This is a genomic window from Geodermatophilus sp. YIM 151500 (assembly GCF_025716945.1).
Taxonomy (GTDB): domain Bacteria; phylum Actinomycetota; class Actinomycetes; order Mycobacteriales; family Geodermatophilaceae; genus YIM-151500.
Genome location: NZ_JAOVZT010000013.1, coordinates 1 through 109,458 on the forward strand (window position 1 = coordinate 1; position 109,458 = coordinate 109,458).

Below are 109,458 nucleotides of genomic sequence, written 5' to 3' on the forward strand. Positions count from 1 at the left end.
GGCCATCACTTCAAGTTCACGACCGGTTACCCAACACCCTCTGAGCCCGCACCCGCCGACGCGAGAACGGAGCACTCCGGTGGAAGGCATCGAGAACGTCCCGGCCGTGCCCGACAAGGTCCCCGTCGCGGGTACGTGCGCCGACCGGTTCAGCCCGGTCCGCGACGCGTTCGCCTACAACCTCGGCACGGGCCAGGACGTGGGGGCGTCGGTCGCGGTGTTCCTCGACGGCGAGCCCGTGGTCGACCTGTGGGGCGGCTACTTCGACGGCACCTACACCCGGCCCTTCGGGGCCGACACGATCGTCCAGGGCTACTCGACGACGAAGACGGTCACGGCGCTCTGCGCCCTGGTGCTCGCCGACTGGGGCAAGGTCGACCTCGACGCGCCGGTCGCCCGGTACTGGCCGGAGTTCGCGGCCGAGGGCAAGGCCGACGTCGAGGTCCGGCAGCTGCTCGGGCACACCTCGGGGCTGTGCGGATGGGACGTCCCGATGACGCTCCGCGACGTGTACGACCGGGAGAAGTCGACGGCGCTGCTGGCCCGGCAGGCGCCGCTGTGGAAGCCCGGTCGCACGAGCGGGTACCACGGGATGAACCAGGGGCACCTCGTCGGCGAGGTGATCCGACGGGTCACCGGGAAGACGCTCGGCACCTTCCTCCAGGAGGACGTCGCGGGTCCGCTCGGCGTCGCCCCCGACTACCACATCGGCACACCCCCGGCGTTCGACGACAAGGTGTCCCCGCTCATCCAGGGGGCCCAGCACGACCCGGCGACCGACAACCGGTTCCACAGCCTCGCGCTGCAGAACCCGCACCAGACACCGCAGGACACCTGGGCGCTGGAGTGGCGGCGGGCCGAGATCGGCGCGCTGAACGGGCACGGCAACGCCCGGGGTCTCGCCACGATGCAGTCGGTCCTGGCCTGCGGGAGCGCGAACGGCGTCCAGATGATGTCGGACGCCGGCCGCCTCCGCGCGCTGGAGCAGCAGTCCGACGGCGTGGATCTGGTGCTCGGTGTGCCCTGCCGATGGGCGATGGGCTACTCGCTGGAGACGTCGATCTTCCCCTGGGCGCCGCCGGACTCGCGCGCGGCCTGGTGGGCCGGCAACGGCGGCGCGATGTCCTTCGTCGACCTGGATGCGCGCCTGGCCATCGGGTTCACGCCGAACCGCTGGATCAGCGGGCCGCACGAGCAGACCCGCAGCCGACGCATCATCGCGGCCGCGTACCAGAGCCTGGCCGGCTGAGGCCGAGGCGCGGCCGGGTCGGGGAGGCGGTCGTGGGCCTGCGGTGGTGGTCGCGGTTCCTGGCCGGGTTCGCCGTGCTGTACGGCGTCCTCGCCGGGACGGCGGCGGTCGATGCCAGCGGCCGCTACGGGCTGGCGATCCTGGGTGCGGTGCTGCTGGCCGGCGGGGTGGTCGAGCGAGCGCTCGACGGCACGGGCCCGCGCGCCGCGCTGCGCCGGCTCGGGCTCGGCCGCCCGGAGCGGCGGGCCCTCGCGGTGGCCGCCGCCGTGTCCGCTGTGGTGGTCCTGGTCCACCCGCTGTTCGCGGTGGCGACCGGCGCGGCGCTCGGCCTGCACCCGGACTGGCCGCTGCTCCTCGTCGGCGTGTTCGCCTTCCACGGGGTGGCGGAGGAGGTCGTGTGGCGCGGCTACGCGTTCCGGCGGCTGCGGGCCGGGCGGTCGTTCGGCCGCGCGGTGGCCTGCACCATGCCGCTGCTCGCGGCCACCCACGTCCCCGTCGTCGTCGGCTCCGGTCCGGCCGTGGGCGGCGCCGCGATGCTCGTCGCCGCGGTCACCTCCCTCCCGCTGGCCTACCTGTACGAGACCGGACGGGGCACGGTGTGGGCCCCGGCGCTGGTGCACACCGCGATCGACAGCTTCAAGCTCGTCGTCGTCCCCTCGGCGGTGCTGACCACGTACTCGCTGGCGCTCGCCGCCACCGCTCTCGTCGTCCCGCTGCTGGCGCTCGCCGTGCCCCGCCGCCTGCTGGCCGGCCGGGCCCGGCCGGCCGAGCGGCAGCGGGTACCCGACCGCGCCGGTCGGGCCGGCGGCGGCGACCCCGCGGGGTAGCCGCGCCCGGCACCGCTGCCGGCGACGGCGTCCGGCGGCCTAGCCCACCGGGTCCGCGAGCCGCGCGCCCGCCCCGAGGCCGGACAGGATCCGGCCGACCACCGCCGAGGCGTCGTGGCGGACGCCGTCGATGAACGTGGAGTTGCGCCGGCTCTGCAGCCGCGCGCCGACGACGTGCAGTCCCGGCGCGGCGGTGGTGCCGTGCACGTGGCGGATCTCGCCGTCCGCATCGAGCACCGGGACGTGCAGCCACGGGTAGTCGCGCCGGTAGCCGGTGGCCCACACGACGCCGGTGATGCCGGCCGCGGCGAGGTCCAGCTCCACGGGGGCGCCGTCGGTGCGCGCTCCGGGGACGTCCGGCGGTACCGGGGCGATCTCGTCGTCGAGACCGACCGCGTGCGCGTAGGCGTCCATGCGCCGGAGCAGCCCGCGCAGCCGGTCGTCGGCCGCCCTCGTGGTCGAGGCCAGGTCGTCGCCGAACCGGACCCGCGTGCCGTCGGCACCGCGGAGGCGACCGACCAGCGTCACGCCGCGGTCCTGCAGCGACGGCAGGTCGACGTCGCGGAGGTCGTCCCGGCCGGCCAGCTGCACCGACGGCTCCGCCACCGCCCGGCCGGGAGCCACGTGGACGGGGGTGCGACGGTCGAGGAGGCGCATCGCGTCCAGCCACCACATGACGTCCAGGCCGCGGTAGGTGCGGGTGAGGCGGCGGTGACGCCCGACGGCGAGGACCACGCGGCGGCCCGCGGCGGCCAGCTCGTCGGCCAGCTGGACGCCGGACGCCGAGGCGCCCACGACCAGCACGCCGCCGTCGGGCAGGGCGTCGGCGTTGCGGTACGTGGTGGCCGACTGCTGCACCACGCCCGGGGCGAGACCGGCGGCCGAGGCGGGCACCAGCGGCAGGTCGCACCAGCCGGTGGCGACGACGACGGAGCGGGTGTGCCAGCTGCCCGACGAGGTGTCGACCCGGTAGCCGTCGCCGTCCGCCCGGACCGATCGGACGTCGGTGTCCTGCAGCACCGGTGCGTCGGAGGCCACGGCGTAGGCGGCCAGGTAGTCGACGACCGCACGCGCGGGCATGAAGCCCGCCGCGTCCGGACCGGCGTAGCGCCACCCCGGCAGGCGGCTCATCCAGTTGGGGGTCAGCAGGCGCAGCGACTCCCACGGACGGGCCCGCCACCGTTCGGCGACGCGGCCGCGCTCCAGGACGACGTGGTCGACGCCCGCGCGTCCGAGCAGGTGGCTCACCGCGAGACCGGCCTGGCCGGCTCCGATGACCGCGACGGTCGTGGAGATCATGGGAACCCCTCCCCGGACCCGGTGCACTGCTTGACGTCGCCGACGCTAGGGACGCCGCCTTGCACGGACCTTGCGCCGTCCTTGCCGGGCCCTGCCGCCCGCGAGCCAGGGCCCGTGCGGCGCCGGGTGGAGCCCGCGCCGGTCAGGCCAGCGGCAGGGACAGCGCCGCATAGGCGCAGCCGCCCGCGCCCACGACCCAGAGCATCGACCGGCCGCGCCAGGCCAGCAGGGCGCCGACCCCGACGGCGAGCAGCACGGCGGGATCCGGCCGGGACCCGGCACCGCTGCCGACGACGGCGAGCACGACCAGGGCGGTCACGGCCCCGGTGCCGGCGTGCCGCAGCGCGTCGGCCATCCGCGGAGGCAGTCCGAAGCGCTCGACGGCGAGGAAGGGGAGCAGCCGGACGGCCAGGCTGGCCGCCCCCACGGCCAGGACGCAGAGCCAGACGACCATCACGACCTCCTGCGGGAGACGACGGACCCGGCGATCCCGGCCGCGGCCATCGCCAGCAGCACGTCCGCCCCGGGCAGGAGGGGCCGGGCGGCGAGTGCCGTGACCACCGCGGCCACGACCGCGGCGAGGCCGCCGGGGCGTCGCACGTGCGGGACGACGAGCGCGAGCAGGCACAGCGGCACGGCCACCGCCAGGTGCGTCGCCAGGCCGTCGACGCGTCCGACGACGCTGCCGACGGTGACCACGGCCAGCCAGCCGACGGTCATCGCGACCGCGGCACCGGCGTAGTGGACACGGGCACCGACGGGATCGGTCGGCTCCCGGGCGCGCCGCTCGGCCACCGCCCAGGTGGGCTCGACGACCGTGGCGGCCGCGAGCACCTTCCAGCGCAGCGGGGCACCGGCGAAGACGGGGGCCAGCGAGGTGCTGTACACGGCCAGCCGGGCGTTCACCAGCACGGTGACGAGCACGGCGGTCCACGCGGCGGCGCCGTCCCGGAGCATCTGCAGCAGGGTGAGCTGGGCGCTGCCGCCGTAGACCAGCAGCGTGCCGGTCCAGGCGGCGAGCACGTCGGTGCTGCCGCCCACGGCCGCCCCGACGAGCAGCGCGAAGGGGGCCAGGCCGACGACCAGCGGCGCGGCGGCCCGCGCGCCGGCGCGGAACTCCGCGCGGCGGCCGGCCGGAGCCGGGCTCCGGCCGGCCCGGGGAGAGGGGCGCAGCGCTGCAGCCATGCCGGGCAGCGTCTCCGACCGGCCTTTCCCCGACCTTCCACCGCGCTTCCACCCCGACCGGGCGGGAGCGGGTCAGCCGGCGGCTGCCGGGTGCCCGGCGACGGAGGCCCGGCACCGGACGGCGTCGAGCGGCTGGCCGGCGGTCTCGAACAGCGCCGCGGCCGCGGCCAGCAGCCGGCCGGCGGCCTCCTCGTCGCCCTCGGCGCGGGCCACGTGCGCGCGGGTCTCGCACAGCGCCGCCTGCCAGGCGGTGCCGTCCCAGCGCGCCACGACCGTCTCGGCGGTGGCCAGGAACCGCCGGGCACGGTCGAGCTCACCGCCGGCGGCGCAGGCCCGCGCTGCCGGCAGGGCGAACATGATGGCGCAGAACGGGCAGTGGTCCTCGGGCGCGAGGCTGCTCTCCGCGCGGTCCACGACCGCGAGCGAGGTCGTCACGTCGTCCGCCCCGTCGATCATCGTCGCGTAGATCCGCGGCAGCAGGCACTGGGCGACGATCGACCAGCGGGCCAGCGGCAGCGCGCGCTGCAGCAACGGCGCGGCGGCCGCCGGATCGCCGCGGCGCACGTGCACCTCGGCGAGCCGCTGCAGCGCCACCGCTTCGCCGCCGGGCATCTCCAGGCCGTGGTGGAGGTCGGCGGCGTCGGTCAGCTCCGCCTCGGCCAGGTCCAGGTCGCCCTTGAGCAGCGCCGCCTCGCCGGCCAGCGCCGCGGCGAAGCCGACCGCACGCAGCGCGCCGGCCTTCTCCGCGGTGCGGCGCAGGTCGGCCGCCAGGGCGAGCACCTCGTCGTAGGGCGTGGGACCGTACAGCAGCACCTCGGCGACGCACAGGTGGGAGTCGAACAGCTGCACGGCGAGGTCGGGACGCTGCACCCCGGTGCGCAGCTCCGCCCGCAACTGCTGGAACCACTCGCCGCGGTAGTGGGCCAGCAGGCCCTGCAGGGTGACCAGCTCGAACAGCCGCAGGTCCGTCGGCCCGCCCAGGGCGATCCGGCGGCGCGCCTCGGCCGCCGCGTCCGCGGCCGTCCCGAAGTCCCGGCGGTACAGCGCCAGCGTGCCGCGGACCATGAGCAGGTCGCCGTCGTTGGCGCTGCCGTCGAGGGCCAGCCCGTCGAGCGCGATGGTGGCGGTCTCCAGGTCACCGCGCTGGGTCGCCGTGCGCGCCAGGCGGGTGCGCAGCCGGTTCCGGGCGACCGGTTCGTCGGTGGCCGACAGCGCCTCGCGGTAGGCGTCGAGCGCTCCGAGGTCGCCACAGGCGGCGAGCAGGTCGGCGCGCAGGGCGAGCAGATCCGCCCGGTCCTCGCCGGTGGCCGATCCGCGCACCGTCTCCAGCATCGCCAGCGCGTCCCGGTAGGCGCCGAGCGCGGCCTCGGTCCTGACGGCCTCGAGCACCCAGGGCACGGCGGCCGCCGTGTTCCCGGCGTGCACCAGGTGGTGCCCGATCCGGCCGGGGGAGCGGCCGAGCCGCTGCAGCGCACGGGCCGCCGCGCGGTGCGCCGCGCGGCGGCCGCCCTGGCCGAGCCACCGGTCGAGGAGGGCTTCCCGCTGCAGCGCATGACCGAAGGCGAGTCCCTCGCGCGTTCGGCGGAGCAACCGCGCGGCCAGGGCCGCCTCCAGGACGGCGTACGCCTCCGCGTCGGTCATACCGGACAGGGCGACGAACTCGTCGGTGTCGAACGACGACCCGAGCACCGCCGCCTGCGCCAGCGCCCGCAGCACCCCCGGATCGAGCTCCGCGGGCAGGAAGGCGGCCCCCGGTGGTGCGCTCGGGTCGGCCGCGACCACCCGCGCCCCCTCCACGACGGCGAAGGGCAACCCGCCGGACGCGGCGGCGACGGCCCGCAGCAGCTCCGGCGGCGCGTCGGGGGCGTGCCGGGCGGCGAGCGCCTCGGCGTCCGGCGGCCGCAGCGGGCGCAGGTCCAGGACGGCGGCGCTCCCGCGCCCCTGCAGGCTGCTCCGCACGTCGGCCAGCACACCGCCGTCGGCCGGACGGTGCCCGACCACGATCGCGACCCGCTCGGTGACGGTGGAACGGGCGAGGAAGTGCACCAGGCGCAGGCTCGCCTCGTCGGCCTCGTGCAGGTCGTCCAGGAGCAGCACCGCCCCGCCGCCGGCGGCGGCCAGCCGCAGCAGCTCCGCGGTCGCGACGAACAGCCGCTGGTGCGCTCCCTGCCCGTCCCACTCGCCGTGCCGCCCGGACAGCGCCCGCTCGATCTCCTCGCGCATGTGGTCGTCCAGCCCGTCGAGCAGGGCGGGGTGCCGGCGGCAGAGGTCGGCGAACGCCTCCAGCACGGGGGCGTAGGGCCAGGCGCCGTCGATGCGCGCGGCGGCGCCGGAGCCGACGCGCATCCGCAGTGCCGCGGCCTCGTGCCCGACCGCGGTGAGCAGGCTCGTCTTGCCGACGCCGGCCGGACCGCCGACGAACAGCACCCGTCCCCGGCCGGCGTGCACCCCGGCCAGCACCTGCCGGACCCAGGCGAGCTCCTGGCGGCGGCCCAGCAGGCCCGGCCCCCGCGGTGCGGCGGCCACGGTCGCGCCGGACGCGAGCAGCGAGTCCCGGAACCGGGCCGCCTCGGGGCTGAGTCCGACGCCGAGTTCGGTGCGCAGCGCCCGCTCCAGCCGCTCGAACTGGCGCAGAGCCGCGGGGCGGTCACCGGCCGCCGCCAGCCGCCGGGCCACCTCGACGTGCGCGCGCTCGTCGGCCGGATCGGCGGCGGCGACGTCGCCCCACCGGCCGGCCAGGCGCAGCACGTCCTGGTGCAGCAGCCGGAGCCGGTCCCGGAGCTCGCCGGTCCACGGCTCGTAGAGGTCGTCGGGCAGCAGGTCGCCGGGGTAGGTGTCGGCCGCCGCGCCCGCCGCGGCGGGGTCGGCGGCGGTCACGGCGGCGCGGGCCATCCCCTCGAAGGCGACGGCGTCCACGGTGACGCGGTCATCGGGGTGGAGGGCGACCGCCTCGTCGGAGAGGACGAGCGACCCGTCGGTGCCGAGCCACCGGCGCGCGTAGTGGGCCGCCTGGTGCAGCCGGGGTGCCGCCGCGGTCGGGTCGTCGTCGGGCCAGAGCGCGGCGAGCACCCGCTCCCGGTGCAGCCTGCGGCCGGGAGCGAGCGCGAGCAGCTTGACCAGCGAGGCGGCGGAGCGCCGGCGCCAGCCGCCCGGGGGCAGCCGACGTCCGTCGACGGCCACGTCGAAGCCGCCGAGGACGCGGACGTCGATCTCGTGGGCGTCCACCCGACCAGCCCCGGCCGAGCCTAGGGCCGCTCAGGCCGCCCGAGGGAGGCCTGCGAGCAGGTCGACCTCGTCGGTCATCGCCGAGGCCATCTGCCGGAGCAGCACCCGGATGCCGTCGAGGTCCCAGTCGTGGGCGGCCACCCGCTCGACCACGGCCAGCATCGGGAGGGACAGGTCGTCCCGCGCCCGGGCGTACCGCCGCAGGGACGCCGCCTGGGCCGGCCCGGGGCGCGGTGCCTCGACCACCGCCCGGGCCAGCAGTTCGGCGTCGCGGAGCGCGGCGGTCATCCCGTGCGTGCTGAGCGGGTCCTTCCAGTACCCGGCGTCCCCGACCAGCGCCCAGCCCGGACCGGCGGCGGCCCGCAGGTGCCCGGGCGTGCCGCGGACGTGGCGGACCGCGCCCCGCGGCTCCGCGCCGGCGAGCCCCTCGCCCAGCGAGGTGCGCCCGGCCAGGGCGCGCAGCGCGCCCTGCGGTCCGACGTCGCGGACCAGCCCGGCGACCCGGTCCGGCCGGCCACCGGCGAAGACGCAGGTGAGGCCGTCGTTGGTGGGGATGGTGCCGGCGCTCACCCCGCGGTCGTAGTACCAGCCGTACCCGTCCGCGGGCAGGCCGGCCCAGTAGCCGTAGACCACCCCGGTCGCCGACCGTCCGGCGAACCGCAGCGCGGCACCGGCCTCGGCCGCGACCAGCGAGGAGCGCCCGTCGGCACCGATCACCAGCGCGGTGCGTTCGGTGCGGGCGGTGCCGTCGCGGTCCGTCGTCCGGACGCCGGTCACCCGGCCCACGGCGTCGCGGAGCAGTCCGGTCACCCGGGTGCCGTGCCGCACGGTCGCCCCGGCACGTGCGGCGGCATCGACCAGCACGCGGTCGAGCAGCGTGCGCCGCGGCGCGTACAGCGCCTCGACCCCCGAGCTCGGCCGCACCGACACCGGGACCTCGTCGTCCCCGTAGTGGAAGACGACCCGGTGCACCGCCGGCGTGCCCGCCGCGACGATCTCGTCCAGCAGGCCCCAGCGCCGCAGCTGCAGCACGCCGGCCCGCATCAGCGCGTGGGTCGAGACGGTGTCACTGCCCCGGCGGCTGCGGTCCAGGCAGAGCACCCGGAGACCGGCCCGGGCCAGCAGCAGCGCGGTGGAGGCGCCCGCCACCCGGCCGCCCACCACCACGGCGTCCCAGCGGCCGGTCACGCCGCCCACCCCACGGCTGCGGGCGAGCGCGATCCGGCCCCGGGGCCGGCTCCGATCCGCGGCAGGTCGCACCGGCCGGCGGCGACGACGGCGGTCAGGTCGGCGGTGAGGTCGATGGTGCTCACGGGAGCTCCCGGGGGTCGGGGGCGACCGGCCCGCGGCACCCAGCGGCGGGCCGGTCGCAGGTGGGAGGACGGGGCCTCGACCGCTCAGCGGGTGGCCACGTCGATGACGACGTCGGTGCCGTTGGTCAGCACGTCGTAGACCGCCGAACGGCGGCGGGACTGCTCGACGAGCGCGCGCAGCTCCTCCGGAGAGGCGTCGCCCTCGACGTCGAGGTGCACGCGGATCTGCGAGTAGCCGTTCCGGACCTCGGCGGAGAGACCGAGGACGCCGAGCAGGTCGATGTCGCCCTCGACCGTCGACGCGACACGGCGCAGCGTCACGCCGCGCGCGGCGGCGATGTTCGCCAGTCCGGTGGTGAGGCAGGCGGCGATCGCGTGCAGCAGGAACTCGACCGGCGTGGGTCCGTTGCCGCTGCCGACCAGCACCGCCGGGTGGTCGGCGTCGTAGACGAACGGCTCCGCCCGGCTCCCGTCCTCCTGCCCGGCGCCGTAGAAGCCCTGGATCCAGGTGCGGTTGTGCGTGCCGCTGATCCACTCGTTGCGGGCGCGGAACCGGAAGTCCGCGAGCTCCGGTCCGCCCTTCACCGCGTCGATCGTGGCGAACAGGGTCGGCACGTCCACGCCGTTGCGGGCCGGGCGGGTGGGGGTCTGCGTCATGGCGGGTGCTCCTCCGTCGGTGGTCTGCCTGACGCCGGCGGACGCTAGGGAGGCCGCCTTCCGCGGGCCTTGCGCCGTCCTCCCGGGGTCCTCCGCGCGGGAAAGGCCGGTGGAAGCCGCCCGGCGGACGCTTCCGACGTCCGGCCGTCGTGCGCGTCCGGTCGGAGGGAGGAGGAGGCCGTGACCACGCCCACCCCGGCCGGCGGCGGCCCCGGGCTGGAGGTCGTCGACCCAGCGGCACTGCTCCTGCCGCGGGTGGTGCTGCGGCCGCTGGACCGCGGGGACACGGCGACCGTGACGCGGGTCTTCGACGGACTGTCCGAGCGCTCCCGCCGGCTCCGTTTCCTGGCGCCGACACCGCGGCTGGACGCGGAGGTGCTCGCACTGCTCACCGACGTCGACCACGACCGGCACGGCTGCTGGGTGGCGGTCGTCGACGGAGAGCCGGTGGGCGTTGGCCGGTACGTCCGGCTGGGGGACGAACCGGACGTCGCCGAGGTGGCGCTCGAGGTCGTCGACGCCTACCAGGGGCACGGCCTCGGACGGCTCCTGCGCGGCGTGGTCGCGGTCGCCGCGGCCGACGTCGGCATCACCCGGCTGCTGTGGGTGCTGGACCCGGCGAACACGGCGATCCGCCGGCTCGCCGTCCCGCTGGGCGGTCGCTTCGCGCTCGAGGCCGGCGCCCTCGAGGGGCGCACGCCGATGCCCGTGGTGGACCCGCTGCTCGCGGCTCGCGTGCGCCGGGCGGCGCGCTGCGCCCGCGACGGCGCGACACTGCAGGGTGCGGCGTGAACCGGCCCGGCTCGTGCCGGACCGGGCACGGTGCTCGGCGGGAGGAGGCGGTGGAACGTGCGGGTGGGCGACTCCGCGACCCGGACCCGGGAGGTCCGGGCACGTGACATCGAGCTGTTCACCGAGCTCACCGGCGATCGCAACCCGCTGCACCACGATCCGGAGCTCGCGGCGCGCTCGCGGTTCGGCGGCATCGTCGTCCAGGGTGGCGTGACCAGCGGCCTGCTCAACGCGCTCGTCGCCGAGGACCTGCCCGGCCCGGGCAGCGTCTTCCTCTCCGTGTCCTGGCGCTTCCGCGCGCCGGTCCGGCCGGGCGACGTGCTCACCGCCCGCGCGGTGGTCACCTCGGTGCGGGAGGACAAGCCGGTGACCGGGCTGGACACCTCGATCACCAACCAGGACGGCGTCGTCGTGCTCGACGGCAGCGCAGTGGTCTGGCGGGATCCGGCGGTGGCCGCCCTCACCTGACGCCCGACAGCACGTCGTCCAGGACCGCGACGGGGTCGGCGTCCGCAGCCGCGGGCCGCGCCGGTGTCGTCGCCAGACCGTCGCGCACCGAGCTCACCAGGGCCGACCAGGTCGGCCACGGCGCGACGCCGAGGCGGTCCCGGGTCCGATCCGCTGCCGCGGCGGCGCGGTGTGCGAGCTCCGGGCGGTCCGCCTGGAGCGCGATCGCCGCCGCCGCGTCGAGAGCCATGGCCGCATCGGCCAGGTAGCGGCCACGATGCAGGGGGCTCGCGCTGGCGCGCAGCGTCTCGAGTGCCCCGCGCCAGTCGTCGTCGACGATCTGCAGGAAGGTGAGCTGGACGAGGGCCTGCAGCTCCTCCGGTTCGCAGGCGATGCGCCGGGCGAAGGCCAGGGACGTCGCGAGGTGGGACCGGGCCTCCTCGCGGCGTCCCATCGTGGCGAGCACGCTGCCGAGCTTCGCCTCGGCCAGGCTCACGCCCCAGTCGTGCCCGACCGACGCGAACAGCGACGACGACTCACGCAGGGCGGAGAGCGCGGCCGTCGAGTCGTGGTCCTGGGAGAACAGCACGAACCCCAGCGTGTGCAGGGCGACCGCCGCTTCGAAGTGCATCCCGTGCCGGCGGAAGACGACCAGCGGTTCCTCGAGCTTCCGGTGCACGTCGGTGTAGTCACCGTGGTGGATCCGGGTCCCCGCGTGCAGGGCATCGAGCCTGGCCCGGGTCACGTCGTCGAGGCCGTCCCGGTGGGCCTGGGCCCGGGTGAGCCAGGAGTCCGGCTCGTCCACGGCGTCACGGACGTAGTAGTGCACGATCACGTCCCACACCAGGTCCACCACCTCCGACGGGCGTCCGGTGCGCAGCGCGTGTTCGACGGCCTCGCGGATGTTCGGCAGGTCGGGATCGAGCCTCGCCAACCACTCGCGCTGACCGGGCCCGCACAGGCTGGGCGCAGCCACCCGGCCCAGGGCGCGGACCTGGGCGAGCAGACGATCCCGGACGAGACCGGTCTCCCCCCGGTCCTCCAGCCGCCGAGCGGCGTACTCGCGCACGGTCTGCAGCATGGCGAACCGCGGCTCGCCGCTGTTCCCGATCTCCCGAGCGCCCACGAGGCTCTTGTCCAGCAGACCCGCCAGGGCCTCCACGGCATCGACGTCGGCGCCGCAGACCGCTTCGGCTCCGGGGAGCGCCCAGCTGCCGGCGAAGACGCTGAGCCGCGCGAACACGGCCTGCTCGTCGGGGGACAACAGGTCGTGGCTCCAGTCCAGCGTGGTCCGCAGCGTCCGCTGACGACGAGGGAGGTCGGGGCCGCCGCCGACGAGCAGCGAGAAGCGGTCCTGGAGGCGCGCCAGCACGTCGTGCGTCGAGAGGATCCGGGTGCGTGCGGCCGCGAGCTCCACCGCGAGCGGAAGCCCGTCCAGGCGACGGGTGATCTCTGCGACGTCGGCAGCGTTCTCGTCGGTGAGGGCGAACCGCTCGTCGACGGCTCGAGCTCGGCTCACGAAGAGCTGCACGGCGGCCGCGGCGGTGACGTCGGGGTCGTCGACCTCCGGCACGGCCAGGGGATCGACGCGGACCTCCTGCTCGGCCGTGATCCGCAGGGCGTGCCGGCTGGTGGCGAGCACGGTGAGCTCGGGCAGCCGCTGCAGCAACGTGCTCACGACCCGGTCGGCACCCTCGATCTGCTCGAGGTTGTCCAGGCAGAGGAGCACGGGACGCTCGCCCAGCCTCGCCACGATGCTGTCCAGCACGCTCCGGGTGCCGCTGACGTACCCACCGGCTGCGGCTTGGATCAGGTGGAGCATCTGGGTCGGATCCGCACTCTCCGCGAGCGGGACGTACAGGACCTCGCTGCCCGCGCGCTGCGCCCGCAGGCCCAGCTCGGTCGCCAGCCTGGTCTTCCCGACCCCGCCGGTGCCGGTCAACGTCACCAGCCGGGATGACCTCAGGTGCCCCGCGACCCGGTCCAGCAGCGCGGCGCGGCCGAGGGTCGCCGTCGGCGGCGTGGGCAGGGTGGCGCCCGGAGGCGGCGCCGCCACCGTCGGAGATCGGCGACGGGCCGCCTCGAAGGCCTCGCTGAGCAGCACGGCCAGGTCGTCGCGCACCAGCCCGCCGAGCTCCCGGGCATCGGTGAACCGCTTGTACGACGCGCGCTCGTCGTCGGCGAACTCCTTGAGCAGCTGCTGGAGCCGCGGCTCGCGGTCCGGGGCCGGCGTCTTGATGTACAGCAGTCGTGGCCGGTCCCCGGCCAGGCGGTACTCGTCCTCGAGGCCGGACACCGCCTCGCCGGGAGCAACCCACCCGTAGCTCGCCCCGTAGACGCCCAGGAACACGTCGCTCTGCCGGAGGTAGGCCCGGTAGAGCTCTCGAGGTGCGTGCGGGCGGGCGCCGAGCTCGAACATCACCGGGACGAGCCGCAGGGACTCGATGGCGGCCCGGACCGCGTCGCGCTCGGGTCTCAGTTCGCCGAGGGTCGAGCTCACGAACACCCGGACCCGTCGATCCGGCGTGTGGATGACCGGGCCTGCCGCGCCCACGGGATCCATGCCCGCATGGTGTCGCAGGGGGTCGGCGTCGCACCACCGCCGAGACCTCGTCCACGGAGGTCATGGGTCCGTGGCCGTTCCCGGGGATAGAGCGGCGTCACTGCGCGCCGTCGGAGCCGGGTGCGCAGTCGTGGTCGCCGACGCGCGCCGGCGGGAAGCAGCCGGACGTGCTCGGTCGACGGTCACGGAGCTGCGGGCACCTGCGCCCGGACGGCGAACGAGTCCCCACGGGCGGCCGCTCCGTGCGGCGGCCCGTGGGGACCCGTCGGGACTGCTGCTGCCTCCCAGCGGTGCACACCCTGGTCAGCGGTTGCGGAACTCAGATGTCGTAGTACATCGCGAACTCGTGCGGATGCGGGCGCAGGCGGATCGGGTCGATCTCGTTCTCCCGCTTGTACTCGATCCAGGTCTCGATCAGGTCGGGGGTGAACACTCCGCCGTCGACCAGGTACTCGTGGTCGGTCTCGAGGTTGTCGAGGACGGCGTCCAGCGAAGCCGGCACCTTCTCGATGCCCAGGGCCTCCTCGGGCGGCAGCTCGTAGAGGTCCTTGTCGACCGGCGCCGGCGGCTCGATCTTGTTCTTGATGCCGTCGAGGCCGGCCATCAGCATCGCCGAGAAGGCGAGGTAGGGGTTGGCCGACGGATCGGGCACGCGGAACTCGATGCGCTTGGCCTTGGGGCTGTCACCGGAGATCGGGATGCGGCAGCAGGCCGAGCGGTTGCGGGCCGAGTAGACGAGGTTGATCGGCGCCTCGTAGCCGGGCACCAGCCGGTGGTAGCTGTTCACCGTCGGGTTGGTGAAGGCCAGCAGCGAGGGGGCGTGCGCCAGCAGGCCGCCGATGTAGTGGCGGGCGGTGTCGGACAGGCCCGCGTAGCCGGTCTCGGCGTGGAAGAGCGGCTCGCCGTCCTTCCAGAGGCTCTGGTGGCAGTGCATGCCCGACCCGTTGTCGCCGAACAGCGGCTTGGGCATGAACGTCGCGGTCTTGCCCGCCGCCCAGGCCGTGTTCTTGATGACGTACTTGAACAGCATCAGGCTGTCGGCCGCCCGCAGCAGCGTGTCGAACTTGTAGTTGATCTCGGCCTGGCCGGCGGTGCCCACCTCGTGGTGCCCGCGCTCGAGCTCGAGGCCCGAGGCGGTGAGGTTCTTCATCATCGTGGCGCGCAGGTCGCTGTAGTGGTCGTAGGGCTCGACCGGGAAGTAGCCGCCCTTGGGACGGGTCTTGTAGCCCAGGTTCGGGCCGCCGTCGGCGCCGGTCGGGGAACCCGAGTTCCACGACCCCTCGACCGAGTCGATGTGGTAGTAGCCCTCGTTGATCCCGGTGCTGTGCCGGATCGAGTCGAAGACGTAGAACTCCGCCTCCGGCCCGAAGTAGGCCGTGTCGGCGATGCCGCTGCTGGCGAGGTAGGCCTCGGCCTTCTTCGCCACGTTGCGCGGGTCGCGGCTGTAGGCCTCCCGCGTGATCGGGTCGTGGATGAAGAAGTTGATGTTCAGCGTCTTGTGCGCGCGGAACGGGTCGACGAAGGCGCTGTTGGCGTCGGGCAGCAGCAGCATGTCCGACTCGTTGATCGCCTGGAAGCCGCGGATCGACGAGCCGTCGAAGCCCAGGCCCTCCGAGAAGGTGTCCTCGCCGAACGTCGACGCCGGGATGGTGAAGTGCTGCATGACGCCGGGGAGGTCGCAGAAGCGGACGTCGACGAACTCGACGTCGTTGTCGCGGATGTAGGCGGCGACCTCGTCGGGACTGGTGAACATCGATCCTCCGGGAGTGGACGGACAGCCAGACGGCAACCTACGAGCGCGGTGTTCCTCCCGCGTGTCCCGAGTGTTTCGGAGGGGTAACAGCGGCCTTCGGCGTGTCGGCGGTCACGGTGGCCACCGTTCGCGACCCGCGCCCCGCTTGCGAGGCGTGGGGGGAACGGCGGTCCTCTTACTACGCTGGCGGTCATGGTCCGGGACGCAGAGCAACCCTCTCAGGGGTCCGCCCGCGGCGCGTCGCTGGGGTTGCCGGCCAGCGGTCCGGGCTCGCTCGCCCCGTTCGGCACCCGCGTGCTGGCCTTCCTGGTCGACGCCGTCGCCGCGGCCCTGATCGCCTGGGCCTTCACCTTCCCGGCGCCGCCGGGCAACTGGAGCCTGCTGCCCTTCGGGGTGGGCACGGTGCTCACGCTCGTGCTGCTCGGCCAGACGCCGGGCATGCGGGTTCTCGGGCTGCGGCTGGCGCACCCCCGCCCGCAGGAGCGGCTGGCGCTGTGGCGGGCCGTCGTCCGGACGGCGCTGCTGATGCTGCTGGTCCCGGCGCTGGTGGTCGACGCCAACGGCCGCGGCCTGCACGACCGGATCACCGACACCGCCGTCGTGCGTGATCGGTGACCCGGCGGTGATCGTCCGCCGCGAGCGGCCGGCCGACGCCGACGCCGTCCGGGAGGTGCACCGGGCCGCCTTCCGGCCACCGGACGGCGCTGCCGACGCCGAGGTCGTCGAGGCCCGGCTGGTCGACGAGCTGCGCGAGGACGCCGGCTTCCTGCCGCACCTGTCGCTGGTCGCGGTGGACGGCGGGCGCGTCGTCGGCCACGTCATCGCCACCCGCGGCTGGGTCGAGCCACCGGGCGCCCCGGCCCTCGGCCTCGGCCCGGTCGGGGTGCTGCCCGCCGCGCAGGGAAGGGGCACCGGCACGGTGCTGGTGCACGCCCTGCTGGCGGTGGCGGAGGCCGCGGACGAGCGACTCGTGGTGCTGCTGGGCGCGCCGGCCTACTACGGCCGGTTCGGCTTCGTGCCGGCGTCCGAGCTGGGCGTGCGACCGCCGGACCCGGCGTGGGGCGAGCACTTCCAGGCCCGCCGGCTCGGCCGGTTCGACGCATGCGGCACGTTCCGCTACGCCGCGCCCTTCACCCGGCTGTGAGCCCCCGGGCATCGAAGGGACCCCCCGGGCATCGAAGGGACCCCCCGGGCATTGGAAGCTTTGCCGACCAGATCCGCCCGGAACTGCAGGCAAAGCTTCCTATGCCCGGGTCGGCGTGCCCGGGTCAGCGGCGGCGGACCTGCCGGGAGCTGACCGTCATCTGCCGGCCGCCGGGCAGCGGGCCGCCGGGCACCGGCATCCGCGGCCCGCCGAGCGCGCCCATCCGCCGGTTCAGCGTGTTGACCTCGGCCGCCGTCAGGTTGCGCGGCAGCTTCATCACGTGCGCGCTGAGCTTCTTGAGCGGGATCTGCCCCTCGCCGTCGCCGACCGTGATGTCGTAGATCGGCGTCTCGCCGACCACCCGGGCCAGCCGCTTCTTCTCCTGGGCCAGCAGCCCGCGCACCCGCTGCGGCGCGCCCTCGCCGACCAGCACGATGCCCGGCCGGCCGAGCACCCGGTGCACCGCGTCGAGCTGCGGGGTGCCGGCGACCCCCTTGTCGACGCGCCAGTTGCCACGCATGCCCTCGAGCACCCAGGCCGCGGCCCCGGGTTGGCCCTCCACCTGGCGGTAGGCCGACCCCTGCGCCCGGCGGCCGAAGATGATCAGCGCCACCAGCGCACCCAGCACGAGCGCGAAGGGCAGGAACAGGAACGGCGAGCCGAACAGGATGCCGAGCAGCTCGACCACGCCGGCCACCGCGACGAAGGCGATGAGCATCAGCCACGGGAGCTTGGGGTCGTTGCGGCGGGTCATCGTGTAGGCCTGCCGCATCATCGACAGCTGCTGGCCGAGCTTGGCCAGCCGCCGCTTCTTCGGCTTCGCCTCGCGGTTCCCACGGCGCAGACCGCGCCACCTGCGCCCCCCGCCGGTCGCGCCGGCGGCGGTGGAACCGCTGCGGGAGCGGCCGGTGTCGGGGCCGCGGCCCGCCCGGCCGCCGGGCGCCGTCGGGTCGGAGGGCTTGCTGCGTGCCATGCGTCCAGGATAGGGCCGCGGACCTGCGCGACCGTCGTCCGGCGGGCCGACGGCTCGGAGAGCGGGCCGGACGCCGGCGGGACCGGGCGGACGCCGGGACGACGGCAGGCCGACGGTGCAGCGCGCTCGGGCCGGACCGCGTAGCGCGCTCGGACCGGCCCGCTCCGTCAGACGGTCGGGGTCAGCCCGCGCGCCTCGACCGCCTGCTGGTAGAGCCGGCCGGCCCGGTACGAGCTGCGCACCAGCGGGCCGGCGAGCACGCCCGCGAAGCCGATCTCCTCGGCGCTGCGCTGGAAGTCCACGAATTCGTCGGGCTTGACCCAGCGGACGACGGGATGGTGCCGCGGCGAGGGACGCAGGTACTGGGTGATGGTGAGCAGGTCGCACCCGGCCTCGTGCAGCGCGTGCATGGCCTCGACCACCTCGGCCGGCTCCTCGCCCATGCCGAGGATGAGGTTGGACTTGGTGACCAGGCCGGCCCCGCGGGCGGCGGTCAGCACCGACAGCGAGCGTTCGAACCGGAACCCGGGCCGGATGCGGCGGAAGATCCGCGGCACGGTCTCGACGTTGTGCGCCAGCACCTCGGGTCGCGCGGAGAAGACCTCGGCCAGCTGGTCGGGCTTCGCGTCGAAGTCGGGGATGAGCAGTTCGACGCCGCAGCCCGGCACGGCCGCGTGGATCTGCCGCACCGTCTCGGCGTACAGCCAGGCACCGCCGTCGGGCAGGTCGTCGCGCGCGACGCCGGTGACGGTCGCGTACCTGAGGCCCATGGTGGCGACGCTCTCGGCCACCCGCCGCGGCTCGTCGGCGTCGAACGCGGCGGGCTTGCCGGTGTCGATCTGGCAGAAGTCGCACCGCCGGGTGCACTGGTCACCGCCGATGAGGAAGGTGGCCTCGCGGTCCTCCCAGCACTCGTAGATGTTGGGGCAGCCGGCCTCTTCGCAGACGGTGTGCAGGCCCTCGCGGCGGACCAGCGACTTGAGCTCGGTGTACTCGGGCCCGGTCCGCAGGCGGGTCTTGATCCACTCCGGCTTGCGCTCGATCGGCACCTGGCTGTTGCGCACCTCGAGGCGCAACAGCTTGCGGCCCGCCGGTTCGATCCGCTGTGCGGGGACAGGGGGTCGGACCGGCGCCTCGCTCATGATCCCCACGGTACCCGCAGACACGCGGCGCCCCCGCTGCCACGGCAGCGGGGGCGCCGGCGTGCTCGGACGGGGGTCAGGACCGCGACGAGCCGTCCGCGGGGTCGGTGCCCCGCTCGTCGACCGGCTTCGGCTCCTGGCCGGGCGTCACCTCGTCGTCGGAGCCCCTCAGTGCCGGATCGGCGCCTTCGCGCTCCTCGGGGCTCAGCGGGCTGGCCGCGAACTGCTGGGGCTGCATGCCCAGGTCGGACTCGACCGGGGTGCCGTCGCCGGGGGACTGCTCGGCGTCGGAGACCTGCTTGCCGCTGGGTGAACTGGGCACGGGATCCTCCCGGTAGCTGGGCACGGGCCCCTCGCCGGACGGCGCGGGGTTCCAAGCGTCGTCCTTGCGACGGCGCAGGACGACGGCGACCCCCGCGACCACGGCGAGGACGGCCAGCACCCACGGCCAGCGGCGCGGCGCCGGTTCGATGCCGACCCGCCGCTTGACCCGGGTGGTGGTGCGGGCCGCGGACCGGCCGAGCTCCTTGCGGCGGGCGGCCGCCTCCTTGCGCGCCTTGCGCGACCGCTTGACCGCCCGCTTGCGCGCCTGCGCGCCGCTCTTCGCCAGTTCGGCGCGGCGCGCCTCGAGCTCGCCGCGCGCGGTCTCCACGCCCGACAGCATGCTGCCGCGGGCATGCTCCAGCTCCCGGTTGACCGCCTCGCGTGCGGCGGCCATCCGCGGCGCCGCGTAGGCCAGCGTCGCCGCCTCGGCGGCGGCCAGCGCCGGGACGACCTCCTCGACCAGCCGCTTCTGCGCGGCGTCGCGGGCCGCGTCCACCCGCGGGCCGAGGTCGGTGACGGCGCGGTCGACCGCCTCCTGGGCGGCCGCCAGCGCCGCCTCGATGCGCGGGGCGGCGGCCTCCCGCGCGGCCTCGAGGCGTGGCGCCGCGGCCTCGCGCGCCGCCTCCACGCGCGGCGCGATCGTCTCCCGCGCGGTCGCGACAGCCGGTGCAGCGGCGGCCACGGCGGCCGCCACCTTCGGCGCGACCGCCTTCTGCGCCGCCCCCAGCCGGGGGGCGGCGGCCTCGCGCGCGGCGTCGACGCGCGGGCCGAGCTGCTCCGCGGCGGCGCGGCCGGCCTCGTTCACCGCAGCGCCGAGGTGGCTGAACCCCTCCTGCAGCTCGGCGGTGATGACCTGGCCGTGGCTCTTGTGGCGGACCACTGGATGCACCTCCCTGGTGATCGTCTCGGCGGCCATCCTGCCCGGTCCCGCGATCGACCACACCCCGACCCCCGCGGCACCCGGGCGGCGGCCCCGTCGCCGGAACGCGCGGGGAGGGTCAGGCGACCGGGAGCCGCGGTCCGGTGGGCTCGCGCAGCCAGGCGAGGAAGTCCACGACGGGCATCGGGCGGGCGAGCAGGAAACCCTGGACGATGTCGCAGCCGAGGTCGGCCAGCGTCCGGGCGGTGGCGTCGTCCTCGACGCCCTCGGCGACCAGGTCGAGGCCGAGGTCGTGGGCCAGCGCGACGGTGTGCCGCACGATGGTCGCCGCGCGCGGGTCGGCGGCCACGTCGCAGGTCAGGCTGCGGTCGAGCTTGAGCTCGTCGGCGGGCAGGGTGCGCAGGTAGGCCAGCGAGCTGTAGCCGGTGCCGTAGTCGTCGATGGAGGTCCGGACGCCGAGCCGGCGCAGCTCGCCGAGCACCTCGCGGCCGCGCTCGGGATCGGCCATCAGCGTGTCCTCGACCAGCTCGAGGGTGAGCGCCGAGGCGGGCAGGCCGTGGCGGACCAGCGCCTGGGCCACCTTGCCCGGCAGGTCGAGGTCGGTGACGTTCGCCGCGGACAGGTTGACCGACACCGGGACCCGGGCGGTCGGCCACCAGCGGGCCGCCGCGGCGAGGGCCAGCTCGAGCACGGCGTCGGCGAGCGGACGCAGCAACCCGGCCTGCTCGGCGGCGGGCAGCAGGTGCGCCGGCGACAGCAGCCCGCGGGTGGGGTGCCGCCAGCGGACCAGCGCCTCGGCGCCGGTGACGCGACCGTCGGACAGCGCGACCTGCGGCTGCAGGTGCACCTCGAGCTGGTCGTTCACCGACAGCGCCGTCCGCAGCTCCTCCATGGTGCGTAGCCGGTCACTGGCTCCGCCGTCCGGCTCGGGCAGGTAGACGTGCACGCCCTCGCGGCCGGTCTTGGCCGCGTACATCGCCACGTCGGCGCAGCGCAGCAGCTCCCGCACCGTGGCCGCGGGCACCGGGGCGGTGGCCACGCCGATGCTGACCCCCACGTGCAGACGCACGCCCTCCACGGTGAACGGCTGCAGCACCAGCTCGCGCAGCCGGACGGCGAGGGCGTGCGCCTCGTCCAGCCCCGCGTCGCCGAGCAGTACCGCGAACTCGTCGCCGCCGAGCCGGGCCAGGACGTCGCCGGTGCGCAGCGCGCTCCGCAGGCGCGGGCCGATCTGCCGGAGAAGCTCGTCGCCGGCGGCGTGCCCGAGGCTGTCGTTGACCTCCTTGAACCCGTCCAGGTCCAGCAGCAGCAGGGCGGCCGGCCGGGCGGCCGACGCCCCGGTCAGCACCGCCTCGGCCCGCTCCAGCAGCGACCGCCGGTTGTCCAGGCCGGTCAGCTCGTCGGTGCGCGCCTCGGCACGCACCTCGTTGAAGGCGCGGACCTCGCGGAAGGTGATCGCGGTCCGGGCGAGCGCGGCGAGCACGCAGCCGACGGCCAACCACGCCGCGGCCGGGTTGAAGCGGTCGCCGTAGCCGGCACCGAGCACCAGCAGGCTGGCCAGGTTGCACGCCAGCGGCACGGCCAGCACCCGCCAGCCCACCCGGGTGGTCGCCTCCTGCGCGGCGCGTGCTGCGCGCCCGGCGTCGCTGGTGTGCGCGGCGAGCGCCAGGAGGAACGCTGCGGCGAGCCAGGTGAGGTCCAGCGGTCCGCCCTCGACGTAGATGCCGCGCGTCGCCAGGTCGAGGAACACGATGTCGCCGACGAGCGTGGCGGCGATCCCGGCGCCGAGCAGCAGCAGCGTGCGGTCGCGCCGGACGCCGAGGATGGCGCCCATCGCCACCAGCAGGGCCAGCAGGACGACGTCGGCGATCGGGTAGGCCAGGCTGGTGACGACCGCGGCGGGGTCGCCGTCGGTCAGCTCCAGCGCAGGGCCGAGCAGCACCGCGACCGCGACGGCGCCGGCGCCGAGCGCGCCGACGACGCCGTCGAGCCACATGCTCGCGTGGAAGCGCGCCACCCGTGCCCGGACCAGTGCCAACAGCGCCACGTACAGGGGCAGGTAGTAGGCCAGGTAGAACACGTCCGCCACCGAGGGGAACGGCTCGGGGTCCATCCGCGCGACGACCAGGCTGTAGGTCAGGTTGCCGATCACGTTCAGCGCCAACCCGGAGGCCAGGGCCAGCCACGCCGTCCGCTCCGGAGCGCCGCGGCGGGCGGCCAGCACGCAGACCGCCATGGCGGCCAGGGATACCGCGTTGTACAGGACGACGTCGTACCCGGTCGCCCACGGCTCGCCCTCCGGCCGGGGGCCGACGCCGGTGGCGAAGAGCGCCAGCGCGGCCCCGGAAGCGGTCAGCCAGGCGCCGGACGACGCTCGGCGGTGGCCGCGCGAGATTGATTGCACGCGATCGTTCTCGGCGGGCCGGGTGCCGCTCCGCACCGTGCCCGGCAGGAACCTCACCCGTCGGGGGGAGACGCGGGACGCGGGCCCGCCGCGTCCGCCGCGGCGCCGGGCGGTATCGCGGCGGCCGGCACCGGCGGCGCGCGGTAGGCTCGCGCGCGTGACCGGCCGGCTGCTCCTCGCGGGGCCGTGCTGACCTGACCCGGATCGGACAGCACGGCGACCCCTCCTGCGCGAGGGGTCTTTTCATGTCCGACGTCCGGGTCCCCCGCCGCCACCCCTTCGACCCCGGAGCACCGACGATGAGCCAGACGGCCAGCCAGCCGAGCACCGATCCGACCGCCGACGGGGTGCCCCCGCACCGCTACACCCCGGCGCTGGCGCAGTCGATCGAGCTCGCCTGGCAGGACCGGTGGGAGACCGAGGGCACGTTCCACACGCCCAACCCGGCCGGCCGGCTGGCCGAGGGCTTCGACCGCGTCGCCGACCGGCCCAAGTACTTCGTCATGGACATGTTCCCGTACCCCTCGGGCGCCGGGCTGCACGTCGGGCACCCACTGGGCTACCTGGGCACCGACGTCACCAGCCGGTTCCGCCGGATGGACGGCGACAACGTGCTGCACCCCATGGGGTACGACGCCTTCGGGCTGCCCGCCGAGCAGTACGCCGTCCAGACCGGGCAGCACCCGCGGATCACGACCGAGGCGAACATCGCCGCCATCCGCGCGCAGCTGCGCCGGCTCGGCGTCGACCACGACCAGCGCCGATCGTTCGCCACGATCGATCCCGAGTACTACCGGTGGACGCAGTGGATCTTCCTGCAGATCTTCGGCGCCTGGTTCGACGAAGAGGCGGGCAGGGCCAGGCCCATCGAGGTGCTGGTCGCCCAGCTGGACGCCGGCACACGGGAACCCCACCCTGGCACCAACCCCTTCGGCCGGCCGTGGGCCGACCTGGCATTCGTCGAGAAGCGCAAGGTCGTCGACGCCCACCGGCTGGCCTATCTGCACGAGGCGCCGGTCAACTGGTGCCCGGGGCTGGGCACCGTGCTGTCCAACGAGGAGGTCACCCCGGACGGGCGCTCGGAGCGGGGCAACTTCCCGGTGTTCCGGCGTCCGCTGACCCAGTGGATGATGCGGATCACCGCCTACGCCGAGCGGCTGCTGGCCGACCTGGACCGGCTGGACTGGCCCGACTCGCTGAAGCAGATGCAGCGCAACTGGATCGGCAAGTCGACGGGCGCGCGGATCGGCTTTCGCTGCGGCGACGAGACGATCGAGGTCTTCACCACCCGGCCGGACACCCTCTTCGGCGCCACCTACATGGTGCTGGCGCCGGAGCACCCGCTGGTCTACGCGCTGACCGCCGACTCCTGGCCGGAGGACGTCGACCCGCAGTGGACCGGTGGGGCGTCGACCCCGCGGGAGGCGGTCACCGCATACCGGCGCGAGGCGTCGCGCCGCTCGGAGCTGGAGCGCCAGACCGAGGGGCGGGACAAGACCGGCGTATGGACGGGCGCGACCGCTGTCAACCCGGTCAACGGCCGCGCGCTGCCGGTGTTCGTCGCCGACTACGTCCTGATGGGCTACGGCACCGGCGCCATCATGGCGGTGCCCGGCGAGGACACGCGTGACTTCGAGTTCGCGGAGAAGTTCGGCCTGCCCGTCGTCCGGACCGTGCAGCCGCCGGAGGGCTTCGAGGGCGGCGCGTGGACCGGCCCGGGCGACATGATCAACTCGTCCAACGACGAGGTGTCGCTGGACGGACTGGACACGGCCGAGGCGATCGAGCGCATCACCGGCTGGCTGGTGGCGCGCGGGCACGGCGAGGCGACGACCACCTACAAGCTGCGCGACTGGCTGTTCAGCCGGCAGCGCTACTGGGGCGAGCCGTTCCCGATCGTCTACGACGAGGACGGTCTGCCCCGCGCCGTCCCGGAGTCGCTGCTGCCGGTGCTGCTGCCCGAGGTCGACGACTACTCGCCGAAGACGTTCGCCGACGACGACGCCGACTCCGCCCCGGAGCCGCCGCTGTCGCGGGCGACCGACTGGACGACGGTCGAGCTGGACCTGGGCGACGGGCCCCGCACGTACCGGCGCGAGACGAACACGATGCCCAACTGGGCGGGGTCGTGCTGGTACTACCTGCGCTACCTGGACCCCGGTGACGGCGCGCGGATGGTCGACCCGGAGCTGGAGCGCTACTGGCTGGGTCCGCGCTCGCCGGGTGACCCGGGCGGGGTGGACCTGTACGTGGGCGGCGTCGAGCACGCCGTGCTGCACCTGCTGTACGCGCGCTTCTGGCACAAGGTGCTGCACGACCTGGGGTACGTGTCGAGCGAGGAGCCGTTCCGCCGGCTGGTCAACCAGGGGTACATCTCCGCCTACGCCTACACCGACGAGCGCGGCTTCTACGTGCCCGCGGCCGAGGTGGAGGAGAAGGACGGCCGGTTCTACCACCAGGGCGCCGAGGTCAACCGCGAGTACGGGAAGATCGGCAAGAGCCTGAAGAACATGGTCACGCCCGACGAGATGATCGGCGCGTACGGGGCGGACACCTTCCGGGTGTACGAGATGTCCACCGGGCCGCTGGAGCAGTCCCGGCCGTGGGAGACCAAGGCCGTGGTCGGCTCGCAGCGGCTGCTGCAGCGGATCTGGCGGGTGGTGGTCGACGAGCGGACCGGCGCGGTGCGGGCCGCCGACGTCGAACCGGGCGAGGACACGCTGCGTGCGCTGCACCGCACCATCGCCGGGGTGCGCGACGGCATGGCCACCCTGCGGTTCAACATCGCCGTCGCCCGGATCACCGAGCTGACCAACCACCTGACGCAGACCTACGGCGCCGACTCGCCGGTGCCGCGGTCGGTGGTCGAGCCGCTGCTGCTGCTGGTCGCGCCGCTGGCGCCGCACATCGCCGAGGAGATGTGGTCGCGGTCGGGCCACGCGGAGTCGCTGGCCTGGCACCCGTTCCCGGTGGCCGACGAGCGCTGGCTGGTGGAGGACACCGTCGAGGTCGCCGTCCAGGTCAACGGCAAGGTGCGCGCCCAGGTCACCGTGCCGGCCGACGCCGACGCCGACGCACTGGAGGCCGCGGCGCGGGCGGACGAGAAGGTGGCCGGCCACCTGTCCGGGCGGACCGTGCGTCGCGTCGTGGCCGTCCCCGGCCGGCTGGTCAACTTCGTCGTCGCCTGAGGAGGAGATCCGTGCGGGTCACCCGCACGGATCTCCGCCGCTCACGACGGTCGCGCCGCGGTCGTCGTCGGTGACCACCCGCGGGCGCAGCCCGGCCCGGACGACGGCGTCTGCGAGGGCGGGCGCCTGCGCGCCGCTCGTCTCGACCAGCAGCGCGCCGCCGGGCGCCAGCCACGCCGGTGCGCCGGCGACCACCCGCCGGAGGACGGCGAGGCCGTCGGCGCCGCCGTCGAGCACCGCACGCGGCTCGTGGTCGCGGGCCTCGGGCGGCATCAGCACGATCGCGTCGGTCGGTACGTAGGGCGCGTTGGCGACCAGCACGTCGACCCGGCCGGCCAGCGCGTCCGGCAGCGGCGCGTACAGGTCGCCCTCGTGGACGGCGCCGCGCGGCAGGTTCCGGCGGGCGCACCGGACGGCGACCGGGTCGACGTCGACGGCGTGCAGCTCGACCGCCGGCACCGCCGAGGTCAGCACCGCGCCGACCGCACCGCAGCCGCAGCACAGGTCGACCGCGACGGGACGGCGCGTGCCGGCGACCGTCCGGAGGAGGGCGGTGGCCCGTTCGGCCAGGAGTGCGGTGCGGGCGCGGGGTACGAAGACGCCCGGCGACACGACCAGGCGCAGCCCGCAGAAGTCCACACGGCCGAGCACGTGCTCGAGCGGTTCGCCCGCCGTGCGCCGGGCCGTGAGCGCGGCGAGCTGGCCCGGGGTGCGCGCGGCATCGCGGAGCAGCCGGGCCTCGTCCTCGGCGTAGACGCAGCCCGCCGCGCGCAGCGCCGCGACGAGCTCCGGCGGTGCGTCAGCCGGCGGCGGCACCGGTCGTGGCACCGGCGGTGGCGGTCATCGCGGCCGTAGCGGGCGGGGCAGCGGCCGCCACGGGCGGCACTGCAACCGTCGCGGGCGGGGCAGCGGTCGCCGCGGGCGGGTCCGCCGCCGCGCCGTGGGCGCCCGTGGACGCGAGCACCCGGCGCACGGCCGTCTCCACCCGGTCGATCACCTCGGCGACCGGGACGTCGCGACCGAGCTCGGCCGACAGCGACGTCACGCCGGCGTCGGTGATGCCGCACGGCACGATCGCCCCGAAGGCCCGCAGATCCGGATCGCAGTTGAGCGCGAAGCCGTGCATGGACACCCCCCGGGCCACCCGGACGCCGATCGCGGCGATCTTCCGCGCCGGCCGGCCCGCTCCGCCCGGCGGGTCAGCGGGAACCCAGACACCGCTGCGGCCATCGATGCGGCCGGTGGGCAGCCCGAGGTCGGCGCACACGTCGATCAGCGCCTGCTCGAGGCGGCGGACGTGCGCCACCACGTCGACCGGGTCGGGCAGCGCCACGATCGGGTAGCCGACCAGCTGTCCCGGGCCGTGCCAGGTGATCTTCCCGCCGCGGTCGACGTCGATGACCGGGGTGCCGTCGAGCGGGCGCTCGTGCGGCTCGGTGCGCCGTCCGGCCGTGTAGACCGAGGGGTGCTCCAGGAGCAGGAGCGTGTCGGGCCCTCCACCGGCGACCCGGGCGGCGTGCAGCTCGCGCTGCATCGCCCACGCCTCCTCGTAGGGGACGGTGCCGGCACGCAGGACCTGCAGCTCAGTCACGAGGTCCAGGGTAGCCAGGCGCCCTCCTGCCCTCGCATCTCGCCGACGCTCGCGGCGGGTCCCGCAGGTGGGTCGCCCGTGCCGCACGTTCCGCCGACCCTCGCCGCGGGTCCCTGCCGGAGGACGGCAGGGCGTCACCCCGGCGCGGCGGGAATCAGCGTCCTGGCCCGCCGCCCGCGCGTGCGGCTCGCTCGCCGACGGAGCGGATGTCGGCGAGGTGGTGCAGCCCCTCGTGCAGCGCCTGGCGGACGAGCCACCGTGCCGTGCGGCGCTCCGAGGGCAACCGCGTGACCACGCGGTCCCACTCGTCCGCGCGGGTGGCGGCGATCTCGTCGCGGAAGCCGCGGACCGCCGCGGCTAGTTCCTCGAGCACCGGCTCCACCTGCCTCTCCCGGTAGCGGAAGCGGCGGGCGCGGAAGTCGTTGAGCAGGGGCTCGACCGCCGGCTGCGTCTCCTTGCGCGCGCGGTGCAACCGGATCGTGTAGGCGACGTACACGTCGCGCAGGTGGCAGACGTACTCGACGACCGACCACACCTCGGGCTCCGGGCGGAGGTCCAGGACCCCGGAGGGCACCTCGGCGACGGCGCCGACGACCTCCGTGGGCAGCGCGGCCAGCCGCGCGGCGGCATCGGTGACGGAGGTCCGCGCGTAGTCCAGCGGGCAGGTCGGGCAGACGTGGTCCTCCGCGGCGAGCGGGGTCAGGTCGAGACCCGGGTCGGCGGGGCCGCTCACGCCAGCCGCCGCGGGGCGATCCGGGTCTCCACCACCCCGCCGTCCGGCCCGCGCTCGACCCGGTAGGCGGCGGCGTCCGGCCGGTCGGCGACGGCCTCGACCAGCTCGGTGCCCCGGTACACGAGCCCGACCCCGTCGTCCGTGGCGTGCCCGGCCGGCAGCGTGCCGTCGGCGACCAGCCGGTGGTAGAGCGGGCGGCGTTGCTCCTCGGAGTCGTGGTGCACGCCGTTCGACGTCGGGATCAGCCCCAGGCCGTCGGTGACCGGCCGCAGGTCCGGCCCGAACGAGTCGGTGGTCCCGCCGACGTGCCAGCACAGCGACCCGGCCGAGACGCCGCCGAGCACCACCCCGGCCCGCCACGCCTCGGCGAGGACGTCGTCCAGCCCGTGGGTCCGCCACACGGCGAGCAGGTTGGCCACGCTGCCGCCGCCCACCCACACCACGTCCTGCGCGAGCAGGTGCGCGCGGACGTCGGGAACGGTCGGCATCGGGAACAGGCTGAGGTGGCTGACGTCGACGCCGCTGCCGGCGAACGCCCCGTAGACGCCCCCCACCCGTACCGGGTCGTCGCCGGTGGCCGTGCCCAGGTAGCACAGCCGCGGCCGCTCGGGCCCACCGGCGAGGGAGAACGCCAGATCGAAGACCGGCCCGGGACGCCAGTCGTACGGCCCCCGGCCCCGCGAGGCGAAGCCCATGCTCGTGGCCAGGATGGTCGGCGCGGTGGCAGGCATCAGGCGGCTCCGGTGGACGACGTCGCCCCGGCGGCGGGTGGGTCGGCCGGCCCGCCTGCCGGTGACCGCGGGCGCAGGGAGCGCAGCACCGCCCGGGCGGCGCGGGCGCCGCTGGCCATGGCGCCCTGGATCGACGGGGTGTCGCGGTGGTCGCCGCACACGAACAGCCCACCACCGAGGTCGACCGGTTGCCGCAGCCGCAGCGGTGGCAGGGCGGCCGGCTGCGCACCGGGGACGGTCACCGACGTCAGGTGCTCGAGGTCGGCGGCGGCGACGCCGTGCAGCCGGGCCACCTCGTCGCGGACGTCGGCCTCCCGGGTCGGTGCCATCGTCGAGCTGGCCACGAGCGCGCGCCCATCGGGTGAGTAGCGGGGCTGGGCGTCGGTGACGACGGCGCTGTTCACGACGTGCCCCTCCGGGCGGCCGAGCACGATCAGCGGCGCCGGCCACGGCGAGCGGGGGAGCACGTGCAGGTGGGTGGTCACCTGGCGCGGCGCGCTGGCCGCGACGCCCGGCAGCAACTGGGCCGCGGTGGCCGGATCGGCCGCCACCACGACGGCGTCGGCGCGGACGCTGCCGGCGTCGGAGTCGACCCGGTCCCCGGCGACCGCCGACACCCGGACGCCGAGGTGCACGCGGCCACCGCCGACCCGGGCGGCGAGTTGCTCGCCGACGGTCTGCATGCCGCAAGCGGGCAGACCGAAGCCGCCGCGGGCGAAGCTGCGCCAGAGCAGGTCGAGGTAGCGGCTGGACGTGGCCAGCTCCCGTTCGAGCAGCACGCCGGCGAGGAAGGGGCGGAAGAAGCGTTCCAGCGCGGCGCCGCCCACCCGTGCCCGGAGCAGCGCCTGCTCGGCGGTGGTCTCGCGCGCCCGGAGCAGGCGGGGTACGGGCACGTACGCGGCCCGCGCGGCGAACGCGCCGATGGCGGCCTTCTCGACCAGCGAGCCGACCGGCGCCCGCAGCGTGCCGAGCGCCGCACCGGGTCGCCGGCGCGGGTCGACCAGGCGGTGTGCCCGGCCGTCGTCGGTGCGCAGGACGGCGCCCGGCCAGAACCAGCCCAGCTGCAGCGCACCGAGGTCGAGGTCGGCCACCCGCGGGTAGCCGGTGTTGAGCACCTGGAAGCCGCGGTCGACGACGAAACCGTCGATCCGCTCCGTCGCCAGCCGGCCACCGGCGTGCCCGCCGGCCTCCAGCAGGTGCACGTCGCAGCCGGCGGCGGCCAGGCGCGTGGCGGCCGACAGCCCGGCCAGCCCCGCGCCCACGACCACGACCTCGGCGCGCTCGGGCAGGGATGTCACGCGAAGAACGTAGGGCAGCCCGGGGAACCCGACCTGCCGGGACGGCGGAGCTGTGGACGGGCTGCCGGCCTGTGGACGACCGGAGCGGCGCGGACGCTCGGCGTCCTACCGTGCCCGCGTGCTGCTCACCGACCCGTCCGACGACGACCGCTCCGGCCCGCGGGACGTGCCACCACCCGTGCCCGGTTACGTGCTGGAGTCGCTGCTGGGTCGCGGCGCCTCGGGGGAGGTGTGGCGCGCCGTGCCCCGCGGCGGCGGTCCGCCGGTCGCGGTCAAGCTGCTGGTCGCCGGCGACCCGGTCCGCCAGTCGCGGGAGGCGGCGCTGCTCGGCGAGCTCGACCACCCGCACCTGGTGCGCCTGCACGAGGTGGTGCACCAGCCTCGTCGCGGCGGCGCCCCGCGGGTCGCGCTGGTGCTCGACCTGCTGGCCGGGGGCAGCCTCGCCGCGCTCCTCACCCGGCGCGGCCGGCTGCGGCCGGGCGAGGTCGTGACGGCGATCGCCCCGGTCGCCGCCGCGCTGGCCCACGTCCACGACCGGGGCGTCGTGCACGGCGACCTCTCCCCGGGCAACATCGTCTTCACCGGGGAGGGCCGCCCGGTGCTCACCGACCTCGGCGTGGCCCGAGTCCTGGGCGACGACTCAGCCGCCGAGGTCACCCCGGCGTACGTCGACCCGACCGTCGCGCGAGGCGGCGCGCCCGGTCCGGCGTCCGACGTGTTCGGTGTCGCGGCCGCGGCCTTCCACGCGCTCACCGGCGTGGCGCCGTGGAACGCCGCGCGGCCGGCCGACGTGCTGGCCGTCGCGGCCGCCGGGGAGCTGCCCGACCTCGACGAGCTGGCCGCCGACGCTCCCGCCGAGCTCCGTGCCGTCATCGCCCGCGGGCTCGCCGCCGAGCCGCACGCCCGCGGATCCGCCGCCGAGTTCGCACTCGACCTGCGGCACGCCTGCCGGCCGGAGCCGGTCCGCCTGCCGGCCGACGGCGTACCCGACGGAGAGCTGGGGTCGACCGGCCGGGGTCCGCGCACCGAGCTCACCCACCAGGTGCCCGGTCGGAGTCCACGTCCGGCGCCGGTCGTCGTGGACGCCGGTCGCCGACGCCGGCGGGACCGGGCGAAGGCCGCTGCCGAGTGGGGCCGCGGCGACCGGGTGTCGCCGGACGTCGACGAGGGCTCGGGGCGGCGCCGGGTGCACCGGGTGCTGCGGGCCGGCCTGGTCGGTATGACCGCCACGGTGCTGATCGCGGTCATCGGGGCGGGCGTCGTGCGGCTGGCCGGCGGCAGCCCGCAGGTCGGCGGGACGAGCGTGGCCGCACCGTCCGCCCCGGCCGCGGGCGACTCCAGCGGGGCGCCGCGGCCGTCGGGGACGGCGCCCGCCCCGACCGCGGCTCCCGCCACCGCCGCTCCGCCGGTGTCCGCACCGGCGTCCGGCACGGGCCTGGCTCCCGGGCCCCTGCCGGCTGCGGCGACCTGGCCCGCGTCCGCGGCGGAATGGCAGGCGCTCGTCGACGGGCTGTACCGGACCCGGGCCCGCGCCCTGACGACGGCCTCGACCGAGCTGCTGGGGCAGGTCTACACCCGGGACAGCCCGCACCGGGGAGCCGACGAGGAGTACGTGGCCGCCCTCGCGACGGCGGGCGGGTCGCTGCGCGGCTTCGCGCCCCAGGTCGTGCGGGTCGACGAGGTGGTCACGACCGCTGCCGGGACCGGTGCCGGTGGCGGGACCGGTGCCGGTGGCGGAACCGGAGCCGGTGGCGGGACCGAGAGCGGTGCGGGCGCCAGGGAGGGGCCCGGTGGCGGGCCCGGGGAACGGCCCGATGGGTCAGGAGCGGTGGTGGGCGCCCGGGCCGAGCTGCGGCTGGTCGACCGGTGGCCCGGCTACACGGTCGTCCCGGCGGCCGGGGACCCCGCGCCGCGCGCCGTGCCCGGGCGTCCAGCCGCGGAGGTCCGCATGGTGCTCGTCGCCGAGGAGGGCGGCTGGCGGATCGAGCGTGCCGAGCAAGGCGGATGACCGGATCGGGCGGTGCGGTGGGTCTGCGTGCCGCGCGGAGCCTGCGTGCCGAGCGCCGCGAGCGGTGGCGGGCGGCGGGCGAGCCCTTGGATCAGCGGCTGACCAGTGCGGCGCGCAACCCGTCCTCCACCGAGGTGTGCGCGAAGGAGAAGCCGGACTCCTGGAGTCGAGCGGGCACGGCCCGCTGACCGGCGAGCACCCCGATCCGCGCGAACTCACCGAGCACCACCCACAGGGCCGCGCCGGGGACGGGGAACGGCGTGGGCCGCCGCACCACGCGGCCGAGCGCGGCGGTGAACTCGGCGTTGGTGACCGGCGTGGGCGCCGTCAGGTTCACCGGTCCGCTCAGCGGCGTGGTGAGGAGGAAGCGGATGGCGCCCACCTCGTCGTCGATGCTGATCCACGGCCAGTACTGGCGACCCGAGCCGAGACGACCGCCCACACCGAGGCGGAACAGCGGGGTCATCCGGCCGAGCAGGCCGCCCCGCCCGAGGACGAGGCCGCTCCGCAGGTTGGCCACCCGCACGCCGGCGGCGGCGGCCGGCGCGGTCGCCTCCTCCCAGGCGACGCACACGTGGGCGAGGTAGTCGTCCCCGGGAGGCGCGCCCTCGTCGACGACGCGGTCGCCGGTGTCGCCGTAGTAGCCGACCGCGGAGGCGGAGAGCAGCACCCGCTCGCGCGAGGGGTCGGCGGTGGCGGCTTCGGCGAGCGCCTGGCTGACGGTCGCGGTGCCGTCGACACGGCTGTCGAGCACCCGCCGCTTGTGCGCCTCCGACCAGCGCCGGTCACCGATGCCCACGCCGGCGAGGTGCACGACGGCGTCGACGTCGGAGAGCAGCGCCGGGTCGATGCGGCGGTGCTCCGGGTCCCACCGGTGCTCGTCCTCCGTGCGCGGGGTGCGCCGGACGAGCCGGAGCACGTCGTGGCCGTCGTCCCGGAGGCGGGGCACCAGCGCCCGCCCGATCAGCCCGGAGGCGCCGGTGACCGCGATCCGCATGCGTGCTGCTCCCTCGTGGCGTCGGCAGGGGCGGGCGCGGGGCCGGTGTCAGCACCGGCCCCGCGTCCGTGGTCGCGACCTCAGGCCAGGCCGACGTCCCCCTGGAACTGCCCGCCCTCGAGCCGCTCGCGGACCGTGGTGAGGAACCGGGCCGCGTCGGCGCCGTCGACGATGCGGTGGTCGTAGGTCAGCGCCAGGTACACCATCGAGCGCACGGCGATCACCTCGCCGAGTTCGTCGTCCTGCACGACGACCGGGCGCTTGACCACCGAGCCGGTGCCCAGGATGGCCACCTGGGGCTGGTTGATGATCGGCGTGTCGAACAGGGCGCCACGGCTGCCGGTGTTGGTGAGGGTGAACGTGCCGCCACCGAGCTCGTCCGGCGTGATCTTGTTCGTGCGGGTGCGCTCGGCGAGGTCGGCGATCTTGCGCGCCAGCCCACCCAGGCTCAGATCGCCTGCCCCGTGGATCACCGGCACGAGCAGGCCGCGCTCGGTGTCGACGGCGATGCCCAGGTTCTCGGCGTCGTGGTAGGTGACCGTCCCCGCATCGAGGTCGATCGAGGAGTTGACCGCCGGGTGCGCCTTGAGCGCCTCGATCGCCGCCTTCGCGAAGAAGGGCAGGAACGACAGCTTCACGTTCTCGCGGCGCGCGAAGTCGTCCTTGACCCGGGCCCGCAGCTGCGCGATGCGGGTGATGTCGGCCTCGACGACCGTGGTCAGCTGCGCGCTGACCGCCAGCGACTCGACCATGCGCTTGGCGATGACCGACCGCAGGCGGGACAGCTTCTCGGTGCGACCGCGCACCGAGGTGTCCGGCGCCGGAGCGGCCTTCGCCGCCTGCCCCGCCGGCGCCGCGGCAGCCGGTGCAGCCTGCTGCTGCGCCTGCTCCGCGGCGGTCAGGACGTCCTGCTTGCGGATCCGCCCCCCGACGCCGCTGCCCTGCACCACGGCGAGGTCCACCCCGCGCTCCGCGGCCAGGCGGCGCACCAGCGGTGTCACGTAGGCGCCGCCGCCGTCCGCGCCCGCAGAGGGCGCGGGTGCGGACGGTGCCTGCTGGGCCGGCCCGGGCGGCGCCGGCCGCTCGCCGGCGGAGGCGGCCGCCGTCGTCTCGGCCGCGGGCAGGTTGCCGTAGTCGGCACCCATCTGCTGGGCCGGCGCGGGCTGGGTCTCCCGCGGCGGTGCCTCCTGCCGCGGCGGTGCCTCCTGCCGCGGCGGCTCCTCCTGCGGCGCGGCTTCCTGCGGGGCCTCCTGCGCGGGCGCGGCACCTCCGCCGCCGATGATGGCGAGCTGCGCGCCGACCTCGACCGTCTCGTCCTCGCTGACGAGGATCTTGGTCAGCGTGCCGGCGGCGGGGGAGGGGATCTCGGTGTCGACCTTGTCGGTCGAGACCTCCAGCAGCGGCTCGTCGGCCTCGACCTGCTCACCCTCCTGCTTGAGCCAGCGGGTGACCGTGCCCTCGGTGACGCTCTCGCCCAGAGCGGGCATCGTCACCGGCGTCCCCTCGCCGCCGCCCCGCGCGCCCTGGTCGCCCCCCGCCCCGGAGGGCTGGGAGGCCGACGGCGTCTCCGGGGCCTGGGCCGGCTGTTCCTGGCCGGTGGCCTCCGCGGCCGCGTCGACCTCGGCGTCGGGCTGCTCCTCGGCGGTGGCAGCGCCACCGCCCCCACCGCCGTCCCCGCCCTCGTCACCGCCACCGATGACGGCGAGCTCGGCGCCGACCTCGACCGTCTCGTCCTCGCTGACGAGGATCTTGGTCAGCGTGCCGGCGGCGGGGGAGGGGATCTCGGTGTCGACCTTGTCGGTCGAGACCTCCAGCAGCGGCTCGTCGGCCTCGACCTGCTCACCCTCCTGCTTGAGCCAGCGGGTGACCGTGCCCTCGGTGACGCTCTCGCCCAGGGCGGGCATGGTGACGGAGGTCGGCATCGGGGCAGTGCTCCTTCTGGCGGTGGGTGGACGAGGGAGGAGTGCGGCGGTGCGGGGTCAGCTGTGCGCGTGCAGCGGCTTGCCGGCGAGCGCCAGGTGCGCCTCGCCGACGGCCTCGCTCTGCGTCGGGTGCGGGTGGATCAGGCTTGCGACCTCGTCGGGCAGGGCCTCCCAGTTGTAGATCAACTGGGCCTCGGCCGTGAGCTCACCGACGCGGCTGCCGACCATGTGCACGCCGAGAACGGGCCCGTCCTTCTGGCGCACGAGCTTGACCGCGCCCTGGGTCTTGAGGATCTGGCTCTTGCCGTTGCCGCCGAGGTCGTAGGTGAGCGTTTCCACGTCGCCGTACTTCTCCCGGGCCTGGGCCTCGGTGAGCCCGACCGAGGCGACCTCCGGATCGGAGTAGGTGATCCGCGGGACGCCCGCGTAGTCGATCGGCACCACCGGCAGGCCGGCCAGCCGCTCGGCGACGAGGATGCCCTCGCCGAAGCCGACGTGGGCCAGCTGGAGCGTCGGGATCAGATCGCCGACGGCGGAGATGGTGGGCACGTTGGTGCGGCAGTACTCGTCGACGAGCACGAAGCCGCGGTCCATCTGGACGCCGGCCTCCTCATAACCGAGGCCCTCGCTGACCGGGCCGCGGCCGACGGCGACCAGCACGAGCTCGGCCTCGAAGTTCTTGTCGTTCTCCAGGTCGACGCGGACGCCGTTCTCGGTGGTCTGCACGCCCGACACCCGGCTGCCCAGGGAGAAGTCGATCTTGCGGCGCCGGAAGGCGCGCTCCAGCAGCTTCGACGACGCCTCGTCCTCGAGCGGGACCAGGTGGGGGAGGGCCTCGACGATGGTCACGTCGGCGCCGAAGGACTTCCAGGCGCTGGCGAACTCGCAGCCGATGACGCCGCCACCCAGGACGATCACCGAGGTCGGTACGCGGTCGAGCTGGAGCGCGTGGTCGCTGGTGATGACGCGGGTGCCGTCGATCTCGATGCCCGGCAGGCTGCGGGCGTAGGAGCCGGTAGCCAGCAGGACGTGCTTGCCTTCGTAGCGCTGCCCGCCCACCTCGACGGCGGTGGGCGACACCAACCGGCCCTCGCCCTCGATGTAATCGATCTTGCGGCTCTTGATCAGGCCCTGCAGCCCCTTGTACAGCCGGGCGACGACGCCGTCCTTGTAGGCGTTGACGCCGTCCATGTCGATGCCGGCCAGCGAGGTCTTGACGCCGAACTGCTCGCCCTCGCGGGCCTGGTCGGCGATCTCGCCGCTGTGCAGCAGCGCCTTGGTGGGGATGCAGCCGCGGTGGAGGCAGGTGCCGCCGACCTTGTCGCGCTCGATCAGCACGACCGACATGCCGAGCTCGGCCGCGCGCAGTGCGGCGGCGTATCCACCCGAGCCACCACCGAGGATGACCAGGTCGGCAGGGGAGGTGGGTGCGCTCACGGAAGCTCCTCGTGCTGTCGTCCGGATCCCCGCGCGGGTCGGCGAGGGTGCTGCGGGCCCATCCTGCCACTAGGGGAACGGGGCGGCCCGAAGCACCGTTGCGCTGGTCACGTGGTCCGGCCGCGCGGCGGTCGCCGACCGGACGAGGAGGGTGCGACATGGGGTTGTTCGACCGGCTGCGCGGTCGTCGGCGCGGCGGCCGCGCAGCCGACGCCGGACGCCGCGCCACGCTCGACCGGAGCTCCGGCAAGGCCGACCTGGCCCATCTCGAGCGATTCGTCGCCACCCGCCGGGGCGTGGAGGGGTACGTCGAGCCCCGGACGGCGGTCACCGAGACGACCATCGTCCTCGTGGCCGCCGACGGCGAGTGGACGCGGCGACGGATCGACGGGCCCGGGACGGCGCGCCGGCTGTCCCGCGAGCTCGCCATCCCGGTCTACGACGCGCAGGTCACCGGGTATCCCCAGCGGATGCGCGACTGGAGCGCCCGGCAGAGCGGTGACCGTCGCGACTGACGCGGATGCCGCGACCGTCGCCGACCGCACCGCAGGCGAGAGCTCGGCCGCCCCGTCCACGGCGTTCCCGAGCCGCCGGAGGGGCCGAGGACGGGGTCCTGGTCACGAGGACGGGGTCCTGGTCAAGAGGACGGGGTCCTGGTCAAGAGGACGGGGTCCTGGTCAACCGGCGAGGAGGCCCTCGATCGTGGCCAGCAGCGTGCGCACGGGGACGCCGGTGCCGCCCTTGGGCGTGTACCCCCACGGCGAGCCGGTGTTGTAGCTGGGCCCGGCGATGTCGATGTGCGCCCACGGCAGGCCGTCGGGGACGAACTCGGCCAGGAAGTGCCCGCCGACGAGCATGCCGCCCATCCGGTCGGCGTTCGCGTTGACGAAGTCGGCGATCGGCGAGTCGATGCCGCGCCGCAGCTCCGCCGGCAGCGGCATGGGCCACATGCCCTCGCCGACCCGCTTGCCCGCGGCCACGACCGCGTCGCGCAGTTCGTCGGTGCCCATCACACCGGCCGTCCGGCTGCCGAGTGCGACCAGCTGTGCGCCGGTGAGCGTCGAGGTCTCGAGCAGGTAGTCCGGGCCGTCCTCGGCCGCTCGGGCGAGCGCGTCGGCGAGGATCACCCGGCCCTCGGCGTCGGTGTTGGTGATCTCGGCCTTCTTGCCGTTGCGGAACGTGACCACGTCGGCGGGCCGGTAGGCGGTGCCACTGGGCAGGTTCTCGGCCATGGGCACGGTGGCCACGAGGTCGACGGGCAGGCCGAGCTCGGCGACCAGGCAGGCGGTGGCGATCACGGCGGCGGCGCCGGCCATGTCGCTCTTCATGTCCTCCATCTTCAGCGCCGGCTTGATCGACAGCCCGCCGCTGTCGAAGGTGATGCCCTTGCCGACCAGGGCGACCTTCCTCCGCGCCCGGCGCCCCGAGTAGGAGAGCCGCAGCAGCCGCGGCTTGCGGACCGACCCGCCGCCGACGGCGAGGATGCCGCCGTAACCGCCGTCGGCCAGGTCTGCCTCGTCGAGGATCTCCGCGCTCAGCCCCGCCTTCTTCCCGGCCGCCGCGCCGCGCTCGGCCAGCTCGGCGGGGAACAGGTCGTTGGGCGGGGTGTTGACCAGGTCGCGCACCAGGGCGACGGCGTCGGCGACGGCGCGCACCCGGCCCAGCGGCGCCTCCGCTGCCGAGGAGGCGGGCACCACGACGGTGAACTCGCGCGGTGGCGTCGCCCGGTCGGCCGGCAGCTCGGACTTGTACGTCGTGAACTCGTAGGCACCCAGCAGCGACCCCTCGCCCACGGCGTGCAGCCGCTCGGCGTCCGGGGAGCCGCCGACGGCGGCCAGCAGGCTGACCACGGAGCCCCGTCCGCCGAGGGCCCGGCTCGCGGCGCCGGCCGCCCGGCGCACCGCGTCGGGCGCGTAGCCGCCGGCCGCGTCGGGGGCACCGAGCCCGGCCGCGGCCACGACCGGGAACGGACCCTGGCCGAAGGAGGGCAGCCGGGTCACCTCGTCCTCCCCGCCCCGGGCCCCGAGGTCGGCCAGCGCGGGCAGCAGCCGGCCGCCGAGCAGCCGGTCGACGGCTTCGGCCCCGGGCGTGGGCAGCAGCCCGTCGGGCCCCTTGCCGACGCCGACGACCACGGCGTCGGCGGAGAGCTTCTCGAGCGGGCGGTCGGTGGCGGTGATCGTCGGCGGCACCGCTCGATCGTAGGAGTCGGGAAACCCCGGCCTCCTCCCGCCTCGCGGGCCCGGCGCGAGCCCGGGAGCGCCGGCGGTGGGCCCGGGAGGGGCCGGCGGTGGGCCCGGGCCGGGGCGCCCGGCACCCACTGCCCGCACGCTCGCGGTGGGCCCTGCGGGAGTGCCGCTCGGCGACCGCCGGCCCGCACGGCGTGCGCGTATAGCGTGCGCGGGCGTGAGCTCGCGGACCTCCTCCCTGCACGACCGCCACGTCGCGGCCGGCGCCAAGATGGCCGACTTCAGCGGCTGGTCCATGCCGATCGAGTACGCCGGCGGAGGCGTGCTGGCCGAGCACACCGCCGTCCGGCAGGCCGTCGGCCTCTTCGACGTCTCGCACCTCGGGACGGCAACCGTCCGCGGGCCGGGAGCGGCGGCCTACGTCGACTCCTGCCTGACCAACGACCTGTCCCGGATCGAGCCCGGGCGGGCGCAGTACACCCTGTGCTGCCTGCCCGACGGGGAGCCCGACGCCGGCGGCGTCGTCGACGACCTCATCCTCTACCTGCACGGCCCGGACGACGTCCTGCTGGTGCCCAACGCGGCCAACGCCGCCGAGGTGCTGCGCCGGCTGTCCGAGCGGGCCCCGGACGGCGTCACGGTGACCGACAGGCACGAGGAGATCGCCGTCCTGGCGCTGCAGGGGCCGCGCTCGCCGCAGGTGCTCGCCGCCGTCGGCCTGCCCGGCGAGCTGCCGTACATGGCGTTCACCGACGAGGGCGGGCACGGCGGCGACGAGGTGACCGTCTGCCGCACCGGCTACACCGGCGAGCACGGCTACGAGCTGCTGGTGGCCGCCGAGCGGGCCGGCGCGCTGTGGGACGCGCTGCTCGCGGCGGGCGAGGCCGAGGGCATCCAGCCGTGCGGGCTCGGGGCCCGCGACACGCTGCGCACCGAGATGGGCTACCCGCTGCACGGGCACGAGCTGTCGCGGGAGATCACGCCGAACCAGGCCCGCAGCGGCTGGGCGGTCGGGTGGCGGAAACCGGCGTTCTGGGGCCGCGAGGCGCTGCTCGCCGAGCGGGAGGCCGGCGCCGCCCGGCTGTTGTGGGGCCTGCAGGCGCCGGGTCGGCAGATCCCGCGACCGGGGATGGCCGTGCTCGGCGCGGGCGGCGCGGCCGTCGGCACGGTCACCAGCGGCACCTTCTCGCCCACGCTGCGCGTCGGCATCGGCCTGGCCCTGCTGGACACGGCGGCCGGTGTCGCGGAGGGCGCCGAGCTGGCCGTCGACGTCCGGGGGCGGCCGCAGCCGGTGCGGGTGGTGAAGCCGCCGTTCGTCGCCCCGAACGTCCGCTGACCGAGGGGCTCCGTGCGGGTGACGCGCACGGAGCCCCTCCGCTCAGCGCTTCGTCGGCTCCGGGGGGTCGGGCAGCTCGTCGGCCATCGTCGCGTCGCGCTGCCCCATCGGCCGGGGTTCGCCCTCGGTCGTGTCGTGCGCCGTCTGGTGCTCGGCCTCGGAGTTGATCTCCGCGCCGAGCAACACCAGGAAGCAGGTCAGGTACAGCCACAGCATGAGCACGATGACGCCGGCGATCGCACCGTAGGTCTCGTTGTACGAGCCGAAGTTGTCGACGTAGAAGCTGAAGGCCAGGCTCACCAGCACCCAGACGACCGTGACGATCACCGAGCCGAGGCTGACCCAGCGGAACTTCGGCGCATCCCGGTCGGGCGCCACCCGGTAGAGGATGGCGAGGGCGCCGGTGAAGACGCCGAGCAGCAGCGTCCAGCGGACGACCTGGGCGAGCACCGTGCCGACGACGCCGAGGGGGAGCGCCTCCAGGACGGCGGGGACGACGGCGACCAGGGCGAAGGTGATCAGGACGAAGACGACGGCGCCCAGGGTGAGCGCCAAGGAGGTGGCCTTCAGCTTGACGAAGTTGCGTGTCTCGACCTCGTCGTAGGCCAGGTTCACCGCGGTGATCAGGTTGCCCACGCCGCCCGAGGCGCTCCAGAGCGCGCCGAGGATCGACACGATCAGGCCGATGGTGAGCGCGCCCCCGCCGCCGGTGGCCAGGCTGCGGAGCTGGTCGCCGATGAGCTCCGCCGCGGACTCGGGCAGCTGCGCGGAGAGGTCCTCGATCTGCCGCGCGACGTCCTCGGACGAGGCGACCAGGCCGTAGATGGACACCGTGGCGATCAACGCCGGGAAGATCGCGAGGAAACCGAAGAAGGCGACCCCGCCGGCGATGATCGGCATGTTGTCGGCCTTGTGCTCGGCCCACGAGCGCTTGAGGATCTGCTTCCACCCGGCCCACGGGATGGCGGTGGGCTTGTCGGCGGTGACGCCGGGCAGCGTCTCGTGGCCCGGAGCGCCGTCCGGCGGCCGGTGCGGGTCGGTCGCCGGCGCCCGCCGGGCGGCCTCCTGCGCCGCCGCCCTGCGGGCGGCCTTCTCCTCGACCCGTTCCCGGATCCGGTCGACTGCGCTCTCCCGGCGGCGGGTGCCGGCCATGGTTCCCCCTCGACTGCGGGTGGGCCGCCGGGGCGGCCGACGGTGTGGACGGGCGGAGCAGTGGGACGGCGGCGGGTCAGTCGCCGGGCCAGGTCCCGGTGAGCTTGGTGAAGCCGCGGGCGCCGGCACGGTCGATGGCGGCCTTGGTGGCGGCGAAGATCGCGCCCTGGATCGCGGCGGCGAGCACCACCTCCCGCATCCGGTACTCGCCCTCGAGCGCGCGCGGGGCGTCGTCTTCCTTGGCGACCCGCTTCCAGACCTGCTTGAACAGCGCGCCGGAGACGACACCCGCGAGGATGCCGCCCGCCAGGCCGAACGGCCGGTACGCGAGCTTGGCTGCCGTGCTCATCGGTTCCTCCTCCGCTTGCGCGCCTCGTCCTCGGCGGCGTCCTTGGCGCTCGCCCTGGCGGCCCGCAGGGCCGCCCGCTCCTGCTGCAGGAACGACGTGGCCAGCAGCGCGGCGCGCCGCTGCCTCCGCCGCCGGCGGACCCGGAGGACGACGAGCAGTGCGAGCAGACCGGCCAGGGCGGCGCCTGCGCCGATGACCGCCGGAGGGCTCTCCCGGTAGGTCTCGACCGCCGTGTCCTTGGCCCGGGCGGCGCCCTCCCTGGCCCGCGCCGGGACGTCGAGGCGGGCGCTCAGCTCGTCGACCGTGCGGCCGAGCTCGGCGCGGGTGGCCTCGATGTCGGCCTTCAACTGCTCGGGGTCGGTCGTGCCGGACGCTGCGCCGTCCCCGCGCTGCGGTTGCGCCGCCGTCACCGGGACGCCGCCTTCCTCACCGTGGCGATGTCGGCCTGCACGCCCGCGATCGCCTGCTCGGGGATCGGCGGAGTCCCCTTCTGCACGTCCTTCTTGCCGACCAGGGCGAGGACGCCGGCGATGGCGAACAGGACGACGGCGACCACCAGGGCCGCCAGCCACGGCGCCACGACCAGCGCGAGGGCCAGGACGGCGGTGGTGACGAGGACGGCCAGCCCGAAGAAGGCGAACAGGCCGGCGCCGCCGAACAGGCCGGCACCGATGCCGAGCCGCTTGGCCTTCTGCGCCACCTCGGCCTGCGCGAGCCGGGCCTCGTCCTTGACCAGTCGGGAGATCTGCTCGGTCAGCTGGCCGACCAGCTGCCCGGTCGACGCGCTCTCGGGAGCGGTCGCCGCGTCCGCGCGGGTGGCGCCGCCCGTGGGGGTCTGGGTCATCAGGTCCTCCGACCTCGTTCGTGGGGTCGGTCAGCCTCCATGCCCGGACCCCGGCCGCGGTAACCCGTCGGGAGGCAAGGGTTGCCGAACCGCGACCACCGCGGCGGCCCGCCGGGGTGCTCACTAGCCTGCGGTCCATGAGCTGGCACTGGCGTCTCGAGGACCCGTCCGGAGCGACCGTCGACCCGGCGTCCGTGGGGGTGGAGATGCCGGAGACCGACAACCAGGGCGACGCCGAGTCGTGGCTGGGGGAGAACTGGCGGGACCTGCTGTCCCGCGGCGTGGCGACGGTGACGTTGTTCGACGACGACACCGAGGTGTACGGCCCGATGGGGCTCGCGGCGGAGTGAGCCGGGTCGGAGGAGCCCCGGCCCCGGTCAGACCTTGGCGCCGACCGGCACCGTGGGCTTCGGGAACCGCCAGCGGCGGACCATCGTCGAGCGGCTGATCCCGTACCAGACGGCGCCGCGCGTGCGCTGCTTGGCCTCGGGGAAGCGCTCGGCGATGGTCCGCGAGATCCGCCGGCCGAGCACGAAGGAGTCGGCGATCAGCAGCAGGAAGTAGAAGAACAGGAGGAACGTGGCGTAGCTGCGCACCGCCAGGCTCGGCACGACCGTGCCGATCAGCGCCACACCGGCGACGGCCACGAACAGGCTGCCGATGTTGCGCCGGGAGTCGACGACGTCGCGCACCAGCTTGCGCACCGGGCCGCGATCGCGCGCCGGGAGGGCGGCATCGTCACCGGCCGCCGCGGCGGCCCGGACGTTGGCGCGGCCGGCTGCCTGCTGCGCGCGCATCCGCTTGTAGGCCTCCTTGCGGGTGGTCGGCGGAGGCGGCGGCGGGCCCGGGCGCCGGCCCTGGGCCTCGCTGCGCCTGGGCGTCGGCCGGCCCTTCCCCTGCTGCGTGAGCTGCTCCGCGGAGGCGTCCCCGCCGGCGTCCGTCGTGGTCGGAGCGGTCGTCTCGGCGCGGTCGCGGCGGCCGGGCAGGCGGAGCTTCACGACCCGGCAGTCTACGTGGGCACCACCACAGTCCGGCTGCGCCGGTGCCGGCGGGCATCCCCGTCGCCGTACAGTGGAACAGGCTCCGCCACGGCGGTGTTGGTCCGCGGCAGGACGTGCGCAGCGGACACCTCGACTGGAGGAGGACTCGGACATGACGGTGCAGGACACCTCGACCATCGGCGGCCCCGCCGCCGGCCCCACCGGCGTCGTGCTCAGCGACCCGGCGGCGGCGAAGGTCAAGGCGCTGCTGGACCAGGAGGGTCGCGACGACCTGCGGCTGCGCATCGCCGTCCAGCCCGGCGGTTGCTCGGGCCTGCGGTACCAACTGTTCTTCGACGAGCGGTTCCTGGACGGCGACCAGACCTACGACTTCAACGGTGTCGAGGTCATCGTGGACCGGATGAGCGGCCCCTACCTCGGCGGTGCGGTGATCGACTTCGTGGACACCATCGAGAAGCAGGGCTTCACGATCGACAACCCCAACGCGCAGGGCTCCTGCGCCTGCGGCGACAGCTTCCACTGAGCGGTGACGCTGCGGTCCTCCGGATCGCACCGCGGCCAGGTGTCGTCCCCCGGACACGTCGAGCCGCTGCGTCGACGGCGCCCCGCCTCCGCGCAGGAGGCGGGGCGCCGCGGTGTCCGGGCCCGGCGCACACCCGAGGGCAGGGCTACAACCGGACGGGGTAGACGGTTGCGGGCACCTCGGGGGTGATCCGGCCCTCGACGAAGATGCCGTGCCAGACCATGAACACCAGCAGGGTCCACAGCTTGCGCGAGTAGTCGACCGGTGAGCCGGCGATCTGGTTGGCCCGGTGGGCGGTGAGCATCGCCAGCACCTGCTGCCTGTCCAGCCATTCGTCGGTCTGGCTGTCCTCGATGATCTGCCGGGCCCAGTCGTGCAGCTGGTCGGCCAGCCAGTGCCGCGTCGGCACCGGGAAGCCGAGCTTGCGCCGGTTCAGCACGTGCGGCGGCACGATCTGCTCCATCGCCCGCCGCAGCGCGTGCTTGGTCGTCTGCCTGGTGACCCGCTGGTCGACCGGCAGCGTCGAGGCCACCTCGAACACCTCGGGGTCGAGGAACGGCACCCGCAGCTCCAGCGAGTTGGCCATCGTCATCTTGTCGGCCTTGACCAGGATGTCGCCGCGCAACCAGGTGAACAGGTCGACGTACTGCATGGCCGTCACGTCGTCGTAGCCGGCGGCTCGGGTGCGCTCGTACAGCTCGGCGGTCACGGCGACGTGGGACAGGTCCGGGTCGCGGGTCTCGAGGAAGCCGAGCTCGTCGTCGCGGAAGATGCGGGCGTTGCCGTAGTACCGCTGCTCGAGCGGGATGGAGCCGCGGCGCAGCAGGTCCTTGCCGCGCATCCCGTCGGGCAGGCGGCCGGACAGGGAGCCGAGCGCCCGGCGCAGACCGGCGGGCAGCCGCTCGAAGGCGGCCAGCGACAGCGGCTCCCGGTAGATGTTGTAACCGCCGAACAGCTCGTCGGCACCCTCCCCGGAGAGCACCACCTTGACGTGCTCGCGGGCCTCGCGGGCGACGAAGTACAGCGGCACGAGCGCCGGGTCGGCCACCGGGTCGTCGAGGTACCAGACCACCAGGGGGATGGCGGCGGCGAACTCGTCCGGCGTGACGACCTTGGTGATGTGCTCGACGCCGATCGCGGCCGCCGACTCGGCCGCGACGTCGATCTCCGAGAACCCCTCGCGCTCGAAGCCGACGGTGAAGGTCATCAGGTCGGGGTTGTACCGCTTGGCCAGCGCGGCGATGGCGGTGGAGTCGATGCCACCGGAGAGGAACGAGCCGACCGTGACGTCGGCGCGCATGTGGACGCGCACCGACTCGTCGAGCGCGTCCGCGATGCGGTCGTAGAGCGCCTGCTCGCCGTCCTTGCTGACCGGCAGCACCGGGAAGGTGGGGTGGAAGTAGCGGCGGGTGTGCAGCTCGCCGTCCACCACGGTGAAGCAGGTGCCGCTCTCGATCCGCCGGATGCCGCGGTGGAGGGTCGCCGGCTCGGGCACGTACTGCAGCGTCAGGTAGTGCTGCAGCGACGCGGCGTCGACACCGCCGGCCGCCGCGGAGCCGCCGAGCATCTCCAGCACGGCCTTCTTCTCCGAGCTGAAGACCAGCCCGCCGTCGGCGAGCCGGGCGGTGAAGAGGGGCTTGATGCCGAACGGGTCGCGGGCGCCGAACGCCGTCCGGGTGCGGGTGTCCCAGATGACGAACGAGAACATGCCGCGCAGCCGGGTGACGACCTCCTCGCCCCACAGGTGGTAGCCGGCGACGATCGCCTCGGTGTCGCCCTCCGTGGCGAAGTTGGCGCCGGCGTCGGCCAGTTCCTTGCGCAGCTCGAGGTAGTTGTAGATCTCACCGTTGAACAGGATCCGGTAACGGCCACCGGCGTAGGGGAGCGGCTGCGGGCTGCCCTCGAGGTCGATGATCGACAGCCGGTTGAACCCGAGCACCGCCCGCCGGTCCCACCAGACCTGGGTGTCGTCGGGGCCGCGGTGGTGCAGGCTGTGCAGCGCCTCGCGGACGCCCTCGACGGTGTCGTCGAGGACGCGGTCGGTGTCGGTGGACAGGTAGGCCAGCAGGCCGCACATCAGGCGCAGGTCTCCCTGGTGTCGGGTGCCGTCCCGGTGCGGACCGGGCGGGGAGGCGTTCGGACGGTCAGAGGCGCTCGCCGGCGCGGGTGCGCCGGGTGGCCACGCGCTCGGCGTAGAAGGACAGCACGGGAACGGTACCGGCCAGCACGGTGCCCACCGTGAACCAGAGCCGCCAGCGGGCGCGCAGGGCCAGGTCGCACGCGGTGAGGAAGAAGATGAAGTAGAGCCAGCCGTGCAGGGTGCCGATCACGGCGACCGGCTCGTCGACCCCGGCGAGGTACTTCACCGGCATCGCCACGAGGAACAGGACGACGAGCAGGACGCCGACCACCGTGGCCATGACGCGGTAGCGCCGCAGGGCGGCCGGCACGTCGCGGCCGGCGCGGCGGGCGAGGACGGCGGGGAGGGCGCTGGAGCGCCCGGCGGGCGCGGCGGTGCGCTCAGCGGGCACCGTCACCCCGCTGCTGCAGCGCCCGCTCGTTGAGCTCGGCCAGGTAGGCGTTGTAGGCGGCGAGCTCCGGGTCGTCGGAGGTGTCGATGCGGGGGCGCTGGTAGAGGACGACGGCCGTGCCGGGTTCGTCGGCGTCCGGGTCGCGGTGCAGCTCGTCCCTCACCATCTTGATGTAGAAACCCAGGCCCATGAAGCCGTACAGGGGCCACTGCAGCGCGTAGCTCCAGTTGACCGCGCCGCCGCCGCCCGCGGCCTTGGTGAGCTGCCAGTGGCCGAGGAAGAAGGTGGCGACGAAGAGGCCGACCACCAGCAGGTGCAGCAGCACCCACTTGGGCGTCAGCAGCCGCATGTACACGCCTCCGACTCTAACCGCCGGACGGGTGCCCGCGGCCCTCCGCGCCACAGGTCACACGCTCCACGACCTCCGGCTCGGCCGTCCCGTCGGGTGTCCGATCGGACGCGGCGCGCCGGGCCGCACCAGCGCCTCTCCGGTGGTCGGCCGCCGCGCGCCGTCGGCTAGTCTCGGCGCACACTGATCGGCGGACGTGCCGCGTACCGGGAGGCCCGGTCGGCGGCGCGCCGCGGGACCGCTCGATGGCCGGGCGGAGGACGAGGAGGCAGCGAGCGGTGGCTCGAGGCAAGCTGGCGCGGCCCTCCGCGCTCGGTCTCCCGGGGGAGACGGCTTGAACCTGAACAACGAGTTCTGGCGCTTCGGGTGGCCGGAAGGCGTCACCGACGAGGCCGAGGCCATGCGCGAGCTGTGGACCGGCTCGGTCATCGCGGCCCTCGTCGTCGGCTTCCTGGTGTGGGGCCTGATCTTCTGGTCGGTGATTTTCCACCGCAAGCGCAGCGACGAGCTGCCCAAGCAGACCGCGTACAACCTGCCGCTGGAGATCGTCTACACGATCATCCCGTTCCTGATCATCGCGGTCCTGTTCTTCTACACCGTGGTCGTGCAGAACCGGGTGCAGCAGCGCAGCCCCGACCCCGACGTCACGATCGCGGTCAACGCCTTCAAGTGGAATTGGCAGTTCGTCTACCCGGAGACCCAGGACCCGGACGGCGAGCCGGTCGACACCATCGGCACGAGCACCGAGATCCCCGTCCTGGTGGTGCCGGTCGACCAGACGCTCCGCTTCGAGCTGGCGTCGGCCGACGTCATCCACTCGTTCTGGGTGCCCGAGTTCCTCTTCAAGCTCGACGTCATCCCGGGCAACGAGAACGGCCGGGACAACGTCTTCGAGGTCACCGTCCGCGAGGAGGGTGCTTACGTGGGCCGCTGCGCGGAACTGTGCGGCACCTACCACGCCTACATGAACTTCGAGGTCCGCGCGGTCAGCGCCGAGGACTACGAGAGCTACATCGCGGCGCGGGAGGACGGGCAGGACACCTTCGAGGCCTTGGAGTCGATCGGTCTCCCCGGCGAGTCGGTGACCACGTCGCCCTTCCCGCTGGTCCCGGGCGGCGAGCAGCAGCTCGCGGAGGGGTGACCCGCCCGTGAGCCCGACCGGAGCCCGCAGGACACCGCAGGAGGAACGGCCGTGAAGGTCGAAGCGCTCATCTTCAACATCATCACGCTGTTCTGCTTCATCGCCGCGGCCGTCTACGGCTTCTGGGCGAAGGAGCCGATCGGCACCACCGCGCTGGTCCTGTCCGGCGGGCTCACCGGCCTGATCGGCGGCTTCTTCTGGTTCGTCTCGCGGCGCATCGACCCGCGGCCCGAGGACCGGAAGGACGCCGAGATCGCCGAGGGCGCCGGCGAGCTGGGCTTCTTCAGCCCCAGCAGCTACTGGCCCGTCGCCGTGGCGGCCTCCGCCGCCCTGCTGGGCCTGGGACTGGCCTACTGGTACGCCTGGCTGCTGGTCATCGGGGTCGTGGCCCTGCTCCTCACCATCGGTGGCCTGCTCTTCGAGTACTACGTCGGGCAGAACGCCACCCAGGGCTGACGCCCCGCCGCGTGCAGCGGCCGACGTCCACGAGGGCCCCTCCGCACCGGCGGAGGGGCCCTCGTCGCTGTGCGCCCGGCGCCGCTGGGCCGGCCGGTGTCCGGGGAGGCCCTGTCGCAGGCTTCGACGCGGCCGGCTGCCCGCCGGGGCGGCGCGCAGGTCCTCCCGAGCGGGCGGCGCCACCGCCGGGGCGGCCGATGGCCGGGGGGGAGGAGATCCCGCGTCCGCTGACATGGGCACCCGAGGAGACTTCGCGGCGACTCGAGAGATCCATGGGTCTGCCACCGTCCACGGTGGAGCGGCGGGCGCGATCCCCCACGGGGAGGCGGCGCGCGATCGTCCACGGTCGGGCGGTCAGGCGGTCAGGCGGTCAGGCGGCGGCGCACCGGGCGGCGGCACCCGGAGCCGGGGCCCGGCATGCAGCGGAGCCCCGGTGGATCGCTCCACCGGGGCCCCGGACGCGTCCTGCCGTGCGGGCTAGTCGCGCGGCTCCTGCGGTCGGCCGCCCTCGGACGGACGACCGCCCTCGGACGGTCGGCCGCCCTCGGACGGACGACCGCCCTCGGTGGGCCGGCCGGCGGAGGTCAGCTCGCGGCCGCCCTCCTCGGCCGTTGCCAGACCGCGACTCTCCTCGCGCTGCTCGAGCTCGACCCGGATGGGCTCCTCGATCGGCGTGAAGAACCCGCGGATCGCCCGGCGGGCTCCGCCCACCTGGTTCATCCGCTTGGGCACCGGCGCGCCGCCGTAGGCCAGCTGGCCGTGGCCGTGCGCGTCGACGGGACCCAGTGGCTGGTGCACCTCGATGAACTCGCCATTGGGCAGCCGGCGGATGACGCCGGTCTCGATGCCGTGCTCGAGCACCTCCCGGTCGTGCTTCTGCAGGCCCAGGCAGACCCGGTAGGTGAGCACGTACGCGGCCGCCGGCAGGAGGATGAGGCCCAGGCGACCCGCCCAGGTCATCGCGTTGAGGCTGATGTCGAACTTCTCCGCGATGACGTCGTTGGCGCCCGAGAGCAGCAGCACGACGTAGAAGGCGATCGACATCGCGCCCAGGCTGGTGCGCACGGGCACGTCCCGTGGCCGCTGCAGCAGGTGGTGCGACGCCGTGTCACCGGTGAGCACGCGCTCGAGCACCGGGTAGAGCGCCATGAGCGTGAAGATGATGCCCGGCAGCACCAGCGTCGGCCAGAACAGGGCGGGGATCGTGTAGTCGCCGGGGAGGTTGATGTCCCACGCCGGGAACAGTCGCGTCGACCCGTCGAGGAACATGATGTACCAGTCCGGCTGCGACGCGGCGGACACCTTCGCCGGGTCGTAGGGACCCCACAACCACACCGGGTTGATCTGGACGGCACCACCCAGAGCGGCGCACACGGCGAACACGACGAAGAACAGCCCGGTCGACTTCACGGCGAAGGTCGGGAACATGCGGACGCCGACCACGTTGTGCTCGGTCCGCCCCGCACCGGGGAACTGGGTGTGCTTCTGCTTGACCAGGATCAGCAGGTGCAGCGCGATGAGGCCCAGCATGATCGCCGGGATCAGCAGCACGTGGGCGATGTAGAGGCGACCGACGATCAGCTCACCGACGTAGTCACCCCCGAACACCGCGAAGTGCACCCAGGTACCGACCACCGGGATCGCGAGCATGATCGCCGAGGCGATGCGCAGGCCGGTGCCCGACAGGAGGTCGTCGGGCATGGAGTAGCCGGCGAAGCCCTCGACCAGGGCGAGCACGAGCAGGGCGATGCCGATCAGCCAGTTGGTCTCCCGCGGCCGGCGGAAGGCGCCGGTGAAGAAGATCCGCATGAGGTGGACGACGATCGCGGCCACGAACAGCAGCGCCGACCAGTGGTGGATCTGCCGGACCACCAGGCCGCCGCGGACGTCGAAGGACAGGTCGAGCGTCGAGGCGTAGGCCACCGACATCTCCACGCCCCGCAGCGGGGCGTAGGACCCCTCGTAGACGACCTCGGTCATCGACCCCTGGAAGAAGAAGGTCAGGTACGTGCCGGTGAGCAGCAGCACCACGAACGAGTAGAGCGCGATCTCACCGAGCAGGAACGACCAGTGGTCGGGGAAGACCTTGTGCAGCGTGCGCCGGAGCGGGCCGGCGACGATGAGGCGCTCGTCGAGTTCGACGGCGGCCTTGCCGAGAGCGGTCCGAGGAGCGCCCGGAGCGGTGGCGGTGGCCATCAGATGCGCTCCCGATTCCAGTACGTGGGACCCACAGCCTCAATGTAGTCGCTGCGTGCGACGAAGAAGCCTTCCTCGTCGACCGTGATGGGCAGCTGCGGCAGCGCCCGGGTGGCCGGTCCGAAGACCGGCTTGGCGCCCTGCGTGACGTCGAACTGCGACTGGTGGCAGGGACAGAGGATCCGGCTGGTCTCCTGCTCGTACAGCGACACCGGGCAGCCGGCGTGCGTGCAGATCTTCGAGTAGGCGACGTAGTCGCCGTAGCCGAAGTCCTCCTGGCCGGCGCGCGCGGTGGCGGACTGGACCTGGGCCGGCCGGAGCCGGATCAGCATGGTCGCCGCGTCGGACTCCCGGTTGCCGCCCGGCACGGCCGGGAAGACGGTGGCCAGCGAGCCGGGCTCCTGGTCGCCGGGCCGGACCGGCGTCCCGTCCTCGCGCAGCAGCCGCACGCCCTCGCCCCACGACGTGGTGCCCAGCGGGTTGCCGGCGTTCGGGTTCTTGATCAGACCACCGAGCGGGGCGAGGAGCATGAGACCCAGACCGCCGCCCATGAAGCCCACCGAGCCGAGCAGCAGCTTCCGCCGGCCCAGGCCGCTGTTGTGCCAGCCCTTCTGCAGGGTGGCCGCGGCCGTGACGCGCTCGAAGTTCGAACCCTCGTGCTTCTCCTGCATGGCCGTCTCGTGCGGGAGCAGCTTCTTGGTGTAGACGACGAGGGCGGCGCCCACGCACAGCAGCGACAGGCCCATCGAGATGCCGAGCATCGGGGTGAACAGCAGGCCCCACCAGTCGCCGCCGACCTCCCACCGCCAGTCGGGCAGGAACCAGCCGGAGCCCACGTAGACGAAGACGAACAGGAAGGCGAACAGCCCCGCCAGGGCGAACAGCATGCTGACCTGGCGGGTGGCCCGCTTCTCCAGCGGCGAGCCGGGTGCCGGCGGCGGGTCGACGTGCAGCACGTGCACGCCGTCGTACCGGGCCCCCAGGTGGTCGAGGTCCTCGCGGCCGATCGCCGCCAGGCGCTCCGGCGGGTAGTCGTCGTCCGGGCCGCCGTGGCCGGAGTCCTGGACGTCGCCCGTGCCGACCTCGGCGCGGGTGTCGCGCGCGGTCACGCTGCCTCCTCGCTGGCGGGTGCCGTGCGCGCCGGCACGGCGGTGAGGACGGTCCGGGTGCGGGCGGGCGCGCTCACGCCTTGGTCCCGATCCAGTAGACGCCGAACAGCGTGGCGGCCACGCCGACGACCCAGATCACCAGGCCCTCGGGGGCCGGGCCGAGGCGACCGATCCCGGCGCCGCCCGGGTCGCCGGCGCCCTTGATGGTCTGGACGTAGTTGATGATCGCCCGCTTCTCCTCGGGGGTGATCTGGTTGTCTCCGAAGACCGGCATGTTCTCCGGGCCGCTCAGCATCGCCGTGTAGATCTCGAGGTCGTTGCTGGCCTCGAGGCTGGGCGCGGCCTTGCCGGAGGACAGCGCGCCGCCCTGGCCGACGAAGTTGTGGCAGGAGGCGCAGTTCAGACGGAACAGCTCGCCACCCTCGGCCAGGTCGCCGTCGCGCAGGTCACCGGAGGGCAGCGTCGGGCCGCCGCCGTTGGCCTGGATGTAGGCGCCGAGCTGGTCGATCTCCTCGTCGGAGAAGACGACCGGCTTGTCGGGGGCGTCGGCCTCCTGCCGCACGAGCGGCATGCGGCCGGTGTGCACCTGGAAGTACACGGCGGCCTCTCCGACGCCGATCAGCGAGGGGCCGCGGTTGTTGACGCCCTCGAGGTTCTCGCCGTGGCAGGTGATGCAGCTGCGGGTGTACAGCTCCTCGCCGGCCTCCACCGCGCTCTCGGTGTCGGCGTCGGCGCTCGAGTCGGCCGCGTGCGCCGGCGCCAGCGCCGAGTAGAGGGCGCCGGTGAGGATCAGCCCGGCCAGCAGGCCGGCGACGTTGCCGAGGCGGCGGCGCCGGCGCGACCGCAGGCGCGCGCGGGCGGCCGCGGCCGGCGTCCCGTCGGCCGGACGGCGGCCCCAGCGGGACCGCCGGGGGGCAGCCCCGGCGGTGCCGGGGTGCGGGGCGTCGGACTGCTGGTTCGTGGTGGACACCGGTTCCCTAGCGGATCAGGTAGATCGTGGCGAACAGCCCGATCCACACGACGTCGACGAAGTGCCAGTAGTAGGAGACCACGATCGCGGAGGTCGCCTGCGCCGGCGTGAACCGGCCCATGGTGGACCGGATGAGCACGTAGACGAACGCGACCAGGCCGCCGATGACGTGGAGGCCGTGGAAGCCCGTGGTCAGGTAGAAGACCGAGCCGTAGGTGGACGACGAGATCGACGTCCCCTCCTCGACCAGCTGGACGTACTCGAAGGCCTGGCCCAGCACGAAGACCAGGCCCATCACGAAGGTCAGGGCGAACCAGCGGCGCAGCCCGTAGACGTTGCCCTGCTCGGCGGCGAACACGCCGTACTGGCAGGTCACCGAGGACGCCACCAGGATGATCGTGAAGACCAGCGCGTACGGCAGGTTCAGCTCGGTGGGCTCGGGCGGCCAGCCCTCCTCCGCGCCCGCCCGGGCTCGGGCGGTGAAGTACATGGCGAACAGGCCGGCGAAGAACATCAGCTCGCTGGACAGCCAGATGATCGTGCCGACGCTGACCATGTTCGGTCGGGTCAGGGAGTGCACCCGGGAGGTGTCGAAGGTGCTGCTCGCCACGGGGGCCGTTGTCACGCCCGCCATCATGGCATCGGCGCGGGGCGGTCACGACTGCGGGTGGAGCGCGCGCCGCGGTCCGTGACCATCCCGAGATCGCGCCGGACCTGCAGGTCGACGGGTGCCCGGCCCCGGGCGCACTAGGCTCGCGCCGTGAGCTCCGCCGAGTCGACCGCCGCGCCGGCCACCGTGCTGGTCTACAGCCACCGCCCCGACGTCCGCGCCGCCGTCCGGACGGCCGTCGGCCGCCGCCCGGCGGCCGACGTCGGGCCGCTCACGTGGATCGAGTGCACCACCGGGGAGGAGGTCGTCGCCACCGTCGACCGCGGCGGCGTCGACCTGTGCATCCTCGACGGGGAGGCCCAACCCACCGGCGGCCTGGCGCTGTGCCGGCAACTGGACCAGGAGGTCGCCGACCGGCCGGCCGTGTGCGTGCTCATCGCCCGCCAGGCCGATCGGTGGCTGGCGCACTGGTCGCGGGCCGAGGGCACCCTGCCGTTCCCGGTCGATCCGCTGAGCGCCCCCCGCGTGGTGGCGGAGCTGCTGCGCGAGCGGGTGGCGCGGCGGCCCGTCGCGCGCTCCTGAGCCCGGGCGCGCCGATGGCAGCGGGAGCACCGGCCGCCGCGGGGACGACGCCGACCTGGCCGTCGCTGCTCAACCGGCTGCTGGCCGGCCGGCACCTGTCGGCCGACGACACCGCGTGGGCGATGCGCGAGGTGATGACCGGCGAGGCGACGCCGGCCCAGGTCGCCGCGTTCGCCGTCGCGCTGCGCGCCAAGGGCGAGGCACCCGAGGAGGTCGCCGGGCTGGCGCGCACGATGCTGGAGCTCGCCACGCCGGTGCGGTTGCCGCGGCCCGCGGTCGACATCGTCGGCACCGGGGGCGACGGGGCGCACACGGTCAACATCTCGACGATGGCCGCGGTGGTCACCGCCGCGACCGGGGTCCCGGTGGCCAAGCACGGCAACCGGGCGGCGTCCTCGTCGTCCGGGGCGGCCGACGTGCTGGAGGCGCTGGGGGTGGTCATCGACCTGCCCGGCGACGGCGTGGCCCGCTGCGTCACCGAGGCCGGCATCGGGTTCTTCTTCGCGCCGGTCTTCCACCCGGGGTACCGGCACGCGGCCGCGCCCCGGCGGGAGATGGGCATCGGCACCGTCTTCAACTTCCTCGGGCCGCTCACCAACCCGGCGCGGCCGGTCGCGGCCGCCATCGGCTGCGCCGACGCGCGCATGGCGCCCGTGCTCGCCGCGGTGCTGGCCGGCCGCGGCGGTCGCGCCCTGGTGTTCCGCGGGGACGACGGGCTGGACGAGCTGACCACGGCCACCACGTCGGCGGTCTGGGTCGTGCGGAACGGCGAGGTGGAACCCGACCGGGTCGACCCCGCGGCGCTCGACGTCCCTCCGCCGCGACCCGGGGCCCTGCGCGGAGGCGACGCCGCGGCCAACGCGGAGGTGTTCCGGCGGCTCCTGGGCGGCGAGCGCGGTCCGGTGCGCGACGCGGTGCTGCTCAACGCGGCCGCGGCGCTGACCGCCTTCGACGAGCGCGCCGCGCGGCTGCACGACGCGCTCGCGGCGGGCATGGTGCGCGCCGCCTCGGCCATCGACGACGGGCGGGCCGCCGCCCTCCTCGAGCGGTGGATCGAGGTGAGCCGGGCCGCCGCGGCGGCCCGGCGGGCGCCGGCGTAGCCGCTCGCACCGTTCCGGTCGCCTCCCGTCATCCCGCGGCGTCCTTCCCGCGCCGTCCACGCCGCCGCCGTGGACGACGGCATCCCGCAGCCTCGGTGGAGCCCCGACAATGCCGTCATGGCCAGGGCGGGTGGCGCCGGTCCGACCCCGGCCCGGTCGCCGGTCCGGCTGGCCGAGCTCGTGGTCGGGCTGTCCGGCGTCGCCGACCTGGGCATGGGCCTGCCCGTCGGCTCCGCCGCGCGCGTCGCCGACGTCGGCGTGCAGCTGGCCGGACGGCTCGGCTGCGGCCGCGACGACGTCGCCGCCGTGTTCTGGGCGGCGTTGCTGCAGCACATCGGTTGCACCGGGTACTCGCACGAGGTCTCCGCGCTGTTCGCGGACGAGACAGCGGTCAAGCGGGCGAGCCTGGCGACGGACTTCACCCGACCCCGCGAGTTCCTCCTCGGATACCTGCCGCGGATCGCTGCCGGCGCACCCCCCGGCGACCGGCTGCGGAGCCTCCGCTCGGCGCTGCTGCACGGTCGGCAGATGACGCGCGGCTACCGGGCGGCCAACTGCGAGACGGCGGCGGGTGTGGCCGCGAGACTCGGGCTGCCCGCCGCGACGCGGCAGGGACTCCTCCACATGTTCGAGTGGTGGAACGGCGGCGGTGGTCCGAACGGGCTGCGCGGCGGGCAGATCTCGATCGTGGCGCGGGTCGTGAACACGGCCGGGTACGCGGTGTTCTTCGACCGCATCGGCGGGCCGCCCGCCGCCCGGACGGCCCTCGCCCGACGATCCGGCGGCTACCTGGACCCGGCGGCGGTCGCCGTGCTGCTGGCCCACGCCCACGAGCTGCTCACCCCGCAGGCTGCCGGGGATGCCTCCGACCGGCTGCTCGCCGCGGAGCCGACGCCGTGCCGGCTCGTGCCCGACGGCCCGGCCCTGGACGAGGTGCTCCGGGTCTTCGGGGAGGCCGCCGACCTGAAGTCGCCGTTCCTCCACGGCCACTGCACGAGCGTCGCCCGGCTCGCCGAGGGTGCGTGCCGGCGGCTGGGTCTACCGGAGCGCGCGGTCGTCCTCGCCCGGCGGGCTGGGCTGGTCCAGGACGTCGGCCGCGTCGCGGTCCCCTCCTCGGTGTGGGAGCACGCCGGTCCTCTGGGCAGCGACGCCTGGCAGCAGGTCCGGCTGCACGCCTACCAGAGCGAGCAGGTCCTGAGCCGCAGCAGGCACCTCGCCGACGTCGCACGGTTGGCCGGCAGCCACCACGAGCGGCTCGACGGGTCGGGCTACCACCGCGGCGCCGCGGCCGCGGAGCTGCCGACCGCCGCCCGCGTGCTGGCCGCGGCCGATCGCTACGCCGCCCTGGTCGCCGAGCGACCGCACCGGCCGCCGGCCTCCGCGGCACGGGCCGCCTCGGAGTTGCGGGCGGACGTGCGCGCGGGGCAGCTGGACCCGGACGCGGTCCAGGCCGTCGTCGCCATCGCGGAGGGCCGGCGCGCCGACCGCTCGGCGCGACTGCCGGCCGGACTCACCGCGCGGCAGCTCGAGGTGCTCCTGCTGCTGGTCCGCGGGACGTCCAACCGCGAGATCGCCCGGCGGCTGACGATCTCGACCCGCACCGCCGAGCACCACGTGCAGGACGTCTACGGCCGCATCGGGGTCAGCAGCCGGGCCGCCGCCGCGCTGTTCGCCATGGAGCACGGGCTGGTCCAACCGGCCTGGATGAGTAGTCCTGCCGATGACCGCGCGCCCGCCAGGCCGTCACGCTCGCTGCCGACGGCCGGGCACCGGCCGCACGATCCGACGAGGAGGGCTCCATGAGCGCGACGACGAGCAGGGTGACCACGGACAGGGCGACGGCGGGCAGCGCGACGGCGGGCAGCGCGACGGCGGACAGCACGACGGCTCACGGGGCGACCGCGAACAGGGCCCTGGTGCTGCGCTTCATCCGCGACTACCAGGAGGGCGGCGACGAGCGGGTCCTCCAGGAGGTCGTGTCCCCGTCGCTGGTGAACCACACACCGATGGTGCCGGACCCACCCGGCGGTCCGGCCGAGGTCAAGGCCATCTTCGACGGCCTGCACGCGGCGCTAACGGGCTTCTCCGTCGAGGTGCGGCACCAGGTGGCCGACGACGACCTGGTGATGACCCACAAGGTCTTCAAGGGCCGGCACACCGGGGAGCTGTTCGGCCTGCCCCCGACCGGCCGCCACGTGCGCTTCGCGGTCATGGACGTGGTCCGCATCGCCGACGGTCGGATCGTCGAGCACTGGGGCCTGGTCGACCTGCCGGCGCTGCAGGCACAGCTCGCGCCGGAGCCCACGCCAGCCCCCACGCCCTGACCGCTCCACGTCGCCGTCGGGACCGACGGCCCCGGGGCCGGAGGCGCGAGTGCGGTCGATCCCGGCCCGGACGTGGCGCGCGATGAGTTCGACGCCGGCGGCCGGTCGGCCCTGCGAGGAGGTGGTTCGATGGCGACCTTCGCGTTGATCCACGGCGCCGGCGACGTCGGGTGGTACTGGCACCTCGTCGAGCCGGTCCTGCGCCGGCTCGGCCACGACGTGGTCGCGCCAGATCTGCCCTGCGAGGACGACACCGCAACTCTGCTCGACTACGCCGCCACGGTGGTCGAGGCCGTGGGCGAGCGCCGGGATCTCGTCGTCGTCGGCCAGTCGTACGGCGGGTTCACCGCTCCCCTCGTGGCCGACCGCCTTCCCGTCGACCTCGTCGTCTACGTCGCCGGCATGGTCCCCGCTCCGGGCGAGAAGCCGGCCGACTGGTGGGAGAACACCGGCTACCGGTCAGCCGTCGAGGAGCAGGCTCGCCGGGATGGGGGCCTGACCGGCTCCGACGACCCGTTCGTCGCCTTCTACCACGACGTGCCCAGTTCCCTGGCCGGGGAGGCGCTGCGCAGGGAACGGTCCGAGTCGGACGCGGCCTACTCCGGCCCGTGGCCGCTCGACGCCCTGCCCGCTGTCCCCACGAGGTTCGTGGCGTGCACCGAGGACCGGTTCTTCCCCGTCGCCTTCGTGCGGCGGGTGGCGGCCGAGCGGCTGGGCGTCGTCCCCGACGAGATCTCCGCGGGTCACTGCGTCGCGCTGAGCCGCCCGCACGACCTGGGCGACCTGCTCGACAGCTACGCGCAGCGACCCACGTCGGAACGACGACGTGCCCGGACAGCGGCCGGCTAGTCGGTGGCCTCGAAGCCGATCGAGAACGCCGCCTCCAGGTCGTGCCGGGAGTAGGCGCGGAACGCGATGTGCGTGTCGGTCTCCAGCACCCCGGCCACCTTGTTGATGCGCCCGGCGACGACCTCGGCGATCTGGTCGAACTCCCGCACCCGCACCACCGCGATCAGGTCGACGTCGCCCGCGACCGAGTAGACCTCGCTCACCCCGTCGAGGTCGGCGACCGCCTCGGCCACCTCGGGGATCCGGTCGGTGGCGGCGTCGATCATGACGATGGCGGTGATCACGACCGGGATGCTAGCCGGGGCTCCGGGGCGTCGCGCGCGGCTGCGCCGACCCGCTCGGGGCGCGCCCGGGTGCCCATCGGGCGACCGTCGGCGAACGGGTCGCGGAGGGCGCGCCCGGCCTCCACCCGGGCGAGGAAGCCGCTGTAGGCCCCGGTTCCGGGGGCGGGGCTGGCGAGGGTGCCGGTCAGCTGGACCAGGCGGGTTCCCGGCTTCTCCAGCCACCGCAGTAACAGCTCGGTCTCGTCGACCGACGCCGCCGCCTCGCCGTCCGGGCCGGCGGGTGTCTCGGCGGTGGTGAGCAGGCCGGCCAGCGCGTCGCGCACGGAGGCGCCGCGGGGAACGCAGCCGGCGGCCACCAGCCGGCCGCGGCGGACGACGGTGAGCTGCCAGCCGCCGTCGCCGTCCGGGCGGGCCAGCACCAGTTCCGGGACGGCGGCCAGCGACTGCAGCCGCTGCCGGCGGCGCACCGCGCGCACCAGCACGGTGATGCGGTCGCGCAGCACCGCGGCGTCCTCGTAGCGCTCGTCGGCGGCCAGCCGGTCGATCCGCGCCAGCAGGGGCGCGACGAGGGCACGCGGATCGCAGTCGACGGCGGCGCGGAAGACCGCGGCGATCGCGGCGTACTCGGCCACGGACTGGGCGCCGGTGCAGGGGGCGCCGCAACGGCCCATCCCGGCCAGCGCGCAGGCGCTGGTGGGCGCCCGCGGCGAGAGGCGCGTGGTGCACTGCCGCAGCGGCAGCGACTCGTGCACGGCGGCCACCGCGGCGTCTGCGGCGAGCCGGTCGGGGAACGGACCCAGGAAGGCGCCGGCCCCCGGCCGGACCCGGCGCACCACCGACAGCCGGGGGAACGGCTCCTCGGTCAGCCGCACCCACAACGCCCGCTCGGGGAACCGCGAGCGGCGGTTGTAGCGGGGCTTGTGCTCGGCGATCAGCCGCAGCTCCCGGACCGCGGCCTCGAGCGGGTGCGCGCACGGGATCGCCTCGACGCGCTCGGCCAGCCCGACCATCTCGGTGATCCGGCTGCGCTGCTCGCTGGAGGTGAAGTAGCTGCGCACCCGGCTGCGCAGGTCGGTGGAGGTGCCGACGTAGAGCGGCTCGTCGCGCGGGCCGCGGAACAGGTAGACGCCGGGCCCGGACGGGACGTCGTCGGCCAGGTGCCGCTTGCGCCGCCGCTCGGGGTCGACCTGACGGGTCAGCCCGGTGAGCTCCTCCAGCGTGGTGACCCCGAGCGGGCCCAGCCGTTCGAACAGGCCGTGCAGCACGTCGACGGTGGCGCGGGCGTCGGCCAGCGCGCGGTGGCACGGCTCGGTGCTGGTGCGGAAGTACGGCGCCAGGGTGGCCAGCTTGCAGTTGGGCACCTCGTCGCGGGTGAGCACCCGGCGGGCCAGGACGGCGGTGTCGACCGAGGCCGCCGCGGGCCAGGGGATGCCCGATCCGGCGCAGGCTGCCTTGAGGAAGCCGACGTCGAAGGGCGCGTTGTGCGCGACGAGCACCGCGCCCCGGGAGAACTCCAGGAAGGCCGGCAGCACGGCGGCGATCCGCGGGGCGGACGTGACCATCGCTGTGGTGATGCCGGTGAGCACGCTGATGTACGGCGGGATCTCCCGGCCGGGGTCGACCAGCGTCTGGAACTCCCCGAGCACCTGGCCGCCGCGCACCTTGACCGCGCCGATCTCGGTGATCGCGCTGTCGTTCGGCGACCCGCCGGTCGTCTCCAGGTCGACGACGACGAAGGTGACGTCGACCAGCGGCGTCCCCAGCTCCTCGATCGAGACCTGCTCGTAGCGCGCGACCGCGGCGGAGGAGGGCACGTGCGGAAGCTAGGTCGCGGGTGTGACAGATCCTGGGACGCGCGCCGGACGGGACCGTCCGTCACCCCGCGGGGCCGGTGGGCGCTCGGGATCGCGCCGGCGTCAGCACTCCCACAGCCGGTCGGGCGGAGTCTCCTCGTCCAACCGCTTGACGTAGGCGTCGCCGCTGGTCCCGTCCCGCGCGGCGCAGGCGGCGGACCGGTCGGGGAACGGCCCGCGGTAGACGGCGTAGATCCGCTCGCCGTCCAGGCTCTGGCGCAGCGAGGCGCAACCGCCCTCGGTGAGCAGGTAGTCGGCGCCGGGGTGCGCCTCGAGCAGTGCGGCGACCTCCTCCTCGTAGGTGCCCGGGGTGACCGCCGAGCCGACGACGAGGACCCAGCCGCCGTCGCAGGCCGGATCGGAGATCGGGGTCGCCAGCCCGAGGTCGCCGCGGGCCCGGGGCGGCGGGGTGCCGGGCCCGCGAGTCGCCGTCACCGGCGGGCTGCCGGCGGACGGCGCCGGGCCGGCCGAGGACACCTCGCCGCCGCGGTCGGCGTCCGCCGTGCTCTCCCCGGGAGCGCCGTGCGCGAGCAGCGCGGCGGCGAGGACGGCGACCGCCACGAGGCTCCCGGCGGCCAGCAGCCAGCCGGCGAGGCGGCGGCGGCGCGCCCGCCGGCGGGGATCCGCAGGCGGCCAGGGCGCGGTCGGCGGCGCCGGGACGTCGGTCGGCGGGGCGGGCGTCGGGACCGGCCGCGGCGCGGGCACCGGCACGGAAGGGGGGTGCCGGCGGAGCCGGGCGACGACCGCGGCCGCCGCGGCGGCCAGGTCCCCGCAGGTCGGGTGGCGGTCCTCGGGGGCCTTGGCCATGCCGCGGGCCACGACGTCGTCGAACCCGGCGGGCAGATCCGGGCGGAACGCGGTGACCCGCGGGGGCGGTTCGTACAGGTGGGCGTGCACGAGCGCGGCGACGTCCCGGACGGCGTAGGGACGCCGGCCGGTCAGCATCTCGAACAGCACGCAGGCCAGCGAGTACACGTCGACCCGCCGGTCGACCTCCCTGCCGCGGAGCAGGCGCTCGGGCGCCATGTAGTCGAACGTGCCCACCGTCGACCCGTCGGCGGTGAGCGGCCGGGCGCCGATGCCCTGACCGCCGAGCAGGGCGATCCCGAAGTCCACCAGGTAGACGAAGTCGTGCGCCGTGACCAGCAGGTTGGACGGCTTGACGTCGCGGTGCACCAGGTCGCGGGCGTGCGCGGCGTCGAGCGCCTGGGCGGCCTGGCCGAGGAGGGACACGGCTCGCTCCGCCGGCAGCGCGCCCTCCCCGGCGATCAGGTCCGCGAGGTCGACGCCGTCCACCAGCCGCATGTCGATGTAGAGCCGTCCGTCGATCTGCCCGTACCGGTGGATGGGGATGACGTGCGGGTCGGTGAGCTGGGCGGCGGCGTAGGACTCGCGCTTGAACCGCTCGACGAGCTCCTCGTCGGCCGCCATCCCGGCGGGCAGCAGCTTGAGGGCGACCGTCCGCGCCTGCTCGCGGTCGTAAGCGCGGTGCACCTCGCCCATGCCCCCGCGGCCGAGGAGTCCGCGCAGCTCGTACCGGCCGAAGCTGGTCGGGGTACCCCCCCGACCGTCCCCCCGACCGTGCCCCGGGCCGTGCCCCGGGCCATCGCCACCCGACGCCGTCGTCCCGGTCCCGCCGACGACCACCTGCGGCACCCTAGGAGCCCCCCGGCCGGCTGCCCAGGCCCTCGTGCGCCCTCCCGTCGGGGCGCGCGGCGCGACTCCCGCTCGGCGCCGGCTCGGACCGCGACCGGTTTCTGTCGTCGGGTGCTCCTACGGTGCGGGCGACTCATGGAGGAGAGGTCATGCTCATCGACTGCGACACCTGCACCGCCCGCGGCGCCGGCTGCGGCGACTGCGTCGTCACCGTGCTGCTCGGCGCCCCGCCGTCCTGGTCCGCGACCGACCCGGTGGTCGTCGCCCTGCCCGCCCGGCCGCTTCCGGGCGCCGGTGCGGACCGGGGGAACCGGAGCGCGACGGCGACCGGCAGCGGGCCGTCCGCCGAGGACGCGGTCGTGCCCGCTCCCGGCAACGTCGTCGAGTTCGACGAGGTCGAGCGCCGCGCCGTCCGCGCCCTGGCCGAGTGCGGCCTGGTCCCCCCGCTGCGGCACCGGACGGCCGACGAGCGGGCCGCCGACGACGCCGGTGGGCGTCCGGCGGCGGGGGAGCGCGCCACCGGCTGAGGGGCCGGTCGGTCCTCCGGCGGTGCCTAGGATCGAGCGGGTGAGCGCACGTCGCGCCGCGCTCGTGGCCGCGGTCGTCCTCGGCCTGGCGTTCGTCGTGGTCGTCGCGGTGACCACACCGTGGGACGTGCTGCCCGGCGGCGCCGCGCGGTCGCCGGCGGTCGACCCGACCACCGTGGTGCCCCCGGAGCGCATCGCGCGCGCCGAGGCCTTCGCCGCCGCCCTGCGGCCGGCCTCGCTCACCTCCCTCCTGCTGGGCCTCGCGGTCGCGGGGGTGCTCGGGCTCACCCGGCTCGGCGGCCGGCTGGTGCGCGCCCTGGCTGCGCCGCTCGGTGGCGGATGGGTCTGGCAGGTCCTGCTCGGCGTCCTCGCGCTGGTCCTGATCGGCCGCTTGGCGACCCTGCCGCTGGCCGCCTACGGCGAGGTGGTCCGCCACCGGTACGGGCTGTCCACCCGTAGCTGGCCGCTGTGGGCCCGCGACGTGGCCGTGTCGACGGCGATCGACGCGGCCCTCACCGCCGTGGCCGTGCTCGGCCTGGTCTGGCTCGCCCGGCGCGCACCGCGCAGCTGGTGGGCCTGGGCGGCGGCGGGCGCCGCCGCGCTGGTGGTCGTGGGCTCGTTCCTCTGGCCGGTGGTGATCGAGCCGGCGTTCAACCGGTTCGACCCGCTCCCCCCGGGCGAGCTGCGCACCGAGCTGCTCGCCCTGGCCGAGACGAACGGCACGCCGGTGCAGGACGTGCTGGTCTCCGACGCCTCACGGCGCACGACCACGCTCAACGCCTACGTCTCCGGGTTCGGGTCGACGCGGCGGATCGTGCTGTACGACACGACCCTCGACCAGCTGCCCGACGAGGAGATCGCCTCGATCGTCGGCCACGAGCTGGGGCACGTGGCCACCGACGACGTCCTCGCCGGCACCCTGCTGGGCGCGCTGGGCGCGGCGGCCGCGGTCGGCGCCCTCGGCTGGCTGCTCCCCGCACCGCGGGTGCTGCGCCGGGTGGGTGCCGCGTCGCCGGGTGATCCGCGCATCGTGCCGCTCGTGCTCTTCCTCGCCGCCGCCGGCACGCTGCTGGCCACCCCCGTGCAGAACGTGGTGTCGCGCAACGTCGAGGCGCGCGCCGACGTCCGGGCGCTCGAGCTCACCGCGGACCCCGACGCCTTCGTCGCGATGCAGCGCCGGCTGGCCCTCACCAACCTCAGCGACCCCGACCCGCCGGAGGCCTGGCAGTGGTTCTTCGGCTCGCACCCCACCGCGCCGCAGCGGGTCGCGCTGGCCCTGGACTGGGCCCGGTCGGCCGATCCGTGACGGGCACTCCCAGGCGCCCCGGGGGCCGGTCCGGGCCGGTGCCGCGGTGAGGCGCACGCTGGTCGTCACGAACGACTTCCCACCCCGGCAGGGCGGCATCCAGACGTTCGTCGCCGCGCTGCTGGCCCGGCGGCCGCCGGAGTCGCTCGTCGTGCTCGCCTCCGACCACCCGGGCTCGGTCGAGCACGACGCCCGGTTGCCCTACCCGGTCGTCCGCCGGCCCACGGGCGTGCTCCTGCCGACGCGGGCCACCGCCCGCGCCGCCGTCGACCTGGTCCGCCGGTACGGCTGCGACACCGCCTTCTTCGGGGCGGCCGCGCCGCTGGGGCTGCTCGCCCCGGCGCTGCGGGCCGCCGGCGTCCGCCACCTGGTCGGGGCCACCCACGGGCACGAGACCGGCTGGGTGGCGCTGCCCGGCGCGCGCGCCGCGATGCGCCGCATCGCCGCCGGCCTCGACGTGCTGACCTACATCAGCGAGTACACCGGCAGCCGGCTGACGCCCGTCCTGGGCGGGCGGACGCGGCTGGCGCAGCTGTCACCCGGGGTGGACGTCGACGCCTACACCCCGGCCGCCGACGGCGCGGCGGTCCGCGAGCGGTACGGCCTGGACGGGGCGACGGTGGTGGTCTGCGTCTCCCGGCTGGTGGCCCGCAAGGGGCAGGACGTGCTCGTCGCCGGCTGGCCCCGGGTGCTCGACCGCCATCCCGGCGCCCGGCTGCTGCTGGTCGGGGGTGGGCCGGCCGAGGCGTCGCTGCGCCGGGCGGTCACCGAGCGGGGGTTGGCCGGCTCCGTGGTCCTCACCGGGCCGGTGCCGCACGTCGAGCTGCCCGAGCACTACGCCGCGGGTGACGTCTTCGCCATGCCGTGCCGGACCCGCCGCGCCGGGCTGGACGTCGAGGGGCTGGGCATGGTGTACCTCGAGGCCGCCGCGTGCGGCCTGCCGGTGGTGGCCGGCACCTCCGGCGGCGCGCCCGAGGCCGTCGACGACGGCGTCACCGGGCACGTCGTCGACCCGCGCTCGCCGTCGGCGGTCGCGACCGCCATCGCCGGGCTGCTCGACGACCCGGAGACGGCGCGCGCCATGGGAGCGGCCGGCCGGTCGTGGGTGGAGCGGCGGTGGTCGTGGACGACGATCGCCGCCACCTTCGCCGACCTGCTCGACGGCTAGCGGCCCCGCTGCGGGGGCCCGCTCCGAGCCTGCGAGGGGTGGGGGGCAGCGGGGTCCTGCGAGTACAGCGCCTCGACCTCGGCGTCGAACTCCGCAAGCACCGCGGCCCGCTTGAGCTTCAGGCTCGGGGTGAGCAGCCCGTCGGCCTCGGTGAAGTCGCGGCCCAGCACCCGGAACGCCCGGATGGCCTCGGCCTGCGACACCGCCCTGTTCGCCTCCGCGACGGCCGCCTCCAGCTCCGCGCGCAGGTCGGGGTCGTTCCGCAGCTGCTCGGGCGTGGTGCCGGGGGGCTTGCCGGTGGACTCCAGCCAGAGCGGCAGCGCCTCCTCGTCGAGGGTGACCAGCGCGGCGATGAAGGGGCGCTGGTCACCGACGACGATGCACTGGCTGACCAGCCGGTGGGCGCGCAGCCGGTCCTCCAGCACCGCGGGCGCGACGTTCTTGCCGCCCGCGGTCACCAGGATCTCCTTCTTCCGCCCGGTGATCTTCAGGAAGCCGTCGCCGTCGAGCTCGCCGAGATCACCGGTGTGCAGCCAGCCGTCGTCGTCGATCGCCTCCTTCGTGGCCTGCTCGTTGTTCCAGTAGCCGCGCATGACGATGCCGCCGCGGATCAGGATCTCGCCGTCGTCGGCGATCGCCGCACCGACGCCCGGCAGCGGCCGCCCGACGGTGCCGATCCGCAGCGCGTCGTCGTGGTTCACGGACGCCGCCGCGGTCGTCTCGGTCAGCCCGTAGCCCTCGTAGACGGTGACCCCGATGCCGCGGAAGAAGTGCCCCAACCGGTCGCCGAGCGGCGCACCTCCGGAGATGGCGCCCGCGCAGCGGCCACCGAGCGCGGCGCGCAGCTTGCGGTACACCAGCTTGTCGAACAGCGCGTGCTGCAGCCGCAGGGCGAGCCCGGGCCCGTCGGCGTCGCGGGCGCGGGACCAGTCGACGGCGACCCGCGCCGCCCGGTCGAAGATGCGGCCCTTGCCGTCGGCCTCCGCCTTGGCCTTCGCGCCGTTGAAGACCTTCTCGAACACCCGGGGGACGGCGAGGACGAACGTGGGCCGGAACGCGCCGAGGTCCTCGACCAGGTTGCTCACGTCGGCGGTGTGGCCGATCACCGTGCGGGTGCGGACCGCGCCGACCTCCAGGACCCGGGCCAGCACGTGCGCCAGCGGGATGAACAGCAGCAGCGAGCCGTCCGCGTTCATGTAGCGGTCGAGCAGGCTCATGCCGTTGCCGACCTCGAACAGGAAGTTGGCGTGGGTGAGCTCGCAGCCCTTGGGCCGCCCCGTCGTCCCGGACGTGTAGATCAGCGTGGCGAGGCTGTCGGCCGACAGCGTGGCGCGACGGGCCTGCAGCTCCTCGTCCGGCACGTCGCGGCCGGCGGCCACCAGCGCGCCGACGGCGTCGTCGTCGAGCACGTGCAGCGACCGCAGCGCCGGCGCCTGGTCGCGGACCGACTCGACGGCCGCGGCGTGCTCGGGCCGTTCGACGATCGCGGCCGTGGCACCGGAGTCGGCGAGGATCCACGCGACCTGGTCGGCGCTGGAGGTCTCGTAGACCGGGACGACGACGGCGCCGGCCGCCCAGATGGCGAAGTCGCAGACGGTCCACTCGTAGCGCGTCCGGGCCTGCAGGGCCACCCGGTCGCCCGCCTGGACGCCGGCCGCGACCAGCCCCTTGGCCACGCCGGCCACCTCGTCGCCGAACTGCCGCCAGGTGACGTCGACCCACCGCCCGTCGACCCGACGGCGCAGGCCGACCTCGTCGCCGTGTTCGGCGACGTTGGCGGCGAGCATGTCGGGGACGGCCTCGTCCGGACCCACCTCGCAGATCGCGGGGACGGAGAACTCGCGCACGACTGGTCCCTTCCCCCCGACCGGCCGGGCGCCGTCGCCCGCCGCCCCGGCCCGGGATCGTCCCGTCCGAATCTAGCCGCTGCCCCTACCCGTGAGTAGCAGAACGCCGGGACGGCACCCCGGAGAGCGAGGTCGAACGGTTAGCCTGCTGCGCATGGCCGACCAGTCCACCCAGTCGATCGTCGTCGACGCGCCCGCGGCCGAGGTCATGGCGGTCATCGCCGACTTCCCTTCCTATCCGCAGTGGGTGGCGGCGGCCCGGGAGGTCGAGGTGCTCGAGACCGGGCCGGACGGGCGGGCCCGCCGCGTGCACTTCGTCCTCGACGCCGGCGCGGTGAAGGACGACTACGTCCTCGACTACACGTGGGAGGACGACCGCCGGGTCTCCTGGAGCCTGGTGCAGGGACAGATGCAGAAGCGCCAGGACGGTTCCTACGTGCTCGCCGAGCTGGGCGGCCGCACCGAGGTGACGTACGCGATCGCGATCGACCTCTCCATCCCGATGCTCGGGATGATCAAGCGCAAGGCGGAGAAGGTCATCCTCGACACGGCGCTCAAGGAGCTCAAGAAGCGCGTCGAGGGCTGACCGCCGTGCAGATCCTCCTGATCACCGGTCCCGGCGGGGCCGGGACGTCGACCTGCGCCGCGGCCGCGGCCGTGCGCGCCGCCCGCGCCGGCCGGCGCACGGTGCTGCTCACCCGGCAGCGCCCGCCGGTCACCGGGCTGGACGGCGAGCCCGGCCTCGAATCGGTCGTCGTCGACCCCCGGGCGGCGCTGGAGCGGTTCTGGGCGGGCTCGGTCGACCGGGTCAGCGCCGTCCTGCCCCAGCTGGCTCCGCCGCCGGCCAGCTCGGTGGTGCCCGTGCCCGGCGTGGCCGAGCTGGCCCTGCTGGCCGAGCTGGCCCGGATCGAGGCCGACCTCGTCGTCCTGGACGCCGGCCCGGTCGAGGCCGCGACCGGGCTCGTGGAGCTGCCCTCGACGCTGCGGTGGTGGCTCGCCCGGCTGGTCCCGCCGCGGGTGCGCACCCTCGCCGCGGTCGGCCGGTCCGCCGGCGTGCTCGGCGGCGCTCCCGGCGCCCTCGGCGCGGCCGCGGTGTCCGCACTGCCCGCGCTGGAGGGGTTGCTGGCGAGCAGTCCGCTCGCCGACCCGTCCCGGATCACCGCCTGGTTCGCCGCGCTGCCCCGGCCGGGCACGGCCGCGGAACTGCGCACGGCGGCGACGGCGCTGGCGCTGCACGGCGTCCGGGCGACGGCGGTGCTCGCGCGCGTGCTGCCGAAGCTCGACGGATCCCCGTGGGCCGTGCTCCGCGGCGCGGAGCAGGAGGCGGCGCTGGCCGAGCTGGAGGAGGTGGCCCCCGTGCGGCGGGTCCCCGAGGCGGCGAGCGCCCCGGCCGACGTCGATGGAGTGGTGGCGCTGTTGCCCGACGGCGGCCCGTTCGCCGGCAACGTGCGGGACGGCGGCGCGGCGCCGGACAGCGGCACCCCGTACGCCGCACCCGAGCGGATGGCCGGTGGCTGGCGGCTGTCCGTGCCGTTGCCCTTCGCCGAGCGGTCCGACGTCGGCCTGGCCCGGTGGGCAGACGACCTCGTGGTGCACGCGGGCGGGCGCCGGCGGTCGCTGCGGCTGGACCCGCTGCTGCGCCGGTGCACCGTGACCGGCGGCCGGCTCGACCGCGCCGGCACGGCCGACGCCGTCCTCGAGGTCACCTTCGTCCCGGATCCGCAGCAGTGGCCGGCCGACCTGCTCGCCGCCCAGGAGCGGACCGGATGACCGCCGCCGACCCGGACGACGGTGCGCGCGCCCTGGTCGACGCGTTGCGCGCGCTGCTCGCCGACGCGGCCGCGCGGCTCGCGGCCGGCGCCGGCCCGATCGGCGTGGCGGACCCGGCCGGCGCACCCGGCCCGGTCGGTGGCGCCGCCCCGCCCGGCCCGCCCGGTGAGCCCGGCCCGCCCGGTGGGCCCGGCCCGCCCGGTGGGCCCGGCCCGCCCGGTGCGACGGCGCACGGCGGCCCCTACTGCAGGTGGTGCCCGTTGTGCCAGGCTGCCGCGGTGCTGCGTGGCGAGCGTCCCGAGGTCACCGCCGCCCTGGCCGACGTCCTGTCGGCCACGGCGACGGCGCTGCGGACCCTGACCGCGGCCGCCGCGACGCCCCGGCCCGGCGACGGGACCCCGGCCGCCGGCGGGGGTGCGCCCCCCTGCGACGCGGACGGCGAGCGTCCCGCGGACCCACCGCCGTCCGTCCAGTGGATCGACATCGCATGACCACCTCCTCGCAACGCACCGTCGACGGCGTCCCCGCGGCCGCGCCGGAGGACGCCGCCGGGTTGCCCGCCCTGGGCATCGACATCGGCGGCACGAAGGTCGCCGGCGGGATCGTCGCCCCCGACGGCCGCGTGCTCGACACCGCCCGCCGGGCCACGCCCGGCACGTCGGTGAGCGAGACCGAGGACGTCATCGTCACGGTGGTCGAGGAGCTGGCCGCCCGGCACGGCGGTGAGCTCGTCGGCGTGGGCATCGGGGCGGCCGGCTGGTTCGACCGCACCGGTGACACCGTGCTGTTCAGCCCGCACCTGGCCTGGCGGCACTCGACGCTGCGCAGGGACCTCATCGCGCGGCTGCAGCGGCCGCTGTGGGTGGGCAACGACGCCGACGCCGCCGCCTGGGCCGAGTACCGCTACGGGGCCGCCCGCGGCGCCAGCCTCGCGCTGATGATCACCCTGGGCACCGGGATCGGCGGCGGCCTCGTCATCGACGGCCGGCTGCACCGCGGCGCCCACGGCGTGGCGGGGGAGTGGGGGCACATGCGGGTCGTGCCCGACGGGCGGTTGTGCGCCTGCGGCAACCGCGGCTGCTGGGAGCAGTACGCCAGCGGCACGGCGCTCGGGCAGACCGCCCGGGAGGTCGCACGCAGCTCGCCGGCCGCGGCCGCCCGCTTGCTGGAGCGGGTGGACGGCGACGGCGCCCGGCTCACCGGCGAGGACGTCGCGAAGGCCGCCGCGGAGGGCGACCCGCTGGCGCTGGAGCTGCTCGCCGAGGTCGGCACGTGGCTCGGCCAGGGCATCGCCGATCTTTCCGCCGTCCTCGACCCCGAGGTCGTCGTGATCGGCGGCGGGGTGAGCGTGCTCGGCGAGATGGTGCTCGGCCCGGCGCGCAGCCGGCTGGAGCGAGCGCTGCCCGGCCGCACGTTCCGGCCCGGGCCGCGGGTGGTGGCCGCGGAGCTGGGCGCGCAGGCCGGTCTCATCGGCGCCGCCGACCTGTCGCGCCAGTCCGTCGCCGAGCACCAGCCCTGACGCGGAGTGCGGGGAGCGAGGAAACCTCGCTCCCCGCACTCCGCGTCAGGTCAGCTCGCGGGCCAGCTGCTCGAGGAACAGGCCGATGTCGGTGACGATGCCCATGGCCTGCGCACTGCCGCGGTCGGCCAGCTTGGTGACCGTCGCCGGGTTGATGTCGACGCAGACCAGCGGGATCGACGCAGGCAGGATGTTGCCGGTGGCGATGGCGTGCAGCATGGTCGCGACCATGATCGCGAAGCCGACGCCGGGGAGCTGCGCGCGCATCGCCCGCTGACCCTCGATGACGTCGGTGTGCACGTCGGGCAGCGGCCCGTCGTCGCGCACCGAGCCCACGAGCACGAACGGCTTGCCGGCCCGCACCAGGGCGTGCATGACGCCGCCGGTCAGCACGCCGGACTCGACGGCCGCGGCGATCGATCCGGCCGCGCGGATGGTGTTGATCGCGCGGATGTGGTGTTCGTGGCCGTGCGGCACACCGGAGCCCTTGGCCAGATCGACGCCCAGCGAGGTCCCGTACAGCGCCGACTCGATGTCGTGCGTGGCCAGCGCGTTGCCGGCGAACAGGACGTCGACGTAGCCGGCCTCCACCAGCCGCACCATGGCGGGGGAGGCCCCGGTGTGCACGACGGCCGGCCCCCCCACCCACAGCACCTTGCGGCCGGCCGCCTTGACCTCGCGCATCCGCTCGGCGATCTGGCGCACCAGCACCGCCTGCGGCTTCTCGCTCGACACCGCCGAGCCCATGAAGCCGAACTCCTCCTCCTCGCCCCGGACGACCGACGGCGGCATCTCCACCCGGACGCCGTGCGCGCCGCACACCACGGCCTCACCGGCGCGCACGTCGCTGACCGGCACGGTGCGGACGACGCGCCGCCCGCCGGACTCGTCGACCACCAGCCCGCAGTCCATCTCGGCGCGGTCGGTGGGGATCCACTCCCGGTCCAGCCGGACGAAGGTGTCGAGGTTGGTGGTCGAGTAGAAGTCGTCGGGGAAGACGCCGTCGGCCGGCGCGGGCCGGGTGATGGCCGTCCCCGGGTCGACGGCGTTGGCGCCGTGGGTCTGCAGGCGCATGACGATGCGCTCGAGCAGGTCCGGGTCCGTGGCGCGGATCTGGATGTGCGCCCGCGACTCGTCCTCGTGCTCCCGGCCGAGCTCCAGGCTCTCGATGCGGTAGTCGCCGCCGTACTCCAGGACGTCGTCGAGGACGCGGGCGAGCACGCCGGTGTCCATGAGGTGGCCGGACAGCGTGACCGTCGTCGAGTGCGGATCGGTGCTCACGCCCGGCACGGTAGAGGACGCGTCATCACCGCTGACCACGTCGGCGGAGGTCGCGACGAGTGGGGGTCCGGAGGGTCTCCGCGAGGAGCGGCGGGCGGGCTCCGCTCGGGCGGAGGACGGCTGCTGGCCGCGGTGGGAGTGACGAGTGGGAGTCCGGAGGACGACAGGAGGTGGAGCCTCACACGACCGCGCCGTCGTCGCCGTCGTCGACCGAACGCTCGCGCATCCGCGACACGAGCAGGGCGACGCCGCCGGCGATGGCCGCGACGCCGAGGACCAGGCCGACGTCGGCGGACAGCCGCAGCAGCCCCGGCATGCCGACGAGCAGGACGCCGGCGACCACGAGCAGCACCGCGTAGAGCGCGGCCGGTGCCGGCACGCCCAGCGGCGGGGCGGGCGGCGGCTCGTAGTGCTCGTCGGGCCGGTCGAGCACCGAGGGTTCGTGCGGCGGCGGGGGCGGCGCGTCGGAGGGCTCGCCGTCGGCGACCGGGCGCCCCTCCTCCGCCTCGAACGCCGCCACGATGCGGGCCCACTCGGCGTCCTCGTCGATGTTCCGGCGGACGGCGGCCCGCTCGGGCACCGGCCCCGGGGCGCGCCGCTCGGCGTGGTCGTCGGCGCGCCGCTCGACGTGGTCGTCGGCGTGCCGGTCGACCAGCTCGCGCGCCTCGGCGCGGCGGGACCGGTCGACGTAGAGCCGGTCGGTGGGCGGGCTGGGCAGGAACACCGTGCGGGTGTACGGCCCGACGTCGGCCGAGGGCTCCAGGTAGGCGGGGATGCCGGCCAGCTGCAGGACGTCGAGCAGGTGTTCGCCCACCCGCGGGTCGACGTCGCGCAGCGGGCTCCACAGGGCGGCGTCCAGGCCGTTGTCCCGGCGGCCCCGCCGGGCCGGGGTCACCGCCGCCCCGCCGCAGGGCGGGCGCCGGCGCGCGCCCGCATCCACTCCGCGGACCGGGCGAAGATCGCCGGGGCGTCGTTGTCCAGGGTCGCCACGTGGTAGCTGTCGTCGAGGAGCACCTGCTCCACGTCGTCGGTGGACACCCCGTCGAGCAGCAGGTTGCTCGACTCGGGCTCGACGACGTGGTCCTCGCGGCTGGTGAAGACGAGCACGGGGGCGGTGACGCGGTGCAGGTCGGCCCGGGTCGCCGCCCACAGCCGTCGCAGGGCCAGCATGCCGCGCAGCGGCAGCCGGTCGTAGGCCAGCTCGGCGACGCCGGGCTTCTTGATGTCGCTGCCGATCGGCGACCAGCTGCCGGTCACCCGTGCCAGCACCGGCAGCAGCCGCGCGTCGAGCCGGCGGGTCGACAGCGACGGGTTCACGGCGACCAGACCCGCGACCTCGTCGGGCCGCAGCTCGGCCACCCGGGTGGCCAGCGTGCCGCCCATCGACAGGCCGGCCAGGAAGACCGCGTCGCACCCCGCGGCGAGGGCGTCGAAGGCGGTGAGCACCGTCGCGAGCCAGTCGTCCTCGCCGACGGCGTTGCAGTCCTGCCAGCGCGTGCCGTGCCCGGGGAGCAGCGGGCAGCGCACGGGGAAGCCCTCCGCCGCCAGGTGCTCGCCCCAGGGGCGCATGCTCATGGGGGTGCCGGTGAAGCCGTGCACGAGCAGCACGCCCGTGCGACCGGCCGGGCCGTGGCCGGTGAACTCGAACGGCTCGCCGCCGGGCATCACCCCGGCGGCGGGCACGTCGGGTCTCGACACGTCGGCCTCCTCGGCGACCGGGCGACAGGGCCGACCGGCTGGGACGGCTGCGGGTGTGCCCCGCAGGCGGCGGCCGATTGTCCATCGGCCCATGGGCTCCCTAGTCTGGCAGCTCACGAGGGAGGCGTGTTGTTCTACTGGTTCCTCAAGTACGTCGCGATCGGGCCGGCCGTCCGGCTGGTCTTCCGGCCGCGTGCCGAGGGCACGGAGCACGTCCCCCGGACGGGTGCCGCCATCCTCGCGAGCAACCACCTGGCGGCCTCCGACTGGATCTTCATGCCGCTGTCGCTGCGCCGCCGGGTCACCTTCCTGGCCAAGGCCGAGTACTTCCGAGGCTCCGGCGTGAAGGGCTCCCTGCAGCGGCTGTTCTTCGCCGGCAGCGGGCAGGTGCCCATCGACCGCACCGACGCCTCCGCGGCCGAGGACGCCATCCGCACCGGCATCCGCATCCTCTCCGAGGGCAAGCTGCTGGGCATCTACCCGGAGGGCACCCGCTCGCCCGACGGGCGCCTGTTCCGCGGCAAGACCGGGGTGGCCCGGATGGCGCTGGAAACGCGTGTCCCGGTCGTGCCGGTCGCGATGGTGTACCGCCGGCGCGCGCTGCCCTTCGGCCGGTCGATCACCACGGTGCGGGTGCGCTTCGGGAAGGCGCTCGACTTCTCCCGCTACGAGGGACTGTCCGGCGACCGGTTCGTCGAGCGGTCGATCACCGACGAGATCATGTACGCGATCTTGAAGCTGTCCGGTCAGGAGTACGTCGACGTCTACGGCGCCGCGGTGAAGAAGACGATGGACGCGACCGGGTCCAGCGCCGTGGAGATCATCGCCCGGCTGCTGCCGCCGGTCGACGAGGCCGTCGACCGGGCGCCGACGTCGCTGGCCGGCTGAGCTGGGGCGGGCTTCCAGCCCCGCCCGGCCGCAGGCTCGCGGCGGGCCGCTGCACGGCCGCCGCTCCCCGGCCCTCGCGAGCTCGCGGCGGTGTCCGGGACGCCGGTGACGGAGGACGGCGGCACCTACCGTGGGTCCGTGCGGCGGTTCTTCTACGACACCGAGTTCATCGAGGACGGCGCGACGATCGACCTGGTCTCGATCGGGGTCGTCGACGAGACCGGCCGCGAGTTCTACGCCGTCAGCACCGAGTTCGACCCGGGCCGGGCGATCCCCTGGGTGCGCCGCAACGTGCTCGACCAGCTGCCACCGCCGGCCGACCGCGCCTGGCGGAGCCGGGGGCGCATCCGCGATGACCTGCTGGCCTTCCTCACCGGCCCGGGTGAGGAGATCGAGCTGTGGGCGTGGTTCGCCGCCTACGACCACGTCGCCCTGTGCCAGTTGTGGGGGCCGATGCCCGCACTGCCGCGGCCGATCCCGCGGTTCACCCGCGAGCTGCGCCAGCGCTGGGACGACGTCGGCCGCCCCGAGCTGCCGCCCCCGCCGGAGGGCGCCCACGACGCCCTGGTCGACGCCCGCCACAACCTCGCCCGCTGGCGCGCCATGGAGGGCGTCCGCCGCTGAGGCCGAGGGCCGGCGGGAGGGAGCCGCCCGCCGTCGAGCATGAGCGGAAACGTCGCGGAGCCGTCATGGATCCGGCCTACCGCTGGTCGTACCTGCCGCCTAGCGTCCGGACATGGCGACGGGGTTCGGCTCCACCGGCCCGTCCCGGCTGCAGCTGGCCGGGGAGGTCTGGCACGCGCTGCTGGTCGCCGCCCGACGCGTGGCGGCCGGCGTCTACTTCGTGCTCGCGCTGCTCGGCGCGGTCGTGGGCCCACCCTCGGCCGCCCTGGTCTGGGGACCGGTGGTGGCGGCGCTGGCCGCAGGTGTGGTCGCACTCGTCACGCCGGGCTTCCGGCAGTCCCCCACGGCGCGCCGGGCGGCGGCCGCGGCCGCCGGGCTGGGCCTGCTCGCCCCGCCGTTCAGCCACGGTCTCGGATTGCTGGGTCCCGGTGGTGCCGTCCTGCTGGTGGCCCTTCTCGTCCTCGGTGCCGTGACCGTCGTCGACTGGATGCTGACCAGCCCGGAGGACGGCCCGGGCGCGGCGCTCTGCCGACTGGCCCAGCTGCGGCGCGTCCTGCCCGAGCTCCCCGTCGAGGCGCTCGAGCGCGAGTGGCACGACTCCTCGGCCGCCCTGCGGTCCGCCGCCGGACCGGAGGCGCAGGCCCTCGCCGTCCAGCTGCGCGCCGAGCTGCTCGACGAGCTGGCCCGGCGAGATCCCGAGCGGCTCCGGCGGCTGCTCCGCGAGCAGGACGGCGGCCCGGACCCGTGGGGTGCCTTCCGAGGCGCGTGACCAGCCCGTGCGGGACCCTGCCGGGGCGACGTCGGGCCCCCGCCCTCAACCGCGCAGGGCCACCCAGTCCTCGGGGTGCGCGCGCAGGTGTTCGCCGACGGTCCGCGCCGGGCGGCCGGTCAGCCGGGGGACGGCGTCACCGACGGTGGCCATCTCGCCGGCGGCGATCGCCAGGTAGCTGGTCACCCAGCCCTCGACCTCCCAGTCGCCGCGGCCGAGGGGACGCCGGGCCGCCCATGCCTCCTCGACCGTCTGCGGGCGGTACTCGGCCGGGCGCCCGGTCACCTCCTGCAGCACGGCGGCCGCTTCCGCCAGGCTGACGGCCTCCGGGCCGGTCACGTCCAGGGCCTGCCCGTCGAACCGGCCGGAGTCGTCGAGCAGGACCACGGCGGCGACGTCGGCGAGATCGTCCCGCGACACGAAGCTGACGCGTCCCTCGCCGGCCGGGGCGGCGATGACCGCCCGGTCGCCCTCGACGCCGGCGAAGAACGGCACGAAGTCGGCGTACAGGCCGTGCCTCAGGAAGGTCCACCGGGCGCCGGTGGCCCGGATCCGGTCCTCGGTCGCCGCGTGCTGGCGGCCGAGGGTGAACGTGGCGTCGAGGCGGGCGCCGAGGTAGGAGGTGTAGACGATGCGCTGGACGCCGGCGGCCGCGGCGGCGTCGACGGCGGAGTGGTGCTGCGCCAGCCGGTCCTCGGCCTCGGCGGCCGAGACCAGGTACACGGTGTGCGCACCGGTGAGCACGGCGGCGAGGCCCGGGCCGTCGGCGTAGCCGCCGCGGTTCTCCGCCACCTCCGCTCCGGGCACACGCGGCGCCCGGGAGGCGTCGCGGACGACGAGCCGCAGGTGCACCCCCTCCGCGCCGGCGAGCCGGTCGACCACCCGTCGGCCGAGCGCGCCGGTCGCCCCGGTGATCGCGACGGTCCTCCGGTGCTCCGCTGCCGAGGTCACCCGCGCCGCAACCGTCCTCCGCCGGAGCGCATTCCCGCCGCCGCGGGCTCGGTCGCGGCGGCGCGACGGGCCCAACGACCGCGACGCCCGGTCCGGCCGGATCAGACGGTGAACACGCCGAGGAGCCGGTTGAGCTCGCGGGACGACGCGTCGAGCCCGCGGGCGGCGCCGCGCGCCCGCTCGATGTCCTCGGCGCTGTCCTGCGCGTTCCGGCTGACGTCGGTCAGCGTCCCGGTGACCGCGCCCACGCCGTTGGCGGCGGTCGCCACGCTGCGGGTCAGCTCCCGCCTGGTGGCCGACCGCGCCTCCACGGCGCTGGCGATCGTGGTCTGGTGGTCGACCATCGTGCGCACCACGTCGGCGATCCGGCCCATCGCGCGCACCGCGGCGCCGGTGTCGCCCTGGATCGTCTGCACCGACTCCGTCTCCGCGGCCAGCTCGGCCGCCTGCCGGCCGACCGCGGCGCACGCCGTCGTCCGCCCGCTGCCGTCCCGTTCCGGCCGCGTGGCCTGCGGCATCATGACGCCCAGCGACCCGAGCAGCCGGCGTCCACCTCCCGGAGGAACGACATGCGCATCGGCATCCTGACCGGCGGCGGCGACTGCCCCGGTCTCAACGCCGTCATCCGGGCCGTCGTGCGGAAGGGCGTCGGCCAGCACGGCGACGAGATCGTCGGCTTCCGCGACGGCTGGCGCGGCGTGCTGGAGGGCGACACCGTGCCGCTGGACCTCGCGGCCGTGCGCGGGATCCTGCCGCGCGGCGGCACGGTGCTGGGCACCAGCCGGACCAACCCCTACGCCATGGAGGGCGGTGCCGACCGGGTCATGGCCACGCTCGACCGGCTGGGCATCGAGGCGCTCGTGCCCATCGGCGGGGAGGACACCCTGGGGGTGGCCACCCAGCTGGCCGCGGCCGGGCTCCGCGTGGTCGGCGTGCCCAAGACCATCGACAACGACCTGGACGCCACCGACTACACGTTCGGCTTCGACACCGCCGTCGGGGTGGCCATGGAGGCGATCGACCGGCTGCACACCACCGGTGACAGCCACCACCGCACCCTGGTCGTGGAGGTGATGGGCCGGCACGCCGGCTGGATCGCCCTGCACGCCGGCATGGCCGGCGGCGCGAACGTCGTGCTGATCCCGGAGCGCCCGTTCGACGTCGACGCCGTCGTCGCGCACTGCCAGCACCGGTTCGACTCCGGCTTCTCGCCGATCGTGGTGGTGTCGGAGGGAGCCGCACCCGCCGGCGGCGAGCTGCAGCTGCTGACGGGGGAGAAGGACGCCTTCGGGCACGTGCGGCTGGGCGGCATCGGGCCGGCGCTGGCCTCGCTGATCGAGGAGCGCACCGGCCGGGAGGCGCGGGCGGTGGTGCTCGGTCACATCCAGCGCGGCGGCACGCCCTCGCCCTTCGACCGGGTGCTCGCGACCCGGTTCGGGCTGGCCGCCGTCGACGCCGTCCACGACGGGCAGTCCGGGGTGATGGTGGCGCTGCGCGGCACCGACATCGTGCGGGTCCCGCTGTCGGCGGCCACGGCGCAGCTGAAGCTGGTGCCGGTGGAGCGCTACGCCGAGGCGGAGGTGTTCTTCGGATGAGCCGCCCCGGCCGGAGCCCCGGGCGGCCGGGCCTCCGGCCCGCCGGGCCGGGCACCGGCCGAGGGATCGGTCACCCCGGCCGGGGCTGTCCGGATCGGCGGACCGCCCGCCGTACCCTCGACGGCGTGAGTCTCCCCGAGCTGCTCCCCGGGCTGGACCGGTGGCGGGACCTGCCCGCCGCCCAGCAGCCGCGGTGGCCGGACCGTGCCGCGCTGGACACCGTGCTGGACACCCTGTCGACCGTCCCGCCGATCGTGGCGCCGTCCGAGGTCGACGACCTGCGCTCCCGGCTGGCCGCGGTGGCACGGGGCGAGGCCTTCCTGCTCCAGGGCGGGGACTGCGCCGAGACGTTCGACCTCAACACCGAGCCGCACCTGCAGAGCACCACCCGCACGCTGCTGCAGATGGCCGTCGTCCTCACCTACGGCGCGAGCGTGCCCGTGGTCAAGGTGGGCCGCGTGGCCGGGCAGTACGCCAAGCCGCGGTCGGCCGACACCGACGCGCTGGGCCTGCCGTCCTACCGCGGCGACATGGTGAACTCGCTGGAGCCCGACCCGGCCAAGCGGGTGCCGGATCCCTATCGGCTGGTCCGCGCCTACGCCAACTCGGCGGCCGCGATGAACATGATCCGCGCCTACGCCCGCGGTGGGCTGGCCGATCTGCACGCGGTGCACGACTGGAACAAGGACTTCGTGGCCACCTCGCCGGCGGGCGTCCGCTACGAGGTGATCGCGCGGGAGATCGACCGGGCACTGGCGTTCATGCGCGCCTGCGGCGTCGACTCCAGCGCGCTGCACAGCGTCGAGCTGTTCAACTCCCACGAGGCGCTGGTCCTCGACTACGAGCGGGCGCTCGTGCGGGTGCACGACGGCCGGGCGTACGACCTGTCGGCGCACTTCGTCTGGGTCGGGGAGCGCACCCGCCAGATGGACGGCGCGCACATCGAGTTCGTGTCCCGGCTGGCCAACCCGATCGGCGTGAAGATCGGCCCGACGACGACGCCCGAGCAGGCCACCGAGCTCGTCGAGCGGCTCGACCCGGAGGGCGTGCCCGGCCGGCTCACCCTGATCAGCCGGATGGGCAACGGCAAGATCCGCGACGTGCTGCCCGGCATCGTGGAGAAGGTGACCGCGTCGGGCCACTCCGTCGTCTGGCAGTGCGACCCGATGCACGGCAACACCCACGAGTCCTCGACCGGCTTCAAGACCCGGCACTTCGACCGGATCGTCGACGAGGTGCTCGGCTTCTTCGACGTGCACCGGGCGCTGGGCACCTGGCCCGGCGGCATCCACGTCGAGCTGACCGGTGAGGACGTCACCGAGTGCCTCGGCGGTGCGCAGGAGATCAGCGACGAGGACCTCAACAGCCGGTACGAGACCGCCTGCGACCCGCGGTTGAACACCGGGCAGTCGCTGGAGCTGGCCTTCCTGGTCGCCGAGATGCTGCGGGGCTAGCACGTGTACTCGATCGACACCCACGCCCCCTCGGGCGTCGGAGCCGACGCGATCGACCTGCGCTCGGACACCGTCACCCGCCCCACCGAGGGCATGCGCCGCGCCATGGCCGAGGCCGAGGTCGGCGACGACGTCTACCGCGAGGACCCGACGCTCAACGCCCTCGAGGAGCGCGTCGCCGACCTGTTCGGACACGAGGCGGCGCTCTTCGTGCCGTCGGGGACGATGGGCAACCAGATCGGGTTGCGGCTGGTCTGCCGGCCGGGCCAGGAGATCCTCGGCGACGCCGAGTGCCACGTGCTGACCTACGAGATGGGTGCGGCTGCGGCGGTGTTCGGGCTGTCCAGCCGGACCGTCGTCTCCGACGGCGGGCGGCTCGACGCCGACCAGTTGATCGCCCAGGTGCGCCCGCACGGCGACTGGCACGTCACCGCCACGGCCGCGATCACGGTGGAGAACACGCACAACCGCGGTGGCGGCCGGGTGCAGCCCCTCGACGAGCTGCGGAAGCTGTGGGACTGGACCCGCGCGCACGCGGTGGACGTGCACCTCGACGGTGCCCGCATCTTCAACGCCGCCGTCGCCGAGGGGCTGCCGCTGTCGACCTACGGCCGGCTGGCCGACACCGCGTCGGTGTGCCTGTCCAAGGGGCTGGGCGCGCCGGTCGGCTCGGTGCTGGTCGCCTCGGCCGAGCGGATCGCCGAGGCCCGGTTGTGGCGCAAGCGGCTCGGCGGTGGCATGCGCCAGGCCGGCGTGCTCGCCGCGGCGTGCCTGTACGCCCTCGACCACCACGTCGACCGGCTCGCCGACGACCACGAGCACGCCCGGCTGCTGGCCGCCCGGCTCGGCGTCGACCCGGCGACGGTCGAGACGAACATGGTCGTCTTGGACGACGTCCCGGCGCCGGTGATCGCCGAGGCGGCCAAGGCCGAGGGCGTCCTGGTCGGGCGGGCGGGTCCGCGTCGGCTGCGGCTGGTCACCCACCTCGACGTCGACAAGGCCGCGGTCGAGCGCGCCGCCGACGTCCTGGCCCCGCTCCTCGACGACTGAGCTCCGGCGCGCCGACCGCGCGACCTGCGGCGTCGTCTGGTTCCCTCGTGACCATGGGCGTGTCGGACGGGATCGTCGCGGCGGTCGCCGTCCTCGCGCTGCTGGTGGCGACGCTGGCCCTGTTCTACAGCCGGCGCGCCGCCCGGGCGGCGGGCCGGTCCGAGGCGGCCGCGCAGCGCGCCGCCGATCTCGCGGCCGGTGAGCAGTCGGCCCGGCGGCGGCTGGTCCAGGACCACGCCATCCGGTGGGCGCTCAAGCGGCAGGGGGCCGCGACCAACGATCTGGTCAACATCGGCGACGCGATCGCCTACGACGTCCGCGTCGAGGTCCCCCAGGGCATGGACCTGCTGGGCCTGCCCACCGCGCGGGCGGAGGTGCCGTCGGGCGACTCGATCACCATCGGTGTCGCCCGGAGCGCGGCGTCCCGGGGCGGGATCATCCGCGTCCTCTGGCGGGACGCGCCCGACGGGCCCGACCACGAGTGGCAGCACCCGGCCGTGTGAGCCCGCGTCCGGTCAGGCGGCGGGGCGCTCCGTGCCTACCGCGCCGCGCAGGGAGCGCAGCAGGTCGATGTCCCGCGCGTGGCCGGCGGACGGCGAGCCGTCGAGTTCGCTCGGGGTCTCCACCACCACGGGGACGCCGGCCGCCGACGGGTGCGCGAGCAGTTCGCGGAACGGCCCGGGACCGGACGCGCCGCCGCCGATCGTGCCGGCACCGATCGGAGCGTGCCGGTCGCGGCGGGACCCGCAGGCGTCCAGCGAGTCGTTGGCGTGCACCAGGCCCAGCCGCCCGGGCCCGACCGTCGCCTCGAGCGCGTCCAGCGCGGCGGTCATCCCGCCGGGCACCGCGAGATCGTGCCCGGCGGCGAAGGCGTGGCAGGTGTCGAGGCAGATGCCGACCAGCGGGTGGTGGTCCAGCGCCGCGAGGTAGGGGCCGAGGTCCTCGACGGTGGCCGCCAGCGACCGCCCGCCCCCGGCGGTCGGCTCGACCAGCAACCGCGGGCCGTCGTCCGGAACCCGCTCGAGCACCGGCAGCAGCCGCTCGCGCAGCTGGCGCAGGGCCGCCTCGTAGCGGTCCTCGCCGACCGCCGAGCCGGCGTGGACGACCACGCCCGCGCAGCCCAGCTCGGCGCCGCGGCGGAGGTTGTGGGCGATGGTCGCGATCGACCGCTCGACGGTGGCCTCGGTCGGCGACCCGACGTTCACCAGGAACGGCGTGTGGACGAAGGCCGGCACGCCCCGCTCGAGGCAGCCGGCGGTGAAGGCGGCGTCCTGTGCGGGGTCGCCGTCGGAGAGCCGCCAGCCGCGCGGGTTGCCGACGAAGACCTGCACCACCTCCGCGGACACCGCGTCGGCGTAGGCGAGGCCGCCGGTGGCCAGGCCACCGCGGGTCTGGACGTGCGCGCCGATCGGCGTCGCGTGGGGGGAGCGGTGCACCGGCGCGGGCTACCCGAAGCTCAGCAGGATCTTGACGGTGGTGCCCTGCTCGACGACCTCTCCGGCCGCCGGGCTCTGCCGGTAGACCCGGTTGCCGGCCACGAACGTCGACGTCTCGACCCGGAGACCGGCGCCCTGCAGCGCCGCGGTGGCCTCCGGCTCGCTCAGGCCGTTGACGTCGGGCACCGTGACCAGCGGCGGCCCCGCGGAGACCTGGATGGTGACGGTGCTGCCGTGCGGTTGCGGACCGGCCGCGGGGCTGGGCTCCACGGCCATGACCTCGCCGACGGCGACGTCCGCGCTGCGGCCGTCCTCGGCCCGCGCGACCTGGAAGCCCTGCCGCTCCAGGTTCGCCGTGGCCGCCTCGGGGCCCAGCCCCACGACGTCGGCCACCACGACCGGGGCCGGCCCCAGGCTGACCACGACGGTGACCAGCTCGTCGCGGCGCAGCTCGGTGCCCGCCGGCGGGTCGAAGCGCAGCACCCGGCCGGCCGGGGTCTCGGCGTCGTGCTCCTCGGCCGTCGTCACCTTGACCGCCGGCAGCGTCTCCTGGATGCGGGCGGTCACCTCGTCGACCGGCCGCCCGGCCAGCTCGACGGGCACCCGGAAGCGCTCCGGTCCCTTGGAGACCACCAGGCGGACGTCGGTGCCCCGGATGGCCTCGCCGCTGCCGGGGTCGGCGGAGATGACCGAACCCTCGAGCACGTCCTCGCTGAATTCCTCGACGATCGGGTCGGGGTCCAGCCCGGCCTCCTGCAGCAGGTCGACCGCGGCCTCCTGCGGCTGGCCGGCCAGGCGCGGCACCGTCGTCCAGCGGCCCGAGCCGAGCCACCAGCCGACGGCGCCGATGGTGATCGCCAGCAGCAGGACGACGGCCATGGCCAGCCGCGCGCGGCGGCGGCGGATGTGCGGCGGCGGGCCCAGGTGCAGCCGGTCGGTGGAGGGGCGGCGGACGGGAGCGCCCGCGGGCGGCATCGCCGTCGTCCGCCCGCTGCGCCCGCCGCCGAGGACGGCGGTGCCCGGGTCGCTGGGGTGCCGGGGCCGGGGAGGCCGGTTGGTCGGCCGCAGCGTGCCGGGGCCGGCGGAGCTGCGCCCGGTCGGCACGGGCACCGGTTCGATGCCCAGGTCGTGCCGCAGGTCGGCGAGCTCCGCGAGGAAGGCGCCGGCGTCCAGCGGCCGCCCGGCCGGGTCGCGCCGGGTCGTGCGGGCGACCAGGTCGTCGACCTGCCAGGGGAGACCGGGGACCTCGGCCGAAGGCGCGGGCACGTCGTGGTGGACGTGCTGGTAGGCCACGGCGAGCGGCGTGTCACCCCCGTAGGGCGGGTGGCCGGTGAGCATCTCGTAGAGCACGATGCCGGCCGCGTAGACGTCGGTGCGCGCGTCGGCCTTGCCGCGCTCGAGCTGCTCGGGGGAGAGGTAGGCCACGGTCCCGATCAGCACGCCGCCGGTCTGGCTGGTCTGCTGCCCGGTGCCGACCACCGCGCGGGCCAGACCGAAGTCGGCCACTTTGACCACGCCGTCGACGCCGATCAGCACGTTCTCGGGCTTGATGTCGCGGTGCACGATGCCGGCCCGGTGCGCGGCGGTCAGCCCGGCGAGCACCGGCTCGAGCACGGCGAAGGCCTCGGCGACGGTCAGCCGCCCGCGGGCCTGCAGCAGGTCGCGCAGGGTGCGGCCGCGGACCAGCTCCATGACCAGGAAGACCAGGCCCTGGTCGCTGCCCTGGTCGCTGACCGACACCACGTTGGTGTGGCTGAGCATCGCCGCCGCCCGCGCCTCGCGGATGAACCGGTCGACGAAGGTCGGGTCGTGGACCAGGTGGTCGGCCATGACCTTGACCGCGACCGTGCGGTCCAGCCGCAGGTCGGTGGCGGCGTAGACGGTGGACATCCCGCCGCGGGCCACCCGCTCCTCGAGGCGGTAGCGCCCCTCGAGGACGAGGCCGACCACGGGGTCGGTCACGGCGGTGTCCACCCGGCGAGTGTAGAAGCGGGACGGGCCCGTCCCGGCCGTCACACGCGGCGTCCGGGGTGGTCGGTGCGCCTGGTGCACCTGCGGCGCGCTGCGCGGTCGACGACCGACGCGGGCGACCGGCGCGGGCCCCGGGCGTCGCCGCATAGGCTCGGTCGCATGGAGACGCTGACCCCCGGGGAGGTCGCGGAGGCGCTCGGGACCTCGCCCAACCGCGTCCGCCAGTTGCTGCGCGACGGCAAGCTGATGGCGGTGCCCGGCAGCGGGAACAGCCGGATCCCGGCGGACTTCCTCAAGGACGGCGCCGTCCTCAAGCACCTCCCGGGCCTGCTGACGGTGCTGCGCGACGGCGGCTTCACCGACGAGGAGGCGTTCACCTGGCTGTTCCGGGCCGACGACTCGCTGCCCGGCACGCCGGTCGAGGCGCTGCGCGGCGAGCGGCACACCGAGGTCACCCGCCGCGCCCAGGCGCTGGCCCTGTGACGCCGGTGGGCGCCGTGCATCCGGTTGCCGCGCCGCGCCCGAAGCGGGTGACGTGGGGCAGCTGACGTACCTGGCGCTGCTGGCCGGCTGCCTGGTGGTGACCGCCCCGCTGGAGCTGCTGCTGGGGGTGCGGGTGTACGCGCGGTGGCGGCGGCTGCTGCTGGCCCTCGTGCCGGGGTTCGTCGTCTTCGTCGCGTGGGTGCTGTACGCCATCGACCAGGGTCACTGGGCCTACGACGGCGGGCAGACCCTCGGCGTGCGGTTGCCCGGCGGCATCCCGGTCGAGGAGGTGCTGTTCTTCGTCGTCGTCCCGGTGTGCGCGGTGATGGCCCTGGAGGCGGTCCGCCGGGTGACGCGCTGGGACGCCGGCTACGTACCGGAGGAGGCGGAGCCGGTGGCGGATCGGCCATGAGCTACTCCGCGCTGGCGGTGACCTCCGTGGTCGCCGTCCTCGTCGTCGACCTGGCCGTGTACCGCACCCGCATGGTCACCCGGCCGGTGTTCTGGGTGGCCTACGCGATCATCGTGTTCTTCCAGCTGCTCATGAACGGCGTGCTGACCGGTCTGGACGTCGTCACCTACAGCCCCGGCACGATCTGGGGCCCGCGCCTGGCCTACGCGCCGGTCGAGGACCTGCTGTTCGGCTTCTCCCTGGTCACCCTCACCCTGGCCACCTGGGCCGCGGTCAACCGCCGGGCGAACACGGCCAGGCGCCGCGGCCTGGACACCCGCACCCGGCGGTCGAGCACCCGGTAGTCGGCCTTCACGATCTCGTCGAGGATCCCGCCGTACAGGGCGGTGGCCGCCCGGACGCAGTCGCGCGACTCGGGCGCGAGCATCGGCGTGCCGGGGGCGGCGTCGTCGTAGCGGCGGCGGACGACGGACACCATCTCCTGCATGAGTGCACGGAAGCGGGCGTCGTGGTGCTTGGCCGCGAGCTGCTCCCGGGTCACCCCGTGCGCGGCCATCAGGTCCGCCGGCAGGTAGACCCGGCCGCGGTCGACGTCCTCGCCGACGTCGCGCAGGAAGTTGGTCAGCTGGAAGGCCTCGCCGAGCGCGATCGCGTGCGGCGCGGCCTCCTCGCGGGTCACCCCGCGGGCCGTGCCGAGCACCGGCAGCACCTGCAGTCCGATCACCGACGCCGACCCCCACATGTAGCGGTCGAGGGCGTCGAGGTCGGCGTAGCCGGTGACGGTCAGGTCGCTGGTCATCGCCGCGAGGAAGTCGACCAGGTGCTCGACCGGGATGCGGTGGCGGCGGTAGGTGTGCACGGTGGCCAGCCGCACCGGGTCGTCGGACCAGCCGGCCTCCAGCTCCACGAGCAGCGCGCGCGACCAGTCGGCGAGATCGCCCGCCGGGTCGGCGCCCGGGACGTCGACGAGGTCGTCGGCCGTGCGGGCGGCGGCGTACAGCGCGTGGACCGCCGGACGACGGTCGGCGGTCAGCAGCCGGGTGGCGAGGTGGTAGCTCTTGCCGTGCCGGGCGTTGATCGCCGCGCAGTGCCGGTACGCGGCGTCGAGCAGCTCCTGCTGCCGCGCCCGGTCGGCGGGCGGGGACGGCGGTCGGTCGAGGGCCGTCATGCGCCGACCGGCCCGGTGATCCGCTCGGCGGCCAACCGCCCGCTGATGAGCACCATCGGCACGCCGACGCCCGGCTGCACCGTCGACCCGGCCAGGACGACGTTCTCCGGGCCCGAGCGCGGCAGCGTCGAGGGCCGGAACGGGCCGGTCTGGGCGAAGGTGTGGGCCAGTGCGAACGGGGTGCCGGCGGCCATGCCCTGGGCGGCCCAGGTCAGCGGCGTGTCCACGTGCTCGACCTCGACGGCGTCGGACAGGCCGGTCCAGCCGCGCGCCTCGAGCACGGCGAGCAGCTCGTCGCGGTAGCGCGGGGCCAGCGCCGTCCAGTCGATGTCGGGGTTGCCGCCGCTGCGCCGGTCCAGGTTCGGCGTCGGGGCGACGACGCTGAGCGCGTGGCCGCCCGGCGGCGCCAGCGACCGGTCGGTGACCGACGGCATGCTGACCAGCAGGCTCGCGTCGCTCATCGGCCGGCCGAGCCGGGTCAGCTCGGCGAACACCTCCTCCCACGCGGCGCCGAAGCTGATCGTGTGGTGCGCCTGCCCCGGCAGCTCCGCCCGGACGCCGAGCTGCAGGGCCACGCAGGACGGCGACCACACCGGCCGGCGCGGCGGCCGCAGCCCCGGCACCAGCCGGTGCGGCTGGTCGGCGGAGACGACGACGGCGTCGGCCGGGAGCCGCTCGCCGTCCGCGAGCCGGACGGCGGTGACCCGGCCGCCGGAGAGCTCGAGCTCCTCGACGGGGGAGTCGTACCGGAACGCGACCCCGGCGTCGGCCGCGGCGGCGGCGAGGGCGCGCGGCACGGCGGCGATCCCGCCCACCGGGTGCCACACGCCGGCGCCGATGTCGAGCTGGGCGATGACGGCGTACGCGGCGATCGCCCGGAACGGCGACACCCCCGCGTACAGCGCCTGGAAGCTGAACAGCCGGCGCAGCCGGTCGTCGTGGAAGGCCCGTGCCACGTGCCGGGACAGCCGGCCGAAGCCGCCGCGGCGGACGAGCGCGACCAGCTCGGGGCCGAGCAGGTCCAGCGGGGTGTCGAGGTTGCGGTCGATGAAGGTGCGCAGCTGCAGGCGGTACAGCTCGGCCAGATCGGCCAGGTAGCGGCGCAGGTTGCCGGCCTCGGCGGGACCGGCCAGCCGCTCGACCTCGGCGGCGAAGGCGTCGGGGTCGGCGTGCACGTCCAGGTGCGAGCCGTCGGCGAACTGCGCCCGGTAGGTGGTGTCCAGGCGGATCAGGGAGAGCCGCTCCTCGAGCTTCTCGCCCACGGCGGCCAGCGTGTCGGCCACGAGCTCCGGCGCGGTGAACACCGACGGGCCGGTGTCCAGCGCGTAGCCGGCGCGTTCGATCCGGCCGGCGCGCCCGCCGGGGCCTGCGCCGCGCTCGACGACGGTGACCTGGCGGCCGGCGCCGCGCAGCCGGAGGGCGGCGGCGAGGCCGGCCAGGCCGGCACCCACGACGACGACGCGGTCGGTCCGCCCGGGGACGGTGCGCAGACGGGGCATCCGGGGCTCAGGCGGCCCGGGTGGTGGCGGCGACGGCGAGCGCGTCGAGGGCGCTGCGGGCGTCGTCGCTGATCGGTGCCCCGGCGATGGCCGCGCGGGCCACCGCGGTGCGCTCGGCGATGCGCTCCTCCACCCGCCGGCGGGCGCCCGTGGACTCCATGAGCGCGCGCAGCGCGTCGAACTCCTGCGGCCCGGCCGACGGGTCGCCCAGCGACTCGGCCAGCAGCCGGCGCCCGGCCGCATCCGCGGCCTGCTCGGCCAGGGCGACCAGCAGGGTCCGCTTGCCCTCGCGCAGGTCGTCGTCCGCGGACTTGCCCGTGACGGCCGGGTCGCCGAACACGCCGAGGACGTCGTCGCGCAGCTGGAACGCCTCGCCGAGGGGCAGCCCGATCGCGGTGCAGGCCTCGAGGACGTGCTCGTCGGCGCCGGCCAGCGCGGCGCCGAGCTGCAGCGGCCGCTGCACGGTGTAGCCGGCGCTCTTGTAGCGGGCGACGGTGAGCGCGCCCTGGGGCCCGGGCAGCCCGCCCGCCGCGCGCAGCAGGTCGAGGTACTGGCCGGCGGTCACCTCGGTGCGCATGGTGTCCCACACCGCCCGGGCCCGGATGAGCGCGGGCACCGAGATGCCCGAGCAGCGGAGCAGCTCGTCGGACCAGACCAGTGCCAGGTCGCCGACCAGGATCGCCGCCCCGGTGCCGAACAGCGCACCGTCACCGGCCAGGCCGCCGTCGCCGTGCGCGGTCGCGAAGCCGACGTGGGTGGCCGGGCGGCCGCGGCGGGTGACGGCGCCGTCCATGACGTCGTCGTGCACCAGCGCGCTGGCGTGCACGAACTCCAGCGCCGCGACGGCACGCAGCACGGCGGCGTCGTCCTCGGCCGGCACGGATGCACCGGCGACCGCGCCGCGCCAGCCCCAGTAGGCGAACAGCGGTCGCAGCCGCTTGCCGCCCGCGGCCAGGGCGCAGACCTCGTCGACCACGGGGGAGAGCGAGGGGTCCATCGCGGCGAGCGTCTGCCGCTGCCGCTCGAGGAAGGCCTCCAGCGCCGCCGACACCGCACCGCGCACGCGATCGAGGTCGGCCGCGGCGAGCGGGACCCGGATCGCGGACTCGGTCGCGCGCTGCTGGGTACCGGCCGTCACGGGCTCAGTATCGCCCGATCCGGCGGGCCACCACCTCCGGAGCAGCTCGTCCGGGGCACGCGGTGTCGTGATCACGCACCTCCTTCGCCCGGCGGGAGCCGCCCGGATGCAGGCCGCGGCCCGGTTCCGCGCCCGTCCCGGACCCGCGCCGGCGTCCCGCACCCGTACCCTCGTCGCTCGTGACCCGGACCGTGCGCGAGCTGCTCGCCGAGGGGCGCCCGACGTGGTCGTTCGAGTTCTTCCCGCCGCGCACGCCGGAGGCGCACACCCAGCTGTGGACGGCGCTGCGCGAGCTGGAACGGCTCCGCCCGTCGTTCGTCTCGGTCACCTACGGCGCCGGCGGCACCACTCGGGAGGGCACCGTGTCGGTGACCGAGCGGATCTCGGCCGAGACGACGATGACCCCGCTGGCGCACCTCACCGCGGTCGACCACAGCGTCGCCGAGCTGCGGCACGTGGTGAGCCGGCTCGCTGCCGCGGGCGTGCGCAACCTGCTCGCCCTGCGCGGCGACCCGCCGGGCGCCGACCCGCAGGCCGAATGGACGGCCCACCCCGAGGGCCTGTCCTACGCCGCCGAGCTGGTCTCGCTCATCAGGACGATGGGCGACTTCTCCGTCGGCGTGGCCGCGTTCCCGGAGCGGCACCCGCGGTCGCCGGACTTCGACACCGACGTCGACATGTTCGTCGCCAAGTGCCGGGCCGGCGCCGACTTCGCCATCACCCAGATGTTCTTCCGTGCCGACGACTACCTCCGGCTGCGCGACCGGGTGAGCGGCCGCGGCTGCGACGTGCCGATCATCGCCGGGGTCATGCCGGTGACCAACGTGCGGCAGATCACCCGCATCGTGCAGCTGTCGGGCCAGGCCTTCCCGGAGGACCTGGCCGCACGCTTCGCCGAGCTGGACGGCGACACCCCCGAGGCGAAGGCCGCGGTGCGCGCCTACGGCGTCGAGGTGGCGACCGAGCTGTGCCGCCGGCTGCTCGACGAGGGCGTGCCCGGCATCCACTTCATCACCATGAACCGGTCGACGGCGACCCGCGAGGTGCACGCCAACCTGACCGGCGCCGGGGCGACGGACCTCGCGCGGGCGTCGGCCGCCGGCTGACCCGCGCAGCGACGCCGCGCCGCCGGCCGACCGTGCTCAGCCACCGCCCGCTGCGCGTCCCGGCGCCGGGCGTCCGTCCTCGTCGTCGAGGACGGCGGCCGCCCGCGCCGCCGCCTTGCGCAGGGCCTGCCGCTCGGCGGCGTAGCCGCCGGCCACCCCGACCACCGGGAACGCGGCCAGCGCGCGGTGCCGCAGCCGGCCCTTGGGCCGGGCGTCGAGCGCCTCGTCGATGCGGGCCAGCAGGCGGGCGACCCGCCACAGCGTGCGCACCACGCCCCGCCGTCCGCGGGGTCCCAGCGCCTCCTCCCGGTAGGTGCCCCGCGCCCGCTGGAGGAGGGGCTCGACCCGCCCGGCGGGGAGGTCGCGGTCCAGCAGCACGCGGGCGAGCAGGCTCACCCGCTCGGCCGGTGCCCGGACGCCGTGCTCGCCGGCCACCCCGAGGACCACGACCGACTGCGCCGCCGCCCCGACGGCGTTCTGCACCGGGAGCAGGTCGGCGAGCCGGCCGAGGACGCGGGGGAGCGCCGAAGCGAGCGCGACCACCCAGGGCACGCGCTCGGCCCACCAGCGGTCGCGCGCGACCCGGGGTCGGCCCGGCGACCGTCGGAGGCGGTCGGCCAGCGGGGTGACCAGCCGGTCGACCCGGCGGAGGACGTCGACGACGACCGCGTCGCTGATCGGAGGTGCCACGGGGGGCGCTTGCCCCGCCCCGCGGCGGCCGAACCGTGCCCGCCCGCCGGTGACCCGGAGCGGAGCACGCGCGCTCGCCCGGCAGTCGGCGCCACGGCGGACGGTCGACCGGATCGGCCCTGCTGGCCGTGGCCGGTGCGCGACGGTCAGCGCGCTGACCTGCGCAGTCATTTGATGCGCGAGCCGCCGTCCAGTACCATCGAACACACGTTCGACAAGGAAGGGGAAGGTCATGGGCGAGCTCGCCTCCGCACTGGACGCGCTGGCCGCCGACGACCTCGACGGCCTGTCCGACGGTGAGCTGCTGGACCGGGTGCGTGAGCTGGCGGTCGCGGAGCACCGGATCACCGCCGCGCTGACCCGCACCGTGCGGCGCGCCGAGGTGCGCCAGGCGGCCGAGCACGACGGGCTGACGTCGATGCGGCCGTGGCTCACCGGGCACGCCCGGCTCTCCGGCGCCGCGGCGTCCCGCCTGCTCGCCCAGGGCCGGGCGCTGGACCGGCTGCCCGCGGTCGAGGCCGCTTACGCCGCCGGGCGGCTGGGTGACGACGCGGTCGACGTGCTCGCCGAGATCACCCGGCCGGAGAACCTGGACAAGGCCGCCGCGCAGGGCGTCGACCTGCCCGCCATGGAGGCCGCGCTGCTCGACGTCGCGGTCGGCGGCACCCACCGGCAGCTGCAGTCCGCGGTCGGGCACTACTTGGCCGCTCTCGACCCCGACGGGCCCGAACCCGACCCCACCGAGGGCCGCGCGCTCACCCTGAGCTCGCACCCCGACGGGTCGTGGACCCTCGGCGGGGCGCTGGACACCGTCGGCGGGGAGAAGGTGGCCACCGCGCTGGAATCCATCGCCGCCGCGTCACGCTGCGCCGGGGAGACCCGCACCCGTGCCCAGCGGCTCGGCGACGCGCTCGTGCAACTGTGCGACCTGGCCCTGGCCTCCGGGCAGCTGCCGATCTTGCGCAAGGTCCAGCCGCACGTCCTCGTCACCGTCGGCCTGACCGAGCTGGCAGACCCCGCCCTCGGCCCCGGCGCGGCCTGCACCGCCCTCGGCGCCACCCTGTCCGCCGCCCGCGCCCGTTGGGCGGCCTGCGACGCCCAGCTCACCCGCCTGGTCCTCGACCCCGACGGGCTGCCGCTGGACGTCGGCCGCCGGCCCCTGCGCAGGGGCCCGCCGCGTGCGGAGCGCGTGGCGGGGGGCGCAGGGGTCCTTTCCTTCGCCGGCTGCACCGCCCCGCACTGGTGGTGCGACGTGCACCACCTGGTCGAGTGGATCCAGGGCGGCGAGACCAGCCTGGACAACTCCGGCCTGCTGTGCGAACGGCACCACACCAAGGTCCACCACGGTTTCCGGGTCGAACGCGACGACACCGCCCCACCCGGAGCCCGATGGCGCACCTACCGCCCCGACGTCACCGAGATCCTCCTCACCGCGCCCCTGCGGGTCTGACGTGAGCTCCCGCGCCCCGATCACCGGGGGAGGGAGACGGAGTGGCTCGGCCGTGCGGCGGAAAAGCGAGTGCGCTCCGGCATCCGCCGCGCGCGGCCACGCCGTCCCGGGCCGACACGGCCTCCCGTCGTGGCTGTGAGTCGGCTGTAGGTCTCGCGCAGCACGCCGACCGGGGCTGCGGCCGTCGTACCGTGGCTCCCGTGGTCGCGTCGGGGTACGGAGCGGCGCGGCGCTGGGCCGTGGTCGCCGTGCTGGCCGGCGTCCTGTTGGCCCTGCCGTCGGTCGTCGGCGCCCTACCCGCCTCCGACGCCGACGTCCCGGCCCCGCAGCTGAGGGCCGACGCGCTGGCCAGCGCCGACGTGGCGTTCTCCGGCTACGCGGAGTCGGCCGGAGGGCTGACCCTGCCCGTCGGCGACCGCCTCTCGCGGCTCTCCGACCTGGTGAGCGACCGGACGCTGATGCGCGTGTGGGACGCCGGGCCCGACCGGCGCCGGGTCGACGTGCTGGCGGCCGGCGGCGAGACCGGCTACCACGCCGACGGCGCCGGCGGTTGGGTGTGGGAGTACGAGGACGCCCGTGCCACCCGCACCGCGCCGTCCCCGCTGTCCCTGCCGACCCCTCCGGACCTGCTGCCGACCTCGCTGGGTCGTCGGTTGCTCTCCGAGGCCGCCGACGAGGAGCTCAGCCGCATCGGCGCCCGGCGGGTCGCCGGGCGCGACGCGCTCGGCCTGCGGCTGGTGCCGTGGGCGCCGGCGGCCGCCGTCGAGCGGGTCGACGTCTGGGTGGACGCCGCCAGCGGGCTGCCGCTGCAGGTGCAGGTGTTCGGCGCCGCTGACGTGCCCGCGCTCGACACGCGCTACCTCGACCTCGAACTGGGCTCGCCGGATCCGGCGGTGACGTCGTTCGTCCCGCCGCCCGGCGCCCGGGTCGCCCTCGACCGCGAGCGGGACCTGCTCGAGCAGGCCGACCGGCGCATCGCCCGCGTGCCGCTGCCCGCCGAGCTGGCCGGGCTGCCGCGCCGCACCATCGAGGGCGCGCCCGCGGCGGTGGGGCTCTACGGCCGCGGGGTCACGCTGCTGGCCGCCGTCCCGGTGGCCGGACGGCTGGCCCGGGACGTCGCCGGCACGCTGCGCGCCAGCCCGGAGGCCGTGGACGACGGGCGGGGCCTGCGGGTCGCTGCCGGTCCGCTCGGCCTGCTCGTGCTCGACCCCCCGGGGGAGGGTGCCTGGCTCGTCGCGGGCACCGTCACCCTCGACGCGCTGGCCGCCGCGGCCGCCGCGCTGCCCCCGCCGGCGGAGGAAGGGTGACCGCGGTGATCGTCACCCGCGGCCTGGTCAAGCGCTTCGGCCGGGTGCGCGCCGTCGACGGGATCGACCTCGACGTCCGCGCGGGCGACGTCTACGGCTTCCTCGGTGCCAACGGCTCGGGCAAGACGACCACGGTGCGCATGCTGCTCGGGCTGGTGCTGCCCACCGCAGGCGAGGTCGAGCTGCTCGGCCGGCGGATGCCCCGCGCCGCGCGCTCGGTGCTGCCCCGCGTCGGCGCGCTGATCGAGGGACCCGCGCACCACGGACACCTCTCCGGCCGTGCCAACCTGTCGCTGCTCGACGCCTCCGGGCCCGGCGGGTCGTGGCGGACCAGGCGGCGGCGGATCGACGCCGTGCTCGAGCAGGTCGGCCTGGCCGGCGTGGGCCGCCGCCCGGTGGCCGCCTACTCGCTCGGCATGCGCCAGAGGCTCGGGCTGGCCGGCGCGCTGCTGCGCCGTCCGGAGCTGCTCGTCCTCGACGAGCCCACCAACGGCCTGGATCCGCAGGGCATCGCCGAGATCCGCGAGCTGCTGCTCGAGCTCAACCGGCAGGGGACGACGGTCTTCCTGTCCAGCCACCTGCTGGCCGAGATCGAGCAGATGGCCACCCGCGTGGGCGTGCTCGACCGCGGCCGGCTCGTGCTGCAGGACCGGCTGGCCACGCTGACCGCGCCCACCGGCGCGACGGTGGTGCGCACCCCCGAGCCCGACCGGGTGCGCGCAGCCCTCGACGGGCGGGTCACCGCGGTCGACGGCGAGCGGGTCGTCGTCAAGGGCGACGACCCGGCGGAGGTGAACGCGCTGCTCGTCGGCGCGGGCGTGCCGGTCATCGGGCTGGCGCCGGAGCGCCCCACGCTCGAGGAGGTCGTCCTGGCCGCGGCCCGCGCCGCCGGGGACCGGGTCGAGGTCCGGGAGCGCGGCCGGTGATCGCCGTCGAGCTGCACAAGCTGTTCCGCCGACCGCGGACCTGGACGACGATCGCCGTCCTCAACGCCCTGCCGTTGCTGGTCGCGGTGCTGCTGCAACTCACCGACCTGGCCCCGCGGCCCGGTGAGGGCCCGCCGTTCCTGTCGGCCGTGCTGACCAACGGCACCCTCTTCCCGCTGGCCGCACTGGCCATCGTGCTGCCGCTGTTCCTGCCGATCGCGGTCGCGGTCGTCGCCGGCGACTCGGTGGCCGGCGAGGCGCAGGCCGGCACGCTGCGCTACCTGTTGGCCCGGCCCGCCGGGCGGACCCGGCTGCTCGTCGCCAAGCTCGTCTCGGTCTTCGCGTTCGTGCTGGTCACCGTGGTCGTCGTCGCGGCGGTCGGCTACGTCGTCGGGACGACGCTGTTCGAGGCGCAGCCGATCGCGGGCACCTCGGTGTCGGGCAGCACGCTGACCCCGGAGGAGCTGACCGGTCGCACCGTGCTGGCGATCGGCTACGTCACGGTGTCCATGCTCGGGGTCGCGGCGTTCGCGCTGTTCTTCTCGACGTTCACCGACTCACCGCTCGGGGCGACCCTCGGCGCGCTCGCCGTGCTGGTGACGTCGTCCCTGCTGTTCACCCTGGACGCCGCCTCGCCGATCGCGCCCTACCTGCCCACCCGGTACTGGCTGGCATTCGTCGACCTGTTCCGCGACCCGATCCTGTGGCGCGACGTCGTCCGTGGGCTGGCCCTCCAGGGCGTCTACGTCGGCGTGCTGCTGACCGCCGCGTGGGCCAACTTCACCACCAAGGACATCACCAGCTGATGAAAGGACCCCGTCCTCCCCACCCCTCGCACGCTCGGGGCGGGACCCGGGACGGGGCCGCTCATGCCCCCCGCCAGGCGCCGCGCACCGCGGCATCGGCGGCGTAGTCGGCGAACGACGTCGCGGCCCGGCCGGTGAGCTGTTCGACGGTGCGTGTCGGGACGTCGTCGCCGAGGGCCCGCAGCGCCGCGAAGGCCTCGATCTCCCGGCGGACCTGGGCGGCGTCGAGCCCCGAGCCGGTCATCGTGCGCCAGTAGTCGTCGGGCTCGCCCAGGTGGCGCACCGGGCGGCCTGCGGCGCGGGCCACGACCCCGACCGCCTCGCCGAAGGAGAGCGCCTCCGGTCCGGTCACGTCGTACGTGGCGCCGGTGGCGGCCTTCCCGAGCAGCACCGCGACCGCGACCGCCGCGACGTCGCCGGCGTCGACGAACGCCTGCCGCACGTCGCCCACCGGGACGACCACCTCGCCGGCGAGCACCGCGTCGCGGAACACACCCTCGTCGAAGTTCTGGTCGAACCAGTCGGCGCGGACCACCGACCAGGCCGGACCCGCGTCGCGGACCGCGGCCTCGGCCGCGAGCAGCCGCTCATCGCCCATCGCCTCGACCGCGCGGCTGGACAGCAGCACGAGGCGGCGCACGCCCGCGTCGGCCGCCCGGCGCAGGAAGGCGTGGTCGACCGGGACGCCGTCCGGCGCCATGACGAACGCGCCGGTCGCCCCGTCCACGGCGGCGTCCCAGGTGGCCGGCTCGGTCCAGTCGAAGCGCACGGCGGCGCTCGGCGAGGCCGTCGTCACCGGGCGCCCCGCCTCCCGCAGCAGCCCGGCCACCCGGCGGCCGACCGAGCCGGTGGCGCCGAGCACGAGGATCCGTCCGTCGTCGGTCTCTCCGGTCACGGCGCCACCCCAGCACGAGGCACCGACGGTTCGCGGAGGAGATCCGTGCGGTGGACCCGCACGGATCTGTTCCGCATCAGCCGCCGAGGCGGACGCAGTCGGCGGCGGTCAGCTCGACCGGGGCGGGGCCGGCCAGCTGCTCGAGCACGATCTCCTGCACCAGCGGGTCGCGCGGCAGATCGCCGTGGCCGATCCGGGCGTCGGCGCACACCGCCTGCACGGGCACGTTGACCGCGCCCTCGAGCCGGGCGGACTCCGGTGGCGTCACCGTCTCGTCCCGCTCCGTCCACACCGACACCCAGGTGGGCCCCTCGGGGGTCTCGTCGCCGGCGTTGAGCGCGGCGAGCAGGTCGCTGCCCGTGGCCAGCTGCCGGCAGCCCTCCGGGCACGAGGCCGGGGCGACGTCGACCGCGAGGTCGGCCAGCGTCGTCCCGTGGTGCGGCGAGCCGAGGGTGACCACCCGGCGGGTCAGCCCGGCGCCGTCCCCGTCGACCCACAACCGCGCCACGACGCCGCCGGCCGAGTAGCCGACCACATCCACACCGGCCGCGCCGGTGCGGTCCAGCGCCGCCCGGGCGGCCCGGCCGAGTTCCGCGGCGGCGGCGCCGAGGTCGCCGGTGCCGTCACCGGGCCACCGGACGACGGTGGCGTCCCGGCCGGCCGCGGTCAGCCGGTCGGCGAGGCTCTGCACCGCGCCGGTGGACCCGCCGTACCCGGGGACGACCAGCACCGGGCCCGGCTCGTCCTGCGGGACCGGGACGACCTCGCCGGCGGCCAGCCGCGGCACGAGCAGGACCGCGCCGGCCCCGACGACCGCGGCGACGGCGAGTGCCAGCAGTCCGACCACGAGCCGGCGGCGGGCGGGGGCGAGACCGGCGAGCACGCCTCTACTGTCCCTGCTGCACCCGGTCCCGCCACCGCCGGTGCCGCGGAGGAGGGAGGACCGTGCTCGACCGCGAGGAGTACCTGGCCGCGTGGGCGCGCTGGCACGGCGACGCCGATCCCACGGCCGGCCGGCTGGTCCGCGGCTGGCTGTCGGCGGCCTACACCCTGGCCCGGGTGCTGCGCTGGGTGCCGCCGCTGGCCGCCACCGCGCTGGGCCTGCTGGTGGCGGTGGCGGGCGCCGCCGTGGTGCCCCTCGGCGCCTGGGGCCTGGTGGCGGGCGGGCTGCTCGTGGGCCTGTCCGGTCTGCTGGACTCGCTCGACGGTGCACTGGCCATCGCCGGCGGCCGGGCGTCGCGGCGCGGTTTCGTCCTCGACTCCGTCGTCGACCGGCTCACCGAGGTGGCCTACACCGTCGCGCTGTGGCTGGCCGGCGCCCCCGGGCTGCTCGCCGCGGCCTTCGGGGCGCTGTGCTGGCTGCCCGACTACCTGCGCGCCCGCGCCGGACAGGCCGGCGTCCGGGAGACCGGCTCCATCTCGGTCTGGGAGCGGCCGACCCGGGTGGTCCTGACCGGATTCACCCTGGGCGGGGCCGGCGTCCTGTCGGCCACCGGGGCGGCCGGTCCGGTGATCACCGCCGGGACGGCGGTCGGCGTCCTGCTCGGCCTCGTCGGTACCGCACAGCTCGGCATCTGGCTGCGCCGCGCGCTGAGCCAGTGAGCTCCGACCGGCACACCGGGACCGCCTGCTCACCCAGACGATGTGACACGCCCGGGCGCGCGGCCGGTGGGCCGCCGTGGGACGACGGCTCGACCGGCGCGACACGCCCGGGATCCCTAAGGTGGACCAGCCCGCCCACCGTCCCGGTCCCGCGTGGCCGGCCCGCCGATGCGCCACCGAGGGAGCGTCCCGTGCCCGTCGCCGTCACCGGTTCGATCGCCACCGACCACCTGATGACCTTCCCCGGCCGGTTCGCCGACCAGTTCGTCGTCGGCGAGATGGAGCACGTCTCGCTGTCGTTCCTGGTCGACGACCTGGTGCAGCACCGCGGCGGCGCCGGGGCGAACATCGCCTACGGCCTGGGGCTGCTGGGCCTGGCGCCGGTGCTCGTCGGCGCCGTCGGCAGCGACTTCGCCGACTACGAGGCCTGGCTCTGCCGGCACGGCGTCGACACCCGCAGCGTCCACCGTTCGGAGCTCAAGCACACCGCGCGGTTCGTCTGCACCACCGATCAGGACAACAACCAGATCGCCTCCTTCTACTCGGGCGCCATGGCCGAGGCCGCGGACATCGAGCTCGCGCCGGTCGCGCACCGGGTCGGCGGCCTGGACCTCGTCGTGGTCGGCCCCAACGACCCGACGGCGATGGCGCGGCACACGCAGGAGTGCCGCGACCGCGGTTACCCGTTCGTCGCCGACCCCAGCCAACAGCTCGCCTGGGCGGACGGCGCGCTGATCCGCGACCTGGTCGACGGGGCGGACGTGCTCTTCACCAACGAGTACGAGGCCGCGCTGCTCCTGCAGAAGACCGGCTGGAGCACCGAGGAGGTGCTCGCCCGCGTCGACACCTGGGTCACCACCCGCGCCGCGGACGGCGTGCTGGTGCGCCGGGCGGGGGAGGAGCCGCTGTCGGTCATCGCCGTCCCGGAGACCAAGCCGGTGGAGCCGACCGGAGGCGGCGACGCGCTGCGCGCCGGCTTCATCGCCGGGCGCGCGTGGGGCCTGGGCCTGGAGCGGGCGACCCAGCTCGGCTCGGCGGTGGCGACGGCGGCCGTCGAGGTGGTCGGCACCCAGGAGTACGACCTGCCGAGCGCGGAGTTCCTGGCCCGCTTCGCCGACGCCTTCGGCGCGGACGCCGCCGACGAGGTGGCGCCGCACCTTCCCGGCTGACCGCCGTCCCGGCGACGCCCGGTCAGGACCCGTCGCCGCGGATGCGTTCGCCGACCGAGGGGTCCTCGCTCCACCGGCGGTAGGAGATCCGCCGGATCTCCGACACCGCGCCGATGGTGGTCCACTCGTTCCCGCCGAGGCGGGCGAGCGGCCGCAGCTGCTCGACGCGGGGCCGGCCGTCGCGGACGGCGCTCTCCCACACGCTGATGCGCAGCACCCGGCCGAACACCACGGTGCTGTCGCCCAGGCGCAGCGCGGCGTGCAGGGTGCACTCGAGCGCGACGGGGGACTGGGCCACCCGCATGGTGCCGATCAGGTCGCTGGGCTCGAGCCGGACGCCGGTGTGCTCGGCCTCGCTGTGATCGGGCGGGAAATCGGTCGCGGTGGCGTTGACCTGCTCGATCAGCGGCTCGGGTGCCAGGTTGATCGTGAACTCGCCGGTCGCCTCGGCGTTGCGCAGCGAGTCCTTGCGGCCCACCGAGGTGAACTGCACGACCGGCGGGTCGACGCACGACACGGTGTAGAAGGAGTGCGGCGCCAGGTTGTGCACACCCTCGGCCGACCGCGTGCACACCCAGGCGATCGGCCGCGGCACCACCACCGAGTTGAGGATCCGGTAGAAGGCGCTGGCGTCGAGGACGCCCGGGTCGAAGTGCACGCGGGACGGGGAGTCGGCTGGGGTCACGGCCCCATCGTGGCCGCCTCGACCGGCTCCGGCGCGCGCAGGACCCGCGGCCGGCGGGGCCCGGGCCGCCGACGCCCGCCTCCGCTGGACGCACGCCTACAGGGCGCGACCGCGCCAGGTGAGCGTGCCGCGCCGCCGGCCGAGCAACGACCGCGCCATGAGCACGTCGAACAGCAGCACCGAGACCGGGTGGGCCAGCGCGTCGGGCCACACCGGCCCGCCGCTGCGCGCGGCGACCACGGCCCGGCCGGCGACCCCGGCCGCGTACCCGACCAGTCCGGCCCGCGACCCCGCGAGCGCAGCCGCCGCCGGGAGCACGTAGACGGCCGTGAGGGCGGCCGCCGCTGCCGCGCTCGCGCCCGGGCGCCCGCCGGCCGCCGCCCACAGCGACTTGCTGTAGCCGTCGCGCAGCTGCGGCCACCCGTCGTACATGCGGCAGGCGGCGAGGCCGAAGCCGTCGATCGGCCCGCCGCGGCCCCCCGCGCGCTTCACGGCGCGCAGCAGCGCGATGTCCTCCAGCACCTCGCCCCGGACGGCGGCGTGCCCGCCCGCGGCCTCGTACGCGCCGCGCCGGACGACGAGGAACTGGCCGTTCGCCGCGGCCAGCGACGGCCGGCGGGACCGCTCCGCGAGCCGCAGCGGCAGCGTGGTCGCCCACAGCCACGGCGACAGGGGCTGGACCAGGCGCTCGGCGGCCGATGCGGCCAGCGGCCGGGGCCAGGGCGACACGAGGTCGAGGCCGTGCTCGTCCAGGACGGCGACGGCGGCCGCCACCGCTCGCGGGGCCAGCCGGACGTCGGCGTCGACGAAGACCAGGACGTCGTCCGGCCGGCTGCCGCCGTGGACCTCCCCGGCCGCGCGGGTGCCGGCATGGGCCGCGCCGGTGGCGCAGGCGTGCGGCTTGCCGAGCCAGCCGGGCGGCGGCGGGTCGGCGGTCACCAACCGCACGCGGGGGTCGGCGACGCCGCGCACCACCGCGGTGGTGCCGTCGGCCGAGCCGTCGTCGACCACGACCACGCACAGGTCGTCGACGCCCCGCTGCGCCAGCACCGCCGCCAGGCAGTCGCCGACCCGGTGCTCCTCGTCGCGCACCGGCAACACCACGACGACCCGGCGGTGCACCGGCGGCGGGTCGCCCGGCGGCCGGCGCAGCAGCCCCGCGTTGACGGCCGCGTGCCCGGCGCCGACCACCGCGAGAACGGCCGCCACCCGGAGCGCGCCCCGGGCCGGCACGCGGACCACCCGCCGGATCGCATCGCGCCGCAGCGCCGTCCTCACCGGCGGACCGCCGCCGCCCGTCGCCGCTGGACCAGAAGCACCGCCAGCACCGGGAGGGCCAGCGCCGCGCCCCACGCGGCGGAGCCGGGCAGGCCCAGCCAGCCCGCGTGCGCCACCGCACCGCCGAGCGTCATCCACCCGAGGACGAGCAGCGCGGGGGCGTCGCCGGTGCGTGGGGAGCGGGGCAGGGCGGTGCGCGCCACGAGCGGGTCGAGCAGGGACATCAGGACCACGCCGGCCAGCAGCCATCCGGCCAGGTTGGTCAACGGGACGGTGTCGATGCCCGGCAGGCCGGGACTGGGGTCGGCCCACGTCCAGTAGCCGGCTTGGACCATCTGCGGGTCCAGGACGACGTCCCACCCCGCGAACACCGCCGCTGCGGCGACCACGCGTGCCGGCCGGCGGCGGCTCGCGCGGACGGGCGCGGCCAGCCGCCGGGCGAGCACCCAGCTCGGCCACGCCATCATCAGCCAGGCCAGCGGCACCAGCAGCGGCACCCCGAGCAGGGTGGGACCGAGGGTGTCGCTGTAGGTGTACCTGCCGTACGGGAAGCCGGTGGCCAGGCCGATCGCCTCGAAGGCGACCGCCACGGCCGTGACCAGCGCGAGGACGGCCAGGCCGCTGCGCGGGCCGCGGGACGCGCCGGCGTGCACGACCGACAGCGAGGCGCCGAGCAGCACGATCGTCCAGCTCACGACGTCACGCGCGGCGCCGGACGCCAGCGGGTAGGCGATCGCGGCGAGGACGAGCAGGACGGCGAGAGCGAACGGCAGCCCGCGGAGCAGGCCGTCGCCCGGGGCGGCGCGGGCGGCCGGCGCCGCGGTCACCTCTGCGCTCCGCGACGGCCCGCGCGCAGGCGGACCAGTGCGGTGCCGGCGGTGGCGCGGGCGCGGGCCAGCGGCCGTTCGTCGGCGAGCAGCAGCCGGGCCGCCGTCCGGCCGGAGTTGCCCTGCACCCCGCCGCCGGGGTGGGTGGAGGCGCCGGCGAGGTAGAGGCCGCGCAGGCCGGGCACGCGGTAGCCGGACAGGGCAGGGGTGGGCCGGAAGGCGAACATGCTGGCCAGCCCCATGTCCACGTGCATCACGTTGCCACGGGGCAGGGACAGTTCCCGCTCCAGCGCCAGCGGCGTCTGGACGTACAGCCGCTGTACCGAGTCGGCGAAGCCCGGCGCGAACCGGTCGACGGCGGCGACCAAGCGCTGCGCCGCGGGTTCGGCCAGTGCGTCCCAGTCCGCGCCGTCGGCGGTCTCGTACGGGTACCACTGGCCCCACACCGTCACCACGTGCTGCCCGGGCGGGGCCAGCGTGGAGTCGCTGGCCGAGAAGCACATCGCCAGCGGCACCGGTTCGCGCGGCAGGTGCCCGGCCAGCCAGTCGCCGTGGGCGGCGGCCAGCTGCGCCCGGTCGGTGCACAGCAGTTGCAGTCCCTGTAGCGATTCGTGCTCGGGGACGCCGGGATAGCGGGGCGGCGCGTCGGTCAGCGCCCGCAGCACCAGCCCGAAGCCATTGCCGAGGGGCGGGTCGGCATCGGCGAGGGCGCGAGGTGCCGCGGCGCCGGCCAGCTCGCGGGTGGCCCGCACGTGGCAGGCGGCGACGACGGCGCGGGCGCGGATCCGCCGTCCGGACACGGTCTCCACCCCGCCGACGCGCGCGCCGCCGCCGTCGTACCCGACGAGCAGCCGGGCGGCGCCGTCACCGAGCGCGACCCGTCCGCCGTCGGCCTCGAGCCGTCGGCGCAGCGCCTGGGTGAGACCACCGGAGCCGCCCACGGGGTGACCGGGCGGGACGTCGTGCAGCAGGGCGGCCCAGCCGACCATCGCCGCGGTGCCCGGCTCGGACATCGGGGGGCCCGACTGCGCGCCGAACCAGGCGAGCGCCGCCTTCAGCCGCTCGCTGCGGAACCACCGGTCGAGCAGCGCATCCCCGGAACCGAGGAAGTCGACGGCCAGGTCGCCGCCGGACGTCCGCGGCGCCCCTCCGGACGGCGCCCCGAGCGGCCAGAAGGCGCGGACGAGCTGCGCGGGGGCGGGGCGCCGTCCGAAAGCGGCGACGACGGCGCGGCTGCGCGGCCCCCACACGCCGACGAACCGGCGGTAGGCGGCCGCGTCGTCGGGACCGCACGCGGCGGCGATCGAGGCGCAGGTGGCGTCGAGGTCGACGGAGAAGACGAGCGGGCAGCCGTCGGGGCCGGGGTCACCGGGTGCCGGGGCGGGCGCGAAGCCCCACGGGTCGCAATCGAGGTAGCGCAGGCCGACGGCGCCCAGGTCGAGCTCCTCGGGGATCCCGCTGTGACGGATCATGACGTGGGCGCTGGAGCCGCGGTCGACGCGAACACCGGGCCACCGCTCGACGGTGGAGACCGCTCCGCCGAGCACCTCGTCGCGCTCGACCACCTCCACCCTGCGGCCGGCCCGGGCCAGGTAGCAGGCGGCGACCAGGCCGTTGTGCCCCGATCCCACGACGACGACGTCGACCCGCTCGTCGGGGGCGTCGCGGGCGCCGGTCGGCTCGCCGCTCCTCCCGGGAGCGGACGGCACGCCGGTCAGCCCCCGCCCCGCCGGTCGGCGGGGCGGAGGGGGAGCCGGACGCCGAGGATGGCGAACGGCCGGGCGTCGCCCGGGAAGTGGTAGCCGCGCGCCAGGTCGACGAAGCCCTCGGCCCGGTAGAGCCGGAACGCCTTGGTGTCGGCGTCGGGGGTGGAGAGCAGCGCGGTGTCGTAGGGCAGGTCGGCGAGCAGGGCGTGCAGCAGCTGCCGGCCCACCCCGCGGCTCTGGGAGTCGGGGTGCACGTGCAGTTCGCAGACCTCGAAGGCGCCGGCCAGCCAGCGCTTCGCCGTCCGCCGGTCGAGGGCGGCGCGGACCTGGTCGTGCCACCACTGCCCGGGTGCGGTGAGGTAGCCGTAGCCGAAGCCCACCAGCCGCTCGCCCTCCTCGGTCGCGGCGAAGGCGCCCACCGCGCGGAAACCGGGGCGCTCGGTGTGCTGGACGGCGTACCCGTACCGGCCCGCGACGACGGAGGAGTCGTAGCCCATCGCGAGCCCGTAGATGGTGAGCGCCTCGTGCATGTGCTCGCGCAGCCAGCGGATCGGCAGATCGGTGACCCGCGTGGCCGGGGTCGTGCCCGTCACGGGGCCCCCACCGGTGCCACCTCGTCGGCCGGGCCGCCCGTGACGGTGAGCCGGCGGGCGACGGGTGCACCGCCCACGGTGAGCGCGGTGGGGTCGGTCGGCCCGTTGCCGACCTCGGCCGCCGTGCCGGCGGTGAGCCGGAGCAGTTCGTCGTAGGTGGTGGGGAAGACGGCCGAGGGATGACCGGCGGCCGCCCAGACCCGGTCGTGGCGCGCCAGCTCGACGTCGACCAGCGTGCCGATGGGGTACGGGTGGCCGACCGGCGCCACGCCGCCGATGGCCTGCCCGGTGTGCCGCCGGACGAACGCGGCCCCCGCGCGGGCGATCCGGGCGACCCCGAGCAGCCCCGCGACCTTGTCCTCGTCGACGCGGTGGGCACCGCTGGTGAGCACCAGCAGCGGTTCGTCGCCGACGGCGAAGACCAGGCTGTTGACGATCGCACCGATCGGCACGCCGAGCTCCGCCGCCGCCGCCGCGGCGGTGCGGACCTCCGCGGGCAGCACCTGCACCTGACCGGTGCTGCCGGCCTCGGCCAGCGATCGGGCGACCTCGGCCACGCGGGGGTGCACCGGTCGGGTCATGCGGTGATCCTGCCACCGGGCCGGGCCGCCCGCTGTCGGCCCGGGACCGGCAGGAGGGTGAAGCGCCCGCGCCGGCTTGACGGCCGGGCCGGCGTCCGGTCTACTTGCCGGTGTTCGAACACGCGTTCGAAAGATGCCGGCTCGGCCGCTCCGGGTCCTTCCCCGCCCGGGCGGTGGAGCCGGGCCGGGGGCGCAGGAAGGGGAGTCTGCCATGAGCCGGGTGCTCGGTGAGGTCGCCGGCCGGGTCGGTGAAGAGGTGCAGGTCGAGCGGGGCCCGGCCGGGCCGGCGCAGTTCTGGCGGGGCGGCAGCCGCTACGTCGTGGGGGAGCTGCTCGACTCGTGGGTGGAGACCCCGCCCTGGTGGGACGCCGAGATGCGCGGGGGTGCCTCGGCCGACCTGGTTGCCACGCAGCAGGTGTGGCGGATCGAGGCGGTGCGGGCCGGCCGGTCCCGGATGAGCTTCGCCGGCGTGTACGACCTGTCCTGGGACGCCGCGGCCAACCGCTGGTGGCTCGTGCGGGTGCACGACTGATGGCCGCCGCCCGGGCCGTGCCGGCCGCCGGCCAGCTGCCGCTGCCCCCTCCGGTGCCCGTCGCCGCCGGCCAGCTGCTCGGCCAGGCCCACCGCGCGCTCGGCGAGGCGGCCGGTTCCACCGACCCCCGGCAGCGGTACGCGACGGCGCACCTGGCGGCGCTGCGCGGGGCCGCGGCCGTGCTCGCCGCCCGCACCCGTCCCGAGGGCGGGCGGCGGCGCCCGCGCAGCGCCTGGGTGCTGCTCGGGCAGGTGGCGCCGGAGCTGGAGGAGTGGGCCTCCTTCTTCGCCGCCGGCGCGGCCAAGCGGGCGGCCGCCGAGGCCGGCCTCTCCCGGGCGGTCACCCCCCGGGAGGCCGATGACCTGGTCCGTGACGCCGGCACCTTCCTCACGGTGGTGGAGAGCTGCCTCGGGCAGGAGCCGCCTCCGCCTCCCCGACCCCGGCTGGTCGCCGGGCAGCGGAGGTGAGCGACCCCTTCGTCCACCTGCACGTCGCCTCCGGCTACTCCATGCGGTACGGGGCCAACCACCCGGCCGACCTGGTGGCCCGCGCCGCCGAGCACGGGATGGCGGCCCTGGCCCTCACCGATCGCGACGGGCTCTACGGGGCGGTGAAGTTCGCCCTCGCCTGCCGCGCGGCCGGGGTGCGGCCGCTGTTCGGGGTGGACCTCTCCGTGGCGCCGACGCTCGACGCGGCGTTGCCGCCCGCGCTCGCCCCCGGCCTCGGGGAGGCGCCGGCTCCCCGCGCGCGCCGCGCGCACCCCCCGGGTGGGCAGCCGGCCGGCCGGCCGGCGCGGCGGGTGCCGGCCCGCGGCGGGGCGAGCGTCGACCCGCGGCTGCCGCGGGTCACCTTCCTCGCCCGCGACGGTGCCGGCTGGCGGTCGCTGTGCCGGTTGACCAGCGCCACGCACCTGCGCGGCACCCGGGGCGAGCCGGTCAGCTCGCTGGCGGTGGCCGCCGAGCACGCGACCGGGCTGGTCGCGCTGCTCGGGCCGGGTTCCCCGGTCGGCCGGGCGCTGGCCGCGGGGCGGGCCGACCTCGCCGAGGCGCACCTGGACGCCTGGCGCGCGGTGTTCGACGCCGGCCGGCTGGTCATCGAGGTCGTGCACCACCGCGGCCGGGGCGACCGGGCGCGGGCGCAGGCGCTGCTCCGGTTCGCCGACCGGACCGGTGTGCCCGCGGTCCTCACCAACGCCGTCCGCTACGTCGACGCCCTCGACGCGCCGACCGCCGACGTCCTCGACGCCACCCGCCGGCTGGTGCCCCTCGGGCAGCGGCACGTCGACCGGCGCACCGCCGAGGGCTACCTGAAGTCGGGCAAGGAGATGGCCGAGGTCGCCGACGACCTGGCCGGCCCCGACCGCGACGCCGCCCTCCGGCTGCTCGAGCGCACCGCCCGGCTGGCCGAGCAGTGCGCCGTTGACGTCCGGGCCGACCTGGGCATCGGCACCGTCCGCTACCCGGAGCTCGACGTGGTCACCACGCCCGCCGAGCGGGGGCTGACGCCGGCGCAGGTGCTGCGCGCCCGGTGCGAGGCGGGCCTGGGCCGCCGCGGCATGGTCGACACCCGCACGGTGCGGCAGCGGCTCGACGAGGAGCTGGCGGTCATCGACCAGCTCGGCTACCCGTCCTACTTCCTCACCGTCGCCGACGTGGTCGACCTCATCAAGAGCTCGAGGGTCCGGGCGGCGGCGCGCGGGTCGGGGGCCGGCAGCCTGGTCACCTACCTGCTGGGCATCTCCGACGTCGACCCGATCCGCTACGGCCTGCTGATGGAGCGCTTCCTCTCCCCGCTGCGCCACCAACTGCCCGACGTCGACATCGACGTGGAGTCGGCCCGGCGGATGGAGGTGTACGACGCGGTGATCGAGCGCTTCGGCGCCGACCGGGTCAGCTGCATCTCGATGATGGACACCTACCGGGTGCGCCACGCCATCCGCGACGTCGGCGCGGCGCTCGGGCTGCCGGTCGCCGAGGTCGACGCGGTCGCCAAGGCCTTCCCGCACATCCGGGCCAGCCAGGTGCACGCCGCGCTGCGCGACCTGCCCGAGCTGCAGGCCAGCCGGCTGGGATCCCGGCGGACCGGCGGCACCGGCGACCTCGACCTGCTGTTCGACCTCGTCGCCCGGCTCGACGGCCTCCCCCGGCACATCGCGCTGCACCCCTGCGGGGTGCTGCTGTCCGACGCCACGCTGCTCGACCGCACCCCGGTCGAGAACAGCTACCTGGGCTACCCGATGAGCCAGTTCGACAAGGACGACGTCGAGGAGCTGGGGCTGCTCAAGCTCGACCTGCTCGGCATCCGGATGCAGTCGGCGATCGCGCACGCCCTCGACGAGGTGGCCCGGGTCGACGGGGAGACCGTCGACATCGACGCGATCCCGCGCGACGACCCGACGACGTTCGAGCTGATCCAGAGCACCCGGACGCTGGGCATGTTCCAGATCGAGTCCCCGGGGCAGCGCGAGCTGGTCGGCAAGTTCGGTCCCCGCACGTTCGAGGACATCATCATCGACATCTCGCTGTTCCGGCCCGGGCCGGTGAAGAGCGACATGGTCACCCCGTTCCTCATGGCCCGGAACGGCTGGCGGGAGCCGGTCTACCCGCACCCCGACCTCGCTCCCGCCCTGGAGCAGACCGCGGGGGTGGTGGTCTTCCACGAGCAGGTGCTCCAGATCGTGGCGCGGATGACCGGCTGCACCCTGGCCGAGGCCGACGAGGTGCGCCGGGCGCTGGGGGAGAGGGACGCCCATCCGGAGGTGCGTGCCTGGTTCATGCCGCGGGCGCTCGACGAGGGCTACCCCGTCGAGGTGGCCGAGAAGGTGTGGGAGGTGCTGGCCGCCTTCGGCTCGTTCGGGTTCTGCAAGGCGCACGCGGCGGCCTTCGCGCTGCCCACCTACCAGTCGGCGTGGCTGAAGACCCACCACACCGCGGCCTTCCTCGCCGGGGTGCTCACCCACGACCCGGGCATGTACCCGAAGCGGCTGATCCTCGACGACGCCCGCAACTTCGGCGTCCGGGTGCTCGGCCTCGACGTCAACGCATCGGCCGACACCTACCGGGTCGAGAAGCTCGCCCCGGAGTGGCTGCGTGGGGATGACACCGACGGATCCACTCCGGTCGGGTCGCGGCCGGGGTGGATGCCCGCGACGATGCCCGACCCCTCCCGCTACGGCATCCGGCTGTCCCTCTCCGACGTCAAGGGCATCTCCGACGACGAGGTCGTCCGCATCCGCGCGGGGCAGCCCTACCGGTCGCTGGCCGACTTCTGGCAGCGGGCCTCGGTGTCCCGGCCGGTGGTCGAGCGGCTGGTGCTGGCCGGCGGGTTCGACTCCCTCTACGGGTTCGGCATCCGCGACCGGGAGGCCGGCCGGCCCACCCGCTCCCGCCGGCAGGTGACCCGCCGTGACCTGCTGCTGCAGATCGGTGAGCTGGACCGGTGGAGCCGCGGCGGCGCCCGCGGCGGGGTGGTCGGGCAGCTCAGCCTCGACCTCATGGGCCTGGAGGGTGCCGACGCCGCCGGCGGGACCGGTGAGACCTCGACCAGCGGTGGGGAACCGGCGCTCGACTGGGCGGCCGGCAGCGGGCTGCCCGAGTTCACCGACGCCGAACTGGTCCGCGCCGAGCTCGAGGTGCTCGGCCTGGACGCCAGCCGGCACGTCGTCGCCTTCTACCGGCCCTTCCTGGCCGCGCTCGGCGCGGTGCCGGCCGGTGAGCTGCTCGGCTGCCGCAGCGGGGCCGAGGTGCTGGTGGCGGGGGTCAAGGTGGCCACCCAGACCCCGCCCATCCGGTCGGGACGCCGGGTGGTGTTCGTGACCCTGGACGACGGCACCGGCTGCACCGACTCCACCTTCTTCGAGGACGCGCAGGGACCGTACGCGGCGACGGTCTTCCACTCCTGGCTGCTGGTCATCCGCGGGGTGCTGCGGCGCACCGGCCCGCGCGGGGTGTCGCTGCGGGCGACCGGCGCGTGGGAACTGCCGGCCCTGCACGAGGCGTGGGAGGCGGAGGGGGTGCCCGCGGTGGCCGAGCTGATGGCCGCGCCCGGGCGGTACACCGAGCAGGCGATCGCCGGGGCGGCGGCGTCGCACGGTCCGCGCCCGGTGGTCGTCAAGCCGGTTCTCGTCCACCCCACCGGCTTCCGGATGTCGCCGTACGCCGACATCAAGCCGGCCGGCGACGACACGATGACCCGCGTCCGGCGGGAGGCCGGAGCGCCGCGCAAGCTCTGGCACTCCAGCCCCGGCAGCTCCGGTCACTGACCCTCCGCGACGGTGTGCGCAGGCGCCCGGCCCGCCATCGGGAAGGGGATCCCCGCACACCGTCGCGGCCCGGGACGGCGCGGTGGCCGGCGCGGCACCGGGTGCCCGTGCCGCCGTTACGCTCCGGACGTGACGACCGCCTCCCGGGCCGCGGAGCAGCTCCCCGCCCGCACCGCCGCGATGTGGTCGGCGCTCGACGCGGTGCTCGGCGCCGGCTCGGCGCTGCGCGTGCTCGACGTCGGCGGCGGCAGCGGCACCCTCGCCGTCCCGCTGGCCCGGGCCGGGCACGACGTCACCGTGGTCGATCCCAGCGCCGACGCGCTGGCCACCCTCCGCCGCCGCGCCGAGACCGCGGGCGTGGGCGCGCGGGTCCGCGGCGTCCAGGGCGACGGCGACCTCCTGCACGAGGTGCTGCCCGCCCTCACCGGCGGAACCGGTGCCTGCGGAACCGGCGACGGCGGCGACGGCGGTTACGACGTCGCCCTGTGCCACTCGGTGCTCGAGGTCGTCGACGACCCCGCGACCACCCTCCGCGAGATCGCCGGCGCCCTGCGGCCCGGCGGGCTGGTGAGCGTGGCGACGACCAACCGTGCCGGCGCCGTCCTCACCCGCGCGCTGAGCGGTCACCCCCGCGAGGCGCTCGGCCTGCTGGAGGGCCGCGACGCCGAGCCCGGCCGGGCCCGGCCGGTGCGCCGCCGCTTCGATCCCGCCGGTCTGCTCGCGCTGGTGGAGGAGGCCGGCCTGCGACCGGGGCGGTGGCGCGGCGTCGCCGTCGTCGCCGATCTGCTGGAGTCCGCCTCCGGCGCCGATCCCGACGCGATCCGCGCCGTCGAACTCGCCCTCGCCGAGGTCTCGCCCTACCGCGACGTCGCCACGGGGCTGCACCTCCTGGCCGAGCGGCCGTGAGGCCCGCCCGCCACGCGGCGGACGGCGCCCGGCCCGGCCCGCCGCTGCCCCCGGACCCGCTGCCCCCGGACCCGCTGCCCCCGGACCCGCTGCCCCCGGAC

The 109,458-nt window shown here is 75.7% G+C and carries 103 protein-coding genes and 1 pseudogene; 47 read left to right on the forward strand and 57 right to left on the reverse strand.

Annotated elements, in window-relative coordinates; all coding sequences use genetic code 11:
- Positions 1-79 precede the first annotated feature (79 nt).
- Positions 80-1,249, forward strand: a complete 1,170-nt coding sequence (locus OF117_RS18165; protein ID WP_263554255.1) for a serine hydrolase domain-containing protein — start codon at positions 80-82, stop codon at positions 1,247-1,249.
- A 32-nt stretch (positions 1,250-1,281) separates the two neighbouring features.
- Positions 1,282-2,076 carry a CPBP family intramembrane glutamic endopeptidase gene (locus tag OF117_RS18170; RefSeq protein WP_263554256.1) on the forward strand — a complete coding sequence of 265 codons (795 nt, stop codon included), beginning with the start codon at positions 1,282-1,284 and terminating at the stop codon, positions 2,074-2,076.
- A 39-nt stretch (positions 2,077-2,115) separates the two neighbouring features.
- Here the strand turns inward: OF117_RS18170 and OF117_RS18175 are convergent, their stop codons facing one another.
- From OF117_RS18175 to OF117_RS18205, 7 genes are all read right to left on the reverse strand, one after another.
- A complete protein-coding gene (locus tag OF117_RS18175; protein ID WP_263554257.1) occupies positions 2,116-3,375 on the reverse strand; it encodes a flavin-containing monooxygenase in 1,260 nt (419 codons plus the stop codon).
- Between the two features lie 142 nt (positions 3,376-3,517).
- Positions 3,518-3,829, reverse strand: coding sequence for an AzlD domain-containing protein (locus tag OF117_RS18180; RefSeq protein WP_263554258.1), 312 nt, complete (start codon positions 3,827-3,829; stop codon positions 3,518-3,520).
- Positions 3,829-4,560 (reverse strand): AzlC family ABC transporter permease, encoded by a 732-nt coding sequence (locus OF117_RS18185; RefSeq protein ID WP_263554259.1) that lies wholly within the window; start codon positions 4,558-4,560, stop codon positions 3,829-3,831. Before OF117_RS18185 ends, OF117_RS18180 begins: the two co-directional genes overlap by 1 nt.
- Before the next feature lie 72 nt (positions 4,561-4,632).
- Entirely contained in the window at positions 4,633-7,785 is a 3,153-nt protein-coding gene (locus OF117_RS18190) for an ATP-binding protein (protein WP_263554260.1), read from the reverse strand.
- Positions 7,786-7,815: 30 nt separating this feature from the next.
- Positions 7,816-8,973 carry an NAD(P)/FAD-dependent oxidoreductase gene (locus tag OF117_RS18195; RefSeq protein WP_263554261.1) on the reverse strand — a complete coding sequence of 386 codons (1,158 nt, stop codon included), beginning with the start codon at positions 8,971-8,973 and terminating at the stop codon, positions 7,816-7,818.
- Positions 8,970-9,098, reverse strand: coding sequence for a hypothetical protein (locus OF117_RS18200; protein ID WP_263554262.1), 129 nt, complete (start codon positions 9,096-9,098; stop codon positions 8,970-8,972). Before OF117_RS18200 ends, OF117_RS18195 begins: the two co-directional genes overlap by 4 nt.
- 84 nt (positions 9,099-9,182) lie before the next feature.
- On the reverse strand, positions 9,183-9,755 hold the full coding sequence (locus tag OF117_RS18205; RefSeq protein ID WP_263554263.1) for an OsmC family protein: 573 nt from the start codon (positions 9,753-9,755) through the stop codon (positions 9,183-9,185).
- Positions 9,756-9,935: 180 nt separating this feature from the next.
- Between OF117_RS18205 and OF117_RS18210 the strand changes: the two genes are divergently transcribed.
- Complete coding sequence (locus tag OF117_RS18210; protein ID WP_263554264.1) at positions 9,936-10,547, forward strand: GNAT family N-acetyltransferase; 612 nt, start codon at positions 9,936-9,938, stop codon at positions 10,545-10,547.
- A gap of 63 nt (positions 10,548-10,610) precedes the next feature.
- Complete coding sequence (locus OF117_RS18215; protein WP_263554265.1) at positions 10,611-11,015, forward strand: MaoC family dehydratase; 405 nt, start codon at positions 10,611-10,613, stop codon at positions 11,013-11,015.
- Here the strand turns inward: OF117_RS18215 and OF117_RS18220 are convergent.
- Positions 11,008-13,557: an ATP-binding protein gene (locus OF117_RS18220; RefSeq protein WP_263554266.1), complete on the reverse strand. Its 2,550-nt coding sequence runs from the start codon at positions 13,555-13,557 to the stop codon at positions 11,008-11,010. The genes OF117_RS18215 and OF117_RS18220 overlap by 8 nt on opposite strands.
- 319 nt (positions 13,558-13,876) lie before the next feature.
- Positions 13,877-15,310, reverse strand: a complete 1,434-nt coding sequence (gene glnA / locus OF117_RS18225; RefSeq protein ID WP_263554267.1) for a type I glutamate--ammonia ligase — start codon at positions 15,308-15,310, stop codon at positions 13,877-13,879.
- A gap of 192 nt (positions 15,311-15,502) precedes the next feature.
- Between glnA and OF117_RS18230 the strand changes: the two genes are divergently transcribed.
- Both OF117_RS18230 and OF117_RS18235 read left to right on the forward strand, forming a co-directional pair.
- Entirely contained in the window at positions 15,503-15,925 is a 423-nt protein-coding gene (locus OF117_RS18230; RefSeq protein ID WP_263554268.1) for an RDD family protein, read from the forward strand.
- Entirely contained in the window at positions 15,915-16,454 is a 540-nt protein-coding gene (locus tag OF117_RS18235; protein ID WP_263554269.1) for a GNAT family N-acetyltransferase, read from the forward strand. Before OF117_RS18230 ends, OF117_RS18235 begins: the two co-directional genes overlap by 11 nt.
- A 124-nt stretch (positions 16,455-16,578) precedes the next feature.
- Here OF117_RS18235 and OF117_RS18240 read toward each other — a convergent pair whose 3' ends face one another.
- From OF117_RS18240 to OF117_RS18255, 4 genes are all read right to left on the reverse strand, one after another.
- On the reverse strand, positions 16,579-17,427 hold the full coding sequence (locus tag OF117_RS18240) for a DUF4191 domain-containing protein (protein ID WP_263554270.1): 849 nt from the start codon (positions 17,425-17,427) through the stop codon (positions 16,579-16,581).
- Between the two features lie 167 nt (positions 17,428-17,594).
- Positions 17,595-18,569, reverse strand: coding sequence for a lipoyl synthase (gene lipA / locus OF117_RS18245; protein WP_263554271.1), 975 nt, complete (start codon positions 18,567-18,569; stop codon positions 17,595-17,597).
- A 76-nt stretch (positions 18,570-18,645) separates the two neighbouring features.
- Complete coding sequence (locus OF117_RS18250; RefSeq protein WP_263554272.1) at positions 18,646-19,773, reverse strand: hypothetical protein; 1,128 nt, start codon at positions 19,771-19,773, stop codon at positions 18,646-18,648.
- Positions 19,774-19,891: 118 nt separating this feature from the next.
- On the reverse strand, positions 19,892-22,177 hold the full coding sequence (locus OF117_RS18255) for a putative bifunctional diguanylate cyclase/phosphodiesterase (RefSeq protein ID WP_263554273.1): 2,286 nt from the start codon (positions 22,175-22,177) through the stop codon (positions 19,892-19,894).
- Between the two features lie 299 nt (positions 22,178-22,476).
- On the opposite strand from OF117_RS18255, the gene leuS reads away from it, so the two are divergent.
- The gene (gene leuS, locus OF117_RS18260) at positions 22,477-25,365 is read left to right on the forward strand and encodes a leucine--tRNA ligase (protein ID WP_263554369.1); all 2,889 of its coding nucleotides are present in this window, start codon (positions 22,477-22,479) and stop codon (positions 25,363-25,365) included.
- Between the two features lie 18 nt (positions 25,366-25,383).
- On the opposite strand, the gene OF117_RS18265 is transcribed toward leuS, so the two are convergent.
- From OF117_RS18265 to OF117_RS18285, 5 genes are all read right to left on the reverse strand, one after another.
- Positions 25,384-26,181, reverse strand: coding sequence for a putative protein N(5)-glutamine methyltransferase (locus OF117_RS18265; RefSeq protein ID WP_263554274.1), 798 nt, complete (start codon positions 26,179-26,181; stop codon positions 25,384-25,386).
- The gene (gene lipB, locus OF117_RS18270; protein WP_263554275.1) at positions 26,165-26,956 is read right to left on the reverse strand and encodes a lipoyl(octanoyl) transferase LipB; all 792 of its coding nucleotides are present in this window, start codon (positions 26,954-26,956) and stop codon (positions 26,165-26,167) included. The genes OF117_RS18265 and lipB overlap by 17 nt, the downstream gene beginning before the upstream one ends.
- Before the next feature lie 154 nt (positions 26,957-27,110).
- Entirely contained in the window at positions 27,111-27,689 is a 579-nt protein-coding gene (locus tag OF117_RS18275) for a DinB family protein (RefSeq protein WP_263554276.1), read from the reverse strand.
- Positions 27,686-28,420, reverse strand: a complete 735-nt coding sequence (locus tag OF117_RS18280) for a peptidase E (RefSeq protein ID WP_263554277.1) — start codon at positions 28,418-28,420, stop codon at positions 27,686-27,688. The genes OF117_RS18275 and OF117_RS18280 overlap by 4 nt, the downstream gene beginning before the upstream one ends.
- Entirely contained in the window at positions 28,420-29,718 is a 1,299-nt protein-coding gene (locus OF117_RS18285; RefSeq protein ID WP_263554278.1) for an NAD(P)/FAD-dependent oxidoreductase, read from the reverse strand. The genes OF117_RS18280 and OF117_RS18285 overlap by 1 nt, the downstream gene beginning before the upstream one ends.
- 118 nt (positions 29,719-29,836) lie before the next feature.
- Here OF117_RS18285 and OF117_RS18290 point away from each other — a divergent pair, with 118 nt between their 5' ends.
- Positions 29,837-31,726, forward strand: a complete 1,890-nt coding sequence (locus OF117_RS18290) for a serine/threonine-protein kinase (protein WP_263554279.1) — start codon at positions 29,837-29,839, stop codon at positions 31,724-31,726.
- Positions 31,727-31,817: 91 nt separating this feature from the next.
- On the opposite strand, the gene OF117_RS18295 is transcribed toward OF117_RS18290, so the two are convergent.
- From OF117_RS18295 to lpdA, 3 genes are all read right to left on the reverse strand, one after another.
- On the reverse strand, positions 31,818-32,723 hold the full coding sequence (locus OF117_RS18295) for a TIGR01777 family oxidoreductase (RefSeq protein WP_263554280.1): 906 nt from the start codon (positions 32,721-32,723) through the stop codon (positions 31,818-31,820).
- Between the two features lie 80 nt (positions 32,724-32,803).
- Positions 32,804-34,645, reverse strand: a complete 1,842-nt coding sequence (sucB, locus tag OF117_RS18300; RefSeq protein WP_263554281.1) for a 2-oxoglutarate dehydrogenase, E2 component, dihydrolipoamide succinyltransferase — start codon at positions 34,643-34,645, stop codon at positions 32,804-32,806.
- A 57-nt stretch (positions 34,646-34,702) separates the two neighbouring features.
- Positions 34,703-36,082, reverse strand: coding sequence for a dihydrolipoyl dehydrogenase (lpdA, locus tag OF117_RS18305; RefSeq protein WP_263554282.1), 1,380 nt, complete (start codon positions 36,080-36,082; stop codon positions 34,703-34,705).
- Between the two features lie 158 nt (positions 36,083-36,240).
- Here lpdA and OF117_RS18310 point away from each other — a divergent pair, with 158 nt between their 5' ends.
- Positions 36,241-36,597: an oxidoreductase gene (locus OF117_RS18310; protein WP_263554283.1), complete on the forward strand. Its 357-nt coding sequence runs from the start codon at positions 36,241-36,243 to the stop codon at positions 36,595-36,597.
- 162 nt (positions 36,598-36,759) lie between these two features.
- Here OF117_RS18310 and OF117_RS18315 read toward each other — a convergent pair whose 3' ends face one another.
- Complete coding sequence (locus tag OF117_RS18315) at positions 36,760-38,271, reverse strand: leucyl aminopeptidase (RefSeq protein WP_263554284.1); 1,512 nt, start codon at positions 38,269-38,271, stop codon at positions 36,760-36,762.
- Positions 38,272-38,485: 214 nt separating this feature from the next.
- Between OF117_RS18315 and gcvT the strand changes: the two genes are divergently transcribed.
- On the forward strand, positions 38,486-39,604 hold the full coding sequence (gene gcvT, locus OF117_RS18320; RefSeq protein ID WP_263554285.1) for a glycine cleavage system aminomethyltransferase GcvT: 1,119 nt from the start codon (positions 38,486-38,488) through the stop codon (positions 39,602-39,604).
- A 42-nt stretch (positions 39,605-39,646) separates the two neighbouring features.
- Here gcvT and OF117_RS18325 read toward each other — a convergent pair whose 3' ends face one another.
- From OF117_RS18325 to OF117_RS18340, 4 genes are all read right to left on the reverse strand, one after another.
- Complete coding sequence (locus OF117_RS18325; protein ID WP_263554286.1) at positions 39,647-40,756, reverse strand: YihY/virulence factor BrkB family protein; 1,110 nt, start codon at positions 40,754-40,756, stop codon at positions 39,647-39,649.
- Between the two features lie 76 nt (positions 40,757-40,832).
- A complete protein-coding gene (locus tag OF117_RS18330) occupies positions 40,833-41,105 on the reverse strand; it encodes a DUF4235 domain-containing protein (protein ID WP_263554287.1) in 273 nt (90 codons plus the stop codon).
- Positions 41,102-41,515 (reverse strand): DUF3618 domain-containing protein, encoded by a 414-nt coding sequence (locus tag OF117_RS18335; protein WP_263554288.1) that lies wholly within the window; start codon positions 41,513-41,515, stop codon positions 41,102-41,104. The genes OF117_RS18330 and OF117_RS18335 overlap by 4 nt, the downstream gene beginning before the upstream one ends.
- Positions 41,512-41,949 carry a phage holin family protein gene (locus OF117_RS18340; protein ID WP_263554289.1) on the reverse strand — a complete coding sequence of 146 codons (438 nt, stop codon included), beginning with the start codon at positions 41,947-41,949 and terminating at the stop codon, positions 41,512-41,514. The genes OF117_RS18335 and OF117_RS18340 overlap by 4 nt, the downstream gene beginning before the upstream one ends.
- Before the next feature lie 137 nt (positions 41,950-42,086).
- On the opposite strand from OF117_RS18340, the gene OF117_RS18345 reads away from it, so the two are divergent.
- A complete protein-coding gene (locus OF117_RS18345; protein WP_263554290.1) occupies positions 42,087-42,299 on the forward strand; it encodes a hypothetical protein in 213 nt (70 codons plus the stop codon).
- 27 nt (positions 42,300-42,326) lie between these two features.
- Here OF117_RS18345 and OF117_RS18350 read toward each other — a convergent pair whose 3' ends face one another.
- Positions 42,327-42,947, reverse strand: a complete 621-nt coding sequence (locus tag OF117_RS18350) for a DUF3043 domain-containing protein (protein WP_263554291.1) — start codon at positions 42,945-42,947, stop codon at positions 42,327-42,329.
- 154 nt (positions 42,948-43,101) lie between these two features.
- Here OF117_RS18350 and OF117_RS18355 point away from each other — a divergent pair, with 154 nt between their 5' ends.
- A complete protein-coding gene (locus OF117_RS18355; RefSeq protein WP_263554292.1) occupies positions 43,102-43,473 on the forward strand; it encodes a HesB/IscA family protein in 372 nt (123 codons plus the stop codon).
- Between the two features lie 145 nt (positions 43,474-43,618).
- On the opposite strand, the gene asnB is transcribed toward OF117_RS18355, so the two are convergent.
- The 3 genes from asnB to OF117_RS18370 all read right to left on the reverse strand — a co-directional run bounded on the left by asnB (position 43,619) and on the right by OF117_RS18370 (position 46,353).
- On the reverse strand, positions 43,619-45,550 hold the full coding sequence (gene asnB, locus OF117_RS18360) for an asparagine synthase (glutamine-hydrolyzing) (protein WP_263554293.1): 1,932 nt from the start codon (positions 45,548-45,550) through the stop codon (positions 43,619-43,621).
- Between the two features lie 67 nt (positions 45,551-45,617).
- Complete coding sequence (locus tag OF117_RS18365) at positions 45,618-46,010, reverse strand: DUF3817 domain-containing protein (RefSeq protein ID WP_263554294.1); 393 nt, start codon at positions 46,008-46,010, stop codon at positions 45,618-45,620.
- On the reverse strand, positions 45,994-46,353 hold the full coding sequence (locus OF117_RS18370) for a metalloprotease (protein ID WP_263554370.1): 360 nt from the start codon (positions 46,351-46,353) through the stop codon (positions 45,994-45,996). Before OF117_RS18370 ends, OF117_RS18365 begins: the two co-directional genes overlap by 17 nt.
- 334 nt (positions 46,354-46,687) lie before the next feature.
- Between OF117_RS18370 and coxB the strand changes: the two genes are divergently transcribed.
- Complete coding sequence (gene coxB / locus OF117_RS18375; RefSeq protein ID WP_263554295.1) at positions 46,688-47,494, forward strand: cytochrome c oxidase subunit II; 807 nt, start codon at positions 46,688-46,690, stop codon at positions 47,492-47,494.
- Between the two features lie 51 nt (positions 47,495-47,545).
- Positions 47,546-47,950 (forward strand): cytochrome c oxidase subunit 4, encoded by a 405-nt coding sequence (locus tag OF117_RS18380; RefSeq protein ID WP_263554296.1) that lies wholly within the window; start codon positions 47,546-47,548, stop codon positions 47,948-47,950.
- Positions 47,951-48,427: 477 nt separating this feature from the next.
- Here the strand turns inward: OF117_RS18380 and OF117_RS18385 are convergent, their stop codons facing one another.
- The 4 genes from OF117_RS18385 to OF117_RS18405 all read right to left on the reverse strand — a co-directional run bounded on the left by OF117_RS18385 (position 48,428) and on the right by OF117_RS18405 (position 52,859).
- A complete protein-coding gene (locus OF117_RS18385) occupies positions 48,428-50,146 on the reverse strand; it encodes a cytochrome b (RefSeq protein WP_263554297.1) in 1,719 nt (572 codons plus the stop codon).
- The gene (locus OF117_RS18390; protein WP_263554298.1) at positions 50,146-51,255 is read right to left on the reverse strand and encodes a ubiquinol-cytochrome c reductase iron-sulfur subunit; all 1,110 of its coding nucleotides are present in this window, start codon (positions 51,253-51,255) and stop codon (positions 50,146-50,148) included. The genes OF117_RS18385 and OF117_RS18390 overlap by 1 nt, the downstream gene beginning before the upstream one ends.
- A gap of 73 nt (positions 51,256-51,328) precedes the next feature.
- Positions 51,329-52,225 (reverse strand): cytochrome c, encoded by an 897-nt coding sequence (locus OF117_RS22180; RefSeq protein WP_318014271.1) that lies wholly within the window; start codon positions 52,223-52,225, stop codon positions 51,329-51,331.
- Between the two features lie 7 nt (positions 52,226-52,232).
- Positions 52,233-52,859 carry a heme-copper oxidase subunit III gene (locus OF117_RS18405; RefSeq protein ID WP_318014272.1) on the reverse strand — a complete coding sequence of 209 codons (627 nt, stop codon included), beginning with the start codon at positions 52,857-52,859 and terminating at the stop codon, positions 52,233-52,235.
- 126 nt (positions 52,860-52,985) lie between these two features.
- Between OF117_RS18405 and OF117_RS18410 the strand changes: the two genes are divergently transcribed.
- The 5 genes from OF117_RS18410 (at position 52,986) to OF117_RS18430 (ending at position 57,690) form a co-directional block, all read left to right on the forward strand.
- Positions 52,986-53,417 carry a hypothetical protein gene (locus OF117_RS18410; RefSeq protein WP_263554300.1) on the forward strand — a complete coding sequence of 144 codons (432 nt, stop codon included), beginning with the start codon at positions 52,986-52,988 and terminating at the stop codon, positions 53,415-53,417.
- A gap of 14 nt (positions 53,418-53,431) precedes the next feature.
- A complete protein-coding gene (gene trpD, locus OF117_RS18415) occupies positions 53,432-54,517 on the forward strand; it encodes an anthranilate phosphoribosyltransferase (RefSeq protein WP_263554301.1) in 1,086 nt (361 codons plus the stop codon).
- A 117-nt stretch (positions 54,518-54,634) separates the two neighbouring features.
- On the forward strand, positions 54,635-56,320 hold the full coding sequence (locus tag OF117_RS18420) for an HD domain-containing phosphohydrolase (RefSeq protein ID WP_263554302.1): 1,686 nt from the start codon (positions 54,635-54,637) through the stop codon (positions 56,318-56,320).
- Complete coding sequence (locus OF117_RS18425; protein WP_263554303.1) at positions 56,317-56,841, forward strand: ester cyclase; 525 nt, start codon at positions 56,317-56,319, stop codon at positions 56,839-56,841. Before OF117_RS18420 ends, OF117_RS18425 begins: the two co-directional genes overlap by 4 nt.
- A gap of 129 nt (positions 56,842-56,970) precedes the next feature.
- Positions 56,971-57,690, forward strand: a complete 720-nt coding sequence (locus OF117_RS18430) for an alpha/beta fold hydrolase (RefSeq protein WP_263554304.1) — start codon at positions 56,971-56,973, stop codon at positions 57,688-57,690.
- On the opposite strand, the gene OF117_RS18435 is transcribed toward OF117_RS18430, so the two are convergent.
- The 3 genes from OF117_RS18435 to OF117_RS18445 form a co-directional block, all read right to left on the reverse strand.
- Positions 57,687-57,974 carry an Lrp/AsnC family transcriptional regulator gene (locus OF117_RS18435; protein ID WP_263554305.1) on the reverse strand — a complete coding sequence of 96 codons (288 nt, stop codon included), beginning with the start codon at positions 57,972-57,974 and terminating at the stop codon, positions 57,687-57,689. The two genes, OF117_RS18430 and OF117_RS18435, sit on opposite strands and share 4 nt — an antisense overlap.
- Positions 57,971-59,788, reverse strand: coding sequence for a DEDD exonuclease domain-containing protein (locus OF117_RS18440; protein ID WP_263554306.1), 1,818 nt, complete (start codon positions 59,786-59,788; stop codon positions 57,971-57,973). The genes OF117_RS18435 and OF117_RS18440 overlap by 4 nt, the downstream gene beginning before the upstream one ends.
- 102 nt (positions 59,789-59,890) lie before the next feature.
- On the reverse strand, positions 59,891-61,474 hold the full coding sequence (locus OF117_RS18445) for a serine/threonine-protein kinase (RefSeq protein WP_263554307.1): 1,584 nt from the start codon (positions 61,472-61,474) through the stop codon (positions 59,891-59,893).
- Positions 61,475-61,632: 158 nt separating this feature from the next.
- Here OF117_RS18445 and OF117_RS18450 point away from each other — a divergent pair, with 158 nt between their 5' ends.
- Genes OF117_RS18450 through OF117_RS18460 form a run of 3 tightly spaced genes read left to right on the forward strand, consistent with a single transcriptional unit; the run spans position 61,633 to position 64,484 of the window.
- Positions 61,633-62,010 carry a hypothetical protein gene (locus OF117_RS18450; RefSeq protein WP_263554308.1) on the forward strand — a complete coding sequence of 126 codons (378 nt, stop codon included), beginning with the start codon at positions 61,633-61,635 and terminating at the stop codon, positions 62,008-62,010.
- Between the two features lie 40 nt (positions 62,011-62,050).
- Entirely contained in the window at positions 62,051-63,316 is a 1,266-nt protein-coding gene (locus tag OF117_RS18455; protein ID WP_263554309.1) for a M48 family metallopeptidase, read from the forward strand.
- A 46-nt stretch (positions 63,317-63,362) separates the two neighbouring features.
- Entirely contained in the window at positions 63,363-64,484 is a 1,122-nt protein-coding gene (locus tag OF117_RS18460; protein WP_263554310.1) for a glycosyltransferase family 4 protein, read from the forward strand.
- Here OF117_RS18460 and OF117_RS18465 read toward each other — a convergent pair.
- Positions 64,481-66,331: an AMP-dependent synthetase/ligase gene (locus OF117_RS18465; protein WP_263554311.1), complete on the reverse strand. Its 1,851-nt coding sequence runs from the start codon at positions 66,329-66,331 to the stop codon at positions 64,481-64,483. The two genes, OF117_RS18460 and OF117_RS18465, sit on opposite strands and share 4 nt — an antisense overlap.
- A 154-nt stretch (positions 66,332-66,485) precedes the next feature.
- On the opposite strand from OF117_RS18465, the gene OF117_RS18470 reads away from it, so the two are divergent.
- The 4 genes from OF117_RS18470 to OF117_RS18485 are packed head-to-tail and all read left to right on the forward strand — an operon-like array spanning position 66,486 to position 69,620.
- Positions 66,486-66,917 carry an SRPBCC family protein gene (locus OF117_RS18470; protein ID WP_263554312.1) on the forward strand — a complete coding sequence of 144 codons (432 nt, stop codon included), beginning with the start codon at positions 66,486-66,488 and terminating at the stop codon, positions 66,915-66,917.
- Between the two features lie 5 nt (positions 66,918-66,922).
- Positions 66,923-68,101 carry an ArsA-related P-loop ATPase gene (locus tag OF117_RS18475; RefSeq protein WP_263554313.1) on the forward strand — a complete coding sequence of 393 codons (1,179 nt, stop codon included), beginning with the start codon at positions 66,923-66,925 and terminating at the stop codon, positions 68,099-68,101.
- The gene (locus tag OF117_RS18480) at positions 68,098-68,592 is read left to right on the forward strand and encodes a hypothetical protein (protein ID WP_263554314.1); all 495 of its coding nucleotides are present in this window, start codon (positions 68,098-68,100) and stop codon (positions 68,590-68,592) included. The genes OF117_RS18475 and OF117_RS18480 overlap by 4 nt, the downstream gene beginning before the upstream one ends.
- Positions 68,589-69,620, forward strand: a complete 1,032-nt coding sequence (locus OF117_RS18485; protein ID WP_263554315.1) for an ROK family glucokinase — start codon at positions 68,589-68,591, stop codon at positions 69,618-69,620. Before OF117_RS18480 ends, OF117_RS18485 begins: the two co-directional genes overlap by 4 nt.
- Before the next feature lie 45 nt (positions 69,621-69,665).
- On the opposite strand, the gene OF117_RS18490 is transcribed toward OF117_RS18485, so the two are convergent.
- The 3 genes from OF117_RS18490 to OF117_RS18500 form a co-directional block, all read right to left on the reverse strand.
- Positions 69,666-70,901, reverse strand: a complete 1,236-nt coding sequence (locus OF117_RS18490) for a TIGR00300 family protein (protein WP_263554316.1) — start codon at positions 70,899-70,901, stop codon at positions 69,666-69,668.
- A gap of 178 nt (positions 70,902-71,079) precedes the next feature.
- Positions 71,080-71,796, reverse strand: coding sequence for a hypothetical protein (locus tag OF117_RS18495; protein WP_263554317.1), 717 nt, complete (start codon positions 71,794-71,796; stop codon positions 71,080-71,082).
- Positions 71,793-72,599, reverse strand: a complete 807-nt coding sequence (locus OF117_RS18500; protein ID WP_263554318.1) for an alpha/beta hydrolase — start codon at positions 72,597-72,599, stop codon at positions 71,793-71,795. The genes OF117_RS18495 and OF117_RS18500 overlap by 4 nt, the downstream gene beginning before the upstream one ends.
- A 126-nt stretch (positions 72,600-72,725) precedes the next feature.
- Here OF117_RS18500 and OF117_RS18505 point away from each other — a divergent pair, with 126 nt between their 5' ends.
- From OF117_RS18505 to OF117_RS18515, 3 genes are all read left to right on the forward strand, one after another.
- Positions 72,726-73,487: a lysophospholipid acyltransferase family protein gene (locus tag OF117_RS18505; protein WP_263554319.1), complete on the forward strand. Its 762-nt coding sequence runs from the start codon at positions 72,726-72,728 to the stop codon at positions 73,485-73,487.
- 138 nt (positions 73,488-73,625) lie between these two features.
- Entirely contained in the window at positions 73,626-74,111 is a 486-nt protein-coding gene (locus OF117_RS18510; protein WP_263554320.1) for a polyadenylate-specific 3'-exoribonuclease AS, read from the forward strand.
- 112 nt (positions 74,112-74,223) lie between these two features.
- Positions 74,224-74,880: a hypothetical protein gene (locus OF117_RS18515; protein ID WP_263554321.1), complete on the forward strand. Its 657-nt coding sequence runs from the start codon at positions 74,224-74,226 to the stop codon at positions 74,878-74,880.
- 45 nt (positions 74,881-74,925) lie between these two features.
- Here OF117_RS18515 and OF117_RS18520 read toward each other — a convergent pair whose 3' ends face one another.
- Both OF117_RS18520 and OF117_RS18525 read right to left on the reverse strand, forming a co-directional pair.
- Entirely contained in the window at positions 74,926-75,831 is a 906-nt protein-coding gene (locus tag OF117_RS18520; RefSeq protein WP_263554322.1) for an SDR family oxidoreductase, read from the reverse strand.
- A gap of 101 nt (positions 75,832-75,932) precedes the next feature.
- The gene (locus OF117_RS18525; RefSeq protein ID WP_263554323.1) at positions 75,933-76,352 is read right to left on the reverse strand and encodes a hypothetical protein; all 420 of its coding nucleotides are present in this window, start codon (positions 76,350-76,352) and stop codon (positions 75,933-75,935) included.
- 48 nt (positions 76,353-76,400) lie between these two features.
- On the opposite strand from OF117_RS18525, the gene OF117_RS18530 reads away from it, so the two are divergent.
- The 4 genes from OF117_RS18530 (at position 76,401) to OF117_RS18545 (ending at position 80,433) form a co-directional block, all read left to right on the forward strand.
- Positions 76,401-77,426 carry a 6-phosphofructokinase gene (locus OF117_RS18530; protein WP_263554324.1) on the forward strand — a complete coding sequence of 342 codons (1,026 nt, stop codon included), beginning with the start codon at positions 76,401-76,403 and terminating at the stop codon, positions 77,424-77,426.
- A 125-nt stretch (positions 77,427-77,551) separates the two neighbouring features.
- Entirely contained in the window at positions 77,552-78,880 is a 1,329-nt protein-coding gene (locus OF117_RS18535; RefSeq protein WP_263554325.1) for a class II 3-deoxy-7-phosphoheptulonate synthase, read from the forward strand.
- Positions 78,881-78,883: 3 nt separating this feature from the next.
- The gene (locus OF117_RS18540) at positions 78,884-79,930 is read left to right on the forward strand and encodes a threonine aldolase family protein (protein WP_263554326.1); all 1,047 of its coding nucleotides are present in this window, start codon (positions 78,884-78,886) and stop codon (positions 79,928-79,930) included.
- 53 nt (positions 79,931-79,983) lie between these two features.
- Positions 79,984-80,433, forward strand: a complete 450-nt coding sequence (locus OF117_RS18545; protein WP_263554327.1) for a hypothetical protein — start codon at positions 79,984-79,986, stop codon at positions 80,431-80,433.
- Positions 80,434-80,445: 12 nt separating this feature from the next.
- Here the strand turns inward: OF117_RS18545 and OF117_RS18550 are convergent, their stop codons facing one another.
- Complete coding sequence (locus tag OF117_RS18550; RefSeq protein WP_263554328.1) at positions 80,446-81,366, reverse strand: deoxyribonuclease IV; 921 nt, start codon at positions 81,364-81,366, stop codon at positions 80,446-80,448.
- A gap of 9 nt (positions 81,367-81,375) precedes the next feature.
- Positions 81,376-83,340: a Stk1 family PASTA domain-containing Ser/Thr kinase gene (pknB, locus tag OF117_RS18555; protein WP_263554329.1), complete on the reverse strand. Its 1,965-nt coding sequence runs from the start codon at positions 83,338-83,340 to the stop codon at positions 81,376-81,378.
- A 156-nt stretch (positions 83,341-83,496) separates the two neighbouring features.
- On the opposite strand from pknB, the gene OF117_RS18560 reads away from it, so the two are divergent.
- The 3 genes and pseudogenes from OF117_RS18560 to OF117_RS18570 all read left to right on the forward strand — a co-directional run.
- A complete protein-coding gene (locus tag OF117_RS18560) occupies positions 83,497-83,820 on the forward strand; it encodes an Rv2175c family DNA-binding protein (protein WP_263554330.1) in 324 nt (107 codons plus the stop codon).
- Between the two features lie 52 nt (positions 83,821-83,872).
- Positions 83,873-84,232 carry a lycopene cyclase domain-containing protein gene (locus tag OF117_RS18565; protein WP_263554331.1) on the forward strand — a complete coding sequence of 120 codons (360 nt, stop codon included), beginning with the start codon at positions 83,873-83,875 and terminating at the stop codon, positions 84,230-84,232.
- A pseudogene (locus OF117_RS18570) lies at positions 84,229-84,438 on the forward strand (lycopene cyclase domain-containing protein); the annotation flags it as partial. The gene OF117_RS18565 and the pseudogene OF117_RS18570, both read left to right, overlap by 4 nt.
- Here the strand turns inward: OF117_RS18570 and OF117_RS18575 are convergent.
- Genes OF117_RS18575 through OF117_RS18585 form a run of 3 tightly spaced genes read right to left on the reverse strand, consistent with a single transcriptional unit; the run spans position 84,435 to position 88,037 of the window.
- Complete coding sequence (locus OF117_RS18575; RefSeq protein ID WP_263554332.1) at positions 84,435-85,400, reverse strand: phytoene/squalene synthase family protein; 966 nt, start codon at positions 85,398-85,400, stop codon at positions 84,435-84,437. The pseudogene OF117_RS18570 and the gene OF117_RS18575 sit on opposite strands and share 4 nt — an antisense overlap.
- Positions 85,397-86,899: a phytoene desaturase family protein gene (gene crtI, locus OF117_RS18580; protein ID WP_263554333.1), complete on the reverse strand. Its 1,503-nt coding sequence runs from the start codon at positions 86,897-86,899 to the stop codon at positions 85,397-85,399. The genes OF117_RS18575 and crtI overlap by 4 nt, the downstream gene beginning before the upstream one ends.
- A gap of 7 nt (positions 86,900-86,906) precedes the next feature.
- On the reverse strand, positions 86,907-88,037 hold the full coding sequence (locus OF117_RS18585; RefSeq protein WP_263554334.1) for a polyprenyl synthetase family protein: 1,131 nt from the start codon (positions 88,035-88,037) through the stop codon (positions 86,907-86,909).
- A gap of 179 nt (positions 88,038-88,216) precedes the next feature.
- Between OF117_RS18585 and metF the strand changes: the two genes are divergently transcribed.
- Complete coding sequence (metF, locus tag OF117_RS18590) at positions 88,217-89,143, forward strand: methylenetetrahydrofolate reductase [NAD(P)H] (protein ID WP_263554335.1); 927 nt, start codon at positions 88,217-88,219, stop codon at positions 89,141-89,143.
- Between the two features lie 36 nt (positions 89,144-89,179).
- Here metF and OF117_RS18595 read toward each other — a convergent pair whose 3' ends face one another.
- A complete protein-coding gene (locus OF117_RS18595) occupies positions 89,180-89,833 on the reverse strand; it encodes a hypothetical protein (protein ID WP_263554336.1) in 654 nt (217 codons plus the stop codon).
- Positions 89,834-90,065: 232 nt separating this feature from the next.
- Between OF117_RS18595 and OF117_RS18600 the strand changes: the two genes are divergently transcribed.
- From OF117_RS18600 to OF117_RS18615, 4 genes are all read left to right on the forward strand, one after another.
- Entirely contained in the window at positions 90,066-91,283 is a 1,218-nt protein-coding gene (locus tag OF117_RS18600; RefSeq protein ID WP_263554337.1) for an HNH endonuclease, read from the forward strand.
- Between the two features lie 200 nt (positions 91,284-91,483).
- Entirely contained in the window at positions 91,484-92,590 is a 1,107-nt protein-coding gene (locus tag OF117_RS18605; RefSeq protein ID WP_263554338.1) for a transcriptional regulator, read from the forward strand.
- Entirely contained in the window at positions 92,587-93,516 is a 930-nt protein-coding gene (locus OF117_RS18610) for an ABC transporter ATP-binding protein (protein ID WP_263554339.1), read from the forward strand. Before OF117_RS18605 ends, OF117_RS18610 begins: the two co-directional genes overlap by 4 nt.
- Positions 93,513-94,322: an ABC transporter permease gene (locus tag OF117_RS18615; RefSeq protein ID WP_263554340.1), complete on the forward strand. Its 810-nt coding sequence runs from the start codon at positions 93,513-93,515 to the stop codon at positions 94,320-94,322. The genes OF117_RS18610 and OF117_RS18615 overlap by 4 nt, the downstream gene beginning before the upstream one ends.
- Positions 94,323-94,383: 61 nt before the next feature.
- On the opposite strand, the gene OF117_RS18620 is transcribed toward OF117_RS18615, so the two are convergent.
- Both OF117_RS18620 and OF117_RS18625 read right to left on the reverse strand, forming a co-directional pair.
- A complete protein-coding gene (locus OF117_RS18620) occupies positions 94,384-95,217 on the reverse strand; it encodes an NmrA family transcriptional regulator (RefSeq protein ID WP_263554341.1) in 834 nt (277 codons plus the stop codon).
- Between the two features lie 76 nt (positions 95,218-95,293).
- Positions 95,294-96,100 (reverse strand): lipase family alpha/beta hydrolase, encoded by an 807-nt coding sequence (locus OF117_RS18625; protein WP_263554342.1) that lies wholly within the window; start codon positions 96,098-96,100, stop codon positions 95,294-95,296.
- 62 nt (positions 96,101-96,162) lie between these two features.
- Between OF117_RS18625 and OF117_RS18630 the strand changes: the two genes are divergently transcribed.
- Positions 96,163-96,819: a CDP-alcohol phosphatidyltransferase family protein gene (locus OF117_RS18630; RefSeq protein ID WP_263554343.1), complete on the forward strand. Its 657-nt coding sequence runs from the start codon at positions 96,163-96,165 to the stop codon at positions 96,817-96,819.
- 191 nt (positions 96,820-97,010) lie between these two features.
- The gene (locus OF117_RS18635) at positions 97,011-97,988 is read left to right on the forward strand and encodes a carbohydrate kinase family protein (protein WP_263554344.1); all 978 of its coding nucleotides are present in this window, start codon (positions 97,011-97,013) and stop codon (positions 97,986-97,988) included.
- A gap of 22 nt (positions 97,989-98,010) precedes the next feature.
- Here the strand turns inward: OF117_RS18635 and OF117_RS18640 are convergent, their stop codons facing one another.
- The 6 genes from OF117_RS18640 to OF117_RS18665 all read right to left on the reverse strand — a co-directional run bounded on the left by OF117_RS18640 (position 98,011) and on the right by OF117_RS18665 (position 103,658).
- On the reverse strand, positions 98,011-98,673 hold the full coding sequence (locus tag OF117_RS18640; protein ID WP_263554345.1) for a flavin reductase family protein: 663 nt from the start codon (positions 98,671-98,673) through the stop codon (positions 98,011-98,013).
- Positions 98,674-98,769: 96 nt separating this feature from the next.
- The gene (locus OF117_RS18645) at positions 98,770-99,951 is read right to left on the reverse strand and encodes a glycosyltransferase (protein ID WP_263554346.1); all 1,182 of its coding nucleotides are present in this window, start codon (positions 99,949-99,951) and stop codon (positions 98,770-98,772) included.
- Positions 99,948-100,778, reverse strand: coding sequence for a carotenoid biosynthesis protein (locus OF117_RS18650; RefSeq protein ID WP_263554347.1), 831 nt, complete (start codon positions 100,776-100,778; stop codon positions 99,948-99,950). Before OF117_RS18650 ends, OF117_RS18645 begins: the two co-directional genes overlap by 4 nt.
- A complete protein-coding gene (locus tag OF117_RS18655; protein ID WP_263554348.1) occupies positions 100,775-102,487 on the reverse strand; it encodes a phytoene desaturase family protein in 1,713 nt (570 codons plus the stop codon). Before OF117_RS18655 ends, OF117_RS18650 begins: the two co-directional genes overlap by 4 nt.
- A 5-nt stretch (positions 102,488-102,492) precedes the next feature.
- Complete coding sequence (locus tag OF117_RS18660) at positions 102,493-103,077, reverse strand: GNAT family N-acetyltransferase (protein WP_263554349.1); 585 nt, start codon at positions 103,075-103,077, stop codon at positions 102,493-102,495.
- On the reverse strand, positions 103,074-103,658 hold the full coding sequence (locus OF117_RS18665) for a YbaK/EbsC family protein (protein WP_263554350.1): 585 nt from the start codon (positions 103,656-103,658) through the stop codon (positions 103,074-103,076). The genes OF117_RS18660 and OF117_RS18665 overlap by 4 nt, the downstream gene beginning before the upstream one ends.
- A gap of 211 nt (positions 103,659-103,869) precedes the next feature.
- Between OF117_RS18665 and OF117_RS18670 the strand changes: the two genes are divergently transcribed.
- From OF117_RS18670 to OF117_RS18685, 4 genes are all read left to right on the forward strand, one after another.
- The gene (locus OF117_RS18670; RefSeq protein WP_263554351.1) at positions 103,870-104,190 is read left to right on the forward strand and encodes a DUF6504 family protein; all 321 of its coding nucleotides are present in this window, start codon (positions 103,870-103,872) and stop codon (positions 104,188-104,190) included.
- Positions 104,190-104,657 carry an SAV_6107 family HEPN domain-containing protein gene (locus OF117_RS18675; RefSeq protein WP_263554352.1) on the forward strand — a complete coding sequence of 156 codons (468 nt, stop codon included), beginning with the start codon at positions 104,190-104,192 and terminating at the stop codon, positions 104,655-104,657. Before OF117_RS18670 ends, OF117_RS18675 begins: the two co-directional genes overlap by 1 nt.
- Positions 104,654-108,451 (forward strand): DNA polymerase III subunit alpha, encoded by a 3,798-nt coding sequence (locus OF117_RS18680; RefSeq protein ID WP_263554353.1) that lies wholly within the window; start codon positions 104,654-104,656, stop codon positions 108,449-108,451. Before OF117_RS18675 ends, OF117_RS18680 begins: the two co-directional genes overlap by 4 nt.
- A gap of 129 nt (positions 108,452-108,580) precedes the next feature.
- Positions 108,581-109,357 (forward strand): class I SAM-dependent methyltransferase, encoded by a 777-nt coding sequence (locus OF117_RS18685; protein WP_263554354.1) that lies wholly within the window; start codon positions 108,581-108,583, stop codon positions 109,355-109,357.
- The last annotated feature ends 101 nt before the right edge of the window (positions 109,358-109,458 follow it).

What these genes read in the sequence shown, in the direction of transcription:
- OF117_RS18545 (WP_263554327.1), top strand. Translation starts at nt 79,984, where the DNA reads ATGGGCGTGTCGGACGGGATCGTCGCGGCGGTCGCCGTCCTCGCGCTG.
- leuS (WP_263554369.1), top strand. Translation starts at nt 22,477, where the DNA reads ATGAGCCAGACGGCCAGCCAGCCGAGCACCGATCCGACCGCCGACGGG.
- OF117_RS18385 (WP_263554297.1), bottom strand. Translation starts at nt 50,146, where the DNA reads ATGGCCACCGCCACCGCTCCGGGCGCTCCTCGGACCGCTCTCGGCAAG.
- sucB (WP_263554281.1), bottom strand. Translation starts at nt 34,645, where the DNA reads ATGCCGACCTCCGTCACCATGCCCGCCCTGGGCGAGAGCGTCACCGAG.
- OF117_RS18515 (WP_263554321.1), top strand. Translation starts at nt 74,224, where the DNA reads ATGGCGACGGGGTTCGGCTCCACCGGCCCGTCCCGGCTGCAGCTGGCC.
- OF117_RS18575 (WP_263554332.1), bottom strand. Translation starts at nt 85,400, where the DNA reads ATGACGGCCCTCGACCGACCGCCGTCCCCGCCCGCCGACCGGGCGCGG.
- OF117_RS18530 (WP_263554324.1), top strand. Translation starts at nt 76,401, where the DNA reads ATGCGCATCGGCATCCTGACCGGCGGCGGCGACTGCCCCGGTCTCAAC.
- OF117_RS18470 (WP_263554312.1), top strand. Translation starts at nt 66,486, where the DNA reads ATGGCCGACCAGTCCACCCAGTCGATCGTCGTCGACGCGCCCGCGGCC.
- OF117_RS18325 (WP_263554286.1), bottom strand. Translation starts at nt 40,756, where the DNA reads ATGGCCGGCACCCGCCGCCGGGAGAGCGCAGTCGACCGGATCCGGGAA.
- OF117_RS18670 (WP_263554351.1), top strand. Translation starts at nt 103,870, where the DNA reads ATGAGCCGGGTGCTCGGTGAGGTCGCCGGCCGGGTCGGTGAAGAGGTG.
- OF117_RS18405 (WP_318014272.1), bottom strand. Translation starts at nt 52,859, where the DNA reads ATGGCGGGCGTGACAACGGCCCCCGTGGCGAGCAGCACCTTCGACACC.
- OF117_RS18175 (WP_263554257.1), bottom strand. Translation starts at nt 3,375, where the DNA reads ATGATCTCCACGACCGTCGCGGTCATCGGAGCCGGCCAGGCCGGTCTC.
- lipA (WP_263554271.1), bottom strand. Translation starts at nt 18,569, where the DNA reads ATGAGCGAGGCGCCGGTCCGACCCCCTGTCCCCGCACAGCGGATCGAA.
- OF117_RS18600 (WP_263554337.1), top strand. Translation starts at nt 90,066, where the DNA reads ATGGGCGAGCTCGCCTCCGCACTGGACGCGCTGGCCGCCGACGACCTC.
- OF117_RS18185 (WP_263554259.1), bottom strand. Translation starts at nt 4,560, where the DNA reads ATGGCTGCAGCGCTGCGCCCCTCTCCCCGGGCCGGCCGGAGCCCGGCT.
- OF117_RS18450 (WP_263554308.1), top strand. Translation starts at nt 61,633, where the DNA reads ATGCTCATCGACTGCGACACCTGCACCGCCCGCGGCGCCGGCTGCGGC.
- OF117_RS18480 (WP_263554314.1), top strand. Translation starts at nt 68,098, where the DNA reads ATGACCGCCGCCGACCCGGACGACGGTGCGCGCGCCCTGGTCGACGCG.
- OF117_RS18240 (WP_263554270.1), bottom strand. Translation starts at nt 17,427, where the DNA reads ATGGCACGCAGCAAGCCCTCCGACCCGACGGCGCCCGGCGGCCGGGCG.
- OF117_RS18330 (WP_263554287.1), bottom strand. Translation starts at nt 41,105, where the DNA reads ATGAGCACGGCAGCCAAGCTCGCGTACCGGCCGTTCGGCCTGGCGGGC.
- glnA (WP_263554267.1), bottom strand. Translation starts at nt 15,310, where the DNA reads ATGTTCACCAGTCCCGACGAGGTCGCCGCCTACATCCGCGACAACGAC.
- OF117_RS18230 (WP_263554268.1), top strand. Translation starts at nt 15,503, where the DNA reads ATGGTCCGGGACGCAGAGCAACCCTCTCAGGGGTCCGCCCGCGGCGCG.
- OF117_RS18560 (WP_263554330.1), top strand. Translation starts at nt 83,497, where the DNA reads ATGGAGACGCTGACCCCCGGGGAGGTCGCGGAGGCGCTCGGGACCTCG.
- OF117_RS18180 (WP_263554258.1), bottom strand. Translation starts at nt 3,829, where the DNA reads ATGGTCGTCTGGCTCTGCGTCCTGGCCGTGGGGGCGGCCAGCCTGGCC.
- OF117_RS18675 (WP_263554352.1), top strand. Translation starts at nt 104,190, where the DNA reads ATGGCCGCCGCCCGGGCCGTGCCGGCCGCCGGCCAGCTGCCGCTGCCC.
- asnB (WP_263554293.1), bottom strand. Translation starts at nt 45,550, where the DNA reads ATGTGCGGCCTGCTGGCCTACCTGTCCACCGACACCGACCGCGTCCTC.
- OF117_RS18425 (WP_263554303.1), top strand. Translation starts at nt 56,317, where the DNA reads ATGAGCGCGACGACGAGCAGGGTGACCACGGACAGGGCGACGGCGGGC.
- OF117_RS18220 (WP_263554266.1), bottom strand. Translation starts at nt 13,557, where the DNA reads ATGGATCCCGTGGGCGCGGCAGGCCCGGTCATCCACACGCCGGATCGA.
- OF117_RS18525 (WP_263554323.1), bottom strand. Translation starts at nt 76,352, where the DNA reads ATGATGCCGCAGGCCACGCGGCCGGAACGGGACGGCAGCGGGCGGACG.
- OF117_RS18280 (WP_263554277.1), bottom strand. Translation starts at nt 28,420, where the DNA reads ATGCCTGCCACCGCGCCGACCATCCTGGCCACGAGCATGGGCTTCGCC.
- OF117_RS18430 (WP_263554304.1), top strand. Translation starts at nt 56,971, where the DNA reads ATGGCGACCTTCGCGTTGATCCACGGCGCCGGCGACGTCGGGTGGTAC.
- OF117_RS18420 (WP_263554302.1), top strand. Translation starts at nt 54,635, where the DNA reads ATGGCCAGGGCGGGTGGCGCCGGTCCGACCCCGGCCCGGTCGCCGGTC.
- OF117_RS18370 (WP_263554370.1), bottom strand. Translation starts at nt 46,353, where the DNA reads ATGCGGCTGCTGACGCCCAAGTGGGTGCTGCTGCACCTGCTGGTGGTC.
- trpD (WP_263554301.1), top strand. Translation starts at nt 53,432, where the DNA reads ATGGCAGCGGGAGCACCGGCCGCCGCGGGGACGACGCCGACCTGGCCG.
- OF117_RS18485 (WP_263554315.1), top strand. Translation starts at nt 68,589, where the DNA reads ATGACCACCTCCTCGCAACGCACCGTCGACGGCGTCCCCGCGGCCGCG.
- OF117_RS18355 (WP_263554292.1), top strand. Translation starts at nt 43,102, where the DNA reads ATGACGGTGCAGGACACCTCGACCATCGGCGGCCCCGCCGCCGGCCCC.
- OF117_RS18340 (WP_263554289.1), bottom strand. Translation starts at nt 41,949, where the DNA reads ATGACCCAGACCCCCACGGGCGGCGCCACCCGCGCGGACGCGGCGACC.
- OF117_RS18205 (WP_263554263.1), bottom strand. Translation starts at nt 9,755, where the DNA reads ATGACGCAGACCCCCACCCGCCCGGCCCGCAACGGCGTGGACGTGCCG.
- OF117_RS18665 (WP_263554350.1), bottom strand. Translation starts at nt 103,658, where the DNA reads ATGACCCGACCGGTGCACCCCCGCGTGGCCGAGGTCGCCCGATCGCTG.
- crtI (WP_263554333.1), bottom strand. Translation starts at nt 86,899, where the DNA reads ATGCCCCGTCTGCGCACCGTCCCCGGGCGGACCGACCGCGTCGTCGTC.
- OF117_RS18295 (WP_263554280.1), bottom strand. Translation starts at nt 32,723, where the DNA reads ATGCGGATCGCGGTCACCGGCGCCTCCGGGCTGATCGGGCGGGCGCTG.
- OF117_RS18310 (WP_263554283.1), top strand. Translation starts at nt 36,241, where the DNA reads ATGGGGTTGTTCGACCGGCTGCGCGGTCGTCGGCGCGGCGGCCGCGCA.
- OF117_RS18345 (WP_263554290.1), top strand. Translation starts at nt 42,087, where the DNA reads ATGAGCTGGCACTGGCGTCTCGAGGACCCGTCCGGAGCGACCGTCGAC.